The sequence below is a fragment of the Pseudovibrio sp. SCP20 genome (genome assembly GCF_057774105.1).
Genome location: NZ_JBYMDH010000004.1, coordinates 286,579 through 399,723, shown reverse-complemented (window position 1 = coordinate 399,723; position 113,145 = coordinate 286,579). Strand labels below are relative to the sequence as shown.

116 protein-coding genes and 1 pseudogene (2 of these 117 cut by a window edge) are annotated in these 113,145 nt (G+C 51.6%); 62 read left to right on the top strand and 55 right to left on the bottom strand.

Annotation, left to right across the window (positions count from 1 at the left end):
* Window positions 1-173 carry the 3' end of a very short patch repair endonuclease gene (locus AC3CB2_RS17760; protein WP_352934939.1) on the top strand. 271 nt of this gene lie to the left of the window's left edge, so 173 of the gene's 444 nt are visible here — the last part of the coding sequence; its start codon lies beyond the left edge, outside the window; it ends in the stop codon at window positions 171-173.
* Window positions 174-269: 96 nt separating this feature from the next.
* Here the strand turns inward: AC3CB2_RS17760 and AC3CB2_RS17755 are convergent, their stop codons facing one another.
* The 10 genes and pseudogenes from AC3CB2_RS17755 to AC3CB2_RS17710 form a co-directional block, all read right to left on the bottom strand.
* The gene (locus AC3CB2_RS17755) at window positions 270-857 is read right to left on the bottom strand and encodes a hypothetical protein (RefSeq protein ID WP_352934936.1); all 588 of its coding nucleotides are present in this window, start codon (window positions 855-857) and stop codon (window positions 270-272) included.
* 113 nt (window positions 858-970) lie between these two features.
* Window positions 971-1,312, bottom strand: coding sequence for a DUF3768 domain-containing protein (locus AC3CB2_RS17750; RefSeq protein WP_352934933.1), 342 nt, complete (start codon window positions 1,310-1,312; stop codon window positions 971-973).
* Between the two features lie 139 nt (window positions 1,313-1,451).
* On the bottom strand, window positions 1,452-1,937 hold the full coding sequence (locus AC3CB2_RS17745; RefSeq protein ID WP_352934930.1) for a hypothetical protein: 486 nt from the start codon (window positions 1,935-1,937) through the stop codon (window positions 1,452-1,454).
* A gap of 213 nt (window positions 1,938-2,150) precedes the next feature.
* A complete protein-coding gene (locus tag AC3CB2_RS17740; RefSeq protein WP_352934927.1) occupies window positions 2,151-3,182 on the bottom strand; it encodes a hypothetical protein in 1,032 nt (343 codons plus the stop codon).
* An 8-nt stretch (window positions 3,183-3,190) separates the two neighbouring features.
* A pseudogene (locus AC3CB2_RS17735) lies at window positions 3,191-3,765 on the bottom strand (DUF927 domain-containing protein).
* Between the two features lie 423 nt (window positions 3,766-4,188).
* Window positions 4,189-4,767 (bottom strand): hypothetical protein, encoded by a 579-nt coding sequence (locus AC3CB2_RS17730; protein WP_352934924.1) that lies wholly within the window; start codon window positions 4,765-4,767, stop codon window positions 4,189-4,191.
* A 214-nt stretch (window positions 4,768-4,981) separates the two neighbouring features.
* Window positions 4,982-5,212, bottom strand: coding sequence for a helix-turn-helix transcriptional regulator (locus AC3CB2_RS17725; protein ID WP_352934921.1), 231 nt, complete (start codon window positions 5,210-5,212; stop codon window positions 4,982-4,984).
* A 432-nt stretch (window positions 5,213-5,644) separates the two neighbouring features.
* Entirely contained in the window at window positions 5,645-6,193 is a 549-nt protein-coding gene (locus tag AC3CB2_RS17720) for a hypothetical protein (protein WP_352934918.1), read from the bottom strand.
* A gap of 10 nt (window positions 6,194-6,203) precedes the next feature.
* Entirely contained in the window at window positions 6,204-7,334 is a 1,131-nt protein-coding gene (locus AC3CB2_RS17715) for a tyrosine-type recombinase/integrase (RefSeq protein ID WP_352934915.1), read from the bottom strand.
* A 296-nt stretch (window positions 7,335-7,630) separates the two neighbouring features.
* Window positions 7,631-8,476 (bottom strand): LysR family transcriptional regulator, encoded by an 846-nt coding sequence (locus tag AC3CB2_RS17710; RefSeq protein ID WP_352934912.1) that lies wholly within the window; start codon window positions 8,474-8,476, stop codon window positions 7,631-7,633.
* Window positions 8,477-8,662: 186 nt separating this feature from the next.
* Here AC3CB2_RS17710 and AC3CB2_RS17705 point away from each other — a divergent pair, with 186 nt between their 5' ends.
* Window positions 8,663-8,833 (top strand): hypothetical protein, encoded by a 171-nt coding sequence (locus AC3CB2_RS17705; protein ID WP_164845339.1) that lies wholly within the window; start codon window positions 8,663-8,665, stop codon window positions 8,831-8,833.
* A gap of 153 nt (window positions 8,834-8,986) precedes the next feature.
* Window positions 8,987-10,945, top strand: a complete 1,959-nt coding sequence (locus tag AC3CB2_RS17700) for an acyltransferase family protein (protein WP_352934909.1) — start codon at window positions 8,987-8,989, stop codon at window positions 10,943-10,945.
* Window positions 10,946-11,243: 298 nt separating this feature from the next.
* Here the strand turns inward: AC3CB2_RS17700 and AC3CB2_RS17695 are convergent, their stop codons facing one another.
* The 3 genes from AC3CB2_RS17695 to AC3CB2_RS17685 all read right to left on the bottom strand — a co-directional run bounded on the left by AC3CB2_RS17695 (window position 11,244) and on the right by AC3CB2_RS17685 (window position 14,027).
* Complete coding sequence (locus AC3CB2_RS17695) at window positions 11,244-11,516, bottom strand: hypothetical protein (RefSeq protein ID WP_352934906.1); 273 nt, start codon at window positions 11,514-11,516, stop codon at window positions 11,244-11,246.
* Between the two features lie 617 nt (window positions 11,517-12,133).
* Window positions 12,134-12,424, bottom strand: a complete 291-nt coding sequence (locus AC3CB2_RS17690) for a GIY-YIG nuclease family protein (RefSeq protein ID WP_352934903.1) — start codon at window positions 12,422-12,424, stop codon at window positions 12,134-12,136.
* A 1,474-nt stretch (window positions 12,425-13,898) separates the two neighbouring features.
* Window positions 13,899-14,027 (bottom strand): hypothetical protein, encoded by a 129-nt coding sequence (locus tag AC3CB2_RS17685; RefSeq protein ID WP_352934900.1) that lies wholly within the window; start codon window positions 14,025-14,027, stop codon window positions 13,899-13,901.
* A 203-nt stretch (window positions 14,028-14,230) separates the two neighbouring features.
* On the opposite strand from AC3CB2_RS17685, the gene AC3CB2_RS17680 reads away from it, so the two are divergent.
* Together AC3CB2_RS17680 and AC3CB2_RS17675 are read left to right on the top strand one after the other, a co-directional pair.
* Window positions 14,231-14,668 carry a hypothetical protein gene (locus tag AC3CB2_RS17680; RefSeq protein ID WP_352934897.1) on the top strand — a complete coding sequence of 146 codons (438 nt, stop codon included), beginning with the start codon at window positions 14,231-14,233 and terminating at the stop codon, window positions 14,666-14,668.
* 15 nt (window positions 14,669-14,683) lie between these two features.
* Window positions 14,684-15,139: a hypothetical protein gene (locus AC3CB2_RS17675; RefSeq protein WP_352934894.1), complete on the top strand. Its 456-nt coding sequence runs from the start codon at window positions 14,684-14,686 to the stop codon at window positions 15,137-15,139.
* Between the two features lie 59 nt (window positions 15,140-15,198).
* On the opposite strand, the gene AC3CB2_RS17670 is transcribed toward AC3CB2_RS17675, so the two are convergent.
* Window positions 15,199-15,381, bottom strand: a complete 183-nt coding sequence (locus AC3CB2_RS17670; RefSeq protein ID WP_352934891.1) for a hypothetical protein — start codon at window positions 15,379-15,381, stop codon at window positions 15,199-15,201.
* A gap of 263 nt (window positions 15,382-15,644) precedes the next feature.
* Between AC3CB2_RS17670 and pheS the strand changes: the two genes are divergently transcribed.
* Both pheS and pheT read left to right on the top strand, forming a co-directional pair.
* On the top strand, window positions 15,645-16,727 hold the full coding sequence (gene pheS / locus AC3CB2_RS17665) for a phenylalanine--tRNA ligase subunit alpha (protein ID WP_014283801.1): 1,083 nt from the start codon (window positions 15,645-15,647) through the stop codon (window positions 16,725-16,727).
* Window positions 16,728-16,754: 27 nt separating this feature from the next.
* Complete coding sequence (gene pheT / locus AC3CB2_RS17660) at window positions 16,755-19,178, top strand: phenylalanine--tRNA ligase subunit beta (protein WP_425328958.1); 2,424 nt, start codon at window positions 16,755-16,757, stop codon at window positions 19,176-19,178.
* 182 nt (window positions 19,179-19,360) lie between these two features.
* Here the strand turns inward: pheT and AC3CB2_RS17655 are convergent, their stop codons facing one another.
* The 3 genes from AC3CB2_RS17655 to bamE (AC3CB2_RS17645) all read right to left on the bottom strand — a co-directional run bounded on the left by AC3CB2_RS17655 (window position 19,361) and on the right by bamE (AC3CB2_RS17645) (window position 21,292).
* Complete coding sequence (locus AC3CB2_RS17655; RefSeq protein WP_352934888.1) at window positions 19,361-19,804, bottom strand: DUF134 domain-containing protein; 444 nt, start codon at window positions 19,802-19,804, stop codon at window positions 19,361-19,363.
* A 203-nt stretch (window positions 19,805-20,007) separates the two neighbouring features.
* Window positions 20,008-20,397, bottom strand: coding sequence for an outer membrane protein assembly factor BamE domain-containing protein (gene bamE, locus AC3CB2_RS17650; RefSeq protein WP_037038278.1), 390 nt, complete (start codon window positions 20,395-20,397; stop codon window positions 20,008-20,010).
* A 496-nt stretch (window positions 20,398-20,893) separates the two neighbouring features.
* Window positions 20,894-21,292: an outer membrane protein assembly factor BamE domain-containing protein gene (bamE, locus tag AC3CB2_RS17645; RefSeq protein WP_208990103.1), complete on the bottom strand. Its 399-nt coding sequence runs from the start codon at window positions 21,290-21,292 to the stop codon at window positions 20,894-20,896.
* A gap of 325 nt (window positions 21,293-21,617) precedes the next feature.
* Between bamE (AC3CB2_RS17645) and AC3CB2_RS17640 the strand changes: the two genes are divergently transcribed.
* Window positions 21,618-21,905 (top strand): GIY-YIG nuclease family protein, encoded by a 288-nt coding sequence (locus tag AC3CB2_RS17640; protein ID WP_352934884.1) that lies wholly within the window; start codon window positions 21,618-21,620, stop codon window positions 21,903-21,905.
* A 411-nt stretch (window positions 21,906-22,316) separates the two neighbouring features.
* Here the strand turns inward: AC3CB2_RS17640 and AC3CB2_RS17635 are convergent, their stop codons facing one another.
* Window positions 22,317-22,694, bottom strand: coding sequence for a hypothetical protein (locus AC3CB2_RS17635; protein ID WP_352934881.1), 378 nt, complete (start codon window positions 22,692-22,694; stop codon window positions 22,317-22,319).
* Between the two features lie 843 nt (window positions 22,695-23,537).
* Between AC3CB2_RS17635 and AC3CB2_RS17630 the strand changes: the two genes are divergently transcribed.
* The 3 genes from AC3CB2_RS17630 to AC3CB2_RS17620 all read left to right on the top strand — a co-directional run bounded on the left by AC3CB2_RS17630 (window position 23,538) and on the right by AC3CB2_RS17620 (window position 27,962).
* Window positions 23,538-23,804 carry a hypothetical protein gene (locus AC3CB2_RS17630; RefSeq protein ID WP_037038275.1) on the top strand — a complete coding sequence of 89 codons (267 nt, stop codon included), beginning with the start codon at window positions 23,538-23,540 and terminating at the stop codon, window positions 23,802-23,804.
* Between the two features lie 1,285 nt (window positions 23,805-25,089).
* A complete protein-coding gene (locus AC3CB2_RS17625) occupies window positions 25,090-26,466 on the top strand; it encodes a tyrosine phenol-lyase (protein ID WP_054784365.1) in 1,377 nt (458 codons plus the stop codon).
* A 212-nt stretch (window positions 26,467-26,678) separates the two neighbouring features.
* Window positions 26,679-27,962: an amino acid permease gene (locus AC3CB2_RS17620; protein ID WP_008553051.1), complete on the top strand. Its 1,284-nt coding sequence runs from the start codon at window positions 26,679-26,681 to the stop codon at window positions 27,960-27,962.
* A gap of 713 nt (window positions 27,963-28,675) precedes the next feature.
* On the opposite strand, the gene AC3CB2_RS17615 is transcribed toward AC3CB2_RS17620, so the two are convergent.
* The 5 genes from AC3CB2_RS17615 to AC3CB2_RS17595 form a co-directional block, all read right to left on the bottom strand.
* Window positions 28,676-28,900, bottom strand: coding sequence for a hypothetical protein (locus tag AC3CB2_RS17615; RefSeq protein WP_352934877.1), 225 nt, complete (start codon window positions 28,898-28,900; stop codon window positions 28,676-28,678).
* Between the two features lie 20 nt (window positions 28,901-28,920).
* Window positions 28,921-29,145 (bottom strand): hypothetical protein, encoded by a 225-nt coding sequence (locus AC3CB2_RS17610; RefSeq protein WP_352934875.1) that lies wholly within the window; start codon window positions 29,143-29,145, stop codon window positions 28,921-28,923.
* Between the two features lie 40 nt (window positions 29,146-29,185).
* A complete protein-coding gene (locus tag AC3CB2_RS17605) occupies window positions 29,186-30,751 on the bottom strand; it encodes a TfuA-like protein (RefSeq protein ID WP_352934872.1) in 1,566 nt (521 codons plus the stop codon).
* On the bottom strand, window positions 30,748-31,983 hold the full coding sequence (locus AC3CB2_RS17600) for a YcaO-like family protein (RefSeq protein ID WP_352934869.1): 1,236 nt from the start codon (window positions 31,981-31,983) through the stop codon (window positions 30,748-30,750). The genes AC3CB2_RS17605 and AC3CB2_RS17600 overlap by 4 nt, the downstream gene beginning before the upstream one ends.
* Before the next feature lie 558 nt (window positions 31,984-32,541).
* Window positions 32,542-33,444: a LysR family transcriptional regulator gene (locus AC3CB2_RS17595; RefSeq protein ID WP_352934866.1), complete on the bottom strand. Its 903-nt coding sequence runs from the start codon at window positions 33,442-33,444 to the stop codon at window positions 32,542-32,544.
* 109 nt (window positions 33,445-33,553) lie between these two features.
* Here AC3CB2_RS17595 and AC3CB2_RS17590 point away from each other — a divergent pair, with 109 nt between their 5' ends.
* Both AC3CB2_RS17590 and AC3CB2_RS17585 read left to right on the top strand, forming a co-directional pair.
* Complete coding sequence (locus AC3CB2_RS17590) at window positions 33,554-34,507, top strand: haloalkane dehalogenase (protein ID WP_352934863.1); 954 nt, start codon at window positions 33,554-33,556, stop codon at window positions 34,505-34,507.
* 539 nt (window positions 34,508-35,046) lie between these two features.
* A complete protein-coding gene (locus AC3CB2_RS17585) occupies window positions 35,047-35,835 on the top strand; it encodes a hypothetical protein (RefSeq protein WP_352934860.1) in 789 nt (262 codons plus the stop codon).
* 27 nt (window positions 35,836-35,862) lie between these two features.
* Here AC3CB2_RS17585 and AC3CB2_RS17580 read toward each other — a convergent pair whose 3' ends face one another.
* The 5 genes from AC3CB2_RS17580 to AC3CB2_RS17560 form a co-directional block, all read right to left on the bottom strand.
* Window positions 35,863-36,297, bottom strand: coding sequence for a hypothetical protein (locus tag AC3CB2_RS17580; protein WP_352934857.1), 435 nt, complete (start codon window positions 36,295-36,297; stop codon window positions 35,863-35,865).
* A 185-nt stretch (window positions 36,298-36,482) separates the two neighbouring features.
* Window positions 36,483-38,315, bottom strand: coding sequence for a cation:proton antiporter domain-containing protein (locus tag AC3CB2_RS17575; RefSeq protein ID WP_352934855.1), 1,833 nt, complete (start codon window positions 38,313-38,315; stop codon window positions 36,483-36,485).
* A 296-nt stretch (window positions 38,316-38,611) separates the two neighbouring features.
* Window positions 38,612-39,058 carry a DUF2267 domain-containing protein gene (locus tag AC3CB2_RS17570; RefSeq protein WP_352934852.1) on the bottom strand — a complete coding sequence of 149 codons (447 nt, stop codon included), beginning with the start codon at window positions 39,056-39,058 and terminating at the stop codon, window positions 38,612-38,614.
* Between the two features lie 616 nt (window positions 39,059-39,674).
* Window positions 39,675-40,046, bottom strand: a complete 372-nt coding sequence (locus AC3CB2_RS17565) for a DUF4345 family protein (RefSeq protein ID WP_352934849.1) — start codon at window positions 40,044-40,046, stop codon at window positions 39,675-39,677.
* A gap of 101 nt (window positions 40,047-40,147) precedes the next feature.
* A complete protein-coding gene (locus tag AC3CB2_RS17560; protein WP_352934846.1) occupies window positions 40,148-41,074 on the bottom strand; it encodes an SDR family NAD(P)-dependent oxidoreductase in 927 nt (308 codons plus the stop codon).
* 122 nt (window positions 41,075-41,196) lie between these two features.
* Here AC3CB2_RS17560 and AC3CB2_RS17555 point away from each other — a divergent pair, with 122 nt between their 5' ends.
* The 4 genes from AC3CB2_RS17555 (at window position 41,197) to AC3CB2_RS17540 (ending at window position 44,658) form a co-directional block, all read left to right on the top strand.
* Window positions 41,197-42,111, top strand: coding sequence for a LysR family transcriptional regulator (locus tag AC3CB2_RS17555; RefSeq protein WP_352934844.1), 915 nt, complete (start codon window positions 41,197-41,199; stop codon window positions 42,109-42,111).
* 258 nt (window positions 42,112-42,369) lie between these two features.
* Window positions 42,370-43,254, top strand: a complete 885-nt coding sequence (locus AC3CB2_RS17550) for an alpha/beta hydrolase family protein (RefSeq protein ID WP_352934841.1) — start codon at window positions 42,370-42,372, stop codon at window positions 43,252-43,254.
* 110 nt (window positions 43,255-43,364) lie between these two features.
* Window positions 43,365-43,859 carry a DUF2165 family protein gene (locus tag AC3CB2_RS17545; RefSeq protein WP_352934838.1) on the top strand — a complete coding sequence of 165 codons (495 nt, stop codon included), beginning with the start codon at window positions 43,365-43,367 and terminating at the stop codon, window positions 43,857-43,859.
* A gap of 139 nt (window positions 43,860-43,998) precedes the next feature.
* A complete protein-coding gene (locus AC3CB2_RS17540; RefSeq protein ID WP_352934835.1) occupies window positions 43,999-44,658 on the top strand; it encodes a hypothetical protein in 660 nt (219 codons plus the stop codon).
* Window positions 44,659-45,045: 387 nt separating this feature from the next.
* On the opposite strand, the gene AC3CB2_RS17535 is transcribed toward AC3CB2_RS17540, so the two are convergent.
* The gene (locus tag AC3CB2_RS17535) at window positions 45,046-45,618 is read right to left on the bottom strand and encodes a hypothetical protein (RefSeq protein ID WP_352934832.1); all 573 of its coding nucleotides are present in this window, start codon (window positions 45,616-45,618) and stop codon (window positions 45,046-45,048) included.
* A 382-nt stretch (window positions 45,619-46,000) separates the two neighbouring features.
* On the opposite strand from AC3CB2_RS17535, the gene AC3CB2_RS17530 reads away from it, so the two are divergent.
* Complete coding sequence (locus AC3CB2_RS17530) at window positions 46,001-46,678, top strand: outer membrane protein (RefSeq protein WP_352934829.1); 678 nt, start codon at window positions 46,001-46,003, stop codon at window positions 46,676-46,678.
* A 75-nt stretch (window positions 46,679-46,753) separates the two neighbouring features.
* Here AC3CB2_RS17530 and AC3CB2_RS17525 read toward each other — a convergent pair whose 3' ends face one another.
* The 3 genes from AC3CB2_RS17525 to AC3CB2_RS17515 form a co-directional block, all read right to left on the bottom strand.
* Window positions 46,754-47,332 carry a PhnA domain-containing protein gene (locus tag AC3CB2_RS17525; RefSeq protein WP_352934826.1) on the bottom strand — a complete coding sequence of 193 codons (579 nt, stop codon included), beginning with the start codon at window positions 47,330-47,332 and terminating at the stop codon, window positions 46,754-46,756.
* A 182-nt stretch (window positions 47,333-47,514) separates the two neighbouring features.
* Window positions 47,515-49,320, bottom strand: a complete 1,806-nt coding sequence (gene lepA, locus AC3CB2_RS17520; RefSeq protein WP_352934823.1) for a translation elongation factor 4 — start codon at window positions 49,318-49,320, stop codon at window positions 47,515-47,517.
* A 129-nt stretch (window positions 49,321-49,449) separates the two neighbouring features.
* Entirely contained in the window at window positions 49,450-50,193 is a 744-nt protein-coding gene (locus AC3CB2_RS17515) for a hypothetical protein (protein WP_352934820.1), read from the bottom strand.
* Between the two features lie 398 nt (window positions 50,194-50,591).
* Here AC3CB2_RS17515 and AC3CB2_RS17510 point away from each other — a divergent pair, with 398 nt between their 5' ends.
* Window positions 50,592-51,107, top strand: coding sequence for a GNAT family N-acetyltransferase (locus AC3CB2_RS17510; protein WP_352934817.1), 516 nt, complete (start codon window positions 50,592-50,594; stop codon window positions 51,105-51,107).
* A 76-nt stretch (window positions 51,108-51,183) separates the two neighbouring features.
* On the opposite strand, the gene AC3CB2_RS17505 is transcribed toward AC3CB2_RS17510, so the two are convergent.
* From AC3CB2_RS17505 to AC3CB2_RS17490, 4 genes are all read right to left on the bottom strand, one after another.
* The gene (locus AC3CB2_RS17505; RefSeq protein ID WP_352934814.1) at window positions 51,184-51,888 is read right to left on the bottom strand and encodes a hypothetical protein; all 705 of its coding nucleotides are present in this window, start codon (window positions 51,886-51,888) and stop codon (window positions 51,184-51,186) included.
* A 260-nt stretch (window positions 51,889-52,148) separates the two neighbouring features.
* Entirely contained in the window at window positions 52,149-53,141 is a 993-nt protein-coding gene (gene mepA, locus AC3CB2_RS17500; protein ID WP_352934812.1) for a penicillin-insensitive murein endopeptidase, read from the bottom strand.
* A gap of 88 nt (window positions 53,142-53,229) precedes the next feature.
* Window positions 53,230-54,273: a patatin-like phospholipase family protein gene (locus AC3CB2_RS17495; protein ID WP_008553026.1), complete on the bottom strand. Its 1,044-nt coding sequence runs from the start codon at window positions 54,271-54,273 to the stop codon at window positions 53,230-53,232.
* A gap of 132 nt (window positions 54,274-54,405) precedes the next feature.
* A complete protein-coding gene (locus tag AC3CB2_RS17490) occupies window positions 54,406-54,987 on the bottom strand; it encodes a flavodoxin family protein (RefSeq protein ID WP_352934809.1) in 582 nt (193 codons plus the stop codon).
* Between the two features lie 88 nt (window positions 54,988-55,075).
* Here AC3CB2_RS17490 and AC3CB2_RS17485 point away from each other — a divergent pair, with 88 nt between their 5' ends.
* The 3 genes from AC3CB2_RS17485 to AC3CB2_RS17475 all read left to right on the top strand — a co-directional run bounded on the left by AC3CB2_RS17485 (window position 55,076) and on the right by AC3CB2_RS17475 (window position 57,768).
* A complete protein-coding gene (locus AC3CB2_RS17485; protein ID WP_352934807.1) occupies window positions 55,076-55,999 on the top strand; it encodes a LysR family transcriptional regulator in 924 nt (307 codons plus the stop codon).
* A gap of 162 nt (window positions 56,000-56,161) precedes the next feature.
* On the top strand, window positions 56,162-56,884 hold the full coding sequence (locus AC3CB2_RS17480; protein WP_352934805.1) for an SDR family NAD(P)-dependent oxidoreductase: 723 nt from the start codon (window positions 56,162-56,164) through the stop codon (window positions 56,882-56,884).
* Window positions 56,885-56,892: 8 nt separating this feature from the next.
* Window positions 56,893-57,768: a nucleoside-diphosphate kinase gene (locus AC3CB2_RS17475; RefSeq protein ID WP_352934802.1), complete on the top strand. Its 876-nt coding sequence runs from the start codon at window positions 56,893-56,895 to the stop codon at window positions 57,766-57,768.
* Window positions 57,769-57,771: 3 nt separating this feature from the next.
* On the opposite strand, the gene AC3CB2_RS17470 is transcribed toward AC3CB2_RS17475, so the two are convergent.
* The 3 genes from AC3CB2_RS17470 to AC3CB2_RS17460 all read right to left on the bottom strand — a co-directional run bounded on the left by AC3CB2_RS17470 (window position 57,772) and on the right by AC3CB2_RS17460 (window position 59,431).
* Entirely contained in the window at window positions 57,772-58,092 is a 321-nt protein-coding gene (locus AC3CB2_RS17470) for a DMT family transporter (protein WP_352934799.1), read from the bottom strand.
* Between the two features lie 75 nt (window positions 58,093-58,167).
* Window positions 58,168-58,791, bottom strand: a complete 624-nt coding sequence (locus AC3CB2_RS17465; RefSeq protein WP_352934797.1) for a flavodoxin family protein — start codon at window positions 58,789-58,791, stop codon at window positions 58,168-58,170.
* Between the two features lie 130 nt (window positions 58,792-58,921).
* Window positions 58,922-59,431: a lactoylglutathione lyase family protein gene (locus AC3CB2_RS17460; RefSeq protein WP_008553135.1), complete on the bottom strand. Its 510-nt coding sequence runs from the start codon at window positions 59,429-59,431 to the stop codon at window positions 58,922-58,924.
* A gap of 129 nt (window positions 59,432-59,560) precedes the next feature.
* Between AC3CB2_RS17460 and AC3CB2_RS17455 the strand changes: the two genes are divergently transcribed.
* Window positions 59,561-60,457, top strand: a complete 897-nt coding sequence (locus tag AC3CB2_RS17455) for a LysR family transcriptional regulator (protein ID WP_352934794.1) — start codon at window positions 59,561-59,563, stop codon at window positions 60,455-60,457.
* 34 nt (window positions 60,458-60,491) lie between these two features.
* On the opposite strand, the gene AC3CB2_RS17450 is transcribed toward AC3CB2_RS17455, so the two are convergent.
* Complete coding sequence (locus AC3CB2_RS17450) at window positions 60,492-61,280, bottom strand: alpha/beta hydrolase (protein WP_352934792.1); 789 nt, start codon at window positions 61,278-61,280, stop codon at window positions 60,492-60,494.
* Window positions 61,281-61,411: 131 nt separating this feature from the next.
* Between AC3CB2_RS17450 and AC3CB2_RS17445 the strand changes: the two genes are divergently transcribed.
* The 9 genes from AC3CB2_RS17445 (at window position 61,412) to AC3CB2_RS17405 (ending at window position 67,427) form a co-directional block, all read left to right on the top strand.
* Window positions 61,412-62,587 (top strand): glycosyltransferase family 4 protein, encoded by a 1,176-nt coding sequence (locus AC3CB2_RS17445; protein ID WP_352934789.1) that lies wholly within the window; start codon window positions 61,412-61,414, stop codon window positions 62,585-62,587.
* A gap of 190 nt (window positions 62,588-62,777) precedes the next feature.
* The gene (gene infC / locus AC3CB2_RS17440; RefSeq protein ID WP_083417159.1) at window positions 62,778-63,320 is read left to right on the top strand and encodes a translation initiation factor IF-3; all 543 of its coding nucleotides are present in this window, start codon (window positions 62,778-62,780) and stop codon (window positions 63,318-63,320) included.
* Window positions 63,321-63,406: 86 nt separating this feature from the next.
* The gene (locus AC3CB2_RS17435) at window positions 63,407-63,958 is read left to right on the top strand and encodes a nucleoside deaminase (RefSeq protein WP_352934786.1); all 552 of its coding nucleotides are present in this window, start codon (window positions 63,407-63,409) and stop codon (window positions 63,956-63,958) included.
* Window positions 63,959-63,998: 40 nt separating this feature from the next.
* Complete coding sequence (locus AC3CB2_RS17430; protein ID WP_352934783.1) at window positions 63,999-64,508, top strand: nucleoside deaminase; 510 nt, start codon at window positions 63,999-64,001, stop codon at window positions 64,506-64,508.
* A 282-nt stretch (window positions 64,509-64,790) separates the two neighbouring features.
* Window positions 64,791-64,988, top strand: coding sequence for a 50S ribosomal protein L35 (gene rpmI, locus AC3CB2_RS17425; RefSeq protein ID WP_008553139.1), 198 nt, complete (start codon window positions 64,791-64,793; stop codon window positions 64,986-64,988).
* Between the two features lie 28 nt (window positions 64,989-65,016).
* Window positions 65,017-65,373, top strand: coding sequence for a 50S ribosomal protein L20 (gene rplT / locus AC3CB2_RS17420; RefSeq protein ID WP_008553032.1), 357 nt, complete (start codon window positions 65,017-65,019; stop codon window positions 65,371-65,373).
* Window positions 65,374-65,495: 122 nt separating this feature from the next.
* Window positions 65,496-65,879: a GFA family protein gene (locus AC3CB2_RS17415; RefSeq protein ID WP_352934778.1), complete on the top strand. Its 384-nt coding sequence runs from the start codon at window positions 65,496-65,498 to the stop codon at window positions 65,877-65,879.
* Window positions 65,880-65,949: 70 nt separating this feature from the next.
* Complete coding sequence (locus AC3CB2_RS17410) at window positions 65,950-66,780, top strand: helix-turn-helix transcriptional regulator (RefSeq protein ID WP_352934775.1); 831 nt, start codon at window positions 65,950-65,952, stop codon at window positions 66,778-66,780.
* Window positions 66,781-66,878: 98 nt separating this feature from the next.
* On the top strand, window positions 66,879-67,427 hold the full coding sequence (locus AC3CB2_RS17405) for a YbhB/YbcL family Raf kinase inhibitor-like protein (protein ID WP_352934772.1): 549 nt from the start codon (window positions 66,879-66,881) through the stop codon (window positions 67,425-67,427).
* Window positions 67,428-67,519: 92 nt separating this feature from the next.
* Here the strand turns inward: AC3CB2_RS17405 and AC3CB2_RS17400 are convergent, their stop codons facing one another.
* Entirely contained in the window at window positions 67,520-69,421 is a 1,902-nt protein-coding gene (locus AC3CB2_RS17400; RefSeq protein ID WP_352934769.1) for a PhoX family protein, read from the bottom strand.
* Between the two features lie 390 nt (window positions 69,422-69,811).
* Window positions 69,812-70,225, bottom strand: coding sequence for a GNAT family acetyltransferase (locus AC3CB2_RS17395; RefSeq protein ID WP_352934766.1), 414 nt, complete (start codon window positions 70,223-70,225; stop codon window positions 69,812-69,814).
* Window positions 70,226-70,388: 163 nt separating this feature from the next.
* On the opposite strand from AC3CB2_RS17395, the gene AC3CB2_RS17390 reads away from it, so the two are divergent.
* Window positions 70,389-71,864, top strand: coding sequence for a methyl-accepting chemotaxis protein (locus tag AC3CB2_RS17390; protein WP_083417155.1), 1,476 nt, complete (start codon window positions 70,389-70,391; stop codon window positions 71,862-71,864).
* 70 nt (window positions 71,865-71,934) lie between these two features.
* Here the strand turns inward: AC3CB2_RS17390 and AC3CB2_RS17385 are convergent, their stop codons facing one another.
* The 4 genes from AC3CB2_RS17385 to AC3CB2_RS17370 form a co-directional block, all read right to left on the bottom strand.
* The gene (locus tag AC3CB2_RS17385; protein WP_352934763.1) at window positions 71,935-72,702 is read right to left on the bottom strand and encodes an FkbM family methyltransferase; all 768 of its coding nucleotides are present in this window, start codon (window positions 72,700-72,702) and stop codon (window positions 71,935-71,937) included.
* 33 nt (window positions 72,703-72,735) lie between these two features.
* Window positions 72,736-73,905, bottom strand: coding sequence for a glycosyltransferase family 2 protein (locus AC3CB2_RS17380; protein ID WP_352934760.1), 1,170 nt, complete (start codon window positions 73,903-73,905; stop codon window positions 72,736-72,738).
* Window positions 73,906-73,977: 72 nt separating this feature from the next.
* Complete coding sequence (locus tag AC3CB2_RS17375; RefSeq protein WP_352934757.1) at window positions 73,978-74,430, bottom strand: YtoQ family protein; 453 nt, start codon at window positions 74,428-74,430, stop codon at window positions 73,978-73,980.
* 41 nt (window positions 74,431-74,471) lie between these two features.
* The gene (locus AC3CB2_RS17370; RefSeq protein WP_352934755.1) at window positions 74,472-75,104 is read right to left on the bottom strand and encodes a DUF2799 domain-containing protein; all 633 of its coding nucleotides are present in this window, start codon (window positions 75,102-75,104) and stop codon (window positions 74,472-74,474) included.
* A 205-nt stretch (window positions 75,105-75,309) separates the two neighbouring features.
* Between AC3CB2_RS17370 and AC3CB2_RS17365 the strand changes: the two genes are divergently transcribed.
* Complete coding sequence (locus tag AC3CB2_RS17365; RefSeq protein WP_352934752.1) at window positions 75,310-75,726, top strand: GFA family protein; 417 nt, start codon at window positions 75,310-75,312, stop codon at window positions 75,724-75,726.
* Window positions 75,727-75,789: 63 nt separating this feature from the next.
* Window positions 75,790-76,203: a GFA family protein gene (locus tag AC3CB2_RS17360; protein ID WP_352934750.1), complete on the top strand. Its 414-nt coding sequence runs from the start codon at window positions 75,790-75,792 to the stop codon at window positions 76,201-76,203.
* 51 nt (window positions 76,204-76,254) lie between these two features.
* On the opposite strand, the gene AC3CB2_RS17355 is transcribed toward AC3CB2_RS17360, so the two are convergent.
* The 3 genes from AC3CB2_RS17355 to AC3CB2_RS17345 are packed head-to-tail and all read right to left on the bottom strand — an operon-like array spanning window position 76,255 to window position 79,176.
* Entirely contained in the window at window positions 76,255-77,118 is an 864-nt protein-coding gene (locus tag AC3CB2_RS17355; RefSeq protein ID WP_075699891.1) for an SDR family oxidoreductase, read from the bottom strand.
* 21 nt (window positions 77,119-77,139) lie between these two features.
* Window positions 77,140-77,976 (bottom strand): TrmH family RNA methyltransferase, encoded by an 837-nt coding sequence (locus AC3CB2_RS17350; protein ID WP_075699889.1) that lies wholly within the window; start codon window positions 77,974-77,976, stop codon window positions 77,140-77,142.
* A 3-nt stretch (window positions 77,977-77,979) separates the two neighbouring features.
* Entirely contained in the window at window positions 77,980-79,176 is a 1,197-nt protein-coding gene (locus AC3CB2_RS17345) for a class I SAM-dependent methyltransferase (protein WP_425328957.1), read from the bottom strand.
* A 356-nt stretch (window positions 79,177-79,532) separates the two neighbouring features.
* On the opposite strand from AC3CB2_RS17345, the gene AC3CB2_RS17340 reads away from it, so the two are divergent.
* From AC3CB2_RS17340 to AC3CB2_RS17320, 5 genes are all read left to right on the top strand, one after another.
* A complete protein-coding gene (locus AC3CB2_RS17340; protein ID WP_008552452.1) occupies window positions 79,533-80,240 on the top strand; it encodes an SRPBCC family protein in 708 nt (235 codons plus the stop codon).
* Window positions 80,241-80,426: 186 nt separating this feature from the next.
* The gene (locus tag AC3CB2_RS17335) at window positions 80,427-80,915 is read left to right on the top strand and encodes a (2Fe-2S)-binding protein (RefSeq protein ID WP_008552435.1); all 489 of its coding nucleotides are present in this window, start codon (window positions 80,427-80,429) and stop codon (window positions 80,913-80,915) included.
* Between the two features lie 105 nt (window positions 80,916-81,020).
* Window positions 81,021-83,384: a xanthine dehydrogenase family protein molybdopterin-binding subunit gene (locus AC3CB2_RS17330; RefSeq protein WP_041768001.1), complete on the top strand. Its 2,364-nt coding sequence runs from the start codon at window positions 81,021-81,023 to the stop codon at window positions 83,382-83,384.
* Window positions 83,385-83,388: 4 nt separating this feature from the next.
* Window positions 83,389-83,886 (top strand): hypothetical protein, encoded by a 498-nt coding sequence (locus AC3CB2_RS17325; RefSeq protein WP_352934746.1) that lies wholly within the window; start codon window positions 83,389-83,391, stop codon window positions 83,884-83,886.
* Between the two features lie 41 nt (window positions 83,887-83,927).
* Entirely contained in the window at window positions 83,928-84,728 is an 801-nt protein-coding gene (locus AC3CB2_RS17320; RefSeq protein ID WP_352934744.1) for an FAD binding domain-containing protein, read from the top strand.
* 33 nt (window positions 84,729-84,761) lie between these two features.
* On the opposite strand, the gene AC3CB2_RS17315 is transcribed toward AC3CB2_RS17320, so the two are convergent.
* A complete protein-coding gene (locus AC3CB2_RS17315; protein ID WP_352934742.1) occupies window positions 84,762-85,487 on the bottom strand; it encodes a hypothetical protein in 726 nt (241 codons plus the stop codon).
* Window positions 85,488-85,653: 166 nt separating this feature from the next.
* On the bottom strand, window positions 85,654-86,415 hold the full coding sequence (locus tag AC3CB2_RS17310; RefSeq protein WP_008552480.1) for an SDR family NAD(P)-dependent oxidoreductase: 762 nt from the start codon (window positions 86,413-86,415) through the stop codon (window positions 85,654-85,656).
* Between the two features lie 117 nt (window positions 86,416-86,532).
* Here AC3CB2_RS17310 and AC3CB2_RS17305 point away from each other — a divergent pair, with 117 nt between their 5' ends.
* Window positions 86,533-86,742 (top strand): (2Fe-2S)-binding protein, encoded by a 210-nt coding sequence (locus AC3CB2_RS17305; protein ID WP_063286750.1) that lies wholly within the window; start codon window positions 86,533-86,535, stop codon window positions 86,740-86,742.
* Between the two features lie 54 nt (window positions 86,743-86,796).
* Window positions 86,797-87,282, top strand: coding sequence for a bacterioferritin (gene bfr / locus AC3CB2_RS17300; RefSeq protein ID WP_008552486.1), 486 nt, complete (start codon window positions 86,797-86,799; stop codon window positions 87,280-87,282).
* A gap of 113 nt (window positions 87,283-87,395) precedes the next feature.
* On the opposite strand, the gene hrpB is transcribed toward bfr, so the two are convergent.
* From hrpB to AC3CB2_RS17280, 4 genes are all read right to left on the bottom strand, one after another.
* The gene (hrpB, locus tag AC3CB2_RS17295; RefSeq protein WP_352934739.1) at window positions 87,396-89,849 is read right to left on the bottom strand and encodes an ATP-dependent helicase HrpB; all 2,454 of its coding nucleotides are present in this window, start codon (window positions 89,847-89,849) and stop codon (window positions 87,396-87,398) included.
* 197 nt (window positions 89,850-90,046) lie between these two features.
* Window positions 90,047-91,090: a glucokinase gene (gene glk, locus AC3CB2_RS17290; RefSeq protein WP_352934738.1), complete on the bottom strand. Its 1,044-nt coding sequence runs from the start codon at window positions 91,088-91,090 to the stop codon at window positions 90,047-90,049.
* A gap of 14 nt (window positions 91,091-91,104) precedes the next feature.
* The gene (locus tag AC3CB2_RS17285; protein ID WP_352934736.1) at window positions 91,105-91,533 is read right to left on the bottom strand and encodes a methylglyoxal synthase; all 429 of its coding nucleotides are present in this window, start codon (window positions 91,531-91,533) and stop codon (window positions 91,105-91,107) included.
* 261 nt (window positions 91,534-91,794) lie between these two features.
* Window positions 91,795-92,619, bottom strand: coding sequence for a DUF1194 domain-containing protein (locus AC3CB2_RS17280; RefSeq protein ID WP_208609126.1), 825 nt, complete (start codon window positions 92,617-92,619; stop codon window positions 91,795-91,797).
* A 679-nt stretch (window positions 92,620-93,298) separates the two neighbouring features.
* Here AC3CB2_RS17280 and AC3CB2_RS17275 point away from each other — a divergent pair.
* From AC3CB2_RS17275 to dapE, 20 genes are all read left to right on the top strand, one after another.
* A complete protein-coding gene (locus AC3CB2_RS17275) occupies window positions 93,299-94,279 on the top strand; it encodes a sugar-binding transcriptional regulator (protein WP_008552381.1) in 981 nt (326 codons plus the stop codon).
* 69 nt (window positions 94,280-94,348) lie between these two features.
* The gene (locus tag AC3CB2_RS17270; protein WP_008552342.1) at window positions 94,349-95,347 is read left to right on the top strand and encodes a BMP family lipoprotein; all 999 of its coding nucleotides are present in this window, start codon (window positions 94,349-94,351) and stop codon (window positions 95,345-95,347) included.
* A gap of 306 nt (window positions 95,348-95,653) precedes the next feature.
* Window positions 95,654-97,192, top strand: a complete 1,539-nt coding sequence (locus AC3CB2_RS17265; RefSeq protein WP_008552295.1) for an ABC transporter ATP-binding protein — start codon at window positions 95,654-95,656, stop codon at window positions 97,190-97,192.
* Window positions 97,193-97,253: 61 nt separating this feature from the next.
* Window positions 97,254-98,357 carry an ABC transporter permease gene (locus AC3CB2_RS17260; protein ID WP_352934733.1) on the top strand — a complete coding sequence of 368 codons (1,104 nt, stop codon included), beginning with the start codon at window positions 97,254-97,256 and terminating at the stop codon, window positions 98,355-98,357.
* Window positions 98,358-98,367: 10 nt separating this feature from the next.
* Window positions 98,368-99,336, top strand: a complete 969-nt coding sequence (locus tag AC3CB2_RS17255; RefSeq protein ID WP_008552286.1) for an ABC transporter permease — start codon at window positions 98,368-98,370, stop codon at window positions 99,334-99,336.
* Between the two features lie 11 nt (window positions 99,337-99,347).
* Window positions 99,348-99,752: a cytidine deaminase gene (gene cdd, locus AC3CB2_RS17250; RefSeq protein ID WP_008552457.1), complete on the top strand. Its 405-nt coding sequence runs from the start codon at window positions 99,348-99,350 to the stop codon at window positions 99,750-99,752.
* Window positions 99,753-99,754: 2 nt separating this feature from the next.
* A complete protein-coding gene (locus AC3CB2_RS17245; protein ID WP_014283870.1) occupies window positions 99,755-100,561 on the top strand; it encodes a purine-nucleoside phosphorylase in 807 nt (268 codons plus the stop codon).
* Between the two features lie 14 nt (window positions 100,562-100,575).
* A complete protein-coding gene (gene deoC / locus AC3CB2_RS17240; RefSeq protein ID WP_008552310.1) occupies window positions 100,576-101,355 on the top strand; it encodes a deoxyribose-phosphate aldolase in 780 nt (259 codons plus the stop codon).
* A 1-nt stretch (window position 101,356) separates the two neighbouring features.
* Window positions 101,357-102,673: a thymidine phosphorylase gene (gene deoA, locus AC3CB2_RS17235; protein WP_008552418.1), complete on the top strand. Its 1,317-nt coding sequence runs from the start codon at window positions 101,357-101,359 to the stop codon at window positions 102,671-102,673.
* A 99-nt stretch (window positions 102,674-102,772) separates the two neighbouring features.
* Complete coding sequence (locus AC3CB2_RS17230; RefSeq protein ID WP_083417149.1) at window positions 102,773-103,993, top strand: phosphopentomutase; 1,221 nt, start codon at window positions 102,773-102,775, stop codon at window positions 103,991-103,993.
* A gap of 148 nt (window positions 103,994-104,141) precedes the next feature.
* A complete protein-coding gene (locus AC3CB2_RS17225) occupies window positions 104,142-105,017 on the top strand; it encodes a phytanoyl-CoA dioxygenase family protein (RefSeq protein ID WP_014283873.1) in 876 nt (291 codons plus the stop codon).
* A gap of 3 nt (window positions 105,018-105,020) precedes the next feature.
* Window positions 105,021-106,022 (top strand): adenosine deaminase, encoded by a 1,002-nt coding sequence (locus AC3CB2_RS17220; RefSeq protein ID WP_008552500.1) that lies wholly within the window; start codon window positions 105,021-105,023, stop codon window positions 106,020-106,022.
* Window positions 106,023-106,235: 213 nt separating this feature from the next.
* Window positions 106,236-107,498 carry a DUF1688 family protein gene (locus tag AC3CB2_RS17215; protein ID WP_352934728.1) on the top strand — a complete coding sequence of 421 codons (1,263 nt, stop codon included), beginning with the start codon at window positions 106,236-106,238 and terminating at the stop codon, window positions 107,496-107,498.
* A gap of 128 nt (window positions 107,499-107,626) precedes the next feature.
* Window positions 107,627-108,256, top strand: a complete 630-nt coding sequence (gene upp, locus AC3CB2_RS17210) for a uracil phosphoribosyltransferase (protein WP_008552496.1) — start codon at window positions 107,627-107,629, stop codon at window positions 108,254-108,256.
* A 169-nt stretch (window positions 108,257-108,425) separates the two neighbouring features.
* Window positions 108,426-109,088 (top strand): phosphoribosylanthranilate isomerase, encoded by a 663-nt coding sequence (locus AC3CB2_RS17205; protein WP_352934726.1) that lies wholly within the window; start codon window positions 108,426-108,428, stop codon window positions 109,086-109,088.
* A gap of 164 nt (window positions 109,089-109,252) precedes the next feature.
* Window positions 109,253-109,762 carry a retropepsin-like aspartic protease family protein gene (locus AC3CB2_RS17200; protein WP_208609125.1) on the top strand — a complete coding sequence of 170 codons (510 nt, stop codon included), beginning with the start codon at window positions 109,253-109,255 and terminating at the stop codon, window positions 109,760-109,762.
* 143 nt (window positions 109,763-109,905) lie between these two features.
* On the top strand, window positions 109,906-110,898 hold the full coding sequence (locus AC3CB2_RS17195; RefSeq protein WP_352934723.1) for an aldose epimerase family protein: 993 nt from the start codon (window positions 109,906-109,908) through the stop codon (window positions 110,896-110,898).
* Window positions 110,899-110,944: 46 nt separating this feature from the next.
* Window positions 110,945-111,994 (top strand): histone deacetylase family protein, encoded by a 1,050-nt coding sequence (locus AC3CB2_RS17190; protein ID WP_352934720.1) that lies wholly within the window; start codon window positions 110,945-110,947, stop codon window positions 111,992-111,994.
* Window positions 111,995-112,244: 250 nt separating this feature from the next.
* Window positions 112,245-112,682 carry a DUF805 domain-containing protein gene (locus tag AC3CB2_RS17185; RefSeq protein ID WP_075699847.1) on the top strand — a complete coding sequence of 146 codons (438 nt, stop codon included), beginning with the start codon at window positions 112,245-112,247 and terminating at the stop codon, window positions 112,680-112,682.
* Between the two features lie 102 nt (window positions 112,683-112,784).
* Window positions 112,785-113,145, top strand: the beginning of a protein-coding gene (dapE, locus tag AC3CB2_RS17180) for a succinyl-diaminopimelate desuccinylase (RefSeq protein WP_352934718.1). It continues 809 nt past the right edge of the window; 361 of the gene's 1,170 nt are visible here — the first part of the coding sequence; its start codon is at window positions 112,785-112,787; its stop codon lies off the right edge, out of view.

The window sequence follows — 113,145 nt, the reverse complement described above, 5'->3', positions numbered from 1 at the left end:
TCCGTGAGAATGTGGAAAGGGATGCGAGAAACATTCGTGATTTACTTGCGGCTAAGTGGCGGGTAGGTGTTATCTGGGAATGTGCCATTGGCCGGGAGCCAGCACACGACCTCATCAATAGCTTGGTGGAGTTTATCGTCAGCAAGCAGCCTCAACAGAAGGGGTTCGATTAGTTAAACACTCTTCCCCCAACACAACAACATTATGCATGGTGAATTCCGCAAAAAGCCCCCTAGGGGGGTGCCTTAGGGGTAAATCGCATTGAGTGCTTACAGTTTTACTATACCCGTGTAATCGACCATGCGGCCTTCATTGAGCTTTATGGCTGCTCTAAAGCCACGGCGACCGGACACGGAAAAGACGATCTTTTCGTCAGTTTGCTCGAACAGCTTCAATAGATTACCTTCTTCATCTTGCAAAAGATCAGCGTCGAAGTCACTATCCGAAAGTCCAATCTCTCGCATAAAGGCTTCATTGTGTTGGGCCGTCTCAACTGCCTGAACGTGGTTTTTACGATCTGCCATGCCCCAGATGTTGCCTGCAACTGATGACAAGGTGATCAGCGCTAAAGCAATTATGATGGGTGCGTTGTTGTCTTGGGCAGCGTTAATGCCAACGCCCATAAAGCCTGCTGTGCCGAAGGCAATGAGCACTAATGAGCCCAGATAGGTGACAAAGAACTTATAAGCGGCTCCTCGGCCAACGCCCATGTACAAATTGCGCCAGCCAAATGCGATCAAGAGAACGCCTATAATAGCCCAGATAACGGGGTTCTTCTTGGCTGCTTTATAAAGGTCCCGACCCAAGCTGGAACCGAAGCCAAAGGTGGCGGCGTTTGCGAGTTTATTGATCATCATATCTGTTATGCCTTTTCAAAAAAGTCTGCCACCCAAAGGCTACTTAGGTGGCAATCGGAATTAGTGTGTCGACGCGTTTCTTTATTGGGGGAATATTTTGATCTTGTTTTGTTCTAATGCTCTTCCGCCCTCATGATGGTCATAACCCTCTTGGTTATCTCTGGGTTGGTTGGATCTGGTGAGTGATAAAGAAGATCTTTGTCGTAGTAATCGATCTTCCAGAAATAGCGTTTGCCTTGAAGGGGGACGCAACCAAAATCATGCTCCCCATGAGGATCATTGTCTTCGTTAAAGTCGTCGAAGTGCTTGACCAGATCGAATAGCCTGAGCTTTTCAATGTCTGATAGAGCGTTGACACCATTCGTAATAACGATCTGACCACCCATGAAGTTCTGGCGAAAGGCATCATCGAGCTGCCTTATGTTGTTGCTCTTCCGCTCCATGATATCAGTCACACTCCAGATAGCTTGCATCCACTGAGGGGTGCAGTATGGCGAGCTGTTTCACGTCACGTGTTATGGATTCAATTTCTGGGTAATCACGCCACTTGAGGGTGAAAGACGTTGGATTGGACTTGCCTTGCACGATGGCCAATTACCACGCATCATCTTCTTCTTCGATATCGCGTGTCAGCACCATGCTGCCAACGCCAATCTTTGACCAATCATCAGGTAGGGAGGCCTCATCGACTTCGGAGCCATTGGGGGAAACTGTTTCGCTCTTCTCGGATTGGGTGGCAGCCTTTGCGTCTTTCACAAGTGAGAGATGGGGTGTTGGCGATTGGGTCTTATGAAGGGTAATCAAGCGATCAAAGATTTCGTCCTTTATTCGTGGAAGGAAGAGCTTACCGCTTGAGAACAAGCGGCCCTTAGGAACTTTCCCTGCCAGTTCCTGTAGTTCAGAGCCTTTGACCTCTAGTGCCTGCAACTCCATCTCTCTGGCACCAGCAAGTGCATCTTCAACCAGCTCAGCTGGGTACCAAGAGCCTCGAGCGGGTTCCGCACCATCCTTGAAAAATACAATCAGGGCTGGGGTATCATCGGAAACCACATGGGGTATCTGTCTGGCTGCATCTGCCATCTTCATATCTCCAGTTTTTGGGAAAGGAAGTAGGTGCAGGACTGTGCCTGCCATCGAGCCATTCAGGGCAAACGGACTGTGATAATACCCGCAAATAAAGCGCCGGAAGTGGCTGACGCTTATCTGAAGCTGTGTATTTGTCAAGTATATACCTTAATGATATCAATAGGTTAGCTTCTTGTTAGATACAGCAGCAGCAAAACATTGAACATTTTAAGCAGGCGCTTTTATTGCCTGTTTAGTTTTTTTGCGATGGCGCCTTTCCTTGGTGTTGCTTGATTTAGCGGCACTGCTTTGCTTCAGCTTTTTACGATGCTTCTTGACATGTTTGAGGTCGATAATCAAACGCCGTTGACCACCCCAAGCAATGTTGACACTCTTGATATGCTTGCCGTTCTTGTCGGTTAAGAGGGCGCCAACTTCAATCAAGTTGGTTCGTATCTGGTCTAGTGCCCGATTTCTGGCCGCATTGCTTTGAGGCAGGAGATTTTCGAATATCTTCTCAAAACCACTCTTGGTCACAATGAGCTTGGCATTTCCTTGATTAACAAAGCCGTCTAGGCGCTTAAGTTTGGCATTGCCACTGATTTCCGCTTGCTTAAAGGAGCCGAAAATACCTGCCTTAAGCTGCTTCTCGATATGTCTCAAAATTTTGAAAGGCTTCAACTCATGCCCAAAAGCGTTTTTCACGATTTCCCTGTATGCCCATTTGCAGGCAGCCGTGATGTCCCGTGTAGAGCATGGAATAAGCCCTGCCTCTACAGCCAACTTTCCTGCGGTTCTGATCAAAGCAACTTTCTTGGCTATGCGGTTCTTTCTGGCTTTGTTAGTGTTGCGAGCTTTCACGAATTTGGAAATATCTGCAGGAATCAGAGAGCTGAGGTTATCTTGATTTCGAGTTAGGTGCTTGATCCAGGCGCGTCCTGCAGTTCCATAAAAGAGTGACGCATTTTGAAGTAGATTCTCTGTATCTTCTCGGGTCTGTGGTGGCTCTTCATCAGATATTGCGAAAGAGGGGTCCCAGATTCCATATTGAGTTTCAGGGATGGCAATCTCAAGCAGACGCACCCGATCACTATCTTGAATAGACACATGCTCAGCAAGTTTCCAAAGGATAGGGGAAGGGCTGGATGAAAGCGCGATGCATCGAAAACTTTCCTGCGCCATTGAACTGGAGACCACATGAGAAACACCTTTGGGTTTGCCACTCGTAAAAATGTGAAGTGTCTCATAGACGACATTCATGCGCTGCTTCAAACTGCCTTTTTTGCTTCGGCATCATCAAGCAGCAAAATATTGTCATTGTGCGCCAATGCTGCCTCATAAAGATGCGTTTCTGTGAGGTTCCAACCAGGATGCTTTTTGGGGTTCCCGAACACAGAAGCAGCAGCTATGAGCATGGTGCTCTTGCCCTTGAAGTCACTGCTTCGAAGTTTAGGATCATCGTCTCCGGCAAGTTGGCGAACTTCAGCAGAGTTCCTGCAAAGGCGGCACAAAGAGCAAACAGCGTTGGTTTTGATTTTGTTACTGGTTTTGCAATGTTCTCAACCCATTCAGCCAATGTGCCGCTTTCTTGTCCAATACCTGTCTCAGCTTCACTTCCCAAGCTTTTGAGTACAAGTAAGCGCTTGTCCTCAAGGCGGACATTTTGCCCATAAAACAGATATGCATGCTGGTCTTTGCAAACAGTCCAACCAATGCGATTGCTGAGTATACCTGCATCGCCTGGGAGCTTAGCGATAAGCTTTTTGATGCTGAACTGCGCAGGGTCTGCCCCATCCGCGCGCAGTTTGCCTATGAGGCGAGTTGGGCTATAGAAATCATCCATCTCGCAGATTGTGTGCGTGAAACCTCGATCGCCTGTCTTGGGTGCGACGACGAGTGCTACATCTTTTCCTGTAGTGAGATCCAAAAGGCGATGAACTAAATTTTTGTCAGGTTCCTGTGTTTTCATAGTACTGAGTCCTATTAGTTTGGCTCAAGGATTGAGGGCACGCGAGGGCTGCGACTGGCGCGACCGATCAATGATCAGTCGCAGCAATCGCGCTAATTGCAGGGTTTGTTGAAAGGGTTGCAGCGGTGGTGCTTCAGTGGCAGCTAGGTGCTTATAGTGTTGGTAAAACCTAAAACACTGTTTGCTTCAAACTGCCCTGTAGAAGCGCCTAAAGGGGTATTCGTTGGCTTCTACCGAGAAACCAAAACAATGAGCTGCCGACAAAGCATGCAGCAATCGACAGCTCAATGTCGTGCATTATGGCTGTTGGAGCCGAAGGCGAGGTTGCAAATGTAGCGCTATCGGATCGCGTCGAAGGCCACGCAACAAGAGCCTATCTCCAACATTATGCTGAAGGAGGTAGCTGGATAGCTCAAACCTTTGAGAGGAGGTTAAGCGGTTCTTCCTAGAACCTTGATAGTCGCGACCTGACACAGCGCTTTGTGTTCGATAGCTTGACTTTGCATAAAATCCTGAACCACCATTCTTGTAAGCATAGCTGAGGACTTTAGCCCAATCACCATCAGAAACCAGCTTTGTTCTAACAGGTCTACGCGCTTGACTATGACAGGGGAAGACTTCCTTGAGTGCCTTTCTGACGAACTTTGCATCGTCAGTAATAACGATACCGTATAGATGAGGCTTCCAGCCTAATGGTGTGTTTTCATGGTAGTTGAAAGAAAAATCTACACCAGCTATGAGGCGCTCATTCCTAATAGATGACCTGGAAATGCGCTTGGAAGATGCCCCAATAAACTTCAGCATATCGAAGCTATCGAGCTCACCTTCCTTTGTAGGGTCATGCTCTGGAATTACGCAGAAGGAAACTAAATCCATTTTTATATACCTCCCAAACGATGTAACTCTTTCATGAGGTTTAAGCGAAAGTTTCGACTGCATATCGGACAGCCGTCCTTACCGCAGCGCTTCATGGAACTACACGGAGGGATCTTCACGCCATGCTTCTCGGATATCCTTTTCAAGGATTTCCGTTGCTTCTTGGCATACGAAAGTGTTTCAAAACCATCAGGGATGTAGGACGGAAGTTTGCTCATGATTTACCTCCGCCCACTTGGTTTATGTACGCGAGAATATCAGCTTCTCTCCATGCGGAGATACGAGCACCGAGCTTTATTGGCTGGGGGATTTCTCCTGCTTTGATCTTTCCGTAAAAAGAACTGCGTGAGATTGGTAGAAGCCCCGTGGGGCCGATGATCTCGAAAATGCGAATGAGCCTGCTAGCAGTTGCTTCACTGCTATGTTTGGGTTTTATGGAGTTCATTTTAGTCCTTTCATATGTTGTTGAACATAGGAGGACTTTTCGCAGAGAATTTACCCGTATTTTCGAATGTCGAAAAACTGAAATTCGATATAGATAAATCTTAGCTCAAAACTTTCAATGAAAAAGGCTACCCTTCAAGCTCTTCCCAGATATGTGTGATCAAATTTCTAACCGCTTCATGTTTGAGATCGTATCCCGCTCTTTGCACGCAATCAGCAATGTTTATGTGTGTTGAGGAGTTAGTTCCTAGACCATTGTAATGGAATTTGTCTTTGGCAATACCAAGTATAATTTTTTGGTAAGTACTCTTTCTTCGCGAGATTATGTAAGCAACGGTTTTTTCGTCGAGTTTATGAAGGTGGCTGAATGGAATATCCAACTCCCAGTCATTTTCCTTAGCCCATTTTAAAAAATTCTGTGGTAGTAAAGGGCTTAAGTTGCTTCCTCTAGCTGTTTCAGGCGAGTATAATGTTCCGTAGACATATTTTCTCCCAAACTGAACTCTACGGCCTCTTCTGGGGTCCAGATGGCATATCGCAACCAGTTTTCGTACCGTTTACTTTCTTGTTTTGATGTTGCGAGCACTTCAGCACAGAGTGGCTGTCTTTCGGAGATACCAAAGGTTTTCCGAAATATCTTATCGATTCCTTCTCGTTTTAGGCGTTCAAGTTCGCCTTCATATCGCTCAACTGTGTCTAACCATTCCAAAACTGCCTCGGAATGCTCTTTAGATCTGAGCAGAATATGATTTTTATTATGTTCTGAGTTTTTCTTATCTGTCAGATCGGGATCAAATTTCTCTGCAATTAGTTGAGCAATGCTTTTTCTATTGGGTTTTGGATTATATTCTTCCTCTACCTCGTAAAAGAACTCTCTAACCTCGCGCGTATAGCCAGGGAATCTTAGCTCCAAGAGATACAGAATTTGGAGTACATCTTCATCTCCTGAAAAATTTATAAAATACTGTCTTTTGTTACGCATATCTAAACACTTATTTCTTATATATGAATACTGCCCAATCCTCCATCATTTCCCGCCTACGCTCAAGAAGGTCGGAGCGTCTATAAGCAGCTTCTACCTTGTTCTTTATGGTATGTGCTAAGGCCATCTCGGCGATTTCGTGCGGATAGTTGGTGGTTTCAGCTGCCCAATCACGGAAGGATGATCTGAAGCCGTGGGCCGTGTAAGGGACTTCCATGCGTTTAAGCATGGTTAGAAACACCATGTTCGACATCGGTTTTTCTAGCTTCTGCCCTAGGAACACAAAGGTACTGCTTGAGCTGTAGGGTTTTGCCTGTTCCAGCACCTCTAGTGCGCGTTCAGGCAAAGGTACACGGTGTTCGCGCTTTGCTTTCATGCGTTCTGAGGGAACCGTCCATAGGCGTTGCTCTTCATCTAACTCAGCCCACTCGCATTTTAGAACTTCGCTTGTGCGGCAGGCTGTTAAGATTAAGAACTCAAAGGCCAGTCGAGCAATAATGCCTCTTGTTTCAGTCGTGCGCAGCTTGGCAACAAATTCTGGAACTTCCTGATACGGCATAGCGGCGTGGTGCTGGTCTTTGGTTGCCTGCTTCGGTAATCCTCTCTCGACTCCGTCAACTGGATTGTCGCCTGTTCTAAAGCCTGCTGTTTTGGCCCAGTCGAAGACAGTCGACATGCGCTGCCTCACACGCCTAGCTGTTTCTGCCTTGAGCAGCCAGATAGGAGAGAGAACTTTCAGGATATCTGCTGTTTGAATGTCATTCACCTGACGTTTGCCGATTGTAGGAAACGCATAGGTCTCAAGAGTGTTGATCCACTGCTGAGCGTGCTTCTCGTTTTTCCAAGTCGATTTCGTTTCCTCAAAGACGGTCTTGGCGGCTTCCTGGAAAGTTGGTACGACAAGGCGCTCTTTGCGCTGCTCTTCTATGGGGTCGCCGCCTTCTCTTGCTATTTTCCGGTATTTGATGGCCAGTTCACGCGCTTCGGGAAGGGATACAATCGATGTGCCACCCAACCCCATATCCCGGCGTCTGCCTTGTATCATCAATCTGAGAAGCCAACGTTTGGCTCCCGACTGCTCCACTACCAAATAGAGACCATTGCCATCTGGGTGGCGGCCTAGTTTAGTGAGTTGACGCACCTATAGCGCGGAGAGTGCTTTCTCCGGGTGCGTGCCCGTTTGCTTTGGCATGGTTGAAGTTACCCCACATTTCAACCCACAAAATAAACACGATTGAATAGGATTGCAATAGACAATACTGTACAGCCAAAATTGAAAAAGCTATTATATCATAAGGTTATATGGTGACCTCTGCATCTTCGTGCACACTAAAAGGCCTTCCTGTCTCTCCACCATTACTTCCCTCGAAAAGCAAAGTAATTCAACGCCAACCGGCGCCGCTTTTCTGCGTTTGTTTTCCTCTCAAAATACACCCATCACCGCCCGCGATGCTGCTCGATTACGTGTACGATCCGGTCCGTCATCACCCGTACCTCGGGCAGATGTCTCCGGTCATCATGCATGGTCACCCATTGGAACTTGGTCAGCTCCTCAATCACCGGCCCGCACCGCCGCAGTTGAGGCGCGGTATCCCCTAGGAAGCACGGCAGAATGGAAACGCCAGCTCCCGCGCACAGCATGTCCAGCAGGGTGTGTTGAGAGCTCACCTGCATCACCATCTCACTGCCATGGTGCTCCAGCAGCCAGCGGGAGGAGTTTGTGGTCGCGAACTCCGGTGCGATGCTGAGCCAACGTTCCATCACCGCCTCATCAGCCCCAACCGCCACATAGGGCGCGAACTCCACGGGCGGCAGACGCTTACTCGCCAGCCCGATCTCCGCCGGAGGAGAGCTACGTAGCCCGATATCAATCTCGCGCTTCTTGATGTTCAGCCGGTCCTCGCTGGTAATGAACACCACCTCGAACTCATCCTCCGGCTTGCACAGCGCACCAATATGCATGCTGAGAAACTTCATCGTCCAGCTGCCGGCAGAAACGCGAACCTGCGGCCTGCGGGATTTTGCGCTCAGCCACTGCTCAAACCCGGCATAGGCACACTGAAACGGCTCCAGCTGCTCCAGAACATCATGCCCGTCCTCGGTCAGCACATACCCGGCCTGCACCCGGTCAAACAGTTTCAGCCCCACATCCTCTTCCAGCTGCTGCATGCGGCGGCTGAGCGTCGCCGGACTGCACGACAGCCTCTGCGCCGCTTCACTCAGCGTACCGCAAGCCGCAAGCACGAGGAATGCATTGAGATTATCCAGCAATCGAACCTTCATTCTTGAAAACTGCTTTTGAAATTTGGCCGCTATCCGGCGGGAAGAACACGAGGAAAGATAGTGCGTACTCCCGAGAAGTGGAAGTCGGTTCTCGGACAAGAGTACGCAGAAAGAAACAATGGAGCGACACCAGGCCTCGAAGAGGCGGTTGCTTCGCGCAGTTCTCCTCAATGAAAAGAAGCCCGAATGTTGATTTTTCCACTCCCCGAACCAGATAAGCACCCCAAGAACCCAACGCGCCAGCAGCTGGAAGATTACTACACCAACTACGCCAGCGCCTGCGCACGGCCCTATTACATCGCATTGGCCTCCATCATGGCTGGCCTCTTCGTGCTCTTCTGCCTCTTCAGCGCATAACACTGGGATGTTTAGAAAATACACAAAAGCAGGGGACACTCAAAAATTGAGTATGTAATATTATTGCAACTTAATGGGGGATGTATTGTAAGAGCTCATACAATGTAGGTATTGGCAAAATGGCAGTAGTTAAGACTGCTTATTGGGTTGTTTATGTCTAATTTTTTATCTGTTCAAGAAGGGTTTCGGGATGATTTAGAGGGGCTGCGGGGTATTGCAGTTCTTCTAGTGGTCTTGTTTCATTTTAATCTTTTTGGATTAACTAACGGCTTTTTCGGAGTGGATCTATTTTTCGTGATCTCCGGTTTTTTGATGACTCAAATTCTCCTAAGTGATAGATTTTATTGGAGAATTGAGAGCGTTAAAAATTACTATTCTAAAAGATTTTGGCGGATAGCCCCCGCTTACTTGATAGCCTTGATAATCGCTCTGATTGTAGCTTTGAGTAATCAATGGGCTCTTATAATTGATAATTTTACACAGTCTCTCCTCAGTGCTCTTGTATTTTCCTACAATTTGTATGCACCAATAGAAACGGGATACTTTGCAGCCGCAGCAATAACTAAGCCCTTTCTGCATCTTTGGTCGCTAGGTGTAGAAGTCCAGTTTTATCTCATTTGGCCTATTGTACTCTTTTTTCTACATAAGCGGCCTTTCTTGCATCAAATTGTTTTAGTGTCCGCCATATCTGGTATTTCATTGGCATATTCTGGCATTGCTCAACTTGAGGGCGACGAAGATGCCTACTTCAGCTTAGTAGCTCGACTCTGGCAATTTGGTGCTGGTGCTTTGGTTGCGCTGGTCTTGAGAAATGGTATCAAGATAGCAAGTTTCGATACACTTCAGTATTTGGGTTTGGGATCTCTACTTTGCGTTATAACGCTTTCATTTGCTTCGCCTTTTGATAGCTGGAATGTAGCCACCGCTTTGCTGGTTACAATTGCTGGCGCAACTTTAATTTTTGTTGGGGGAGCGGGCGATTTACCCAGCAGTGCACTGATGTCGGTAAGACCCATTCGGATGCTTGGTCGGATATCTTACAGTGTATATCTCGTTCATTGGCCACTGGCTGTCGGGATGTACTTCTACTTCTCTGACTACGATGAAAATACCATTCTTCGCTTAGGAGGGGCGAGTCTTTCTATCCTTCTGGGAGCTCTTCTGTATTGGGCCATTGAACAGCGTTTTCGCGTTGGTAGGGATGGGCACCAGACACAGCTTAAAAAACGCCTGTCAGTAGGCGCTTTCGCCATTTTACTGCTTTTTGGTGTTGGCTTACAGTTTGAAAGACTATGGCCTTTGGTCTTCAACGCCCGTCTTATTGAGATTTCGGTTTTGGATCGTGACTTCAGCAAATATGGAGACGAAAGTTGCAACGAGGATCCCCAGTTGCCGTGTGCGTTGGGTGCCCAGAGCAAGCAGCCTGAGTTGATGTTATGGGGAGACTCTCATGCGAGACATTTCGCATTAGGCATAGATCGTGTGTTTACTGAACAGAAACGGGAAGCGATCTCTTTTGCAACAAGTGCTTGCCCTCCAGTAGGTCATTGGCTTGATTTGAGTTCCCATAATGCCGAAGATTGCCGAGTTTCTAATCAAACCGCCATGGCCTACTTGTCTACGAGCCAAAGCCCACGTCAGGTTATACTCGCCGCACGTTGGTTTGCTTATCATCCGGAAAAAGAACAGTTCTCAGATGAGCAAAATGCTAGCGCAAGTAAGTTAGATATTGTTGGAGCATTGGATCAAACGCTGAGTGAGTTGCAGGAACTGGATAAACAGGTGACGATTGCGCTTCAGGCGCCGGAGTATAGGGAAAAAGGCCACCTGCGCTTGTGTCAGGACGCGTTCATCAAGGACGACGGATCAATGAGCGTTGCATGTAAATCTCCAGCTTCAACTCATTTGCTGAAACAGATGAAAATTGACGCGCAGATTTTGGAAGTTGCTTCCAAGTATAACAATGTGCGTGTGGCGGATGTAAAGTCTGTATTCTGTGATGATGATGGTTGTGTACTAGCCAAATCTGATAAGTTTTATTATCGAGACACAAATCACTTGAATCGAATAGGTGCTGAACGTGTTGTCCGCGAAGCGTTTATCGGAATGTAGCGTTCCATAGGGTTGTTTTAGCTACGGTAACAAGTCGATATCCCCATAACACTGGCCTGCGGAGTGCGTTACTCACCGCAGACCAGCAGGGTGCACGCGCAGGCAGACCGCCGGTCGCTGGCAGACCACATGCACGGGGCGGCTGAACAAGGATTGCGAGGCACCGCCCACGGCGCAGCAAGCGCACCGCGAAAGCACCGGCACAGTGAAACGGCACACCTCAGGGGAGATAACCCGAAGCAAGGCGCACCAACGCAGCCGAACAGGGCAGGGGGCTCAGCGCCCCGCGCCCAACCCGTTAATCAAGAAGCGTCAATGTTGTGCTGATTGGTTGTGGGTCGACGACCCGCTGTAAAACCCCACAGGTCTTTCTCAGCGCTTCCAGGCGGTCTCGCAAGGCATAATGCAAAGTGAACAAAGCATCCCGCTCGCTGCTCTGGTTCATCCGCTCACTCAGCACAAGCTGCTGAAAATAAGCCAGATTCTCAAGGTCAGAGACAGCAATGAGTACTTCATCTAGTTCATTGTCGATAGTGTTTTGGGCGCTATGCGCGCATGCGGTATCGTCCATTCCAATCCCCTTACTGACTAGGGTGTTGAAGAACCGCGCAACAGCAAGCTTTCTAGGGCACGCTGGCGAGCGGGAGGCTAGAAACCTGAGTCAGACAGGCGAGCTTATTCCCTCCCGAAGGAGGTGTTGTATTCACCGCCCTCCCGCTCATAGCAAAGGGTTCGCGCACTATAAAATAGGCACAAAAAAACCGCTAGACTACGGGAGCGGGTACCGCTGACATGAGGTTTCTAGGCCTCACATATGAGTGTGAAACACAACTCCACAACCTGTCAACGCCCAATCCCAAAACCTCCCCCACTCATGCATTTCTGCAACGGTGTGTGAGGGACTTCCCTCAACGTTTTGAACGCGCCGCCCCCACGACGTCATCCCGGGCGAAGACCCGGGACCCATCCCACGTCTCCACCAACGCCATACTCGCCAGTCAATAAAGCCCTCACCACAAACACTCGAAAGCTCCCCAATCACAGCGCTCACGCCAAAACCCAAAACGGTCCCCCACGGTGTCATCCCGGGCGAAGACCCGGGACCCAATCCACGTCTCAACCAAAACGCAAAGCGATCCCCCGCGGTGTCATCCCGGCCCCCGAGCCGGGATCCATACCCACCGGCCTCTACCCAAAATGCAAAGAGAGTGACAAATCCTCCCAATGAGGGTTCATCTCCTCAATGGCCTGAATTTTCCAATCCCGCTTCCAACGCTTCACCTGCTTCTCTCTGCGAATAGCCTCATGAGGCTCCTCATAAACCTCATAATAGACAAGCTTGGAAACATCATACTTGGCCGTGAAACCGGGATTCATTTTCGTCTTGTGCTGATGCACGCGCTCAGGCAGATCATTCGTCATGCCCGTATAAAGCGTCCCATGCTTCCGGCTCGCAAGAATGTACATGTAATAAGACATGCAACAAGTATGCAGCCAGTAATCCCCTGCCGCCACTGCACAAACTCACCAGTAAATACAGGGAGTATAGATCCCGGCTCCTTGGCCGGGAAGACACCCGAGGCGACAGCTCTGCTCATCAATGCCACTGCAAAGCCAGCCCCACCTCAAGCCACAGTGCCCTCACACCCCATGCCTCCTCTCAGAGCCCGCAACCCTGCAAACCCCACATCCCCTCCCGGTGTCATCCCGGGCGCAGACCCGGGACCCATACCCCCGGTCTCAGCGGGCAATGTCAGGCAACAGCAACAGGGCACAACCTTCCTCAGCATCTGCCACTTCAGCAAACGCCTTCAGTCAGCAAATGAAGCTCGCATTAGGAAAAGGGGAGATGCACCGGGAGGCCACGTCTCCCTCCCTGCATTACTTAACGCCGCATTTGGTCATAGATCCCGGCTCTTTGGCCGGGAGGACACCCGAGGCGACCGCTCTGCTCATCAGTGCCGTTGCAAAGTCAGCCCCACCTCAAACCACAGTGCCTTCACATCCCATGCCTCCCCTCAAAGCCCGAAACCCTGAAAGCCTCACATCCCCTCCCGGTGTCATCCCGGGCGCAGACCCGGGACCCATACTCCCGGTCTCCGCAGGTAACGTCAGGCAGCAGCAACAGGACGCAACCTTCCTCGGCATCTGCCGTTTAGCAGACGCCTTCAATCATCAAATGAAGCTCGCAATAGGAAAAGGGGAGGTGATCAGGAGATCTCGTCTCCCTCCCTGCATTACTCAACACCGCATGTGGTTATAGATCCCGGCTCTTTGGCCGGGATGACACCCGAGGCGACCGCTCTGCTCATCAGTGCCACTGCAAAACCAGCCCCGCCTCAAGCCACAGTGCCTTCACACCCCATGCTTCCCCTCAGAGCCCGCAACTCTGAAAGGGTTACATCCCCTCCCGGTGTCATCCCGGGCGCAGACCCGGGACCCATACCCCCGGTATCAGCGGGCAACGTCAAGTATCAGCAACAGGGCACAACCTTTCTCAGCATCGGCCACTTCAGCAAACGCCTTCGGTCATCAAATGAAGCTCGCATTATCGGTAAAGGAGATGCTCCGGGAGGCTTCGTCTCCCTCCCTGCATTACTCCACACCGCATGTGGTTATAGATCCCGGCTCCTTGGCCGGGATGACACCAGAGGCGACCACTCTGCTCATCAGTTCCACAGCAAAGCCAGCCCCACCTCAAACCATAGCCCCCTCACACTCCATGCTTCCCCTCAGAGCCCGCAACCCTGAAAGCCCCACATCCCCTCCCGATGTCATCCCGGGCGCAGACCCGGGACCCATACCCCCGGTCTCAGCGGGCAATGTCAGGCAGCAGCAACAGGGCACAACCTTCCCCAGTATCTGCCACTTCAGCAAACGCCTTCAGTCCTCAAATGAAGCTCGCATTATCGGTAAAGGAGGTGCTCCGGGAGGCTTCGTCTCCCTCCCTGCATTACTCAATATCGCATATGGTTATAGATCCCGGCTCCTTGGCCGGGATGACACCAGAGGCGACCGCTCTGCTCATCAGGCCCACTGCGATGCCAGCCTCACCCCATGCCGCAACGCCTTCACACCTCATGCCTCCTCTCAGAGCTCGCAACCCTGAAAGCCCCACATCCCCTCCTGGTGTCATCCCGGGCGCAGACCCGGGACCCATAACCACTAACGTAGTTTCATTTATCGAAAAAATTGGGGAGCGGTACTTATCTAGAATGTGTCTTTCTGACTTCTGCATAATATGATGCAGTAAAATACAGGGAAACTAAGTGAGTTTATTCGGTAATGATAAGGCGACTGTATTTACTGGGTTTGTTTATAGTATTGCTTTCATTTTCAAGTATTTCCAATGCTGAAACATACCGTTGCGTAACAATGTCATCTGTTGGGTTTGAAGCTGATCAGAACTGGCAGCCTGCTAAGTTTGCAGATCGCCCTGTTTACCTAATCAGGAAAATGGATGAAGCGGAACGTGATAATATTCTCATTTTCCCTGATCCTAAGATAAATGGCAGGTTTTCGAAGGAGGGAGAACTCGTCGAGAAAGGATTTTGTGAGATCTCAAAATTGGAGATCAATTGTAACTCCTCTCTTGGTGAACTCTATATGGCACAGGAGAATGGCCGGTTTACTCTAACAAGAGACAGAGGATACATTTTAAACCTAGATGAGGATATTTTTCTAGATATTGGTACTTGTTCTTTGCTTGAGCAAGATCATTAGAGAGAATCTATATTTATGAAGCGGTTTTTGAAAATATCCATTCTCGGATTTATGATTTTGTACACTTCTACGTTTGCGCGTGCTGAGGACTATGTGCGGACCGCCAGAATTGGCTACGCATTATGGGAATGCGCTGCTCTTGGTTCAATCACGAAAGAAGATAGCAAGCAAAGAGAGGTGTTCTTCGAAAAAGGGCATCAAGAATTGACAAAGCTGTTTTCTGGCCTTCTTGAAGGAAAAGTAGCTGAGGAAGATTGGGACCAGATGCCAATTGGTTTGAGGTTAGGGTTAAGTGGAGGGCCATCGCTTGAGTTTAGACTTGGAGTTTTGTGGGCAGGTATCATAGAAAACATGTATGAAAGTACTCTACCAAAACAAGAAAGCTTGAGTTGGGATGATAAAAAAATGCTCCAGAAAAGTGCTGCGCGAAAGAAATTTAAAACGAAGAATTGTGAGTTGTTAGTGCCCTAGAAGGATGAGCTATAGTTGGTCAGGTGTTTTGGGCCCCTTCCCATCCTCCACCATTTCCGCTAGTCTCCACCACACCACCACCAATCCTCAAAGGATTCCCAATGCCGCTGCGCGTGCACATCGCTGAGAAGATCACCGCCCGTGTCCATGATGGTCCGGCGTGTGGGCGATTTATGCGCTTGGCTTGAACAGCTTCCCAATGCATGAGTGAACCGCACCGCAGAGCCCTTGTGCTCGCCCATTTGTGCGCCCTCACTTGAGCTATGAGCGTTTAGGCAGCGGGGCAGGGCGTGGCATCCCACGTGCCGCCTCAACGATGCAGATGGTCAAAATTCCTCAGTTTCCGATGAAAAACGGGAGTATTGAGGAAATCTAAGAGCCTGAAACTCATTCAGCCCCTTTATTGCGCTGCCCGCATTCGTTAAAAGACCTCCACGAATTTTATCTGCCCGGCTGTGACTCGAACTGTGCGCAGCTGCTGGCACATGCAAACCCTTGAGGGATTATGTCCGACCTCGAAACACTCGAAGCCGAGATTAACACCGCGATTGCCGGTGCTGACTCCGAAGCCGCACTGGAAGACGTGCGCGTTGCCGCCCTTGGCAAAAAGGGCAGCGTTTCTGAAAAAATGAAAACGCTTGGCAAGATGAGCCCGGAAGAGCGCAAGGAAATGGGTCCAGCGCTCAACGGCCTGAAGAACCGCGTGGGTGAAGCGATCGCTGCCCGCAAAGAAGTGCTGAAAGAAGAAGCACTGAACGCGCGCCTCGCATCTGAAACCGTTGATGTGAGCCAGCCACTGCGCACCACACCGGCAGAAGAAGGCCGCATCCACCCGATCTCTCAGGTGACTGACGAGCTGATCGCCATCTTCGCCGACATGGGCTTCTCCGTTGCTGAAGGCCCGGACATCGAGACCGATGAGCTGAACTTCACCGCGCTGAACTTCCCGGAAGGCCACCCAGCCCGCGAAATGCACGACACCTTCTTCTTCAACGAGAAGGAAGACGGCGAACGCATGCTGCTGCGCACGCACACATCCCCAGTGCAGATCCGCACCATGCGAAACCAGCAGCCACCAATTCGCGTGATTATGCCGGGTCGCACATACCGTTGTGACAGCGACCAGACTCACACACCAATGTTCCACCAGATGGAAGGCCTCGTGATCGACAAGACCACGCATATCGGCCACCTGAAAGGCACATTGGAAGAGTTCCTGAAGTCCTTCTTCGAAGTGGACGATGTAGAGCTGCGCTTCCGCCCAAGCTTCTTCCCGTTCACCGAACCTTCCATGGAAGTGGACGTGAAGTGCGACCGCTCTGGCGCTGAAGTGAAAATCGGCACCGGCAACGACTGGATGGAAATCCTCGGTTGCGGCATGGTGCATCCAAACGTTCTGCGCAACTGTGGTCTGGACCCAGATGTCTACCAGGGCTTCGCATGGGGCATCGGTATCGACCGTTTGGCCATGCTGAAATACGGCATGAACGATCTGCGCGCCTTCTTCGATGCTGACGTCCGCTGGATTAAGCACTACGGCTTCCGCCCACTGGACATTCCATCCCTGATGGCCGGTCTTTCCAAGTAATTTGGTCCAAACGTAAAGAGCAGAAAAATGAAATTCACCCTTTCCTGGCTCAAGGACCATCTTGAGACCGATGCAAGCCTTGATGAAATTGTTGAGCGCCTGACGCTGATCGGGCTGGAAGTGGAAGAAATCACCAATCCAGCAGATCGCCTCGGCACATTCAAGATCGCCCGCGTTCTGGAAGCTGAGCAGCACCCAAATGCAGACCGTCTGCGCGTGCTGAAAGTGGACACCGGCGAAGGTGACCCGCTGCAGGTCGTCTGCGGCGCACCAAACGCCCGCAAAGGTCTGGTTGGCGTCTTCGCGAAACCGGGCGACTACGTCCCAGGTCTCGATGTAACTCTGTCCGTCGGTAAAATCCGTGACGTGGAAAGCTACGGCATGATGGCCTCCGAGCGCGAGCTGGAGTTATCCGACGAACACGACGGCATCATCGACCTGCCAGAAGACGCACCAGTTGGCGTTCCATATGTTGAATATGCTGGTCTGGATGACCCGGTCATCGAAATCGGCCTGACTCCAAACCGCTCCGACTGTGCAAGCGTGTTCGGTATTGCGCGTGATTTGGCTGCTTCCGGCTTAGGAACGCTAAAAACCCCGCAAAAAACGCAAATCAACGCACATAGCAACGCAAACGACCTAAAAGTTGTTTTGGATCTAGGGGATAGCCCGGAACACTGCCCTGCATTCGGCTACCGTGTGGTCCGTGGCATCAAAAACGGCCCGTCTCCAAAGTGGATGCAGAAGCGTCTGGTTGCTATCGGTCTGCGCCCGATTAATGCCCTCGTGGACATCACCAACTACATGACCTTCGATCAGGGCCGCCCGCTGCATGTCTTTGATGCAGATAAGGTTTCCGGCAACCTGACCATCCGTCATGGTAAAGCTGGCGAGGAACTTGTTGGCCTCGACGGAAAAACTTATGCCGTCGATGAAACCGTTGTGGTCATCTCCGACGACAACGGTCTGGAGTCCCTCGGCGGAATTATGGGTGGAGAATCAACAGGTTGTGACGAAAACACCACCAATGTGGTGATCGAAAGCGCTCTGTGGGACCCGCTCAACATCGCCCGCTCCGGTCGTAAACTGGGAGTATCTACCGACGCACGCTACCGCTTCGAGCGCGGTGTAGACCCGGCGTACATGGTGGAAGGCCTTGAAGTTGCTACGAAAATGGTCATGGACCTGTGTGGCGGCGGCGAAGCATCCGACACCCACGTTGTAGGAGAAGTGCCTCAGGAAGAGCGCATCATCGACTTCCCACTCAGCGAAGTAAAGCGCCTCTCCGGTCTGGAAGTATCCCACAGCGAGATCAAGGCTATCCTCTCCCTGCTGGGCTTCTGGGTCGCTGGCAATGGTGATGTAGTCAAGGTTTCTCCTCCAAGCTGGCGTCCGGACGTACACGGAAAAGCTGATTTGGTAGAAGAGGTTATGCGCATTGTCGGCATCGACAAAGTGCCAACTGCTACCCTGCCGCGCATGGAGCCTGTCTCTCAGAAGGTTCTGACTGTTAGCCAGATCCGCCGCTCCAATGCCCGCCGTGCCCTCGCTGCGCGCGGTATGGACGAAGCCGTTCTGTGGTCCTTCATTCCAAAAGCCCACGCAGAACACTTTGGCGGTGGTAACCCTGTGTTATCATTGGCAAATCCGATTTCCTCCGACATGTCCGACATGCGCCCGTCCCTGCTGCCTGGCCTGCTCACCGCTGCTCAGCGCAACGCCGACCGCGGCTACGCAGACGTCGCCCTGTTCGAAGTCGGCCAAGTCTTTGAAAACGATAGCGAAAAAGGCCAGAAGATGGTCATCGCCGGCATCCGCCGCGGTACCGCCAAACCAACCGGTTCTGGTCGCCACTGGTCTGGAAACGCTGAAAACATTGATGTTTTCGACGCGAAGGCGGATGCGGGTGCGGTACTGCAGTCCATCGGTGCGCAGGTAGGCAACCTGATGGTCTTCACCGACGCCCCATCCTACTACCACCCAGGCCGCTCCGGCGCCCTCAAAATGGGCCCGAAAAACACCCTGGCGTACTTCGGTGAGATCCACCCTAAGACCTTGGAAGCATTGGACATTGAAGGCCCGCTCGTGGCGTTCGAAGTCTTCATCGACGCTGTGCCTCAGCCGAAGAAGAAAGCGACCAAATCCAAGGGTGCGTTGAATGCAGCGGATCTTATGCCGGTAAAACGGGACTTTGCGTTCCTGGTAGACAGCTCTACCCCGGTTGAGAAGCTGCTGAAAGCCGCTAAAGGTGCGGATAAGGCATTGATCACAAACGTGAATCTCTTCGATATCTACGAAGGGCAGGGCGTGCCGGAAGGCCAGCGTTCTCTCGCGATCGATGTAACCCTGCAGCCGACCAAGAAGACCCTCACCGATGAGGATATCGAGGCGGTCTCAAACAAAATTGTTGCGTCCGTTCAAAAGGCTACCGGCGGTACCCTGCGCGGATAACTCCCGCTGAACAACGCTGATAAAACATGAAAAACGCGGATTCCGGAAAAAACAGGAATCCGCGTTTTTTATTGAGAAATCGGGAAAATAGGGCCAGCAGGTAAGGGCATAACTGCGCTGGCCAACGGGAATAACGCTTCACCGCCAAAGCCCAGCCAAACACGCCCTCAGCAACAACCGCCCTAAGCCTCCGCAGCGCCCTCAGAACCCTCCACCTCATCCGGCACAATCGCCTCAGAGATCACGCTCGCACGCCCGCAGAAGCCGCGGCGACGGCGGCGTTGCATGCGTTGACAGTCCTCGTCACTCAGCTCGCTCTCCGGCTTGCAGGACCCCTTGGCCGAGCCAGCAGCGCCCTCAATCTTCAGCGCCAGCCCCTCGTTCAGCGCCGTGGCAACCACCGTGCGCGCGTGAGAAACCAGCCGCGAAAACGTAGGCCGTGAAATCCCCATAAGATCCGCCGCCGCAGCATGTTCCAGCCCTTCGGCATCCGCCAGACGCAACGCCTCCATCCCGTCTTCACTCAGCACAGCAGCGCGAAGCTGGCGCAAAGGCACACCCTGCGGCTTGAAGAACTGAGCACCCGAAGCTCCATGAATGCGGCGTGGTTTTCTTGGTCGTGGCATAACAAACACTCCTTATTATGAGCATATGTTCATTATAGTGCGCCTTTAAACCCAGACTGACAAGTTAGGAAATGAACATATGCTCATTATCTACCCCGCACTGCACCCGGCGAGAAGGGCATAACTCCACACACCCACGGGCATAAACGCCAAAAACGCCCGACACTTCCGCGCCAGACGCTCAAACCCGATAAAAATCTATGCTACATGTTCGCGGTGATAAGTCCGGTGCGAACCTCGTCCTCCACCTCAATCATGGTGTAGTTCTTCAGCAATCCATCACGGTCAAAAAACAGGGCCACTTCCTTGGTGGTCACATCCTGTCCGCTGGCAAGCAGATCAACCACAGGAATGAAGTTCTCAACCTTCGCCTGCGTCCGCACATGCCTGTATTTCCAGATCTCATTGCCGCTGTCGGTGAAGTCCGTTGTGTTCGGATCGCCCAAGGCAACGCGCACATCTTCCTTGGTGGTCTTGCCAGTCTCCAGCTGCCCATCCAATCCCTCACGGGTCAAATGGCGAAGACTTTCATTGCCCACAGAAGCGCAGCCGGAAACGCCAAGGCCAAGCCCCAGAGCGAGGATAACATGCACAATCCGCAAACTTATGCCCCTTTGCGTTGGTTTGCGTTGGTTTGTGAAGGCCAACGCACCGCGAGGTCTTATCCGATGGGAATAGACCTTCGTTCTCTTAATTGAGCGTGGCCTCATATAAGAGCGCTGTAAACCTGAGATAAGACTCGTGTCATATCTATCAAGGGTAATCTGGAGAGGTGATTAATCGAATAATATCAGTGCATTAGAGAGAAGTGCGCTTTGCTGCCACAACAATGCCGGCAAAACAACCTGCACCCAGCATGTGGAAGATCCCATCACAAACGCGCGAGTATAAAACGAGCATAACGCGCCACCCGTCATTTTGCGTTGCTATGTGCAATTTTGCGTTTTTCTGCGTTCCTATGGAAATTGGTAGAGCGGTACCACCCAAACCGACGCCTCCCCCGCAAAAAGGGGAATAAGTGCTCTGAGAAAAAGCCTTGGGCAGCCCATCATTCCCGCCGCCCAAAACCAAACTTATCCCCGCAAGGGCTTACTGGTTCGCGTTAATCAAACCAGTGCGCACTTCGCTGTCAGTCTCCAGCATGGTGTAGTTTTTCAAAACACCACGGCTGTTAAAGAACAGAGCCAGCTCTTTCTTCTGCAGATCCTGACCACCAGCCAGAATGTCGACCACAGGAATAAAGTTCTCAACCTTCGGCTGGGAGCGCACGTGCTGGTACTTCCAGATCTCGTTGCCGCTATCGCTGAAGTCTACAGTGTCCGGGCTGCCAAACAGCTTGGCCACATCATCCTTGGTGGTTTTGCCCTTGGTCAACTTGGTCGCAACAGTCGCTGCTGTCTCTTTACGAATGTTCTCGTTGCCAACAGATGCACAAGCAGCAAGAGACGCTGCCAGCGCAACAGAAATCATGATTTTCGTGAAACGCAAAGTAATCCCCATCAGGCCTGGCGTCAGCTGGCCTGTATTCCAAAACGGCCCCAACACTAACCGGGAATCCGCAACTTATAATGGAAACTCCCCTACCAGATATGCGGGGCACATGCCATTGGTTTTAATCAATGAGCTGATTAAACTTAAGATTGAGCGCGCTGCCGATTATCGACGTTTTCCTGCAGCCACACAACGACCCCTTCGAGCCACCCCTCCGCCGTCATCCCGCACTTGATGCGGGACCCAGCTGAAACCCATCAAGAACAATGCATTGGCTATTTCATGATGTTGTCGCTTCATCTTCATCGTCGCAAACTAGGTCATGACCTATTACGTGTACATGACCGCAAGCCGCAGAAATGGGACGCTTTACACCGGTGTGACCAATGATCTAGTAAGGCGCGTTCATGAGCACCGCGAAAAAGTAGCAACATCCTTCACAGCGCAGTACGGCGTTTCCCAACTGGTGTACTTTGAAGAGTTTGAGCGGATCGGAGACGCAATCGCCCGGGAGAAGAAACTAAAACGCTGGCGACGGGCATGGAAGATCGATCTGATTGAAAACCTCAACCCCACTTGGCAGGACTTATATCTCGAACTAACCCGATAGCCCTCCACCGTCATCCCGCACCAGCGCAGCGCGATGCGGGACCCAGAGTGATGAGGCAATGAGTTTGCGTTTAAGAGTGCAGTATCGCTTTCCACTGAATGCAGTAAGCGCCCAGCTAGGTCCCGCATCAGGTGCGGGATGACGACAGGGTGAGGCCGCCTAAGCCTTCACGCCAAATACTTGCTTTCTCCAATGCTGCTGCTCCAGCGCTGTCGCTCGACAGGCGCTCCCAACCAACCTCGCCAGGAAAAGAACTGCCGCAGTATCCCCCTCCGCCGTCATCCCGCACAAGCGCAGCGCGATGCGGGACCCAAGGCAGTGCTATTCAGATTTCAGGTTAGTTTATGTTTGAGCTCCACGAAGTGCGTTACCCCTTTGCCTTTGTCTCTTTTAAGTAAGCTGCAAAACAACTCAATCTGAGGAAGCACGATGTAAGATCCGAGCCACAAGTTCATAGGCTGCCCAGAACACGCCGCCGCAAATCGTGTAAATCAGAGCAAACCCTAAACCGATGCCTTGGCCCGTTGCTGCATTAAGATGATCGCTTGCGTTTATACCTAGTATGTAGCAGCCTTCCGGGTAGGAGGCAGGAGCGTCTCCTCTTGGGCAGTACTTGGATGCAATGCCTATAAAGATTATGTAGGCCACCCACAAAAGCACAGGCCAGTAGACCGCCAAAAGTAGCCCAATCCTCACTTTTTGCTGCTTCTTAATGAAAGAAACAAGCAGTCCCACAAATGGGCCTATAAGTACGATGAAAAATGAAAACAGGATTATAGCTGCTGCCATTTGCCTTCCTGTAACCTGTCATGCAGTTCAGATGCCCTTAAAGCTATCCGTCATCTTACAAAAAGAGAGTGCTGGCGATAGCAACAAGATTACATGGCAAAGAAATCATAGCGCTTAAACCGCCCTGGGTCCCGCATCGTGTGCGGGATGACGTCTGGGAGATCCCGCCTAAGCCTTCATACCAGATATTCGTTTGCTCCTTCATCAATCAACCATCTGCATAGACAGTATGACGACTGGGGGGCTCTCATCTTGCGCCTTCCCAAGTTGCTGCTCTCGTGCTCTAGCGCATCTGTTCGACAGGTGCTCCCAACCAATCTCTCCAAGAGCTGAACTGCCGCAGTATCCCCCTTCACCGTCATCCCGCACAAGCAAAGCGCGATGCGGGACCCAGGGGTGGAGAGGCAATGAGGTTGCGTTTTGGAGTGCTGTATCACTTTCCACTGAATGCAGTGAGCGCTCAGCTGGGTCCCGCATCGAGTGCAGGATGACGGTTTATGGGGGCGTCTCTCCCCACCAAAACCGTCTCCCCACAGCCACACAACCCTTGCTCGCAGTCCTTGCCCATTGACACCGCATGCATCTGGTTGCATGCTCTTGGGTGAGGCCCAAAACCTCTCCAAACAGCGGTTACCGCTCCCGTTAACTAGCGGATTTTTTGTGCCTTTTTTCCAAAAGTGCGCAAACCCTTTGCTATGAGCGGGAGGGCGGCGAATACAATACTCTCTTCGGAGGGGAATAAGCCCGCCTGTCTGTTTGCAGGTTTTTGGCCTCCCGCTCGCCAGCGAGTCCCAAAAGCTTTCTGTCGTGCGGCCTTCAACACCCTAAACAGAGGGATTGAAAATGGACGACTCCGCATGCGCATGCAGCGCCACAAACACTCTTCAGAATGAAATTGACGAAGTAACCATTGCTGTCTCCGATTTGGAGAACCTCGCTTATATGCAGCAGTTAGTGCTGAGTGAGCGATTAAAACACAGCACGGAACGGGATGCTTTGTTCACTTTGCACTACGCTTTGTGTGACCGCCTTGAAGCACTGAAAAAGACCTGCGGAACATTGGAGCGGGTCGCCTTTCCGCAGCCGATAAGCACAGCAACAGCTTCATGACCCAATCGCTGTAACGGTGCTCGCGGCGCTTTGCGCCCACCCCGCATCACAGCACGCCCTGCTGAGGGCCTCCAACAGCTCGCATGGGGCTGATGAAGCTTATGGGCACCCTGCTGGTCTGCGCTCACCCCGCAGGCCAGTCTCTTGTAAGCTTAAAACTGAGGCGAATCCCGGTGCAAATCACGCATGTGCTCTGCCTGAACGTGAAAGTGATTCATGCCAATCAATCTGAAAATATTAGCAGCTATCGCTAATATATAAGTTTATTGTGGAATAAATAGGATGTTTTAAGCTGCGGCAACTTGCGCATTGCCCACCGGTAAAATCCAGAAAACCCTTGGTATTTCAGGGAGGTTGTAAAGGCAAGCACATCGCGTCGCGGTAGCCCTGTCCCCACCAAGCCCCTGTACCTAAGTAGTTTTTCTTTTTGACTTTCAGGCCAATTCGCCCAAACTCCTGAGTGTGTAATAAGTTCAATGATGAATTTACATTGGGGCTGGGAAAATGCGCTGGTATCAGCTGTATTTGAATATCTTGAAAAGAGATAAGCTGCCTTGGCACATCGAAGATGTATCCATGGCCAACAACCTGCACCTCGTCTAACGACCTTTCGCCTGCAGTGGAGTCGCTCCTGCTGCACGGCCGCATGTCAGCTCGCCATCTGCCTCCTATAGTCCGCCAAAGATGCAGAGAGCAGAAGCCAGCCAAACATGCAGCACTCTCCAAAACAAGTAAATATCAGTCACTCACTCTGAAACCACACCCCCTAAGTGGCCGAAGAACTGTGTCTTGATATAAGCAATACAGTCGGCACCTCCGGTTTGCGCTGCAGGTGTGCCCTGTTTGCTTCAGAATAATGGCGTTTGTCTTAATCCTGTCTTCCAAGTGTTGAGCGCATTGGAGCAGAAGAACGGCACCGGCATGCCTGAGACTTGCTGCGGAGACAATATACAGATCACAGCACAACCAAGATTATGCAGATTAATACTCTGCATTGTCAAGTAATACGCATGTAACTATCAGCGCCTTGTGTATTGCATAAAGGTATATGTTGCTGTGATCTGTATATAAAAACGATTATTTATTCACATATGGATATTGTTACTTATTGTGATGATCGAATATTTGGATATCTAATAGTTGATGAAGATTGGTGAAGAGAAAAAGATTTCCATTAGTAAGTAAATAAACTTCAGGAAATCACTATTTTCTTCACTCCCTGAGAATTCGGAAAGATCCGTTCTTTCCGCCCAATTGGTAAAGAAGTAAGTAAGAGGACGTTCTTATGACTAAGTTTATGCCAGAGCCGTTCAAGATTAAATCTGTTGAACCAATGTACTTCATCGACGATGAGCGTCGTGAAAATGCAATTCAGGAAGCTGGCTTCAACACCTTCCTCATCAAGTCTAAAGACTGCTACATCGATTTGCTGACCGACTCCGGTACCTCCGCAATGTCCGACAAGCAGTGGGCAGGCCTGATGGTCGGCGACGAAGCGTACGCTGGCTCCGAAAACTTCTACAACCTCGAAAAAGTTGTAAAAGAATACTTCGGCTTCAAACACCTGATCCCAACTCACCAGGGCCGCGGTGCAGAAAACATCCTGTCTTCTCTGACCATTAAAGAAGGCGACTACGTACCAGGCAACATGTACTTCACCACCACACGTTTCCACCAGGAGCGTAACGGTGCGAAGTTCGTAGACGTTATCTGCGATGAAGCTCACGATCCGGATCTGGCAGACGTACCGTTCAAAGGTAACGTTTCCATCGAAAAACTGCAGAAACTGATCGACGAAGTCGGTGGCGACAAGATCCCTTACATCTGTCTTGCAGTAACCGTGAACCTCGCTGGTGGTCAGCCAGTGTCCATGGCGAACATCAAAGAAGTATCCGAACTCTGCCACAAGCACGGCATCAAAGTGATGTACGATGCAACCCGTTGTGTAGAAAACGCATACTTCATCAAAGAGCGTGAAGCTGGCTTCGAAGACAAATCCATCAAGGAAATCCTCTTCGAAATGTTCTCCTACGGCGACGGCTGCACCATGTCCGGCAAAAAAGACTGCCTGACAAACAACGGTGGCTTCCTGTGTGTGAACGACGACGAACTGTTTGCTGAAGCAAAAGGCATGGTTGTTCAGTTCGAAGGTATGCCTTCCTACGGTGGTCTCGCAGGCCGCGACATGGAAGCAATGGCAATCGGCATCAAAGAGTCCTGTGAGTTCGACTACATCTCACACCGCGTAAACCAGATCCGCTACCTGGGTGAGCGTCTGGACGCAGCTGGCGTGCCAATGGTTAAGCCTTACGGCGGTCACGCAATCTTCCTCGATGCACGCGCATTCCTGCCGCATCTGGAACAGGACAAGTTCCCAGCACAGGCACTGGCAGCTGCGATCTACCGCACCTCCGGCGTACGCACCATGGAACGCGGTATCGTTTCCGCAGGCCGTAACATCGAGACCGGTGATCACCACCGTCCAAAACTCGAAACCGTTCGTCTGACAATCCCACGCCGCGTATACACCTACGCTCACATGGACTACGTCGCAGACGCAATCATCGAGCTCTACAAAAACCGCGAAAGCATCAAAGGTCTGGAATTCACATTCGAGCCTAAGGTACTGCGCTTCTTCACTGGCCGTTTCGCAGAAGTTTAAGCGATAAGCTATTGAAGTGACTAGAAATAGTCATAGAGTAAACTGCATTGGAGGAGAGCCTGAGTGCTCTCCTCTGTTGTTATCAAAGCACAAGATTTACCCATCGTAAGCCTATGTGCGCTTTTCGGGAAAGCTCTGCCGCGGGGCATATTCAATTCGGCAGATGGTTTCTCTCTTGGTCACGGCAAAACGCCGGAGTTGGGAGGCTCACTATGACCATCGCTTCTGAGCAGGTTCCAGCTGCAGAGACAGTTGAACCGCAAACTACCAAAAAAAGTCAGGGCACTATCCTGGGCGCCAGTGTGATCGCTGCTGGCACCGCCGTCGGCGCGGGCATGTTCTCGCTGCCAGTAGCCAACAGTGGTGTATGGTTCACCGTCTGTCTGGTTCTGATGATCGTCGTTGGTTACATCATGCACACCGCATCGTTGTACATCATGGAAGTCACGCTGCACTTCCCTGAAGGCTCCAACTACGACAGCCTTGCAAAGGGCACCATCGGCAACTTTGGCCGCATCGTAAACGGCCTCTCCGTTGCCTTCCTGTGCTATGTTTTGACCTACGCCTACATCTCAGGCGGTAGCTCAATCATCACATACTCGCTGTCCATCTTCGGTGACGTGAACATGTCATCCGGGGTCGCGAGTTTGATCTTCGCAGTCGTGCTTCTGTCGATTGTGATGATGGGAACTAAAGCGGTTGACCGTGTGAACACCGTTCTCATCGGCGGTATGATCATCACCTTCATGATCAGCCTGAGCTCACTGATCGGCAACTCCTCAACAGCCAACCTGTTCCCGGAGATCTCTCTTGGTGATCGCATGCCATATGCGTTCTATACCATCTCCTTCCTGGTGGCGAGTTTCGGTCTTCAGATCACCGTACCAACTGTTACCAACTACCTGGGGCTGGATGCGAAGCGCACCAGCAAGGCGCTGCTGATCGCAATCTTCCTTGCAGGCTTCTTCTACTTCCTCTGGATGTTCGCAGTATTCGGAAACATCTCCCGTGATGACTTCCCTGCAATCATCGCAGAAGGTGGCAACATCGGTAACATCATCGGTGCTCTGAGCGAGTCTGGCATCAGTGCCAACATCTCTGTCATCCTGCAGATCTTCGGCAACATGGCTGTTGCAACATCCTTCCTGGGTGTGTCCCTCAGCCTGTATGACTACATCTCTGACTTGTTCAAGTTCGACACAGCGACCGTTGCCGGTAAAGCAAAGACAGTCGGCATCGCCTTCGTCCCAACCATCATCCTTGCAATCCTGTTCCCTCACGGGTTCATCGCTGCAATCGGTTATGCGGGCGTGGTTCTGGTGATCTTCTCTCTGCTGGCTCCAATCGTCATGGTGCGCATCTGCCGCGAGCGGAACCCGAACATGTACCAGGTCCCAGGCGGTAACGCCCGTCAGGCAATGGTCTTCGGCTTCGGTATCCTGGTGTTCATCATCACTGCGTTTGAACTGACCGGTAACCTGCCGATCTTCGGCTAAGCGTCTGACTGAAAGGCCGAAATGCTTTTCAGACAAAGACACGCAGAAGCAAAAAACTAGAGCAGTTCAATCGATCTAATGGGAACCGAACTGCTTTAGGCGCTCTGAAAAGATCGCAAGAAACACGACTTTTAGTCGGGGCAAATTTTGATTGCGGGTTTCTGCCAAAGCTCCCGCAATCATTCAGCTGGCCCTTTGCTGCCAGCTGCAGACTTGCCGCAGCTCTTCCCGGCTGCGGCAAGTTTTCTGCTGTTCCGACCCAAACAAAACACCCCAAACCCGCTGGGAGGCAGGTTTGGGGTGTTTTCAAGAAAGATGCGGTTAAGGTCGATTAAGGGCCACGCTAGCAATCAAACCTGTCCAGGTAAGGGAGATATTGCCAACTGTTGTAGTTGTAAAACTCGTCACAAATCGCAGGCTATTGCAGACATCGGGGTGGGGCGGCAGGTACTTAAGCCTTCACAGTTACTTAGTCGTCCAGAGCGTCCATGTTTACCAAAAAACAGGTCATCATCATTGTGCTGCACGCACTATCACCCGGTAGGTTAGGGATACTAGCAAGGGGTACACCTGCCGAAATGAGATCTGCGACTCGGCTGTTCTGATTAACGCTGTGTTTATGGAGAGACTTAATTTTACCCGCAGAAAGTTCGTAGCAATGACCTTGGTGTGCAATGATGATATCTCGACTCATACAAGATTCTCCAAAATTTTTAGTCGCCTAAAGCATCCATGTTCAATAAAAAGCAGGTGCCCATCAAAGAACTGGAGGTGCCGTCACCCGGCAGGTTGGGGATGCTGGCAAGTGGAACCCCTGCTGATATGAGATCTGCTACTCGGCTGTTCTGATTAACGCTGCGTTTATGAAGAGACTTAATTTTACCCGCAGAAAGTTCGTAGCAATGACCTTGGTGTGCAATAATAATATTTTGGCTCACATGAAATCTCCTTATCTTCCTTAATCGTCTAAAGCATCCATATTCAACAAAAAGCAGGTGGCCATTCTTGCGCTGCACACATCATCGCCTGGTAGGTTGGGAATGCTGGCAAGCGGTACACCTGCTGAAACAAGATCAGCAACACGATTGTTGTGGTTGATCTTGCGTTTATGTAAGGAAGTAATCTTACTCCCAGAAAGCTCGTAGTAACGGCCTTGATGCGCGATAATAATATCTCGGCTCATGTGAAATTTTCTCCCTTTCCTTAAAATTGGCAATTCTTGCTCACTCAATTCCTTTAACTAAGTCAATGTTCAGTAATATAGCTTGCTCATTTGCTTTAGTTGGATGGTCAATTTTTGCTATTGTTGCACCATTTGTGACGAGGCTCGCAATATTCTCATTTTCTGCGATTGGGCTTGATGGGAGTGATTTCCAATCTTCCTCAGAAATATGATAATACTCGCCATCTAAAGCGATCAGCATATCTTGGTCGTAATCATCGAATACAAAACCTTTTTCTATGATCTTGCTTTCTTCTTTTTGATGATATTGAAACTCTCTAAATATGGCTTCTATAAATGCTTGTTGATAGTCAATGCCAAGTGAACGAATATAGGCGTCTAGATGTAACGGTACGCTAGCGCCAAGATGTTTTGTGAAATACCATTCTAGCAGATCGTCAGAGCTTAGCTCAGATGTTGCAGCTTCGATGCCTGATAAACCTTTTCTCGCCAGATATTCGCGCTTATCCTCGGCACGTTTTTTGAGTTTCCCAAAGATACCTAAGTCACGCAGTGTATCGGGTAGTGCCCGAACTATGTCAGCGTGCAATAATCCTTTAACTACATCAATTCGTTGATGTTTTTCTATAAATATTTGAAAGGTATCTTCGTTGAGGCCTTGTTCTGACATCCAACTCTTAATGTCCTGAGGTAGAACAATATTGCGGCTCACAAGATACTCGGCAAACTTTCGCTCAAACTCATCCGGTTTCGCTATAACACACGCCCGAGAAGCTTCACGTTCCGCCAAAACCTGTGCTAGTGCTATTTCGATAGCTGTTTTGTACGTATCGGGATCTAATCTTAGCTCTTCTAACAGTTCCTCGTAGGCTAATCCATCTACCGCCGGTTCTATCTGACGTATCATACGCTCCCAAGTGTCAGTATGCGCAAATGCAAACTGTGCTTGATACTCAAATAGTTCTTGTTCAGCGCATTTTGCGATATCTCGAAGCATCTGAAGTGCATCTGTACGTTTTGCTTCGACGCGCCCTGTTTCTAACCAACGACGAAAAGAAACGCATTCTTCTGCGGGTAACTTAGCATCCTGAAAAACACGATCATAAGACCTCTGCGAGAAATGCAGGGACTTTGCGACTTTTAGAAATGTATGTGTAAAGTCATCCTTAATTACCCTTTCAGTCTTGGCTTTACTCAAAGTGGCGCGAATATCGACCATGGCATTTGAAAGGGAGGGGTAACCGAGTTCTGGTGGCCCATGTACGATGGCAACTTCATCGTCGTCTTCGACTTGCCCATCTCTATAGGCTTCAAACACAGAGCCGACACCTACCATTCCGAACTGGTGCAACTCTGCAGCACGCAATGCCCCCATGCTTGATGCACCAAATACTCGCACACCTTGATCAAGTGCATATAGTATTTCTTTGTGCCAGACTGCTGGGATGCGTTCGAAGTATCCGTCAATAATGCCAATCAGGCGTGCACCATCTTTGACCGCTTTATATACATCACCCTGAGAAGCGGGAGCCCTGTAATCCGCATCAAGCATTTTTTTTGCTTCGGAAAGAGGCAGAGTTGGGCCGAGAAAGACAACTGGTTTCATGCCGCTTCTCCAGTGAGAGTTTGTTGCTGTGCTTGTGCTCTGCGACCAGCAACATAACCTGGTGCATCATGAATACCTTCCAAGCCAGGTATGATGACCTTTGCCACCTCAATTCCGGGAGTTCTCCCCTCTAGATCAACAGTAACGACTTCTCTCAGGCCTACCTCACGCAATAGATTGATTTGAATTTCAACATCCGCTTCAAAAGAAGCTGTCTCAAAGGTAGGCGTAGCTCCAAAATGAACAGATGGGGCTGCTGTTGGTTCATTAATCCACGTGAGGTACTTATTCACTCTTGAAGGCTCACGCATGGAAAGATAGACGTCACGATGAGCATCATCGCGGGCTCCGGAAATAAAGGTTAGACGAGTTTGGGCAGCTTCAGTAAGGGCACGAAGCAACGCAATTTCGCGTTTAACGTGACAACCGCTACCTTCACTGTAATAGTGTCTTCCTAGGTGATTGGGGATACGATCCGCTATTATACAGGCAAATGCAGGTAAACCTATATCGCTTGTGACAGACCAGACTCCAACAGCTTGTCCTCCGGCTTCCAACATATCAATTACGCTACGGCAGTCTGGATCTTGAACTGTTGTAAGATCAACCCGATCATTGGGGTTTGATGGACCTCCTCGCAATGCCCAAAGTGCCATGCAATCTCGCTCAACAACTTCGGAAATTGCGTGGTTTACCGCTTCAAACCAAGTATTACCGCTCGCTAAGCCATTTGTACTTATTTGAAAACTGCCGCTTCCACTGGGCAATGGTAATGTGAAGTTCGAGTGTACGGATTCATAAGGTACCCATTTTTCATCATCGCTTGTAAAATCGGTACCAGCTATCCAAAGAGTTGGCATGTGGTCATGAAAGCGACTAGTGCTCTTGGCGGGTAGCTGTTTAACATTGACTACGGCTACATCCTCGGACATTTCGCTAAAGCTCGCGAGGCGTAGTGGCTTTTTGATATGCTCAGCATGCCAAATCTCAATGCCTTCCATTATTCCGGAGATCTTGGCCGCTGATTTGCTCAATCCCTTACCTTGGGATACTGAGACAGAGCGTGCATTAGGCCGATAAGCAGCGAAAACAGGGATGCCTATTCGGTCAAGGCCAGTGATATCTGCAACCCGCGTAATCCCATATCTATCCAAATGAGGTAAAACACGTTCCAGTGTAATTGATGGCGGAACTGCTCTGTGGGTACCCCTTAAGTAAGATTTATCTGCCATATGTCTCAAAGTTACTCTGTCGTTGATTCTACTTAATTGTATACCATTTAAGAAGAATACGTGACGACCAAATTGTATTCGCGACTTTAGTTGATGAGTTTAGGGTGGGTATTGCTGTTATGGCTTGAGTAAAATACTTAATTTTATTAAGCTATTTATTTGGGTGAGGTGATTTTGATTAAATTATTAATAAAATTTAAAAGCAGTGAATGTTGTAGTAAATAGCCTATTGAGGGATGTTCTTGTGGTGATTTGTATAATGTTAATTATCTTCACATAAATGCTCCTCTATTTTTCAAGCAGAAATCGTAATTCGTCTTTATGTCGAGATCCATGTTTCCATCATACAACTGCCTCTCACGCTTCTCAGTTTAACTGCGATTCCAAAGCGCACTTCGGAATGACAACAACAGGTGCAAAAAGCAACACAACCTGACTCGCTGCGAGGCAGGTTCGGAGTGTTTTGTAAATTAATCTCATTCGGATGGTGCAATGCGCTTTGCCTTGAAAACTTTTCTCACCCCCAAGGAACCTCAGATACCACACCAACCACAAAGCTCAGGGCCTGTACAGACTGCCCTGCATCAGTGGTTGAAGGGCTTTCAGTTCTTCTGCCAGAAAGTCGACGAACCGCCGGACTCTGACGGTTCGTCTCAAGTCAGAATGGAGCAAAATCCATAGGTAATAGGCAAGTTGAGGTTCTGTTCCCGGCACTTGCTCGAGCTCGGGATACACATTGGCAAAATACACTGGCATGTTCGACATGCCACAGCCTTGGCGAACCATGCTCAGCAGCATGAGACCATCTCCAGAGGAGTGACGGAGTGAGGCATAGGGGAAAGGAGATTGGCTTACCCAACCAGGTGAGCTGCCCGGACCAGTCCATCCAATCCAGTTCAGCCCAGACCCACCCGTGCCAGCATCTGGCATATTGGCCTTGAGGTACTCTTTGCTTGCAAAAGTACCAATCGCCATCGGGTAGAGCTTGCGGGCAATGGTATCCTCATCAATCTCGTAGGCGACCCGCAGCGAGATGTCTGTTTCAGATCGGCTTATGCTTTCCTGCGCATCTGTCAGGCGCAGTTCCACGTTGATTTCAGGATATGTGCTCGAGAACTTGGCAATGATCGGTGCAATGATATCGTGCGCTAGAACGGGTGGAAGCGAAAACCTGATGGTTCCAGCCTCTGTTTTGTCTAGTCCCTCCACCCGGTGGCGGGCGGTCGTGATGAGTTTTTCTATTTCTTCTGCGACCGGCAGCAACTCCTCGCCTGCATCCGTCACTTCAAAGCCACGACTGGTGCGCGTAAAGAGTTGGACCCCGTAACTCGCCTCCAGAGATTTAATGCCCCGATCGACCGTAACATGATTTGCATTGAGTAAGTCTGCCCCGGCCCGCAAACTGCCTGCACGCGCAACCGCCAGAAAGTATGGCAACATTTCCCAATCTACCAACGCCACAGCACTCAGCTCCCTGTATCACAGATGAAACACTTAGTTTCAAAATAGGCGATTTTTCGTTTCAGAAAAAGAACATAGTTTTTCTTCAGAAGACAAAAGGAGCTTAGACATGGAACGTCGCACATTTATCAAGTCCGCAGCCGCTGCTTTTACAATGGCTTTGCTGACCCCAACCACGCTATTCGCAAGTGATGCTGCCGCACCCAGCAAAAAACACATGAGTATATTGGGAGAGTCGCTCGCTTACGTAGAGCAGGGAGAGGGACGGCCCGTCGTGTTCTTGCATGGCAACCCATCCTCTTCATTCGTGTGGCGCAATATTATCCCTCACGTTGCCAAAACCAATCGTGCCATTGCGCCAGATTTGATGGGGATGGGAGACAGCGGCAAACCAAGCATGGAAGAAACCTACAAAGAATCTTCGCAATACCTGTTCCATTTTCTGGATAATCTTGAGTTGGAGAACGCTGTCCTAGTCGTGCATGACTGGGGGTCTGGCCTCGGTTTTGAGTATGCCCGCACACGTCCGGAGAAGATATCTGGCGTCGTCTTTATGGAAGCCATGACACCGCCGTTTATTCCTTATCCCAGTTATGAGGCTATGGGCGGCTTTGCAGACTTCATGCGCGCTGTAAGAACGCCGGGTGTTGGCGAGGACATGATCATGGAGCAGAACATGCTGCTGGATCAGTTTATGCGACATGGAAGTCCGAACGGAGCCATTTCTGAAGCGGTTATGGCTGAATACAATAGATATTACCCGAACGCACAGTCTCGTAAAATTCTTCTGGATTGGATCCGGGAGATCCCGATTGCCGGCAGCCCGGCCTATGTTTCGCAAGTAGCAGAAGCAAACAATGCCTGGCTTTTAGAAAGTGACCTGCCAAAACTGATGCTGCATGTATCTCCGGGAGCAATTATCTCTATGGAGCAAGCCAAGACACTGCAAAAGTCACTCAAGAATTTGGAAAGCGTGTATCTGGGGCCTGGTGGGCACTTCGTGCAGGAAGATTACCCTGAGGAGATTGGCCGGGCCATTTCTGACTGGATACAGAAGTTGTAGCCGCCGCGTGCTAGCCCTCTTTAAGCAATCTCACTTCATTTCTGTGCACGACTTAACTTGATCGCGGGAAGCTTGACTTCCGGGCCCCACCAACAAAACCAACCTGAAGAGTTCTGCTTTAAACAGAGCTCTTCAGGTGAGCGGGAACAGCGGGTAAGCCCACCAACCCTTCCTCACCAAATATAACCCCCTATATTTCAAGCAGAAATCGCGGGTCGTCTTTATGTTGGGATTCATGTTTCCATCATACAACTATCTCACGCGCTTCTCAGTGTACCTTCAGCGTCACGTCTGTGTCTGATCCCCCCGACTATCCTGAATGCAGATGTGCCAGCTAGTGATGCCCGGAATGATCCAAGAGCAATAAGCGGCATCGTGAAGGTGGGTGAGGGGCGTCGGATTGATTGATGTTCACACCTGACGAAGCACGCATTCTGCCACTCAGCGACATGACAGCACTGCACCTTCGCCTGCATCTGGGAACCTCTGAGTATGAGCCCGTGAGGCGGCAGTGGTTCTATCCATAAAGGAGAGTACACATGCCGCTGAAATCCCTTTCCAAATTAGCTACGCTGGGGCTCGTAATCACGTTCTCTATGCTCACCAGCAGCTTAGCTCAGGCTGAGACCAGTGCGGACACCAGCACAGATCCAAGCCTGTTCAAGGAATGCCCGGTATCGCAGGATGAGCCCAACGCTTTCGCTCTGTGTGCCACCGCCAAATGTTGGACAGTCGACACAGTGGCTTACTGCAAATGTGATGCGCTGAATGAACAGAGCATTTCGCTGCCGTTTCACTATGAAGAGAATGGTGAGAAGAAGGACGTCTGCGATTTGCTGAAGGCCGGTATCGACAACGGCTTCACCGTGAGCACCTATGCCACCCCGCGCCAGATGGAAAGCGACTACGATCCTGAAAGCGAGAAGCTCGGCGAACCCATGGCAATGTACACCTGCCCCAACAGTGAGGATGCCCCTGCTGGCTACTCAGCGCAATGTGATGGCGGCTTCTGCTTCAACAGCACGCAAGGCAAGGATTTTCCGGGGATCGGACCGGTGAAGGAAGACGAGATCATCTGCTCCTGCCCGGCAGTGCCTAGCCCCAAGGCAGGTTTTCAGATTGCTGGCCCATGGCTATGCGCCCCCGGTGACAGCAACAGCGACGGCACCTGCTGTGATAGCTCGTTCCACGATAAGCTTTGCTCGGTCAAATCCGTCAATTCCACTGGAACGGAGCTGATGGTTGGTGCGCCACTGGGTGTAGCCAAGATCCTTTCGAAAAAGCTGGATGGTAAAGAGCCAGCCATCAATCGCTGCGTCTTCAAATAAGCAGCAGGCGTATCAGAGTGAGCTCGATCAGCACTCAGCCAACACCACGATGATGTTGTCGAGCTCCTCCCACATGAAGCCCTCAACTGCATTGGTGGTAGGGTCATAGCCGTGATAATAACACCCCGGTGCTTGCCTGATCGCCGCTTCTGCCAGCGACAACCTTTCTTTCACGGAAAGGCGCGGGGAGGCGATGGGCGCATGGCTCTGCGGATCAACTTCAGTGAACGTGACAGACATCAGGCTCCACTCAGACCCAAGCTGCTCTTCCAATGCCAATGCCTTTTGCCAGGCAACCTGCATACTCTCGATAACAACAGAGCGCGGTTGAGAGGCACTGACAACATTTTCTGCCACACTGGTCGCACTCACATCTGAAACCGCGGTCGTCTGGTCTTCACCGTTGCAGGCTGCCAACAACAAGCAAACGACCAGCCCGCAGTGCTTAAAAAACAAACTCAAAACGTCTAGCTCACATCACTCAATCAAAGAACACCCAGCCACAATAAGCCCCAAACCTTTGGGAAAGCTGGCAAAGCCCTGTCTCCCTGCCTCAGCCACCAAACCCAGTCAACGAACCTGCGATAGAAGGCACAGGTTTTCCGATGTTGCTTTGTGTCGTCACAAGGCCGTCCTGAGGTCTCCACCTATTGATCCCGCTTCGAAATCAGCTCACGGGCGCGGTTGATGTACTCGGTGTTTTCGTGGGCTGGCACGGTCGGGTCATAATGCTCTGCCAACTCTCTGAGAACCTGCTTGTCTTCTTTGACGAAGTCCTGTGCCATCTCCTCGGCCTTGTCTTTGGGAATGCCCAGCTCCTCCCAGGCAGATCGGCCCGCGCGGACGGCGCTATCAAAGGTATCGCGGATGATATGATGGGCGCCGGCTGCGTAAAGCTCGTAGACGTGATGCCGGTTGACTGCCCGCGCCACTATGCGCACCTGCGGATGATGCTTGCGCACGTGGCGGACCAACTCCGTGGCAGCCTCCCGTTGATCAATCGCAACAATAAACAAGCGAGCCTCAGCAATCCCTGCAGCATGCAGTAGATCAGGCCGTGTCGCATCCCCAAAGAACACGCGCAGACCAAAAGCCCGCAGCATCTCCAGCTGAGCAGAGGAGTAATCCAAAACCGTCGTCTTGTAGCCAGCTGTCCGCATCATGTTATTGATGACACCACCAAACCGACCATGCCCGGCGATGATGATCGGCCTCTTTTCAGCAATCTCATCGACAGGCAACTCATCCTTGGAGGCCAGCCGTGGCTGGATCACCCGCGAATACACGATGAACAGCGCCGGTGTCAGAACCATCGATATAGCAACAACCAGCAACAGCTGATCAGCAATCGCCTGCGGCAGAACATGATTGGCCACCGTGAAGGAAATCAGCACAAAGCCAAACTCACCTGCTTGCGCCATGCTGAGACCAAACAACCACTTGGCACTGCCCTTAAGCCGAAACAGATGCGCCAGCACCAAAAGCACGAAGAGCTTGATCGCGATGAGGCCGATTGTGAGCAGCAACGTGACACCCAGATTAGCCAGCAGCAGCTCAAAGTTGATGGCAGCGCCAACCGTGATGAAGAACAGCCCAAGCAACAAACCGCGGAACGGATCGATATCGCTCTCAAGCTCATGCCGATACTCACTGTTTGCAAGCACAACACCGGCCAGAAATGTTCCCAGCGCTGGAGACAGCCCAACCAGAGTCATCAGCAACGCAATGCCGATGACAAACAGCAGCGCAGTCGCCACAAAAACTTCTCGCAGGTTCGCCATGGCAACGTAGCGAAAGATAGGCCGGGTGAGATAAAACCCGCCTGCAATAACAACAGCAATCGCAGCAATCGTAACCAAGGCTGCCTGCCAGCCTTGCAAGTCCTCCACCAGACTTAAGCTGCCACCTTCTTCAGCGCCTGAATGCGCACCATGACTAGCAACATCTCCGGCAACACCAGCAAACTCCGGCATCGCGAGCAGTGGTAGAAGCGCAAGGATTGGAATGACGGCAATGTCCTGAAACAGCAGCACGGAAAAGCTGGCCTGTCCTCCGTCTGACCGCAACAAGCCTTTCTCGCTCAATGTTTGCAACACGATGGCAGTTGAAGACAGCGAAAGCAGTACGCCACTCGCCAACGCTACATTCCAGGAGAGGCCCAGCAACATGGCCGCACCCATAACCAGCACAGTGGTCAGCCCAACCTGCAATCCGCCAAGCCCAAGCAAGCGCTGGCGCATGGACCAAAGCATCTTGGGTTCCAGTTCCAACCCAACCAGAAACAGCATCATCACCACGCCGAACTCGGCAAAATGCTGAACCCCAACCACATCCACATTCAGCCCCGACAGGATCGGGCTTATGGCAACGCCGGCAATCAGATAACCCAGCACTGACCCAAGGCCGAAGCGCGAGGCAATAGGCACAGAGATGACGCCCGCAACCAGAAAGACAAAGGCGAGAATAAGAAAGTCGGTCACGGTCAATACCCTCTGTAGCCGTGGCAGGTGTGTGGTCGAAAGCGCAAACCCAGTGGAACCGTCCTTCCACCCGGATCTACAAAGAGCCGATAGCTCAAACTCTGCGCTGAAGTTCAGCACACATCGACCACTGGATCATGCTTAAGTTTTTATAGGCATGAGCCAAATAAACAAGGTCTCCACTGAAACGCCCGTTGTGATGAAGCACATGTGCTACCGGGCCTCTCGCAGTTCAGCCGGGACTTCAAAGTGCATTTTGGAACGACAGCGGCAAAAGCTCGGGAAAGCATTGCCCGTTAGGAGGCCTCTGCTTCAGCAGTGCTCTCAAATCCCCAAAACCGCATGGCATCAGGGCCGATCTGCTGCAGCACCTGCTCAAAATGAGGCAGATCGACATGGCGGTGCAGGACTTTGGCGACGCCTGCCGGGGTTTTGTCATCTGAGAAGTTGTGAAGCCTGCGCAACGCCTTGGCATCCGCCACCCAATCCTCCATGGTGCCGAACTCCGGGTTAAAGTCGTCACGGCTCCAGCCAGACGTGAAGATCGCGCGCAACACGACAGGCAAGGTATCGGCAAAGGCCAGCACTTGCTCTGCGGTCAAACGGTTCCGAAACGCCAGCAACGTGGCCTGCACGCAGGTGTAGGTGCGGTTGCGCGTCACCAGATCCATCGATTCCATGGCATCCAGAAGGAAGGCTTCGTATTGTTGTGATGCGAGTTGATATTCCTGAGGCATGGGCATGAAAGTACCTCCGAAAAATATGGGTGGTCAGCTGATGCATGAGCTTAACCCACGTTTTCGCGCTGCAAAAGCTTTCGATTTTCGAGTGCAATCTAAATCGATTTAACTTAGGTATTCTACGTATATGTACTATGGTGCTGAGTAAAGGCAGGTGAAACGCTAGAAGAAATAGACATAAGAATAATAAAAGAAATAATTATACTAAATTGTGCAACGCAGAATGAAATGCAAAAAGAATATCCGTTGTGACCATGAGTAAATTTCACATTAGTCAAATTATAAATTCGTATTGACATAGGTCAATTTGCTATCTACGCTTTGATTGTCATTGAGGTGGAGGGACTATGACTTTCGGCTTGGCATTATTCATTTGTGTATTCTTGGCAATCCTTGGGATGGTTGTGGTTTCTGAGTTTGCTTCACGTAACAAACCAGCTGATAGCGTAATCGCTGGAATGGATGCGGACATCAGCAAGGAATAACAGTGACATCTAGCCGGATGTGTGGGTTGTAGGTTTCTAAGGACGGAAGGGGGCCTGCAACAACCCGCAATGACAGGCGGCTAGAGCTAGGGTATAGGGGGACTCTAGCTCTGCCGCCTTTTTCATGTCCGCACTCAGAACGGGCGGAAGAACGCACCAAGCAGGGCAGCGATCAGGACCAGTTCCACGATCAATGGTGGGATGACCTCTTTCACAAAACCATCAGCCATCAAGCCAACCACACGGCCCACCGCCACAACTCCCAGCAAAATCGCAACAGCAACGTAAGCCTGAGGCTGTGCCGTCACAAAACCGGTGATCAGCAGCGCCACGCTTGCCAGAAACAGCCCGCCAATGACGGAGCGAATGGTGCTCAGCCCTGCCACGCCAATCGGCTCAAGCGCAAAATTTTTGGTCATGCGGGAAGGGGCAAACATTGAAACGGTGCCCAGGCCAAGAAGCATAAGTGTCGGGGCGCCAACCATAATTTGATATGCGATTTCCATTGTATCTCTCCATTTAAAAGGATTGGGCGTATCTCCGGGGAATGGAAACGGGGTCTCGCAGATACGCGTAGTAAGAAGGAATGCAGGCAAGCTGCTTCAGGTCATGAGACCAGTTGGTGGACAGCCTGATTGGCGTTGTCCTGAAAACTGTGATTGCCAAGATCAGCAAAAAGAGTGCTTTGATCGACCAGCTTGCCAACAGCACCTTCGCCAGCACTGGCGTAGAAAACACCGCTCTTGAACTTCGGATCCAGAATGCCGTCCACGTAACGCTTGGCGCCATCTTCAACGCCATGCATCATGCCCAGCAGAGGCATCAGAAAACCGCCCACATGCTTGAAGAACAGCCTTTTCAGGAAAGGCATATCGTCAAACCCGTTGGTGCCCGTGGTGCCGCCCGGGCTCATGGTCACAAAGCGAACATGCGGGTGCTGCCGTGCCATGGACGACATCCAGAGTGCGCCAATAAGCTTAACGCTCGCATAGGCATCCATCGGGTCGCTCTTTTCAGTAAACGTGCGCCCATCCGCCATGGCGCGGAACTCATCAACGGACGCGTCTTTCAGCGCTGGGCGGGTAACACCCATCTTTGGAATGCCGCGTGCAGCTTCAGAGCCTGCGTAAAGCACTGTGGACGTGATCAGCTGACGCTCCAGCATCTCATCCACCAGCACCACGTGCCCCAGCATGTTCACGGCATAAATGTTGGTCACACCATGTGTGGTCATGCCATTGGGAGACCGGCCTCCCACACCGCCAGCATTCAGAACCAGCGCATCGACTGGTGCAGTCATCTGGCTGATAGCGTGACGCACAGAGGCGGGGTCCATCACATCCATGAGGATGATCTCGAAGATCTCGCGCTTTGCCTCTGCTTCAAGAGCTGCTTTGGCAGCCTTTGCTTTGGCCTCATTGCGGCAGGCGAGATAGATTTTTTCGATAGTGCTGACCTTTGCAAGCTGCCGAGCCGCCTCACGGCCCAACCCTGCATTCGCACCGGTAATTAAAACGGATTTGATCGGAGACATCTCTAGGTTTCCTGCTGTTCATTTGCTCATGCAGAAAATCTAGTCTGGTTGAATTTTGAAGTGTAGATGGGTAAAACTGGACGCTATGTTCCAAATTTGAACCGCAGGAAACGCTCAGAACCATGCAGGAAAACTATTCATTGAACTGGGATGATCTGAAGTATTTTCTTGCTGTGGCCCGCAGTGGCACCATCCGTGGGGGCGCAACGCTTATCCGCGTCAACCACACAACTCTGGCCCGCAGGCTGGAGGTGCTGGAAGAGCGTGTCGGCAGCCGCCTGTTCGATCGCTCCAAAGCCGGACTGGTGTTGACGGAACTGGGCGAGGCCCTGCTGCCCTACGCCGAGCGTGTGGAAGACGAGATGGCCACCGCCTCCCGCATCATCGTCGGCCGGGATGCCAAACCTCAGGGCACCATCCACGTGACCATGCCCCACGGTCTGGCTATGACGTCTATCATGGATGATCTGGTGCTGTTTGCTGAAAAGTACCCGGACATCGACCTGAATCTGAACTTTACCAACAACGTGGCTGACCTGACACGGCGCGAAGCTGACGTCGGCTTTCGGATTGCTGATGAAGTCACACAGGATGTGGTGGGCCGCAAGCTGGTGCAGATGTCTCAGGCCGCCTACTGCACACGCGAGTACGCCGAGCGGATCAAGGACAACAGCGGTGAAGGCCTGAACTTCATCGGCTGGCATGAGGCAGAGGGGGAAACCACCGCACCGTGGATCCTGAACGGCTGTTACCCCAAAGCAAAACTCAAGCACAGAGTCTCAGAACTGGTGCCGCTCATCTCACTGGCTGCTGCAGGTCTTGGCATGGCCTATCTGGCCTGCAATCTGGGCGACAGACATCCGACACTGATCCGCGCCCCGTTCCAGAAACCAATGCCATACCGCAGCATCTGGCTTCTCCTCCACCGCGACCTGCGCAACACCGCCCGCGTCCGCCTCTTCGTAGACTTCGTCGCCGAACGTATCACCGCCCGCCGCAACGAATTCTGGGTCGCCGGTACGAAAACCGGCAGCTGATCGCAGAGCACGGGCCTATGCAAAGCCCTAAGAAGCCTGCTGTTTCCCGCGAATGAGTTCATGAAACCTTCTCTTAAAAGCGCGGGATATATTTTACCTTTCAGCTTTACCTATACGTTAATATATGATCCTATGCGGCTATCTGCAGAGTATCTCCGATAGTGACTGATGGTATTCGGATAAAGATACGCAAAAACAAGAGCTAAAGCAGATCAAGTGTTTGAACGTACAGATGAACTGTTTTAGCGATGAGTGTTTATGGCAATGAAGCAACTGGAAGACATGATGGCCGAAAGTGAGCAGCGCGTGGAAACAGTAAAAATTCCAAGTGAAGGCGCCACACTGACTGGCAAAGCCTATTGGCCCAAAGGGGATCCCAAGTCCTCTGTCATCATCCACGGCGCCACCGGCGTGCCGCAGCTGTTTTATGCCCGGTTCGCCCGCTGGGTTGCCGAACAAGGCCACCTGTGCCTCACCTACGATTACCGGGATTTCGGCGCATCCAAGCAAACTCACCCGCGCAACTCCTCCGCCACCATGGCAGACTGGGGCCTGCGCGATCAGCAGGCCGCTTTTGATGCTCTTTTGAAGCTGGCGGACACGCCGCAAAAACACGTTATCGGCCACTCCCTCGGCGGCTTCATGCTGCCCTTCCATTCCAATCTGGATAAGGTCGATAAGGTCACCACCGTGGCCTGCGGGCAGGTCTATTGGCGCGATCACCACCTGCCATACTTCTTCATGGTCATCCTGTTCTGGTACCTGCTGGGCCCAATCGCAACACGCCTGAAAGGCTATTTACCGGGCAAGGCCCTCGGCCTTGGAGCTGATGTGCCAGCCGGTGTTTACTGGCAGTGGCGCAAGTGGTGTACGTCTCCCACATTCTATTCCAGTGATATTGGCGGCGTTCTCCCTCAAATGAACCCGAACCCTTACAAGGGTCCGATCAAGATCATCGGCTTCACGGATGATGAAACGGCACCCAAAGCCTCCATCGACCGTATGGAACCGCTGTACAAAGACGCGCAGATCATTCGGCAGACCCTTAATCCGGCAGATTTTGAGCTGAAGGAAGTTGGCCATCTGAAAGCCTTCACCAAGCAGAACGAAGCGCTATGGCCGGAAATTCTGAAGGTTTCCTAAGGCCTTTCCGCCCGTTAACAGAGAGCAAATGAAAAGCACCAGAGCTGAAGGCCGCACCTAACCGGCCTTTAGCCCCAATCTGCTCTACTGGCGAAAAAGCGGGTAACGCCATGCTTCTTCGTCTGATCAAAGTTTTGATTGCCCTTTCTTTCGGTGCGTTTGCCGCCATGGTCTGTTTCAATAACTATCAGGATGCTCCTGCAAATCTGGCATATATTGAAACCGTCATTTCCATGGTGGACACCTTCCCAACCAGTCCCAAATTCCGTGCCGTCTTCCCATTGGAAACAGCCCCCACATTCCTGATCATCATTCTGGCAATCGAAGGCTTCATAGCCTTCCTTTTGATCCTCGGCAGCTTGCGCATGCTTGCCAACATCCGTAAGCCAGCCGCCGCATTCAATCACTCCAAGTCCGTTGTTTCCTTCGGCTTTTGCGTTGCGATCCTGCTGTGGTTCGTGGTCTTCGTTGTTGGCGCTGGAGAGTGGTTCCTGGCCTGGCAATCGCCAATAGGCCGCGGGGCCATTGAGACTTCCTACAACATCAGCATCATCGCATTCCTTGGCCTCATCTTCGTAAATCAGAGAGACGAGGAGACCGGTTAGGACCCGCTAAAATACCCCTCAGATTCACCCTATGAGATGTAGCCTGAGACTATCCAGCTGAGGCAATTGAAGGACTGCTTTTGCCTAGGAATTGTTCCACGTTTGAAACACAGAGCACTTGTGTTGACGGGGAGCAGACATGGATACCAGCTTCGGGAGGAATGTATTTTCAGGTCAACCAGCCGCTTCCAACCGGAAGCCGCACGGGTCCATTCCCGCACGCTTTTTGGACAATGACTACTTGATTGGTCTCGGCCTTGCCCTTCAGAAAAAGAGGGGAGACGAGTACCTGACAGGCAGTGGCAACACCGTTCAACGTAAAATCTGCAATCAGCCGCAACGCGTCACTCTCCAGTACACCAACCGCTCGTTCTATTTCTCTTCTATCTGCGATGGCGTCATCCATGTATTCGATTACCTGCCTCAGGATGAGCGCATGGCGCACTTCAACGAGTACGCCCATGTCGGCAAACGTTTCGCCACCATCAAGAAACCGCAGATCTGTGAAGTGCATCGCATCATAGAGGAAACCAACGCCACAAACGCCATCGACCTGCTGCTGGCGGACTACCCCGGCAACCTGACGATGTTGCACCCGCTGAAAACCAATAAGTGGTTCAACAAAGACCGCATAGAATGGTACGCCCGTCAGGGAGGCCGCCACTACCGCATCGAAACCTCAAACACCGGCGCAGCCCTGCATCAATGGACCGACAATCAAATCCTCTTGCGCCTCACACCAGAGCAAATCACCCTGCATTCCCAAATCCGCCTGTACCGCAAAGATGAAGAGAACTAACTTTTCGCAGTCTCTGCTCGGCAGTAATCTGGTGATATTGATTAGAGAAAACTCCCGAGCACCTTCGGATGTTCCAAATGTGAGTGCGAAATTTTGCTGAACGATCTTTTTTATTTCGCCATTGTTGCGGTCATTGTCGTCATAGCTTTCAAAGCCTTTAAACACTCAGGAAGACGCGATCGCTCCAGTGCAGATGGCGGATCTGGCTTCTTTGATGGAGATAGTGGCGACAGTGGTGGAGGTGATGGTGGCGGCGAGTAGAGTCATTGCTGCTCCAAGAAGACACCATCAATTAAACTGACAGCAAGCAGAGATAAGCTTAGTTCTGCTGCTTTTAAAGCAAAAAAGCGGCTCATGAGGCCGCTTCTCAAAATCGTGCTTCATAACTTATGGCCGACACGCATTTCGGTTCCACCTGCAAACCTTATTGCGTGCAAGCTTTGCTTTGTAGCCAACTTCATACATTGCCGCTTGAATTGGCAAGTTGATGTTGGGAGGAAGTACCTTAGGTAGCTTGCTGGTGCGAGCTAAGCGTAAGGGGTCACCATCTCTGATTTCATCAAGGTGCTTTGTGTAGGTGAATGTGTTTTTACATTCCCAATGCCCACTGGGCATACCAGCTACACTTGAACGTTGGTTAACTGGGTATTGTGTGCAGATTTCGGCATCAGAACCTGTGTGTACAACTTCCCATCGCCCTTTCAGCACATGTGTACTTCCTGGGTATACAAGGTATGAACGCCCACTTTTGCTGAAATACTCGTATTGCGTACCTTGCTTCTTGCTCCAGGACTTCGTCGTTGTATCGCTGAAGATGTCTTTATACGCATAGGTTTCCATAGTTTTCTTGGAAGAACTGATCCGTTTAGTAAAGCACTCATCTGACTTGTTGCATGCACTTTGGCTTTGGCAGCCTGTCAGAGCAACTGTAAGTAATGAAAGAAGCAAAAGTATACGCATGGCAAGCAGCCCTAATACAATCTAAAATTGAATCACCCATTTTCTATAACATAAAGAAAAGACAATGATAAATCTCTCAAGAATTAATTTGAGGTGTGATTGTTGTTAAAACTATCAAATGGTCCTGTGCAAGAAGCGTCAGGAAATGGAAGACAAGGAATCAGGTCTCCCACCAAAAGAAAACTGGCGATAATCATGTAATCAGCATATCTGGCTCCCAAACTATGCTTGATTAAAGCGCAATTTACCCCAAATGGGGAGTGTTTAACGATAAACTGACTAGTAATTCTCAATTTTATGCCGCAGTTCTATCGTTAAAAACTGTAGCTGCCTGAGCTGCATGCTACGCAAAACCACTATTCAATTTTTGAGAGTGGTTATTATGCGTGCTCAATCTATTCTGTTCTTTGCTTCTCTAGCTTTGTCTGCACTACCTGCGTCTGCAAGTGATTTTCTACAAAGCACTTACATTGGTATCGCAGGAGGTTCACTGCTAGGCACGAACGACAAAGCGGACTTCCCGGCACAATCTGGAATGCCTGCTTTAACGTTTGAGCTAGAAAGAGGAATTGGCTTCAATGTTAGCCTGTATGCAGGCAAGCGTTTGAATGAGTATCTCAGAGTGCAGGCTGACATCGGCTATCTCCATTCTGAATATGAAAAATTTCAGCAGATAAAGATCAAAGCTGGAGGCGTTTCTGCGTTTTATGCTTCTACATCGCTTTACTTCGATTACAGCCTGACAGAGAACTTTACCCCGTTCCTAGGGATTGGAGCCGGATTGGCATCATTTGATATTGGGGAACTGAAAAATGGTGACAGTGCTTTTAGCATCGGGCAAATTAACATGGAGGTACAGGACACCTTCACCCCATTCCTGAAGCTGAATGGAGGGGCAGCATACAAGCTGACTGATAACCTGTCCGCTATCGGAGAGTATAGCTTCATGAATTCAGCTGACTTCGATTACCGTGGTAAAGATGGGCCTGCCAATTTGCCTAATGCAACAACAAGTTTCCAAAGCCACATCGCTCAGGTTGGCTTGCGTTACAACTTCTGAGCTTAGCTTGGGAGAATAAAAAAGGGAGCTCCAAAGCTCCCTTTAAAACCTGCAATGAGTAACGGGCAAAGCCCCTCAGGACTTCTTCACGAACTCGGTCAGAATAACAATGCGCTGGTCGTTGACGCGGCCCTCGATGTGGGCGGCGTTATCTGGGACAAGGGTGATGTTGCGAACAGCTGTGCCGCGCTTGGCCGTAAAGCCTGCCCCTTTGACCTTCAGGTCTTTGATGAGGGTCACCGTATCGCCAGCTGAAAGCACTGCACCGTGTGTGTCCTTGTGCACGACAGCGTCTTCATCATCTGCAGCTTCCTGCCCGGATTGTGCCCATTCCAGTGTCTCTTCATCCAGATACAAAGTATCCAGCAGATCACGTGCCCAGGCTTCACCGGAAAGCTTGTTCAACAGACGCCATGCAGTCACCTGAACAGCAGGCTCTGTGCTCCAGGCGCTTTCGTTCAGGCAGCGCCAATGGTTGACATCTAGCTCCGCAGTACCGCCCATTTGTGCGGAGCAAGTGCTGCAGACCAAAATGGATTTCTCAGCGCTGTCATCGCTTTCTGGGCCAACTGCAACAGCAGCAAGATCCTCTGTCGCACCGCAAAGCTCGCATTTGTTATCCGCGCGGCTGCGCAGGTCATTCTCAAGTGACATGGCTATCTGCCTTTAGATCTCTTTATTGACGAAAAAGGCGACCAGAGGCCGCCTTTGAATTCTTTGATTGGTAAGAAAGGCTTGCCCGCTCGCCGCAGCTAAAGCTGCTTACACTAGCGTGCCTTCGAAACTCGCAATGATTCACTGGATCATTGCGCCAGGCCTACTGGCCCGACCGTTTCTCAGTCATCCATCTTCAGCGCTTGGATGAACGCTTCCTGAGGGATTTCTACCTTACCGAACTGGCGCATCTTCTTCTTACCCGCCTTCTGCTTATCCAGCAGCTTACGTTTACGAGAAGCATCACCGCCATAACATTTCGCGGTCACGTCTTTACGCAGCGCAGAGAGAGTCTCACGCGCAATCACACGTCCACCAATGGCAGCCTGAATCGGAATTTTGAACATGTGTCGTGGGATCAGCTCTTTCAGAACCTCACACATAGCACGACCACGACGTTCCGCCTGCGAACGGTGCACCAACACGGACAGTGCGTCCACGGGCTCTTCGTTCACAAGGATGGACATCTTCACAAGATCACCAGCACGATATTCGCTGATGGTGTAGTCGAATGAAGCGTACCCCTTGGAGATGGACTTCAGACGGTCATAAAAGTCAAAAACCACCTCGTTGAGCGGCAGGTCATAGGTGACCATAGCGCGGCTACCAACGTAAGACAGGTCAACCTGTATACCACGACGGTCCTGACACAGTTTCAGGATTGGCCCCAGATACTCATCAGGGGTCATGATGTTTGCGCGGATCCAAGGCTCGCGGATCTCTTTGATCTTCACAACATCCGGCATGTCAGCAGGATTGTGCATCTCAAATTGAGAGCCGTCCGTCATCTCCATCTCATAAACAACAGATGGTGCTGTCGCGATGAGTTCTAGATTGAACTCACGGGAGAGACGCTCCTGAATGATCTCAAGGTGCAGCAGACCGAGGAAGCCACAGCGGAAACCAAAACCAAGCGCAGCCGATGTTTCCATCTCATAGGAGAAAGACGCATCATTGAGGCGCAGCTTGCCCATGGCAGAGCGCAGATCTTCAAAGTCGTTTGCATCAACCGGGAACAGGCCACAGAACACAACTGGCTGTGCTGGCTTAAAACCTGGCAGCGCTTCGGTGCAGCCTTTCTTGTCATGGGTGATGGTGTCACCCACGCGGGTATCAGCAACTTCCTTAATGGAAGCCGTCAGAACGCCAATTTCGCCCGGTCCAAGACGGTCTGTTGCCACAAAGGCAGGGGTCATCACACCAACACGGTCAACCGGATAAACAGCGCCAGTACCCATCATCTTGATGGTGTCGCCCTTTTTCAGTTCACCGTCGATCACGCGGATAAGAACCATCACACCCAGATAGGTGTCATACCAGCTGTCCACCAGCATGGCTTTTAGCGGGCCATCCGGGTTGCCGACAGGGGCAGGAAGTTGTTTGACGATCGCTTCCAAAACATCAGGAATACCAAGCCCGGTCTTCGCTGAAATCATCACTGAGTCAGAGGTATCAAGGCCGATCACATCTTCGATCTGCTCTTTGATGCGGTCTGGCTCTGCAGCAGGCAGGTCAACCTTGTTGAGCACGGTCACAATGTCGTGGTCGTTGTCGATAGCCTGATAGACGTTCGCAAGCGTCTGCGCTTCCACACCTTGGGAGGCATCAACCACCAACAGGGAGCCTTCTACCGCAGCGAGGGAGCGAGAAACTTCATAGGCAAAGTCCACGTGACCTGGGGTATCGATCAGGTTCAGCGTGTACTCTTCACCGTCCTCCGCCTTGTAGATCAGGCGAACGGTTTGAGCCTTGATGGTAATGCCGCGTTCCTTCTCGATATCCATGGAATCGAGAACCTGTTCCGTCATCTCACGCTCAGTGAGAGTGCCGGTAGACTGGATGAGGCGATCGGCCAGGGTGGACTTACCGTGGTCGATGTGCGCGACAATCGAGAAATTGCGAATATTGGACAAAGTTTTGGTCGTCATGGGCGCTCAATTACCACTGCTTTGCTCTATGGCAAAGCACATAATAAGCGCCCACGCGCTTTTTTGCTGTTTTCCAGCCAATAAAGTGAATAGCAAACCGCCAAATCTCAGATTTTTGCGGCAATCTGGCTAGAAATGATACTCAAACCCAACCCCAAATAAATGCGCCGTCATGTCTGTCGAAGCATTACCTGAGCTGGAAAGGCTGTCTGTGGTGCTGAGAGAAAAATCAGCAGTTTGGAAGAACCCATATTCCAGCGTTGCACCAAGCTTGGAGTTGATAGCAATCGTCACCCCACCACGCGCCAGCAAAGCGCCGACAGTCGACTGGTTACCCTTGATCGTAAAGTCTTGTCCATCGATGGTTCCATTTATGGTGCCGATCACAGGAAATGCCGCCCCGATGCTGATTCCGGCAAACGGAATAACCTTCTTGGTGAGTGGTGAAAGCGGTGCAGAAAGAATAACGCCGCCCATCACATAGGCGGCGGCGATCGATCCACTGCCTCCGTCCACCCCGGAAAGGTTAGAGATGCTGTTGCTGATATAGCCGGTATCCATCTGCAGCTTTACAAAGTCACCGGCGGTCACTCCACCAAATGCAGCAGCATTCCAACCTATGTTGTATTCGAAAAACTTGGTCCGCCCGGTACCCGGCGTGTAAAGATCACCATCCGGAGCATACGAGGCAAAGCCCTTCGCCCCCGCATATGGCTTGAGTGGAAACATGCCCATCGCAGCTTTTTCGGCAGCTTCTTTCGCGGCTGCTTGCGCAGCCTCAGCTAAATCCGCAGCATAGGAACGGGCAGAGAGTGCTCCTGTCGCCAATAACGCAGAAACTAACATGATTACAGTAGAGGAAAGCTTTCCCATTGCGCACTATCTCCTGAAGTCCTGACGGCAGATTCGCGCAAATAGACAAGTCTTACCAAATAATTAATGATGTAATTCACAGAACATGTAAAATATAGGTACGAATTACAATGATATAACTTGTTTTGGGTTTGTGTTGTTTGGAGTAATTGTCAGTAGTCTTGCAATATAAAAGAAGGCGGCAACCTGCCGCCTCTGTCAACCATGAAAACTATTGAGCCTCTTACTCAAACAGCCCGCTAAAAATCATAGCGAAGGCCTAAGCCGATCATGTGAGAGCCACATCCTCAATCAGTGGGATACTGTAATAAACTCAAGTATTTGTCTGTTATGCTTTCTTGAGGTCTTTTTTGAAGTGTGACAAAGCTAACTCAGCACTTTTCTCTCGAGGAACTTACATGAAACTGCGTCATGCAACCAAATCTGATCTTCCTATGCTTCTGGAAATTCACAATGATGCCGTCAAAACACTGGCAGCCATTTGGACGGATACCCTGGAGACGCTGGAAGATCGAGAGAGTTGGTTTGACAAGCGGATCGCAGGCGGGTTTCCGATCATTGTAGCCGAAGATGAGAATGGAGATGTACTCGGCTATGGCAGTTACGGGCCTTTCCGAGAAAAATCTGGTTACAATAAGACAGTGGAGCATTCTGTCTACGTAACACCGCAATCACGCGGCAAAGGTGCTGGCTCCGTTTTGTTGGAAAAGCTGATCGATCTGGCAAAACAGGATGATTGCCATGTCCTTGTTGGCGCAATTGACAGTGAGAACAAGGGATCAATCCGCCTCCACGAACGCTACGGTTTCAAAACCGCCGGAGAACTCCCCCAAATCGGCTTCAAATTTGGCCGCTGGCTAGACCTCACTCTGATGACCCTCATCTTAAACAAAAATGACGCACCAGCAGCTTAAATGTATGACTAAGAAAAGGGAGCAACATCGCTCCCTTTAACTTACATCAACCTAACGAGTTTGGGGCAAAAAGAGCTCAAGGCCAAGTAAAGTAGAAAGCAAGATTCTTAGCAACTTTAACGTAGTATGCGTTATGACCCGTTTCTTTATCAATGGTTCGCCCTTCTGCATTCCGATAGGTTAGATCTGCAAAAAGCTCGTCGGCACTTGAGTACTTGCCAACATGATTGATCGAAGATAGCCCTACAACATACTCACCATCGGGATTGAGATACACGATGTAGTTAGACTCGGTTTCAAACCCCCGATCTGCCATGTCTTCCATCGTCAGCGTGCCATCACGCATCGCTTGTTGAATCTCAATTGCCATCTTGTCACCGCTTTTCGCGCTGGCATAAATGGCACTCATCACATTTTGGAGTACAGCTGTGCTGTTCGGATCAGTCCACTCTTTTGAAACGTCAAAGAATTTTTGAATGGCTTTAGCCTGGCGGTCTTGTTGAGAAAGATAAGACTGAATAACATTATCCATCGCATCAAGATCAAGCCCGACAAGAACTTCAAATATTTTGCTAATGGCTTTCTTTGCCGGATCATTACTGCTTTCTGCAGCAGATTTTGCATCATGACTTGCTCTGCGCAGTTCATTATCAGGTGTGAAACGAACAATATCTTCAAGTAATCCGATAGCCACTTCATTTTGGGTCATGATAGGGGCAGGATCATTGTTACCAGCAAAATTGGTGAATGAAAAAGAAAGGCGAACGCCACTAGCTTCCATAATAACAACCTCTACAGAATAAAGAAATTTGCTATTGAGGCCAGCACATATGCTGAACCAGCAGACATCATATCTGTAGGTAGCAAAATATAACGCTTACATGCGCTGGTTGATTATTATTTATCTTGCGTTATGGAGTCAAATACTTGTTTTTATTGCGTTTTAATACAATTTTATATATATTTATTTGTTGTTATTAGTAACGCGCATTTCATCTCTTGCACAGTCAGAAGAGCATCATCGCTCCCATATTCCCAACCTCACTCCGTCCGCAGCACAGTCGCGCAGTCATTTGGCAGGTCTGCTACGGAAAGTGGTGGTTTTGGTTTGCGTGGCTTTGGTTTTTCGCCTGGTTTTGGCTTTTTGGGCACCCACGGCTCGTCAGAAAGCCAGTAGGTGAGCTCTTTGCCGCAGCCATCGCCGGCAGGTGGGACTGCCTGGTTCTTGCATTGCTTACTATCGGCAGGGCAGGCCATGCGGACGTGGAAATGGTAGTGGTGCCCCCACCAAGGGCGAACCTTACGTAGCCAGTCGCGGTCACCTGTCTCGAAGTCACACAGTGCTTTTTTGATTGTTGGGTTCACGAAGATACGGGCAACACCGTCATCCTGCGCAGCGCGGCGGATCAGCTTGGCGTGTGCATCGGTCCAGCGATTTGGGTTCACCTTGCGGTCTGCGCCAGGCTTGCTCAGATTACCATTCAACATGGAAATCGCGCTCTCAGTCTCACGTTGTTTGGTGCTGAAACGATAGTCTGGCATCTGGCGCAGCCAGATGTCCGCATCCAGCCCGATCTGGTGAGAAGCATGACCCGTCAGCATCGGCCCGCCACGTGGCTGAGAAAGATCACCCACCAACAAACCGTTCCATCCCAGTGAAGGTGCATCTGCAGCCAGTCGCTTCAGGAAATCGATGAGAACCGGATGCCCCCAGTTGCGGTTGCGGGAAAGGCGCATGACTTGCCAGTTCTCACCATTATAGGGAATGGCAATCGCGCCTGCCACACAGCCTCTTGCATAGCTGCCAAAAGAGAGCGGATGCGTTTTGGCAGGCGTCTTCTTGTGCCCGAAGTGATACTTGGCAGCCCCCGGAAACTCTGGCAGCTTGCCTAAGGCCTCTTTGTAATCTTCAACGGAAATCTGAGGCTTCGTGTCAGGAAGAGGCACAGCCTGCACACTAGCCGCAAATAGGCTTGCGACGATGCTGCCCGTGATTACGGCTGCAGTGCGCTGATAACCTTTCAACCCCAACATGATCCCTCCGCTGTGATCACGCCTTTAACGTGAATCACTTTAACTTATCATTCCGGAAGTTGTAGCAGGGGCAGAAGGATTGTGAAGCCTAAAAGCCGGGGCCGTCCTGCCTTTCTTCCATAATGTCTGCCAGTTTGTCCAACTCGGTATCGTGGGATGAAAGCAGATCATCCGCAATGCGGTTCAGCTGGAGCACCTCACCCGGGCGCACGCTGTAAATGTCGCTGCCAAAGTGCGGCAGGTCCGCATTCAAGCGAATATATTCCACGCCTGGCATATCCTTGAACAACACGTCTGCATACTGTCCGGTGGATGCCGTCTGTCCATGCATATAGCTGGAAAGCAGTGGCGTACCTTCTTCAGGAGAAAGCCAACCGCTGGTGCCCCAGTTCACTGCTTGGGTGAAGCTGTGTTTCTCTTCCACCGGATTGCCGGTGCCGAGGGAGAGGATGATGATGTCTTTCGGATTCCAGCCATGGCGCCGTGCTTCAGCATAGGCCGCAAGCACCGGATCATTCAGGAAGCCAGCCGCATCAATCATGATTTCCTCATCGCCCGTTGTCAGGTTTTCAACCCGGGCAGGTTCAAACCAGGAAGGGGAGGAGGTCGTCGCGCGCACGGCCTGCCAGAAGTAATAGTCATCCCGTCCCGTGGTGTTGTTGCTCATGGAAACAACACGGCGGTTTTTCAGATCATAAGCAGTGAGCAAGATAGCCGTCAGACTGCAGGAAAGGGCACTCCAACCGATATGCTGTTTGATTGCCTGTTCAATCGGGCGCTCCTGAATGCCTTTGTTGAACTGCCCAAACGCGCTGTAAAGGCGACGGGGCAGCCAATGGCGACGGTTGTTGACGTAAAGCTCTCGCGCCTCGACCTCAAAAAACTCCTGCAAGTCACCTAGGCTCATAGCAGGTTGACCAGGTTTGTCGCGGTCAGGATTCGGAGCTGTCAGACCAGCTGCAATCAGGCCACCGCTGGAAGTGCCACAGATCAGGTCGAAGTATTTGCAAAGAGGCGCAGACTTGCCGCGCTCATACAATTTGGTTTCAAGGCCGCGAAGCAAGCGGATTGGAATAAGGCCGCGTGCTCCACCACCATCAATGGATAGAATAATGCGTTTTCTTCTTTTCATAGACAAACCCGATACAGTGATCTTGTGTTTTAATTTGCTCTTATACGTATCGAGTTTGTCCAAAAATGAGGTGAAGAGATGGCACCTCTCAGGGCAGAAACCCAAGCACTTGCGATTGCAGTGAATTAAGGGTTAAGCCGCCTCGCTTACTCGGGTGAGTGCAGCAGCCACCTTCGCAATTCTGCCACCAAGCGCCTTGGCGGTATCTTTGTCCGCCTGTGGAGGAACCACCTCGGGCCCTTCATCAGCATTGGCTTGTGCCATCACACCCAATGTGCTGCCAAGGCGATTGAGATCTTCTTCAGACCCTTTGCTGCTGTTATTGCCGGGCATCAGATCCAGCCCGACCCAGATCATGCCATGCTGTGCTGCAAACACGCTCAGCTGCGTCAGCGTGCCCAGTTTATCGCCACTACGAGAGGCTGAAACAGTGAAAGCACCAGCAATTTTGTCCACCCAGCCACGTTCCATCCAAACCTTAGAGGATGCATCCATAAAGGCTTTAAACGGCGCACTTGCGCTGCCCATATAGGTTGGAGAGCCAAAGATAAGGGCATCCGCTGCGGCCAGCTTTTCCCAGTTCACGTTCTCTAGTTCAGCAACGGACATCAGTTCCGCATCTGCACCTGCATCCAACGCACCTCGCTGCACGGCTTCCGCCAAAACCTGCGTGTGGCCATACCCGCTATGATAGACAACAATCACCTTGCTCATCGCATTTCCTTTTCTGCACTGTTAGATCGACAGAACCGGTTTATTCAGCTACGAAGTATTCGTCTAATGCATGTGGGATATAGTAAGTATGCGTCAGGTGAATTTGCGAGGAGTGGATCTGAACCTTCTCGTCATTCTGGAGAAGCTTCTGGAAACGAAGCACGTCTCGTTGGCAGCAACGCAACTGCATATGAGCCAACCCGCAGTCAGCCGCGCCCTGCAGCGCCTGCGTGAGTTGCTAAATGATCCCCTGCTAGTACGCATTGCCGGAGATTATGAGCTGACAGAAAGAGCCGCCGAAATCCAAAGGCTGCTTCCATCCGCTTTGGCAACTATTCAGGACGTGATCGCAAAACCGGAGTTTGACCCGTCAACGGCGCAAGAGACCATTCGCTTTTCAGGTCCTGAGCTGGAAGTAAACCTCTACGGCCCCCCCCTTCTGAAACGGATGAAGAAGGAAGCTCCGGGTATAAAGTTGGAGCTGAAGAGCGACATCCGCAACCAGTTTGAGCCGCTGGAAAATGGAGAAGCCCACTTTGTCCTCTCGGGTCAGGAGCCAAATGCAGCCACAAGTCAGCTCCACCGCATCTCGCTGGGCCGTTTCAGCTACGTCTGTCTGATGAGCAAGGATCACCCGCTTGCAGGCAAACCAATCTCGCTGGATGACTATCTCGCTCAAGACCATATCTCGGTCATGATCACCGGCTCAGGCCAAAGCATCATTGATGAGAAGCTGGCCGCAATGGGCTGTAAACGAAACGTCGCCGTAAAAATCGGCAGTTTCTTCGCTGCTATGCACTTCTGCGGACAAACCGACCTGCTCTTCCTCGTGCCTTCAATCTTCGACAAGAAAATCTACGAAGGCCACAACACCATAGCCTCCCCAGTGCCTGATTTCCTGAAAGACCACCACCAGGAATTCTTCCTCTACTGGCACGAACGCTACCATCACGATCCCATGATCCAATGGACCCGCACCCTCATGAAAGAAACCACGCGGCAGTATCGGTAGTTGAAGATTGTGTATTGAGAATGTGTCGCCTAGCGCACTCAGAAGCTTTGTCTCCGGCACAAATTGACATGCAAAAACAGACCGTTCTATCGTGAAGCTTCATTTGAGCTGTTGGTCCTCTTATCAAGGGCGGCTAAAATTTTTTTTTAGAAAGACCTATTCATGAAAAAGAACATTTTGATCATTGGTGGAACATCTGGTGTCGGACTTGAGCTGGCAAAGCACTATGCAACTGAAGGGCATACTGTCTGTGTTACCGGGCGCAAGCTGCCTGATCTTGAAGGTGTAACTTTCCAAAACCTCGCAATGACCCATGATCCAGTTCAGCTTGGACAGGATATTGATCGGGTTTTAGATAACTTTGAAACTGTCCATACGCTCGTTTATGCAGCCGGTTTTCTGCAAAGGGGCCATATAGATGAGCTAGAAGATGATGATCTGAGTGCAATGGTGAATGTTGGTTTGCTGGCCCCTATGATGCTGATACAGCGGCTCAAAAAAAGATCTGATTTTCCCCTCAAGATAATGCTGATCACGTCCAGCTCTCAATACACCCCTCGCGAGTTGGAGCCTGCCTATTGCGCAACTAAGTCAGGCTTGGGCATGTTGGGAGCATCGTTAGTGAGGGATCAAAGTCTGGGAAAGGTTCTTGTGGCGGCTCCATCAGGCATTCGAACGTCTTTCTGGGACAACACGAATGAAGACACCACTACGATGTTGGATCCCAAATGGGTTGCTGATCAGATCGTTGAGTGTTCAAGCGGTAGCTTCAAATACAAGTATGCAAAGCTTCTTCGAAATCCTGCTCGAGTTGAGATTGTTGAATGCTTGGGCAATGACATGGCACCAATCATGGATGACAACAAAGAAGCTCACCTCGTCTGATAGCCACCATGGAACACAACATCATCCTCATCAAACCGGATCAGGAAAAGCACGAGTGGTTTACTGAGAGCATTCAGGATGATCTGGTGCAGAATAGCTTTGAGATTGTTGCAGTGGCCTCAAAGCAATTGTCGGAAACTGAGTTCGAGAAGTGCTTTATTTGCAAGAACTCAGAGCATCTGGTGTATATGACCAGTGGCCCTATTACCGCTCTGCTTTTTAAGGGCTGCTCTGCTGTAAGCTTTGGACGCAATTACAAATACAAGATCCGGAAACAGCACTCTACCGGCAAACTCCGCAACATCTTGCACTCAACTGAGCCGGGTAATGAGTTTACCGTTCAGTTTGGGCTCTTTTTTCCAACGTTGAACATTGATGATCACCATCAGTTTGCTGATCAGGGAGTTGTCTTTGACTGTCTGGATCAGGGGCAATCGGAAGAGCTCTCAAAACTAAGCAGCTTCAATCTGATTGCCTCAGATGAAGAACAAGCAGGCTCGGCTCAATTTCGGGCAATATCCAGCTTAAGCAACTGCAGATATGTTGCCGTTCGTGACGCTCTGCTGCCAAACGTCGAGATATTGCGGTTTCGACGCAAGAATGCTTGCTTTTCAGACAATGCATCAGAAGTGAAAGTCCTATTACTGAAGGACTTAAGCAATCATCCAACCTTGATCAAGTTTCTGAAAGAGAAGCATAAAATACAGGGTGTGGTCTGTTGCAAACCAAGCTTTACTCTGCTGGAAACAGAGATGCTTCGCACGGCGACCTTTGAGAATGGTTTGTTCTGTGTCGGAGGCAGCTTTGGGGAGAAAGCCTCTGGTTTCATAAGAGCATCTCAGGAGATTGCCGCACAGCTTGATGCTGCGTTTGATGGCAGCTGATCACTACCCATTTGATACAAACTTCAGCCCCACGATTGCGGCGATGAGGAGGGCGATGAAGAAGAGGCGGAGGAAGGTGACGGGTTCGCCGAAGAGAAAGATGCCGAGGATTGCGATGCCTGAGGCACCGATGCCAGTCCAGACGGCGTAGGCCGTGCCGATGGGGATTGAGGCCATCGCTCTGGTCAGGAAGTAGAGTGACAGGAAAGCCGTGATGACAAAGGCGATTGTGTAGAACGGTCTGGTGAAGCCCTCAGAGAGTTTGAGGCAGATGGCAAAGGCCATTTCAAACATGCCTGCAATGATAAGCCAGATCCACGCCATTCAGTTGCCTCCAACACAACCATGTTTGCTTCCAAACTAGAAAAATACCCTAAAACACAAGCTTATAGCACGCCATCAATGCAAGGGAGATTTACCCTTGCTTTGCTGAGGTTGGTTGTGTCCACCTTCCACCCAGCGACGCGTTGCTTTGGCAATACGGGCGCCATACGCGAAAGCTGTGTCACGGTCGGATTGAGGCGGAGCGACCTCCGGCCCTTCATCCATGTTGGCCTGTGCAGCTGCGCCATAGTACACGCCGAGACGGTTGAGGTCGTCATTGCTGCCGAAGCTGTAATTGTTGCCGGGAGGCATGCCAAGGCTCACCCAGATCATACCATGCTGGGCGGCAAAGGTCGCCATTTGAAGGAAAACGTTGAGCCGGTCACCGCTCATGGAACCGGAAACGCTGAAGCCTCCGGCGATCTTATTGATCCAGCCCTGTTTGTACCAAACGGTGGCAGAGGCATCCATGAAGAATTTGAAGGGAGCGGCAACACCACCCATGTAGGTTGGGGTGCCGAACACGATGGCATCGGCGGCTTCCAGAGTGCTCCAGTCGGTATCTTCATACTCGCTGACAGGCACAAAGGTAACGGTCACACCATTTTCGCGGGCACCACGTGCGATCGCATGTGCCAGCGCTTCGGTGTGTCCGTTGGCGGAAAAGAAGGCGATTGCCACCAGAATGTCTTTTGACATGGGCTGCTACTCTTCAAGACCTGTCAGAATTCTGGTCTATTTGCAGCCAAACGCCTTTCAGCCACTCTAAGAAAGCAGGGGCAGATTTAGATGTGCTCGATTAAAATTCTTCGAGCACACCTTGGAGAACCTAGGATTTCTGGTAGGCACCGCTGGAATAGTGCAGCTCGTAGGAATGGCTGTAGATCTCCAGAATGTTGCCGAACGGATCTTCCATGTAGATCATGCGATAAGGCTTCTCTCCCGGATAGTAATAGCGTGGCTCTTTCATGCGGCGCTTACCACCTGCGGCCTCAATCTTGGCTGCCAGCCCTTCCACATCCGGGTCCTGAACACAGTAATGAAAGATGCCAGTCTTCCAGTATTCGAAGTTGTTCTCCGGGCTTTCATTCTGAGCAAACTCAAAGAGCTCAACGCCGATGCCATCGCTGGTGGATAGGTGAGCAATTTTGAAGCTCTTCCAGCCTTTACCAAACACGTCGGTGCACATCTCGCCAATTGCACTGTCGTCTTCAACGATCTCGCTTGGCTCCATGATGATGTACCAGCCCATCACATCACGATAGAACTTCACCGCAGCTTCCACATCAGGAACAGAAAGACCAATGTGGGAGAAACGTCTTGGATAAGGGGCGGACATAACAGACCTCGCTACGCTAATCTCAACAGGCGGAATGCCTTGAACACGTTGGATGTAGCAAGTCTGTGAGAAAATCAGAAATTATCATTTATTAGTTTTATGATAATTTAATGTTATGTATGTTGGGCTATGCTAAACTCCCAATGGCTCAGAACCTTCGTCAAGTTAACTGAAACCGGCCACTTCACGCAGACAGCCAATCAACTCGGTATGACGCAGCCGGGGGTCAGCCAGCATCTGAAAAAGCTGGAGCTGCAGATCGGAGCGCCTCTGATTACGAAGATCGGCAAGGGCTTTGAGCTAACACGGGAAGGGGAACTTCTGTTGAGCTTCGCGCTCACTGCCGAAAAGCAAGAGGCAGAACTTCGGGAAGCTATCCAGCAGGATGACCCAAACGCCGGTGAAATCCGCATTGCGTGCTCTGGTTCTATGGCGCTCTATCTCTACCCCAAGCTACTGGCACACCAGAACCGCCATCCCGGTTTAACGCTGAAGGTCGAAGTCGCTCCAAACCATCGTAGCCTTCAGCTGTTACAAAGCAACGAGATGGATCTCTGCATAGTCACCCAACAAGCACAGCACTCAGCGTTGGAACAGCAGCACATCGGCAACGAGCCCCTCTGCCTTGTTGTGCCAGCCAATTTTAAAGAAAAAGCAGTCGCATTCGAAGACTTGCAAAAACTGGGTTTCATTGATCACCCGGACGGTCAGCATTATGCAGAGCGCTTGCTAACGCCGAATTTTGAGGAGATGGCATCCGCTACAGATGATCTGCGGGTGACTGGCTACATCAACCAACTCAGTCAGATCCTCGTGCCTGTTGCGAAAGGGCTGGGGTACACAGTCCTGCCCAAAACCGCAGTGCGCAGCTTTGAAGCACAGCAGAAGATCAAAATTTTGGAGCTGAAAGAACCCGTCAGCGATCCGCTATACCTGACGGTGAAGAAGCATCGCCCTCTACCTGCTCGGTATGATTGGTTCCTCCAGGAAATCGCAGAGTTATGCGGGCAAATGAGTGGCAGCTAGGCTTCTGCATCAGAAGCCTAACCACTAAACTAAATCAACGCTGGGCGAGTTCGGCCACTGCTGCGATCATGCGGTCCAGATCTTCAGGACGCGATAGGCGATGATCGCCGTCTTTCACCAAGGTCAGCACCACATCGTCATGGGCCATGCCTTCAACAATGCGCAAAGCATGCTGCCACGGCACAGCGTCATCTTTCTGGCCCTGTAGAATGATGGTCTTGCAGTTGGTGATGATTGGTTCGCCGAGCAACAGGTTCTTTCTGCCGTCTTCGATCAGGTCACGCGTGATGATGTAAGGGCTGTCTTCATACTCGGAAGGGCGCTCGAAGCGGCCTTTCTCCATAATCTCCTGCTTGATCTCATCAGTGAACTCATGCTTCCACATCAGTTCCTCGGTGAAATCAGGAGCAGGCGCAATCAGCACCATGCCAGAGAGGGAGCCTTCCATCTCTTCTGAAGCTTCATGGAGTGCTTTGGCCAGTAGCAAAGCCATCCAGCCGCCCATTGATGAACCGATGACAACGGTTTGGCCTTTACAGAACTGTTTAAACACAGCCACAGCTTCTTCCAACCAAAGGGAGATGGTGCCATCAACAAACTCACCGCCAGATTCGCCGTGACCGGAGTAATCCATGCGGGTGCAGGTCAGGCCCTTCTTTTCAGCCCATTCTGCAAGCACTTCTGCCTTTGTGCCAAGCATGTCGGATTTGAAGCCGGACAGCCACAGAACACCCGGCGCACCGCGTTCATCATGGCGCACTGCAATTTGCCGCGCACTGTCTCCTTTGCCAACGCTGATGAATTGCGGTAAGTCAGCACTCATTCATAACCTCCAAACGCTTATCGGCTTATAGTGGCCGGCAACTGTTTGGAAACCTGATTATCGTGCTTCCGCGCCTGCCTGCCTGTCATTTGGGCGAGCATAGTTGGATGCCGCTCAAAAAACATAGAGAAATGTCCAAAGTGCCAACCATTTTGCAAATTGTCCCCGACCTTCAAACCGGCGGAGCCGAGCGCACCACAGTGGATGTGGCGGAGGCGATCGTCAACGAAGGCTGGAATAGCCTTGTGATCTCGCAGGGTGGACGCATGGTTCCTGAGTTGGAAGCAACCGGCGCCGTGCACTTTGAACTGCCAGTGAAGTCCAAAAACCCATGGACCATGTGGCGCAACTCTTATCTGATTGAGCGCATCTGTCAGCAGAACCGGGTTGATCTGGTGCACGCCAGATCCCGTGCTCCTGCATGGTCCGCTTTGTGGGCAGCACACCGCCTGAACATTCCTTATGTCACCACCTATCACGGCATCTACAAGGAAACGAACAAGTTCAAGGCCTTCTACAATTCCTCGATGACCCGCGCAGACAAAGTGATTGCCAACTCGCGCTTTACTGCAGATCTGGTCGAAAAGCGTGACCCACGCACCAAGGGTAAGACCTCGGTCATCTACCGCGGACCAGATGTGGAATCTTTCAATCCGGACAACATCAGCGATGAGCGCGTGACAGATCTACGCGCCCGCTGGGGTGTTTCCGATAACCGCCGCGTTGTTATGAACCTTGCGCGCCTGACGGAATGGAAAGGCCAGCGGGTTCTGATCGAAGCCACACGCCAGCTGATCGAGCGCGGTGGCTATGACGATGTTCTGGTGGTTCTGGCTGGCGATGATCAGGGTCGCGAAGCTTACCGCCAGTCTCTTGAGTTGCAGATCGCAGAGTCTGAGTTGATCGAACACGTACGCATCGTTGGCCATTGTTCTGATGTACCGGCAGCCCTTGCGATCGCAGATGCCTCTGTCGTGGCCTCAATTGAGGCGGAAGCCTTTGGTCGTGCAGCTGTTGAAGCACAGGCCGCAGGCGTGCCGATTATCGTTTCTAACATCGGCGCTGTCCCGGAAACCGTGCTCGTGCCGCCAATCGTGAAAGCTGAAGAACGCACCGGCTGGCATTTTGAGAATGGTAATGCAGAAGAGCTCTGCGATCTCATGGCGCAGGCACTGGATATGAGTGAAGAAGAGCGGGCAAAACTGACCAAGCGCGCCCATGATCATGTCGAACGATCTTTCACCAAACAGGCTATGTGCTCAGCCACACTAAACGTTTACCGGGAGCTGTTACCAACAGACAGCTAACTGGTTGTAAATGTCGCGTCAGAACCTACAAAACTGGTGTTGACTTACGTGGCATTTTTCCTGATTCTAGCGACGCAGCGAAAATGATGTTCTTGGGAAGTGTTTCTCGACTTGACGAAACAGTTGGAACGAGTCATTGAACTGCAATCAAATATTCGCAAGTTCGGCAGTCTAAAGAGGAGATACTCACATTCGCCGTCCGTTTCGCGCACCGCCACCCACTAAGGAAGGGCCGCGCACCAATAAAGAGATTCGCGTTCGCGAAGTGCAGCTGATCAACGCCGAAGGTGAGAACCTCGGCCCAACTCCAACCGAAGAAGCCCTCGCAATGGCGGTGGAACAAGGTTTGGATCTGGTCGAAATTGCTCCGAACAGTCAACCACCTGTTTGTAAGATTCTGGACTATGGTCGTTACAAGTACCAAGCTCAGAAGAAAGCTGCTGAAGCACGCAAAAAACAGAAGATCGTTGAGATCAAAGAAATCAAGATGCGTCCAAACATCGACACTCATGATTATGAAGTGAAGATGAGAAACATGATGCGTTTCTTTGAGAGCGGAGACAAGGTGAAGGTAACCTTGCGCTTCCGTGGCCGTGAAATGGCTCACCAAGATCTCGGCATGAAGCTTCTGCTTAAGGTGAAGGAAGAGACCCAAGATATCGCTAAGGTCGAATCCCATCCTAAGCTGGAAGGTCGCCAGATGATGATGGTGCTAGCACCTATTTCTCGTTAATAGGCTCAGGTTGAAGCGCTCCAGCTTGGTTTCTGTGTAGCTACTCAACCGAAGCCCCAGAGAATTTTGAGATTACCCGGCACAGCGTGTCGGGTATTTTCATTTGGGGCAACGAAACACGGTTGGAACACATGGACAACGAGCTGGCTACACACCAAAAGCGCATGCAGGCGCTGGTGGAATACACCGCAACCTCCTTTGAAACACCATATCCCACGCCCTTCGGCGGCGCTCTGTATGGCTCAGACGGAACCTTGCTTGCGCAGGCCTACAACAGAATGGTCCGCGAATGTGATCCCAGCAGCCACGGCGAACTCAACGCCATTCGCGAAGCCTGCCAAAAGTACAAAACCCGTAGCTTTCCCGGCAGCATCCTTTATGCGACATCTGAACCTTGCCCAATGTGCATGACAGCAACCATCAGTATCGGCGTGGAAACGCTGGTCTTTGGTGCTTTCACAAATGAGGATGCGATCAACTTCTGGCCGCAGGAGATGGACCTGCGCGCGCGCGATATCGCAGAACACGTCATCATGCGTCCCAAGATCGAGATCATCGAAGGGGTTGAGCGTGACGCCTGTCGGCAGCTCTTCACTGACTGTGCCAGCACCATGATCAAGCTCGGTATTCGCATCTAACGAGCAAACTTCGCGAAACTAAAGATCGGGGAGGGACGTGATGGCAGAAAGCGAACTGGAGCTGCACCATCAGCGCATGAGAGAGCTGATCGCTTTCACGGCGACTTCGCTGGAGACACCCTACCCATCGCCATTTGGCTGCGCTGTCTACTCCGCTGAAGGTGAGCTGCTGGCACAGGCCTATGATTCTGTGATCAAGGATTGTGATCCCACCTGCCACGGTGAGATCAACGCAATCCGGCTTGCCAGTGAGGCCAGTAAAACCCGCAGCTTTCCGGGCGGTATCCTCTACAGCACGTGTGAGCCATGCGCCATGTGTATGGCCGCCACTATCTGGGCCGGTTTTGATAAGCTGGTGTTTGGCGCCTACACCAATGAGGACGCCACAAACTTCTGGCCGCAGGAAATGAGCCTGCGGGCCAAAGACCTAGTAGCAAGCATGGTTCAGCGACCTGAGATAGTAATTTTTGAAGGTGTTGAGCGCCAGGCCTGCCAACAGCTCTTTACGGATTATGGCCGTGCCCTTAAAAGGCTTGGCATCAGGATCTGAAGAGCCGAAAACACCCCGCAACACCATAGTCATGCACACTCTGGCAAGTGCAGGGGTGTAAACTGGTTGAACTCTGGCTATTCAAGCCGAGTTTGACGGGAATCTTCTTGCATTCCCACGCTGGCAGTTTTATAAGGCCGCGTTCAAAGTCGCCCGGCGGTATTCTGCCTCCTATAATTTATAGGAATTAAGACGGAAATACAGGGCATGCCGTGGCGGCTTCTGATGCATCCATTGCAAATTTTTGATCGGTTCGCTGATCATCACAAGAAAGGACGCAAAATGCCCAAGTTGAAGACGAAGTCTGGAGCCAAAAAGCGCTTCAAACTGACCGCGACTGGCAAAGTTAAATGTGCTCAGGCTGGCAAGCGCCACGGCATGATCAAACGCACGAACAAGTTCATCCGTAACGCACGTGGTACCACCACTCTGTGTGATGCAGATGCTCGTATCGTGAAAAAATATCTGCCTTACGGCTAAGCCTTAAAGCTGAGACCAGGAGACAACCATGTCACGTGTAAAAAGAGGCGTTACCGCCCACGCTCGTCATAAAAAAGTTATTAAGGCAGCCAAAGGTTACTACGGCCGTCGTAAGAACACCATCCGCGTTGCTAAGCAGGCAGTCGAGAAAGCGGCACAGTACGCTTACCGCGACCGCAAGGCTCGCAAGCGCAACTTCCGTGCACTCTGGATCCAGCGTATCAACGCTGCGACCCGTGAACACGGCATGACCTACGGCCGCTTCATCGATGGCTTGAACAAAGCTGGCATCGAAGTTGACCGTAAGGTTCTTTCTGACCTGGCAATCAACCAGCCTGACGCATTCAAGGCTCTGGTTGAAAAAGCACAGGCTGCTGTAGCTTAATTGCTAAAGCAGGAAGCAGAAGCTTTTTAAAAGGCAGGTTCCGAGAGGAGCCTGCTTTTTTTGTTGTCCGGCCACATCCCGCTCCCTATCTTGGTTCCTTGATAAATAAGGGGAGAGGGAACATGGTCTCTGGCAAATGCGAATGCGGCAAAGTTCAGTTTCAGGTGGAAGCGGTAAGAGACAGCGTCACAGTCTGTCACTGTAGCCAATGTCGGCGCACAAGCGGCCACGTCTGGGCCTCCACAGTAGCTCCTGAAAGCGCCATCACCTTCACGGTTGATGATGGGCTTGAATGGTACGCTTCCTCAGAGTTTGCAAAGCGAGGTTTCTGCAAGGGATGCGGATCGAGCCTATTTTATAAAATCCATGCGGAAGACTACATCGCTATCGCAGCCGGTTGTCTGGATGAGCCAAACGACTTGCACATCGGCAAGCATATCTTCGTCAAAGACAAAGGTGACTACTACGAGATCACTGATAACGCGCCTCAGATCCAACGGTTCTGATTAGGGGGAATGCTTGCCATTCTGCTCCAGCTCGATAAAACCATGATACCTGCGGTGTTTGAAAGTACCAGTGAAAGTGCCACAACTCTCCAATGAAACAGCTGACAGGATGTTGCCTGACGACTCGGGCCTGTCCATTCACTTGATCACGCAGGCCACTCGAGCCACGTTCACGGACATGTACTTCCATCAAACCTTCCTGTCGTTCATTCACAAGGGAACGAAGAAGGTAATCTGCCCTCACAATGGAGAGTTGGTCGGTTCAGAGGGCGATCTCTTCATCTTTCCTCCCGGTTCTATCATCAGCCTTGAAAACAGGCCGCTTGTAGATGCCGATTATCAGGCAGATGGTGTCAGCATTGCCAACACGCTGATAGATGCAGTGTATGCAGACCAACCGGCAACTCCAACAGCTACAGGTATCCAGCTGGTGCGTGGAAAAGAGCATAAGCCGGAAGACGTGCTTGCCCTCATGAAAGAGACATTGGCAAATACTGCTCTACCAGAAGCCTTAAGGCAGCACCGACTGTTGGAGCCACTCATCTGGCTACGCCATATCGGCGTACACTTGTCAAAGCCCGACACAGACAACCCTCTGAGCCAGGTTCGCAGCCTTATCGAAACCGACTTGAGCTACGCATGGCGCGCGACAGATGTCGCCAGTCATTTTGCGATGAGTGAGGCAACCTTCCGCCGCTGGCTTGCCAAGTCCGGGCACGGCTTTGCAAAAGTTCTGCGCCATACCCGGTTGGAAAAAGGTCTGGCTCTGTTGCAATCCACGCATGAACCTATCTCGAGCATCGCGCTGGATTGCGGATTTACTACTCCCTCTCATTTCTCCGAGGCTTTCAAAAAACGCTTTGGGATTCGCCCAAAAGAGATCAGATCGAGAGAAGGTTGATCGGAATTTGATAGTTTATGAGTGGCTCGTGAAAGCGTAGCTTTTCAAAGCAACCTATAGCTGGAACATGTTCAACGCCCTAAGCCACTGGAGAAAACATGTTCCGGAAACCACTCATAACCGCTCTGGCCATCGCAGCTTCTTTTGCATCTGCCGCTCAAGCGCAAGATTTTAAACTCACCAGCACGTCTATTGCTGAAGGTCAGCAGCTCACGAACCAGTTCGTTTATAACGGGTTCGGATGCACCGGAGGCAACCTCTCACCGCAGCTCAGCTGGTCCAACGCGCCAGAAGGGACCAAAAGCTTCGCTCTTACTGCTTATGATCCGGATGCACCAACAGGTTCAGGATGGTGGCACTGGAATGTGGTGAACATCCCAGCCTCGGCAAACTCTTTTGAAGAAGGCGCGAGCAACAACAAAACTTTGCCTGTTGGCTCAATGGAAATCACTAACGACTACGGTGCTAAGGGCTTTGGCGGTGCCTGTCCACCGGCAGGTGAGGTACACCGCTATATCTTCACCATCCATGCACTTGGCGTGCCGGCGCTGGATCTTCCTGAGAACCCAAGCAACGCGCTGGTTGGCTATATGATTGGTGCGAACACACTGCAGACTTCCAAGATCACTGCCGTCTTCAGCCACTAAATGCTCAACTGTCGATAGTTTGACATTCACAAAATGAAACCTTCGGGAGGCCAACTCCCGAAGGGTAATATCGTTTGGGCTGGAAGGTCAGCTTAGCCAATCACACCATTATCGTCGCGCTTGATCACGATAACGGAAGAGCGAGGAAGCTTACCGCCATCTGGCCAGTTACCGCCTGGGTGCTGAATGCCCACAAACATACTGCGGCGATCAGCAGACCATGTCAGACCAGTCACTTCTGCTCCTTTAGGTCCAGTCATGAAGCGAGCGATCTCACCTGTCACAGGATCTCCAACCAGCATCTGGTTGTTGCCCATGCCAGCAAAGTCACCTTCATTGCTGTCGCTGCCATCTGTCTGGATCCACACAAGCCCGCTCTCGTCAAAGCCCATGCCGTCTGGGGAGTTGAACATGTTGCCTGCATTCACGTTTTCAGAACCAGCCTTAGGTCCTTCATGAACGGTTGGGTTGCCAGCCATCACATAGAGGTCCCAATCAAACGTGTCTGAGGCATGATCCTCATTGTGAGGACGCCAACGCACGATCTGGCCGTACTTGTTGGTTTCACGTGGGTTCGGGCCGTTGACAGAGGTATCGTCACCACCCGCATTTGGCTTCACACCGCGGTTCTTGTTGTTGGTCAGGCAGCAATACGCCTCAACTGCATTGGGATTGGCTGAAATCCATTCAGGACGGTCCATGGTGGTCGCACCAACAGCAGAACCAGCAATACGACTGAAGATCGCGATACTGGCTGCATCCATGCCTGTTGTGTCTGGTGTCAGAGCCAACCATTCGCCCGTCTGATCATCATTGAACTTGGCAACATACAGCGTACCATCATCCAGCAAACCATCAGTTGGCTGACCCGGTGCATAAACACCGTTGGAGACAAAGCGATACATGAACTCACCGCGCTCATCATCCCCCATGTAAACAACAACGCGGCCATCTGGTGCCAAAACAGCCTCTGCATTCTCATGCTTAAAGCGACCTAGTGCAGTGCGTTTGACAGGCGTGGAGTTTGGATTGGTCGGATCAATCTCAACCACCCAGCCAGCACGATGAGGCTCATTTGGGTTTTTCGCGATGTCAAAGCGCTCATCGAACTTATGGTAGTCGTAGTTGTAGCCGGTATCCGTGATGCCATAGCGCTTGTACCCAGCATCAACACCGTCCATGCGCTCCGCAGGAGGTGCATCGGTTGCACCGAAGTAACCGTTGAAGTTCTCTTCGCAAGTCAGATAAGTGCCCCATGGTGTCTTGCCAGAACCACAGTTGTTGAATGTGCCAAGAGACTGTGTACCAGAAGGATCAGCCGCAGTTTGCAGCAGAGGGTGACCTGCAGCCGGTCCGGCAAGCATCATCGGCGTGTTATGCGTGATGCGGCGATTGAACGGGCTGTTCTTCACGATCGCCCAACCACCATCGCCTTCTTCCACTTCAATAACCACAACACCCTGAAGGTGCTGCAGCTTCAGAACATCATCAGCGCTCTTTGGAGCTCCATCTTCATTCTGAGGCAGGTTGATCCGGCGGTTGGCATACTCATGGTTGATCGCCAGCAGCTGCTTGCCCTGATACTGGAAGCTCTCCATGCCGTCGGTGTTTTCACCAAACACTTTGTCAGCACCTGCCGTAGAGCCACCGGTCTCATGATCGAACTCTTCAGCACCATCTACCAGAGCATCGCCCCAGCGAGCCAGGATCTTCCAGTTGTATCCTTCCGGGACATGAACAGTCGCGTCCGTAAATGTCGGAATTGGCTGAAAAGCGAAGCGCGAAACAGACGCCTTCGCCTCAGAAGCGGAAAGACCAAGCACACCTGTGCCCATCACCGCTGCGCCGGAGCCAAATGCGAGCACACCACCCAGAAAACCGCGGCGCGAAATTGCGCGCTCAACAACGCGGTCAAATTCATTCTCTTCAGCACGAGGGAAGTTCAACTCATCCCACTCATCTGCCGTGAGTTCATTCGTCAATTCTTTAGTCATTGGAAATATCCCGTAGAAGAAGGTGAGCGCACACTAAGGCGCCTGCATGACAACTTTACGAAACAATCAATCCTATAAAATACTGCAGATGTAATATGAGTATTGTATTCATGTTATGGGAATTGTAGAGGTGAAATATAGACCTGATGAGTGTCAGTTAGCTAACTTGCTGTGATTTCTATATATTGTTCCATTATTCTAACTTTAGACGAGAAAATACTTCAGAATGTGGCGGAGATGCTTGATTTGATTAAGGTGCTCTATGAAAATTCAGTGAGTTGACGCCCAACGCTATGCGGCCCAACAGGAAATTTCAAAACCCTATAAACCGCAGTGTCGATTACCGCAGTTTTCACAGCCATTAAATTTTCTGAGTAAAAACTTGGTGGTCTAAGGCTCAATCACCTTTTGAAGGCAGATGCTCTGGGTGTCCTTGTAACCTTGTGCCTCATAAAAGCTAGCGGCCTGGCTGTTATCTCCACGTACAAGCAGGTTAACTTTCCAGATACCACGGGCTCGCAACCAGTCTTCTGCGGCTTGCGTAATGGCCTTGCCCAGTCCTTTGCCCTGATGGTCAGGATGTGTGCTCACATAATAGAACCAGCCGCGATGCCCATCCTCTCCGCACATGATGCTGGTGGCAATCATGCCGTCCAGTTCTCCGACAAGAATAGTTGAGTGTTCGCCCTCAAGTGCTTTTGCAATATCCCGAACTGGATCATTCCATTCACGAAAGACGCCAGCGGCCTTCCAAAGAGCAATAACCGCGTCCCGATCGGACAGACGCATTTCACGACAAATCATATGCACCGCGCATAGTAATTAGAAAATAGAAGTTTAGTCACAGGATGTTTTGTTATTATCCTTTGTAATCCAGTCACTTGCAATAGGAGGAAGGATTAATAACAAGGTTAATAATCTATAAGTAAAACTATGAAAACCTTTGCGCGATTGAGGGGTTTTTGACATGGCTTTTTTTAAGCGTAACACACAATTGCTTGCTGAAACTGCTGCAAACGACCAAGGAGAAGTAATCGGTCAGTCTGCTGAAGTGGAAATTACAGAACCTAAGAGTTCAATAGATAGTGCACGCTTGTTTGGTGAGCTGGACGCCCTTGCGTTGGATATGGCCTCAGCTGCGGGAGAGCTGGATGCCGTTAACAACACTGCAGGCGCTCTGAAAACAGCCATGGAAAGCCTTCAGGAAGCTTCTGGACGTGTTGTTGAGAGTAACCGGGAAGTGAGCTCTGCCGTTGAGCAGACAGCAGAGCAGACGACCAACGCCCGCGATACCATGTCGAAGTCTCAGGAAGTGGTGACGGACGCGCTCGCCAACATCAACAGCCTGTCGACAACCATCAGCAACATCAATCGCCAACTGGAAGGCCTCCAGGCCTCGTTTGCCAACGTACGTCAGTTCTCCAGTTCCATTGACGCCATCGCCCGACAGACCAATCTTCTGGCTCTCAATGCGACAATTGAGGCAGCTCGCGCAGGCGAGGCCGGCAAAGGCTTTGCCGTGGTTGCCAGCGAAGTTAAGGCGCTTGCGACGCAAACCACAGTCGCGACTGAACAAATTGACCAAACAATCCTTCAGCTCGGCAAAGAAGCAGATACTCTGGTGGATCTCGGTAAGGGCGCACTTGATACAGTAGCGACTGCTGAAAACGGCACACAGTCCATCAACGATCTCTTCCATGAGCTGGAAGCAATGGTTGATAACATCTCCGCCAACACAGAATCCATCCGCATCGCCTGCGCAAACAATGACGCTGATACGGACGAACTGCTGCGCAATCGTGATGAAATGGTCGGCGTGGTCTCCGCCAATGCAGAGAGCATTGAGCAGGTTTCCGGCCAGATGCTCGGAACATCACAAACAGCCGATGCCCTGCTTGCCGAAGTTGCCGTCGAACATGGCGACAATCTCAATCAGCAGATGATCGAGTACGCCAAGGATGCTGCTGCAAAGACCATGGATGCTTTTGAAGGCGAAGTGGATGCAGGCCGTATCTCAATCAACGATCTTTTCGACTTCAACTACACCCCGATTGATGGCTCAAACCCCGTCCAGTTCATGGCATCCTTCACGCAAATGACTGACCGGGTGTTGCCTGACATTCAGGAGCCAGTCAAAGATCTTGATCCACATATCATTTTCTGCGCTGCACTGGATAAAAACGCTTATCTGCCAACGCACAGCAAAGAGTATTCCAAGCCTCAGGGCAATGACCCGGTCTGGAACGCCGCCAACTGCCGTAATCGCAGAATGTTCGATGACCGTGCTGGCCTGAATGCAAGCAAGAACACCAAAGAATACAGCCTACAAACCTATCGTCGGGACATGGGCGGCGGAAAGATCATGATGATCAAACTCGTCTCAGCCCCCATCTGGATCAAAGGCCGCCACTGGGGCAACACCCTCATCGCTTTCAATGCGTGATGTTGTTCTATAAAAGCACATGGCTGTCGAAAACGGCAGCCATGAAAGCACTGCGCATAAGCCAGAAAGATTATTGCGAAAGAACACCTTGCGCTTCAAGAGCATGGCTGAGTTGTGAACTCATTGCATGATCAGGATCTGTGGTCCGTTGAAGCACCATGCATTTGTTCTGACATTGATCTACCCGCAATGCGAAGCCTTTTGTGGTGAGCACATTGATGCACTCTGTTATTGCATCGAAACCATTGAGTTTGGGATGAAACTCGACAACTAACATTCGGATATTGGTCAGGTTTAAAGCTGGTAGCAGTTCAATTTCTGCTCCTTCGATATCCATCATCAAAAAGCTTGGTTTAAACTCTGCGATTAGCCTGTTGACATCGACTGTTTTTTGAAGAATTTTTTGGCTTTCTTTGCGTTCTAGAACAGATGATCCGATGATACGTTTTCCAACATAAAACTCTGATTGCTTATTATCAGTGAGAGCTGCGATACCACTTACAGTTATGGGAGAAACGTCGTTTAAAGAATGATTAGTCTCTATGACATTTATAAGGTTTGGGTTTGCCTCAACGCACATGACATTGCTGGAACCGCAAATCTTAGAAGCTGTTGCCGATAGAAAACCTATACAGGCTCCTAACTCCAGAATACGGTCTTCTGGTTTTAGCAATTGTGTCAGGAGGTTATGTTCTTCATTTTCATAGATACCTCGAACAATCTGGTCTTTTACATATAAGTCAATTTCAGGTTGAGAAACATCCAGTTTGATATTGCGTAATGTTTTATAGCGCCTGCGCATTTTATACGTATGTTCAAGGCCTTTCAAAAAATGCATTTCAGGGCTCCATTGACCAGTTGCAGAAATAAGCTAAGCAACTATGTTTTCTTGACTGAGTGAGTTCTTAAGGTGTGGTATGTTTTTCAAGTATTCCAGAAGAGCTGATGAACAATAAGCCTGTTGACTTCTATATACATCACTCACATTTGTGAATTTCATTGATCCTTCATACATAGGTGAATGGTGGAGAATATCTTCCAATCCACTATAGTAAGCTTTGTATTCTAGACCATCTGCGTAATAGGCCTGTCGTGTAAGCTCTTCTTCAACACGAAACTTAAAGTCCTGAAAGAACTTGAAGTGCAGCATTGCTCCCCAATCATCGGCAAGGCTGGTTCTGATATCTAGTTCATGTGTGCCCCATAATTTGGAATATACAGGGTTCCATCTGATAAGCGGTACTTTCATAAGTTGAGGACATTGCTTTTTCAGGAAGCGCTTAAGCCGCCTTTCAAAGTAATTTCGGAAAGGGAGCTTTTGGTGAACTCGTGCAGGTGCAAGATATAGACTTCGCAATAAACCTAGTGGAAAGATCTCTCGCCTTTTAGGAGGAATCCCAAATAGGCGTCCTCTAATGCCTCCTCGAATTTCAAAACGTGGTCCTTTCAGTTCTGGTGAAACCTGTGTCGCCCATGTTGAAGTCGTGTCGAAGTAAGGACATGTAGAAAGAAATGGATCTCCTTGTCTGTAGTCAACATCAACCAGAGGCTTGTCAGAGTACATGTCGATCAGCGGAGCTATTACGCCCTCTGCACCAACACTGTCCCAATAAGCTGTCAGGCCAGTCAGTTTGGTTTCTGGCCATCCTGGATAAACGAACTGCTCGTCTGTATCCGCCAGAATAGTCCAGCGATCGGTGCAATACTCATTTAAAATGGCGAGGAGCCAGTTTCGTTTGAACTGCTTATAGAGCTTGCTGGTGTGAAACCGAGTAACGTCTGGCTGTGTTTCCAGAAAAGCTGCTGTATCGTCTGTGGAGTCATTATCGACAACGAAGATATGACTTGCCCCAATACTCCGGTAATGCTCCAGAAAAAAGGGTAATCGCAACATCTCATTTCGGGCTCTTGTGATAACGATGATGCCGTCTTCAGGCAAACTGATTTTGGGAAACTCATCAAAATCAAAAAGATCGCAAACACTCGTCACTACACCTGCCCACCAATTGAGTGATTGGGCCATTAAAAACAAAAGCCCCACACTTGTTCCTCTTGTTGAGAGGGGAGTGTAGGGCTGTGTTATGAGAGCGTCTTCCCTTGAATTGGGAGGGGCTTACAGTTCGCCGCGGATCACGTAGCGGAGCAGGTCGACCACTTGATCGGGATCTTCGGCCACGGCCAAGGCTGCGGCGTCTACTTCCTTCAGTGGGTGCGTCAGTGCCGGATCGTGCAGCACGATGATGCTTTTGCCCAAAGCTGAAGCAAAGCCTGCGTCAAACGCAGCATTCCATTGGCGGTACTTGTCACCAAAGCGCACCACAACGATATCTGCCTCAGAGAGCAGCGTCCGGGTGCGGATGGCATTGATCTTCGCACCCTTGTGGTCCCGCCAGAAATTGCTGTCTTCAGCCCCCAAAATCTCGACCCCGCAATCATCGCTGGCTTCGTGATCAGTCACGGCACTGTCGAAATGAACAGGCAGGCCTGCATCTGCCGCACCATGTTCAATTCGCTCTCTCCAATCGGTGTGGATTTCACCTGAAAGATAAACACGCCACGTTTTCATCGGCTCGCCTTCCCCTAAGAATCTGCATTTGCCTGCAAATTTTAGGAGGGGTTGTAGCTTGGTTCAAGGTCAAGCAGCTTGTTGGTGACTTCTTTTCGGACACGATCACGTTGACGCTCCAAGGAGAACAGCCGGTTTTGTGCAAGCAGCAAATCAGCTCGTGCCAGATAGGAGTCTGTTCGTGCAGCGTCTGCGGCTTTGCGACATGCCTTTCCTTCTTTGCCTGACTTGCAGTCTTCACCGCGTGCTTCTTCTTCCAGCCGATCAATGCGACGCTGGATTTCCCAAACGGATTCCTGAGCGTCGCTGGCAGCTTCATTGGCTGCATAAAGCTGATTACCCAGAGAATAGCCAACTTTGAAGCTCTCTTCAGTCGCAATCGGGCAGACACCACGGTAGTTCTTGCCCTCACGGCCCTGTTCAAAGCCGGAAATCGGCGTGCAATAGCTTTGAAGCCCGATGGTACGACCCGCCATGTAAGCGCTTACGTCTGGTGTGACGCCATACTTGCTGCAAGCCTTGGTGTGCTCGTTCAGTGTATCGGAGGTGTAGCCAGCGCGGCCATCAACGACTCCGATGCCCTGCCAATCCCCGATCTTGCAATCTTCTTCAGAAAGAGAGGCACACCCGCTCAGTGCCAATCCAAGTCCCACAACAGCTAAAACTACCCGCATCCCCAACATGCCTTCTAAACGGTCCATCCGATCTGGTAGTGCCCTGCACATCTGAATGGACAAAATTGGAATCTATGAAAACCCACATAGGAGACTTAACCTGAACGCTTGCTGAATACAAATGTTCGCGATATGTTCTATTTATGGAATCATATAGCTCTCGATTCGAGAGACAACCCTTTTTCAGTAGGTATTGGATAGTCAGATGACAAAGACCATTGAGTTTAAAGGACGTTGTTTATGCGGTGCAGTTGCCTTTGAAGGTGAGGCACCGGACGAACCAATCAGCACCTGTCATTGCAAGCAATGCCGGCAGTGGGGGAGTGGCCCGTTTGATGCCTACAGCCTGCCTCTGAAGAACCTGCAGTTCACTGCGGGGGAAGATGCCGTCAAGTACTACGAATCCTCTGATTTTGCCCGCCGCGGCTTCTGCTCAAAATGCGGCTCAAACCTGTTCTGGCATGCAGATCGCCACCCACAATGGAAAGATCGCATCTCGATTGCAGTGGGCGCCTTGGAACAGCCAACTGGCTTGAGTGCAGGCAACCACATTTTCTGTGCTGCCAAGGCAGATTACTATGAAATTGAGGATGGTCGCCCGCAGTATGCCCATGAGGATTAAGGGGCTAATTAATCCATATCGGATTGTCTTGGCGGATACGTGAAATGTATGGGGGAAATAGGTATGTCTGATCTGAAGGTCTATAAAGGGAAGTGCCTCTGTGGTGAGGTTTCATTCAAAGCAGAAGCGCCCAAAAAAGAGGTTGGCCTATGCCATTGCACCATGTGTCGCCGCTGGAACAGTGGCCCGTTCCATGCTCTGGCGATTCCATTTGATGCTTTGACAGTTGAGAGCGGCGAAGAGAACATCTCCTATTACCGCTCATCTGATTATGCAAGGCGCGCCTTTTGCAGCAACTGTGGCAGCAGCCTGTTTTATCACGGAGACAAAATCCCCGAGATTGCTCATGAAGTTTACTTCAGCGCTGGGCTGCTGGAAGAGCCGACAGGTCTGAAAATGGCAGGTCATATCTTCTGTGCCAGCAAAGGCGATTACTACGAGATAGAAGGAGACCTGCCTCAACACGAAACAGTCTAGTAAAACCGGTGCAAGGTGAGCGGCTGGATCAGAGCTTGTCCCTAATAGGCTCTAGCTCCATCCGTTCTCCCACATATAGTCCAGTGCTTCACGATAAGTCGGGAACTTGAATTTGTATCCCAGTGCCCCTTTGAGCTTCGCATTGCTTGCGCGCTTCACCTCGCCATAAAACGAGATTGCCATTGGCGAAAGGTCTGCGTCTTCAAAAGCAATTGCTGGCGGTGGTTCAACACCCATCAGACGGGCGGCATACTCCACCACATCTTCAGGTGGGCAAGGCGCATCATCAGAAACGTTGAAGATACCGGATGCATTGTCCTCAAACGCATGCTGAACTGCACCCGCGATATCACTCACGTGAATGCGGTTAAAGACCTGACCTTCCTTGATAATACGGCGCGCTTTGCCCTTGTCCAGATTGCACAGAGCGTTCTGTCCACGGCCATAGATACCCGCAAGGCGTAGAATGCTGACCGGGATGCCGCTTTCTTCAGAAAATGCAAGCCATTCCTTCTCTGCTTCAAGGCGCAGCTTGGAGCGTTTGGAGGTTGGATTACACTCAGCTGTTTCTGTAACCCATCGGCCCTCATGGTCACCATAAACGCCGATAGTGGAAAGATAGCAGATTGCCGTTGGCTTCGATTCTGCTACAGCATCGCGTGCTGCGTTCAGTAAAGGATCGCCATCATCGGTTGGGGCAGCTGAAACCAGAATGTGCGTTGCAGACGAAATCGCCTCTAGCAACTCATCACTTGCTGTTTCGCCATCAAAAAGGATCGGATGAATTCCTTTGGATTGCAGGTCCGCCATTTTTTCCTCGGAGCGGGTTGTCCCGCCAATCCAGGAAAACTCGGTTCCGTACATTTTCACAAAATGGCGAGCTGAGTATCCAGCTCCCAAAATCAACAAGCGCATTCCAAGCCCCCCGGCATACGTCTACAGCTTCAGATAGTTCCTGCGCACTTCATAAAGCATCACAGCCGTTGCTACAGCCAAATTCATTGAATCGGCTTGCCCCGCCTGCGGAATTTTCACCAGATCAGAGCAAGTGTCGGCCAGCTTATCACTTAGGCCCGCTTGCTCATTGCCCATCATCAAAATGACTGGTTCTTTATATTCTACAGCACGATAGTCCTTTTCGCCCCGCAAATGCGTGCCAACCACAGGGCCCGGCCAGCTCTTGCGAAACTCAACGAACTCATCCGCAGTACAACGCACAATTGGCATGTGGAACAGAGAGCCCATCGTCGCACGTACGGTCTCAACAGCAAACGGGTCGGTCGTATCGTCAATCAAGATAACACCTGTTGCGCCAACTGCATCACCAGTGCGGATAATGGTACCCAGGTTACCCGGATCGCGCACGCGGTCCAGCGCGATCCATGTGGTTGCGCTTTTCGGGTCGATATCGCTTAGCTTCAGTGTCTGCTGCTCATAAACGCCAACAACCATCTGCGGGTTATCGCGGCGGGTGATAGCGCCAAGAACTGCCGTGTTAACCTCAAGGATCAAAGCACCCCGGGCTTTTGCTTTTGCAGCTGCCTCAAGCGCAATTTTGTTTTCGCGAGCTTCTGGCCCAAGCGCCAGATAACGCACGCCCCAGCCAGCTTCCAGAGCGTCTGTTGCCAGTTTCAGACCTTCGGCAACAAACAGCCCGCTCTGCCGGCGATGCTTCCGCTGTGCGACGAGACCTTTGATTTCCTTCACAATCGGATTGGAGTGTGAAGTGATCTGCTTAACAGCACCGGGACGTTGGTTTTGCTTGAATTCCATCAGTTATGCTCCCTCAGCCTTGGTATTGTCAGGTGCGCTCCACCGGCTGAAGAGGGAGGTTGAGAGCAATCGTGGTCCATTAAGTTCGCGAATAGCCAGCTCACCTGATTCAATCGTTCCCGGCAGGCCATCAAGGCATTCGCGCATCAATTCATGAGAAGACAGGAAGCTGGCGCGAATGGCGTAGCTCGACATCAGCAGGAACTGTGCATCTGGTGACAGCAGCTTGCGCACACAAGCCAGCATATGCGGCACGTTCTCAAAGAAGTCCCAGATTTCACCGTTCGGTCCGCGGCCATACTTTGGTGGGTCGAGGATAATGCCGTCATAGGTGTTCCCGCGGCGCACTTCCCGCTCCACAAACTTCATAGCGTCATCGCAGATCCAGCGGATCGGCTTGTCTTCAAGGCCGGAAAGCTCTTGGTTTTCGCGAGCCCAGCCAATCGCCTTTTTGGAAGCGTCCACGTGAGTGACATGCGCGCCAAGGGCAGCAGGCAGCAGCGATGCCAGTCCGGTGTATCCAAACAGGTTGAGGATCTTCAGCTGGCGGTCAGCTTTCTTGATCTGCTGACCAACCCAATCCCAGTGGGCTGCCTGTTCAGGGAACACGCCAACATGGCGGAAAGACATGAACTGGCCGTTGAAGGTGGCCGGTCCGTACTTCATCTGCCAGATTTCATCGACTTGCTTGGCAAATTTCCAGCGACCAGGGCCTTCTTCTTCAACATCGCCGGTAAAGATCGCATCAGCGCGCTTCCATTCGCTCTCTGGCAGGCGTGGTGCGCCCATCGCCTGAGCTTCTGGGCGAATGACCGTGTAGCGACCATAACGCTCCAGCTTCTGACCATGCCCCATGTCCAGCAGAGCGTAGTCTTCCCAGCCATTCATCTCCACCATCACCGGCAAAACGCTGGCAGGCGTCTCGAAGCGGGCGGAGGTTGGCTTGTGTTCACGCACAATCGGCTCAACGGCAACAGGTGCCGGAGCTGAACGTGGTTGCTCACGTCGATTTGAACGGTTTGCAGCCGTGTTCTCTTTCTGGCCACCACGAGCGTCGCGGGCAGGGCGTGTGTCGCGTCCGTCTCGATGATCGCGTTTCGCGGCAAAGCTGCGCTTCGGACCATTGTCCTTCCGCGAACCGCCTTTTTTGGATTGCGCATTGCGGGCCCGTGGAGCGCCGCCTTTTGGTGATTTACTCAAGGATGTTGCCTTTGATTTTCTGCGCACAAACGCAAGGCAAGGCCTCACGCTGAATTCGTTTATTTAATGAAAAGGCATTAAGGCGATGACGCCCTCTGGTCAACGCTTTAGCGCAAAACAAGCTCTTTACCGTTAAGTGAGTATCCACAGCGGGGAAACTCCAGCATATCTCAGGACTGATAAAACGTCATTGTCTTCTGAAAAGAAGTTTTGAGCATCCATGACAATTTTAACACGAGAGGTACTTGTCTTTTCACTCGATTTAAGTCCAATCTACATGACGTGGAATGCAAAAGTGACCTTAAGGCGCGGAGCCTACCTAAAGGAAGCACTGAAAAGAACGAGGGGGCCAATCCATGGAAATGTCTGGAGAGCAGCAAATACCTGCGAGTCAGGAAAAGGTTTGGGAAGCTCTCAACGATCCTGAGTTGCTGAAAAAGTGTATCCCCGGTTGCGATAGTCTGGAAAAAACCTCTGACACCGAAATGACTGCAACGGTCACAGCCAAGGTTGGCCCGGTGAAAGCGAAGTTTAAAGGAGAAGTGACGCTCTCTGATCTGAACCCGCCAAACTCCTACAAGATCTCTGGTGAAGGCAAAGGCGGCGTTGCAGGTTTTGCGAAGGGCTCAGCAGATGTAACCCTCTCAGAGAGTGGGGATGGCACTCTTCTGAGTTATGAGGTTAATGCAAAGGTTGGTGGCAAACTTGCTCAGCTAGGAAACCGACTGATCGACTCAACAGCCAAAAAAATGGCGGAAGAGTTCTTCTCTAACCTGAATAGAGAACTCGGCGGGACACCTGCGGCGGACAAGGACGAGGCGCTTGAGTCCGTTGAACTGGATCAGGGCTTGATTGAAAAAGCAAAATCAATTGCCAACGAGCACGCCATTGAAGGATCAGTCGAAGCAATCGCCGATGCAGAGCACGCATTGGAAGATGCAGTTAAGGATGTTGAGGAGAAGGTTGAAGTTGCGGCGGGCAAAGGATTTTTAGGTGGTCCGCTGGGTTGGGGCTTGATCGCCCTTATTGTTTTACTTGGACTTTATTGGTTGCTTGGAACGTAAGAATTTGGCGGTCGTGATCAGTCGAGTGCGGAGAGGGCACTTGGTAGACGAACGGCCCCGCCGAATATCAAGGCCTCTGGCCTAAATTACAACCAACTGCGTTGATAGGACGGGAGATCCTGATCAGGGCTGTTGGCTTCATAGTCTGCGGACGCGAAATGCAGGCTTTATTGAGGGAGGAAAACCATGACGACTGTCTCTATGACGGTGAATGGAAAGCAGATTTCTGGTGAGGTCGAAGACCGCACCCTTTTGTCTACATTTCTGCGCGAAAATCAGGGACTAACCGGAACACACGTTGGCTGTGACACCTCACAGTGCGGCGCTTGCCTTGTTCATATGGACGGCAAGGCAGTCAAATCCTGCAGCATGCTTGCTGTGCAGGCATCCGGTTCTGCTGTCACCACCATTGAAGGCATTTCCCAAAACGGCCAGCTGCACATCATGCAGAAAGCCTTCAAGGAAAACCACGGCCTTCAGTGCGGTTTCTGCACTCCTGGCATGATCATGTCCGCAATTGATATGGTCAATCGCCTTGGTACCGATCTGGACGAAAAAACAATCCGCCATGAGCTGGAAGGCAACATCTGTCGCTGCACCGGCTACCACAATATCGTCAAGGCAATCAAAGCCGCTGCTGACGAAATGGCGGAAGTCCTCGAAGCCGCAGAATAATCCAGAATTGACTGCTCTGTAGTCCGGCTTCGCCCTGTTTCAGGTGCGTTGGACGTCCGGGCTCTATGACAGTTGCTGAAGTTAACCTTCCGGGAGGGGATGGAAATGACAGCAGAAGGAATTGGCGCACGAGTGCTGCGCAAGGAAGACAAAAGATTTTTGACAGGAAATGGCCGCTACACGGATGACATGACCATGCCACGCATGGGCTACGCGGCTTTCGTTCGCTCAACACACGCCCACGCACGCATCACGTCCATCAACACAGATGAAGCGATGAAAATGCCCGGTGTTGATGCTGTCTTGAACGGCCATCAGCTGGTGGCAGATGGCATTGGCAACATCATCTGCGGATGGATGATCCATTCCAAAGACGGTTCCCCAATGAACATGGGCGCTTATCGTGCTCTGGAATCCGAAATTGTCCGCTATGTTGGTCAGGCCATCGCAGTTGTGGTTGCTGATACCCAGCAGCAGGCGCGTGATGCAGCTGATGCTGTTGTCGTGGAATATGAAGAGCTGCCAGTTGTCGTCGATAGCCTCGATGCACTGAAAGAGGGAGCACCTCAGCTTCATCCCGAAGCAGCAGGCAACCTTATCTACGATTGGGAAATCGGTGAGGAAGCAGCAACCAACGAAGCATTCGCAAACGCTGCCCACATCACCAAGATGGACATCGACAACAACCGCCTCGTTCCAAACCCAATGGAACCGCGCGCGGCGCTTGCTCATTTCGATCCATCAGAAGAACATTACACGCTCTACACCACATCTCAGAACCCGCATGTAGCGCGCTTGGTGCTCTCCGCGTTCTACAACGTGGCTCCTGAGAACAAACTGCGTGTGATTGCACCTGATGTCGGTGGTGGCTTTGGGTCCAAGATCTTCATCTATCCTGAAGAGATCGCCTGTCTCTGGGCAACAAAGCGTGTTGGCCGTCCGGTGAAATGGACCTCGGATCGCACAGAAGCATTCCTCACAGATGCTCACGGTCGTGATCACCACACCACTGCAGAACTGGCGCTGGATGCAAACAACAAGATCACGGGTTTCCGTGTGAAGACAGTCGCCAATCTCGGCGCATACATGTCGTTGTTCTCGTCTTCCGTTCCAACCTACTTGTACGCAACGCTGCTGTCGGGCCAGTACAACATTCCAAACATCTACGCGAATGTGAAAGCGGTTTACACCAACACCACTCCGGTGGATGCGTACCGCGGTGCAGGTCGTCCAGAAGCTACGTATGTGGTGGAACGCATGATGGAAACCGCTGCGAAAGAAGTTGGCATGGCGCCAGCAGAATTCCGCCGCATCAACTTCGTCCGCGAGTTCCCGCACCAGACACCTGTGATCATGGCCTATGATGCCGGTGACTACGAAGCCTCCCTCGATGCTGCCATGAAGGCCATTGATTATGACGGCTTCGCTCAACGCCGTGCTCAGTCCGAAGCTGCTGGCAAGCTCCGTGGTATGGGCATGTCCTGCTACATTGAGGCATGCGGTATCGCACCGTCTCAGGCCGTTGGCTCTCTCGGTGCTGGCGTTGGTCTTTGGGAATCCGCTGAGGTGCGCGTGAACGCTGTTGGAACCATTGAGGTTCTCACCGGCTCGCACAGTCATGGTCAGGGCCACGAAACCACCTTCGCACAGCTGGTTTCAGACCGCCTTGGTCTGCCAACGGAAAGTATCTCCATCGTGCATGGTGACACCGACAAAGTGCAGATGGGTATGGGCACATACGGCTCCCGCTCCGGCGCAGTCGGCATGTCTGCAATTGCCAAGGCCCTCGACAAAGTTGAAGCCAAAGCGAAGAAGATCGCAGCTCACTTGATGGAAGCCTCTGAAGGCGATATCGAGATTGAGGGCGGTGAACTCAAAGTCGCCGGAACGGACAAGAAGCTCACCTTCACCGAAGTGGCTCTGGCTGCTTACACAGCTCACAACCTGCCAGAAGGCATGGAGCCGGGCCTGAAGGAAGGCGCGTTCTACGATCCAACCAACTTCACATTCCCGGCGGGGTGTTACATCTGTGAGGTAGAAGTAGATCCAGATACCGGCGTTGTTTCCATCGAGAACTTTGTGGCAGCAGATGACTTTGGCACCATCATCAACCCGATGATTGTGGAAGGTCAGGTCCATGGTGGTCTGGTGCAGGGCATTGGTCAGGCCATGCTGGAAAACACCCAGTATGACGACCACGGTCAGCTGCTCACGGCATCTTATATGGACTACACCATGCCACGTGCAGATGATGTTCCATCCTTCAAGCTTGAAACCACAGTCACTGAATGCCCGGGCAACCCGCTCGGCATGAAAGGCTGTGGTGAAGCTGGCGCGATCGGATCACCTCCTGCTGTCATCAACGCCGTAACGGACGCTCTTGGCATCCGCGACATGAATATGCCTGCCTCGCCGAACCGCGTGTGGCAGCTCATTCAGGACAACGGCATGAAGCAGGCAGCGGAGTAAAACGGTGACACAGGCTGGCGCAAAACCGACATTGGATCACAAGTTCATCGCCATTGAACTCAACCAGCGAGCATGGGCTCTTCTTGAAAAAGAAGGCCGCTCGCCTGAGGAAAATGACGAGATGCTCCATGTCGCTCACGCCAGCCTCTGGCACTGGCTTCAGATTGGGACGAAGGTCAATCACCAACGCGGGCTATGGCTCGTGGGTCGTGTCCATGTTCTGCTCGGAAATGGTGAAGCAGCAATGCGTTACGCCCGGCAGACAATGGACATGACCGAAGCTCATCAGGACGACATGGCGGACTTCGACCATGCCTATGCTTCTGAGCTTCTGGCACGTGCCACTCTGCTTTCAGGTGAAGAAGGCGAAGCAGCAGCACTTTTCCGAAAAGCTGCTCGTCTTGGTCAACTGATCCATGGTGAGCAGAACCGCAAGATTTTCTTCTCAGATCTGGAAGCCATTCCGTATCCGAAAGCTGAATTATCCGATTTAAACTCATAGCAACTCTGCCAAAGACCCCATTAGGGGATGGGAGGCTAAAAATGTACGAGACCAAATATCATCGCGCTTCGACCGTGTCGGATGCAGCGGCAATGCTGAAAAACGCAGATGACGGCAAACTGCTTTCTGGCGGTCAGACCCTGATCCCAACCATGAAGCAACGCCTTGCTGCACCAAGTGATTTGATCGATCTACGCCATATCGATGAAATCGCAGGCATCATGAAACAGGCTGACGGTTCTATCCGCATCGGTGCTGCAACTTGCCATGCAGATGTCGCTGCCAACGAAGATGTCAAAGCCGCTCTTCCGGGACTGGCTGATCTGGCATGCACCATCGGCGATCCTCATGTTCGTCACATGGGCACCATTGGCGGCTCCATCGCCAACAACGATCCGGCTGCGGATTATCCCGCGGCTCTGCTGGCACTCGGTGCAACCATCGAGACCAATAAGCGCGAGTTTTCTGCGGAAGACTTCTTCACCGGCATGTTCGAAACAGCGCTGGATGAAGATGAGATCGTGACAGCGGTTGTCTTCCCAACTGCATCCAACACCGCTTACGCCAAGTTCCCGAACCCAGCGTCCCGTTATGCGATGGCAGGTGTGTTCGTGGCAAAGACAAGTGCTGGTGCACGTGTTGCGGTGACTGGCGCTGGGCAGGACGGCGTGTTCCGCATGCAGGATATGGAAAAAGCGTTGGACAGCAACTGGTCGGCTGATGCCGTTGCGGGCATGGGACCATCTGCTGATGACATGCTTTCAGACATTCACGGCACCGCTGCTTACCGCGCCAATCTGGTGACGGTTATGGCAAAACGTGCTGTTGCTGCATCCAGTTAAGCGTTTTGGGAGGAGGGGCCTTGTCCCTTCTCCTCACTTCTCCGTTGTTACATAGCCAGCGTTTTGAGCGCGCTGGAAGGTGATGGCCGCGTATCCGTGTGCCTCGCCCAGATAGGCTAGCAATGCGGAGAGGAAGGTCGTTAGGCCGATCAGCTCAAAGCTTTCTTCCAGAATATAGAAGATCTTATAGCCAAGCGCGTCATAGCCTTCGCTGCCTGCAAACACGGCTCCCAGCATCTCAAAACCAATTGCACCAGACAGATAGATACTGCCTGAAACCACAAACAGAAGAGCAAACCGCCGTGGCAGTCGGGCGAGAAAACGTAGATAAATCAAACCGAGTGCGCCCACCAGAACCACAGCAGGCAACACCCACGCAAAGTAGAGGGCACCACTCAAATCAAACGCAGTTCGCAGCGGATCAATGGTGACTTCATGGATCGCGATGTTCTCATCGATGGACATGTAGAGAAAACCAAGCGCCAATCCCATCCAGTAAAGCCAGTTCTGAGGCTTGGCAGAATGCCGCTCAATCACGCCAATGAGGGCTGTTAGACCGGCAATGCACAGCATCACCATGGAAGAGAACCAGGCGCCGAGGTTGAGTTCCTCGTCCAGCGAGATGTGACGCAGGTCTTTCAGCGGTGTTTCGATGCCAACCGTGTCGACAAACACTTGCTGCACAATGCCAAGCAGAATGACGAGGAACACCATGCCGTAAAGAACGACAGGCACTCTTTTCAAATTGACCGCAGGCATGTGCTTGATCCCCCAATGCTTCCCGATGCAACCAGCTAACTAAATCAGAGGATCTATAAAAAAGAGCTAAGAAAAATTGCCAGCATCAGAGGCGAGTAAATCCCCTCCACCGGCCACAAAAAAGGGCGCTCAAAGCGCCCCTTTCACGTTTCACATAAGAACGCGTTTATACGTGCTGACCGCCGTTGATATGTATTTCAGCGCCAGTCACGTAGGAAGATGGAGCCGAACACAGGAAGTAGATGGTATCAGCCACCTCAGAAGTGCTGCCCAGACGGCGCATCGGAATGGTCTCGACGATCTTCTCAGTGCCAGGTGACAGGATGGAGGTGTCAATCTCACCTGGAGCAATCGCATTGACGCGTACACCATGCGGACCAAAGTCAGCAGCCATTTCGCGTGTCAGAGAAGCGAGAGCTGCCTTGGAGGTCGCATAAGCGGTACCAGCGAACGGGTGAACCCGGCTACCGGCAATGGAGGTGACGTTCACAACAGAACCTCTGGCCGCCTTCAGTTCATCAAACAAACCACGAGCCAGCATAATTGGTGCAAAGAAGTTTACCTGAAACACATTTCGCCATGTTTGCATTGGCGTGGTCAGAGAATCGAGGCGTTGGCCTTCATCATCCTTCGGGCTGATGCCGGCGTTGTTGACCAAGGCGTGCAACATGGAACCGTTGTCCTGAAGGCGCTCTTTAATCTGGGCAACTGCTTTTTCCAGATTTTCCGCGTCACCCAGGTCGACCTCAATATGGTCTTCCGGTCCGGATGGCCAGGGACACTTGTCAGAAAAGGGTTGTCTGGAACAGCTAATGACCCGATAACCCGCCGAAGAAAACTTTTTTACCGTTGCGTGGCCGATTCCGCGGCTCGCACCTGTCAAAACGATTGTCTTGCGGAGATCCTTCGTCGTTTGGTTGGTGTTCATAGGGGCTTTGCTCGTGATAGGACTGCAGGAAACTGGAGTATTATTCTCTAGTTTTAAGAGATCTACAGATTATATAATGCTTTGCAAGCGAAATTGGGAGCCCGAAAGCAACCAACAATGATCATTTGTCACTGCAACGTCATTAATGACAAACAAATAAAACAAGCTGCACGGGAGCTTTGTGAGAATCCGGAGGGTGGTGTCCCCACTCCGGGAGCGGTATTTCGTCACCTCGGGTACAGGCCAAAATGTGGTGGTTGCTTTAAAAGCATCATCGAAGTTGTATATGCTGAGGCTGAACAAGTTAAAGATGACTCTGGACAGTAACTTGGAATTATTCTAAAAAAGGTCAATACCTCAATTTGTCAAGGAGAGAGTGACATGAAGGGTGAACCTAAAGTACTGGAATATCTCAATAAGGCGCTCCGCCACGAGCTGACTGCAGTTAATCAATACTGGCTGCACTACCGTCTCCTTGAAGACTGGGGCTTCACAAAGCTTGCAAAGAAAGAACGCGAAGAGTCCATCGAAGAGATGGAACATGCTGACAAGCTGATCGAGCGCATCATCTTCCTCGAAGGTCATCCGAATCTGCAGACACTTGATCCGCTGCGCATCGGTCAGGACCTCAAGGAATGCCTTGAATGCGATCTGGCTGGCGAATACTCCGCACGTGCTCTGTACAAGGAAGCACGCGAAGTTTGTCGCGAAGAAGGCGACTACGTCACTATGAAACTCTTTGAAGACCTGATGGCAGACGAAGAAGGTCACATCGACTTCCTCGAAACCCAGCTGGAACTTCTGGAAAAGATCGGCGTCGAGCGCTACGGCCTGCTGCAGGCAACCCCTGCAAACGAAGGCGAATAAGCTTTACACGCATGATTTTGAAAGGCCGGAGAGAGACGCGCTCTCCGGCCTTTTTTTATGGCGTATTCCCGAAAAGTGGGAACCGGTTTTTGGAGAAGAATACGCGACTTACTCTACTTGCGCGGCTTTGCCCGACGCGTCGCTTCTGCATCCAGTGGATTATCCGGCCATGGATGCTTCGGATACTGCCCCTTCATATCAGCCTTTACATCTGCCCATGATCCTTGCCAGAACCCCGGTAGATCCTTGGTGATCTGAATTGGCCGCTGGGCAGGGGAGAGCAGTTGCAACACCAGCTGGATCTTTCCGCCGCAAATGCTTGGATGCTGAGCAAGCCCGAACAACTCCTGCACCCGAACGGAAAGCATCGGCCCCTGTTCGCCATCATAATCAATTGGAATACGCGATCCTGTCGGTACCACAAAGTGTGAGGGTGCCAGATTATCCAGCTCAGTGCTCAACTCCCACGGCACAATAGTGGACAACGCATCACCCAGTGTGCCTGCATCCACTTGCGAGAGAGCAGTTTTACCCGCCAAAAACGGACGCAACCAGCTAAAGTCAGCATCCAGAGCCTTATCGCTCAGATCCGGCCACTCTTTTCCGACGGTTTCACGCAGATAGTTCACTCGCCCGCGATAGCGCTGCTGATCCTTGCTCCATGGCAGACGAGCCGAGCCCTTCCGTGCAATCTGCTCCAGTAGCGCATCGGTGATGGCTTCCGGGTCCGGATCAGAAATCTTCTTCTCGTCCAGCACCAACTTGCCGAGCACACGCTGTCGAACGGCCTTGATGACGCTATCAGGCATAAACTGAACATGCTCTTTTTCGCGAATGTGCGAGGCAAAGCGGGCTTCCAGTTCTTTAAAGGAAAGCGGAGCAGCCAGCAGAATGCGCGCACGAGCAGCTGTGCCGGTAACTTCCGCAATGCTAAGAAACTTCTCTGCATAGAGCGCTTCGCTCTCTTCCAGTTGCGCACCCCGGCCATTGGCAAGACGGAAGCTGCCCCGTGCTCCACGCTGCTGTGCAATGCGGTCCGGATAAGCAAGGCTGAGAATATCGCCTGCATCCTCAAAGTTGGCGCGCTGAGAAGACTGCCCACCAACCAGTTTCACCCAGCGCTTCGCCTGCGCACGAGCTTCCTTACCTCGTTGGCTCTGGTCCTGCATCAACCGGCGCAATCGGTCACGAAGGTCCGTTGATCGACCACCCAATCCATGCTCACCGATGATCACAGCAATCAGAGACGCCAGTTCAGCCTGATCTTCCTGTGCGGCTTGAACCAGCATATGCCCGAGGCGGGGATGCAATGGCAAACCAGCAAGATCACGCCCTGCTTTCGTCAGGCTACCGTCCGCGTCCAGTGCATCCAGTTCTTCCAGCAGTTCCTTGGCTTCAGACCATGCAGCTGCAGGAGGCGGAGTCATGAACCTCAACTGTGCAGGATCAGCAACACCCCAGTTAGCCACATCCAGCACCAAGCCAGAAAGATCACTCTCCAAAATCTCAGGCTTTTCAGCAGCAGGCAGCGCTTTGGTCTGCGCTTCTTCCCAAAGCCGATAGCAGATGCCCGGTTCCACGCGGCCTGCACGGCCTTTGCGTTGCTCAGCAGTCGCGCGGGAGACCTTCACGGTTTCAAGACGGGTCAGCCCCGTTTGTGGGTCATAGCGTGGGACGCGGGAAAGGCCAGAGTCGATAACAATGCGCACGCCTTCAATGGTCAAAGAGGTCTGGGCAATCGCCGTGGTCAGTACCACTTTCCGGCGTCCAGTCTTGGCTGGGCGAACAGCCAGATCCTGCGCTTTACTATCCAGTGCACCGTAAAGCGGAGCTATGTCCACATCCGCGCCAACACGTCCTTCCAGCAAGGACTGCGTGCGCTTGATCTCGCCTTGTCCCGGCAAGAACACAAGGACAGAACCGGTCTCTTCGGCAAGAGCTGACCGAACGGCCCGCGCAATCTGATCTTCCAGCCGGCCACGTGGATCGCGGCCAATATAGTGAGTCTCAACCGGATACTGACGGCCTTCACTCTTCAGGATCGGCGCATCATCCAGCAGCTTGGAAACCTCTGCGGCATCCAGTGTTGCAGACATAGGGACGATCCTCAGATCATCCCGCAAAGCTTCCTGAACATCCAGCGCAAGCGCAAGGCCCAGATCACCATCCATGGAGCGCTCGTGGTACTCATCGAATAGCACAGCAGCCACGCCGGAAAGCTCCGGATCATCAAGGATCATGCGGGTGAAGACACCTTCGGTCACCACCTCAATACGGGTCTTCGCGGAAACCTTGCTGTCCATGCGCACGCGATACCCAACAGTCTCGCCAACGCTCTCACCGAGCGTATGGGCCATGCGTCGTGCAGCAGCACGGGCGGCAAGGCGGCGTGGTTCCAGCACAATGATCTTGCCATCTTCCCGCCAGGGTGCATCCAGCAGAGCTAGAGGTACGCGCGTTGTTTTACCCGCACCTGGCTCAGCAACCAGCACTGCATTGGTGTTTTGCTCAAGAGCTGTGAGCAGATCCGGCAGGATTGCTTCGATTGGCAAAGAGGAAGACGTCATGGGCTCCGCAAAATGTAGGCGTCAAAAAAGCTGAAGCAGCTCCACGGCGTATCGCCGAAAAGTGGATGCCGGTTTTCGGATAAAGATACGCAAAATAAAGACTAAAGCAGTTCACATGTGTCAACTAAATTGCGAACTGCTTTAGTCTTTAATCTATGCAAAGCTGCTTCCAGTCAAATTGGAAATTGGGCCCGGGTCTACTCCACGGTCTTGGTGTCCTTGCGGTGCCAGCTGCGGCCTGTCAGGTCCACCAGATACTCATCAGGCGCACGCGTGTAAGCCGCAAGCCCTTCAAGGGCAGGACTCTTATGCGTGATGATGTAAGTCGGAATGGACTTCATGATGCCTTCATGCGGTGCCTTGGCTTCAAAAGCAGCCCGGAATTCACCACGGTGCAGCCAATGCGAGATCTTCGGCGGAATACCTCCGGCCAGATACACACCACCACGCGCCAGATTGGTGATGGCAAAGTCACCTGCCACGCGGCCAAGGGCAGCACAGAACAGCCGCAGCACCTTCTGTGCAACCTCATCCCCGTCATCTGCTGCCAGAGGCACATCAGATGGCTTCTCATAGGTGCGGTGTACACCGTCAGCCTGCAGAACGGCTTTGGCAAGGCGAACCAATCCAGCGCCACAAACAACCTGCTCAGCGCCAACACGGCCACCAATGCGTTCGATAAATGGCCAGATGCGATACTCTTCCTCGCTCAGCGGGCCCAGTTCCACATGGCCGCCTTCGCCCGGAACCGGAATCCACTTGCCGCAAGACCGGATCATCGCACCAGCGCCGAGACCGGTGCCCGGCCCAACGACAAACTTGGTCGCATTCTGGACAGCTTCACCGCTGCCCACCTGATCAACATCCATTGGTGAGAGGGAAGGCAAGGCAAGCGCCTGTGCTTCAAAGTCGTTGAGAATAACAACCTGCTCCAGCCCAAGCTCCTTTATGAGGGCAGGGGGTTCAATTATCCAGCTGGCGTTGGTCAACGCAATCCGGTCGCTGGATACAGGAGCCGCAACAGCCAGAACGGCAGAGCGTGGAGCAGCATAGCCTTGGTCCAGAACACCAGCACGAATGGCATCCTGAATGGTCGCATGCGCTTTCGTCCCTTCCTGACCGCAAAGTTTGGTCGGCTCATTAGGGCCTTCGATCAGCGCAAAGCGGGCATTCGTGCCGCCGATGTCAGCGACAAGGACCGGATAGGGCAGGTTTCTTGTAAGCGGAGCAGAGTGCAGCATTTATAAGTGTGACTTTATTCTTGGCTGGAAATTTCTGGTGTCTGGGAAGAGGTAGAGAGCCCCGCAAGACGTGCAGAGCGTAAAATGATGTCTGCAGTGCTGCGGTTCAGAGCCATCGGAATATCATAGACAAGCGCCAGACGCATCAGTGCCTTCACGTCCACATCATGCGGCATAGGGGAGAGCGGGTCGACGAAGAAGAACAGACCATCCAGCGCACGCTCGGCAATCATCGCACCAATCTGCTGGTCTCCACCAAGCGGACCACTTTTCATGCGTTCTACATCCAGAGAAGGGCATGCATCCTGAATACGGCCACCCGTTGTACCCGTCGCAAAAAGCTTATAGTCCGCCAGTTTGCTTTCATGCTGTTTGGCAAACGCGACCATTTCATCTTTTTTGGCATCGTGGGCGATAAGGGCGAGAGTTCTACGCTCAGTCATTTTGGCTCCGTCAACACGTCGCTGGAGCGCATCCCGTAGGTGGATCCGTTAATTCGGACTGGGACACGCACAAACAAAAGCTCAGAGCTTGCCTGAAAATGTACGCGGCATGCTCTAAGCCTCTTGGGATTACTTATCCTTTAGCGCGTCTTGACAGGGTTTGAAAGAGACAACTTGCGCCGTTTGTGCCTGTTATTTGAGCGGCGACAAACGGCAGCAGGTCATGCACAGGTTTCCGAAACCTTTCGGAGCCTGAGTGCATTAGTCAAACAGCGAGCACATCACCGTATCTCTGCGGGACTTGGCGCGGATGAACTTGGGTTGGTCATCGACAAGACCAGCAATCTCCAACACAAGCTTCATGCGGATTGCATCACTGAAGCCTTCCTTGGAGCGCACGGGAATCGAAAATGCGCCCGGACCGCCAATGACACAGTCCTCATAATAATGGTCCAGATGCAGCATGGATTGCCAGGAGATGCTCTCTTCCTTCAGCATCAGTGGCAAGCCATTGACCGTAACACCTTGCGCGATCGCAGCATCGCGCGCTTCAGTCACTGCACTACCCTGATTGTTCGGACCATCGCCGGAAATGTCGATGACACGACGCATGCCGTTATACTCATTGGCCGTAACCAGGTTGACCGCTTGCGTCAGAGCCGAGGAAATGGAGGTACGCTGTACACGGCGCAAAGGAGCCTCCGCGATTTTGCCAGCAAACTTGCCAGCCGATGCCTTGTCTGAAATGACGGTCCAGTCCGCAACAACAAAGTGCTCGTCCTTCCCGCCCCACTCCATATAGGCAACAGCAATGCGACCGATGGGGCCGTATTTGATCGCATCAAGCACCTCGTCAGATGTCAGTGCCGCAACATACCCTTCTCTCTGAACGCGCTGTTCCTCCGGGTCCATACTCTGCGAAATGTCCACGGCCAGAACCAGTTCAAGGTCCACTTCCTTGGACATGTCGAAATTCAAAGATGCATGAGTGTTAGAATTAGCCAGGATGGGGGTTGAGAACAAGAAACCACCAAGTGCGAATGCGCCCGCAATCGCTTTGAGGGTCTTTGTGCACATGGGCCGCATTTTCAGCCTCCTTTTTTACAAGGTTCAGGGTGTCCCGGTCACGACCTCCCCACCTCAATTTTTTTATTTTGCTGTAATCGGCACTGAGCTAACGAAAACAGGTTACATCCATAGTATTCCTTAGGTCATCCATGAATGTGGAAGACCATTCACTAGCATTGATATATATAGGGTTGTATTAAGCTGGCTCTGTCGAAAATAACTGTTTGATTTGCCAGTAAACGCAATCTGAAGATTTTGCGGCGACAAATGATCGCCGAGTTAGTGCGTTGAAAATATTTTGTTTATTTCACTAATATTCAGAGTTGATCAAATGTTACATAAAGTTGATTAATTTCTTCATGATCGCTTTGCGATTTGGTCTCTCAGAGTGAGTCGACACCTAAGTAATTTCCGCAAGTACTTGAATCGAAACTATTTGATTTTATTAGTATGGCAAAAACAGTGGTTTAGTTAGCTAGCAGTAAGATTCTGCAAATCGCGACCTTTATTTCCTTGACCTTCCGTTTCACCTAATGCAAATGTGTGTTTGAAATATTTCTCACCTCGTGAAGAAATATTCTTTTCTGATTTGGGGGAGTGCTCAGAAGCTCTGAAACTGGGCATTTCAGACGGAAATTTGGGAATGGATTCTGGAGGAAACTCCAGAAAACCATATAGGAATATAAGAGGCTAGACCATGAAGGCAGACGAATGGACCACATCTTTGGCCATTAGAGCCGCTTGGATGTCTTTCATTGGCCGAAGCACTCAGGGGGAGATTGCTGGCCGCCTTGGGGTTTCTCCTGCAAAGGTTCATCGCCTAATAGCACATGCTCAAAAAGAAGGCTTGATAAAATTTCATATCGAAGCCCGGCCTTCTGAATGCGTTGAATTAGAACAATTTCTCTGTAAGCGAATGAATCTGGAAAATTGCTTTATTGCTCCAGATCTTGGCAGCGGCGACGAAGCCGACTCTTTCACGGCAGTTTCATCTTTTGCTGGCCAATATCTTCATTCACTTTTTACAACAAACCCGCCTAAGCGCATCGGCGTAGGTATGGGCCGGACGCTCCAGTCCACCATCGAGGCTATGCCTCGTGTCCACCTTCCTGAGCTTGAGCTGCTGTCTGTATCCGGCTCGCTCACCCGCCGCCTCTCTGCCAACCCGTATGATGTTGTGCAGCAGCTTTGCGCAAAAACCGGTGGTGAAGGTTTCTACCTTCCTGTTCCGTATATCGCTGAAACTAAAGCAGAAAGAGACACTTTCGTTTCTCAGGGCGCAGTGCAGGAACTGCTCTCCAAAGCGAAGGCTGCTGAGCTGTTCATCATCGGCATCGGGTCTGTAGAGAAGGAAGGTCACCTGGTACAGCGCAAGCTGATTACCTCAGAAGAACGCGAAGAACTGCTGGACAGCGGCGCGTGTTCTGACGTGATGGGCCGCTTTGTCGATATTAACGGCAATGAAGTGTCCTGTTCTCTAAACGAAAAAGCAGTCGGATTGCACTTTGATGAAGTCCGTAAGGCGCATGTCGTCGCAATCGTTGGCGGTTACCGCAAAGCGAAAGCAACACTGGCGGCACTTGCGACCGGTATCATCAAAGATCTGATCATCGACGAGGTATTGGCCAGAGAACTCGCTGGCCTGCTGAAAGAGAACGAGCTCGAAACAACAGCATAAGTTGGAAGCCCGTTCTTTTAAGGAAGAGCCCTTTCCGCTCTAAGGAAAGACTATAATAAGGAAGAAACCGTGAAAACCACAACAATCCTCGGTGCAGTTGCCCTGGCAGCCGTCATGACGACAGGAGCAATGGCAGAAACTTTCAAGCCCGCAGTCGTTTACGACTTCGGCGGTCGTAATGACCGGTCTTTCAATGAAGCTGCTTACAAAGGCGCGTTGCAGTTTGAAGAACGCACAGGCGTAAAGTTCCGCGATTTTGAGATCCAGAATCCATCTCAGCGCGAACAGGCTCTGCGTAACTTCGCTCGTCGCGGCCTAGACCCAATCATCACGATTGGTTTTGCTCAGGCAGCAGCGCTGGAGAAAGTTGCGAAAGAGTTTCCTGACACGCACTTCGCTATCGTTGACGCAGTTGTAGACCTGCCAAACGTACGTTCCATCGTCTTCAAGGAAGGCGAAGGCTCGTTCCTCGTTGGTCTGCTGGCAGCAATGGCAACTGAATCCAACACCATTGGTTTTGTTGGTGGTATGGACATTCCGCTGATCCGCAAGTTTGCATGTGGCTACAAGCAGGGCGCGAAGTACGCAAAGCCTGACATTGAAGTCATTGAAAACATGACTGGAACCACCGGCGCAGCATGGACAGACCCACTCAAGGGTGGTGAGCTTGCACGCTCTCAGTTCGCACGCGGTGCAGACGTTGTGTTCCACGCAGCTGGCCTCACCGGCACTGGTGTTCTTCAGGCAGCAGCTGACGAAGGCAAACTTGGTATCGGCGTAGACTCCAACCAGAACCACCTGCACCCAGGTTCCGTTCTGACATCCATGATCAAGGGCGTAGATGTAGCTGTCGATAAGACACTCACCGACGCACAGGAAGGTAAGTGGACTTCTGGTGTTGAAGTACTCGGCCTCGCTGAGAATGGTGTTTCCTGGTCTTACGATGAGTACAACAAGCCGCTTATCAGTGAAGATATGAAGTCTGCAGTTGAGCAGGCAAAGATGGATATTATTTCTGGCAAAGTAGAAGTTCACGATTACATGGTGGATTCTACCTGCCCGTTCTAATTTAATAGAAGTGCCCGCACTACCTGGTGTGGGCATTTTCGCTTACGGTTGTTCTTCGGGACGACCACTTCTTCGGGGCTTTTACGTTCTGAAGGAAATTATGAGGGACTTGCGCCCCTGTAGCCCACGTAGAGATTTCAGCCTTTGGGAGCGAAGGTTGAGGGGGAAACGAGGAAACTGCATTGGGATCTGTTCGCTGCTTCTCCTGGGGGTGGGGCAAAGCTTTTGAAACGGTGTACTTCGAAAGCAGGGAATAAGATCGATGCGCAAGTTATTGATTTGATAGACCAGAAAGGCCGGGCAACAGTGGCTGAAAGCAATGTACCTGCCATCGAGTTAATTGGCGTAAGTAAGAGTTTTGGGCCTGTTCAAGCGAACAAGGACATTGACCTTGTCGTTGGAAAAGGTTCCATTCACGGGATCATTGGTGAGAACGGAGCGGGTAAGTCCACCTTGATGTCGATCCTCTACGGCTTTTATCACGCCGATAGCGGAACAATTAAAGTCGATGGTAAGGCAACCACTATTCCTGATTCGAAGAGCGCGATTGCGCAGGGCATCGGTATGGTGCACCAGCATTTCATGCTCGTCGATCCATTCACAGTTCTAGAAAACGTTATTCTTGGCGCTGAGGGCGGCGCACTGTTGAAAGACGGTGTCGCAAACGCACGTCGCGAACTTAAGCGTTTGGCAGACGAATATGACATGACAATTGACCCAGACGCAGTCGTGGGTGAATTGCCAGTTGGTTTGCAGCAACGTGTAGAGATCCTGAAGGCTCTTTACCGTGGTGCAGACATTCTCATCCTTGATGAGCCAACAGGTGTGCTCACACCTGCTGAAGCTGATCACCTCTTCCGCATCCTTCGCGTGCTGCGCGATCAGGGCAAAACAGTTCTGCTGATCACCCACAAACTGCGCGAAATCATGGATGTGACCGATACGGTTTCCGTGATGCGTCGTGGTGAAATGGTTGCATCACGCAAAACTGCTGAAACTTCCATGGAAGAACTGGCCGAACTCATGGTTGGCCGCAGTGTTCTCCTCGAAGTTGATAAGCCTGAAGTGGAAGTTGGCAAACCTCTCCTAAAAGTGGAAGGCCTCAACGTACGCGATGAGCGCGGTGTTCTGCGTGTGAAGGACGTATCCTTCGAAGTTCGCGCAGGTGAAGTTCTTGGTATCGCAGGCGTTTCCGGTAACGGTCAGTCAGAGCTTCTTGCAGCTCTCTCCGGCATTACCCGCGCTGAAAGCGGTAAGATGGAACTGGTTGGCGAAAAACTGGACCTCTCCGAAGCACACGATGCAGCAGAGATGCGCCAGCGCGGCATGAGCCACGTGCCGGAAGATCGCCACCGCATGGGCCTGATCAACGCGTTCGCTGAGTACGAAAACTCCATTCTCGGCTACCACCGCGAACCAAAGTACTCAAAAGGTCTGTTCCTCGATAAGGGCGCGATCCGCAAGGAAGCAAACGAACGCATCGAGAAGTACGACATCCGTCCTCCGACCACTGAAATGGCAGCCGCGAAATTCTCAGGCGGTAACCAGCAGAAAATTGTTCTGGCACGCGAAATCGAATGCGACCCGGACGTTCTGCTGATTGGTCAGCCAACCCGTGGTGTTGATATCGGTGCGATTGAGTACATCCATAACCGGATCATGGACATGCGTGCCCAAGGCAAAGCAGTCCTTCTCGTATCCGTAGAACTAGACGAAATTCGCTCTCTCTCAGACCGCATCATTGTCATGTTTGATGGCAACGTGGTCGGTGAGCGTGGGGCCGAAGCAACAGAGCAGGATCTTGGTCTCCTCATGGCTGGTGTCAATCAAGAGGCAGCAGAATGATCATGAACAACCTGTTTCACAATAATATTTGCTTTGACCTGACATTTGGGGGAACACAGAAATGAGTAAGGGGCAACTTCCTCGTTGGGTTGATTATGGTCTGCTACCGGCCCTCAACCTGATCGCGGCATTCATCGTTTCTGGCTTGGTGGTTGTAGTAATTGGCGAAGACCCGTTCGAAGCTGTTAAATGGCTTGTATGGGGCGCTCTGGGTTACGGTGAAGGCATCGGCTACACCCTGTACTACGCAACAAACTTTATCTTTACCGGTCTGGCTGTGGCAGTCGCTTTCCATGCTGGTCTGTTTAACATTGGTGGTGAAGGTCAGGCCTACGTAGGTGGTCTGGGTATCGCTCTGGTCTGTCTTGCTATGGACCGCTTCGTTCCATGGTGGATCACATTCCCGTTTGCGATTGCAGGCGGCGCGCTCTTCGGTGCAGCCTGGGCATTCATCCCAGCGTATCTGCAGGCAAAGCGCGGATCCCACATTGTTATTACGACAATCATGTTCAACTTCATCGCATCCGCGCTGATGGTGTACCTGCTGTCTAACGTCCTGATCCCTCAGGGCACCATGTCTCCTTCCTCCCGTAACTTCGAGGCAGGCGGTCAGCTTCCGCTGCTCAGAAACGTCTTCACAAGCTTCGACTTCGGTCAGTCTCCTGTGAATCTGGCGTTCTTCCTGGCTCTCGCAGTTTGTGTGGTTGTCTGGCTTCTCATCTGGCACACCAAGCTCGGCTACGAAATCCGCAGCTTTGGTAAGAACCCTGATGCAGCGTCTTACGCTGGTATCTCTCCGGTTCGCATCACCGTTGTAACCATGCTGATTTCCGGCGCACTAGCTGGTCTGATGGGCATTAACGTTGTGATGGGTGAGCAGACACGCCTGCTTCTCGACTTCGCTGGTGGTGCTGGCTTCGTTGGTATCGCGGTTGCGCTGATGGGACGAGGACATCCGATCGGGATTATCCTTGCGTCCATGCTCTTCGGTCTGCTCTATCAGGGCGGCGCAGAACTGGCGTTCGAAATCCCAACAATCTCACGCGACATGATCGTGGTCATTCAGGCCCTGGTTATTCTCTTCGCTGGTGCACTTGAGCATATGTTCCGCCCAGCAGTCGTAGCGTTCTTCGATCGCTTCTCTTCACACTCAGCAGAAGCTTAAGGAGACGGACATGTTAGACACAATCATTCTTGTTCTCGACAGTACATTCCGCCTGTCAACTCCTCTTCTGTTTGCGTGCCTTGCTGGCCTGTTCTCAGAGCGTTCCGGTATCGTCGACATTGGTCTGGAAGGTAAGATCCTCGGCGCTGCATTCGCAGCAGCTGCAGCGGCCTACGTTTTCCAGAGCCCATGGATCGGCCTTCTTGCGGGCATCATCGTTTCCGTTCTTCTGGCTCTGGTGCATGGTTATGCATCCATCAGCCAGCGCGGTAACCAGGTGGTGTCTGGCGTGGCGATCAACTTCCTTGCAGCTGGTCTGACCGTATTGCTTGGTCAGGCATGGTTCTCTCAAGGTGGTCGGACTCCGGCGCTGTCTCCAGCAACACGCTTTGAAAGCATTACATTGCCATTCGCCGATACTCTGGCGAACGTCCCTGTGCTCGGCCCGATCTATGCAGATCTGATCTCCGGTCACAACATCCTGGTTTATGCATCCTTCGCTGCCGTACCGTTGACCTGGTGGATCGTGTTCAGAACACGCTTCGGCCTGCGTCTTCGCGCAGTAGGCGAGAACCCTTCCGCTGCTGATACTGCGGGTCTATCAGTAACACTGCTACGTTACCGTGCGACAATCATCTGTGGTATTCTCTGCGGGTTCTCCGGTGCTTACCTGTCTGTTGCGCAGGGCGCTGGTTTTATTAAGGACATGAGTGCGGGTAAGGGCTTTATTGCTCTGGCAGCTCTTATCTTCGCTAAGTGGAAGCCAGTGAACGCCATGTTCACCTGTCTCCTCTTCGGCTTCCTTGATGCATTGGCAATCCGTCTTCAGGGCCAGGAAATTCCTGGAATTGGTGAAGTGCCTGTTCAGGTCTTCCAGGCTCTGCCGTACGTGCTGACTGTGGTTCTTCTTGCCGGCTTCATCGGTCGCGCAATCCCACCGAAGGCATCTGGTATCCCTTACGTTAAAGAGCGTACATAAGGACAATAATAATGAGCGCATTTGACAAGCTTTTCGAAGAAGCAAAGGCGGCGCGAGAAACCGCCTATGCGCCATACTCCAACTTCAAGGTGGGCGCTGCGTTGCTCACCTCTGATGGCAAAGTGGTCTCCGGGTGTAACGTCGAAAACGGCGCCTACCCGGAAGGCACCTGTGCTGAAGGTGGAGCAATCGCGGCAATGATCCGCGGTGGCTCTTCCAAGATTGATGAAGTTGTAGTTCTGGCAGACGCCGCGCTGTGCACACCATGTGGTGGTTGTCGTCAAAAACTTTCGGAATTTGCGAGCAACAAGCAGATCAAGATCCATGTAGCCAACCTCGAAGGTCTGCGTAAAACCTTCACCATGGAAGAACTGCTGCCTGCTGGCTTTGAATTGAATGAACAGATTGAGGATTGATTATGAGCGGATTTGGTAAGGAATCAGCGGAAATTGTACGCGCTGCTCGCCCAGGTGATTACAAAGTTGGGATGATCCTCGGTTCTGGTCTGGGTTCCCTGGCTGAGGAAGTGGAAGACGCAGTACGCGTTCCATACAACCGCCTCACCGGTTTCCCTGTCTCTTCTGTTACTGCGCACGCAAGTGAGCTGGTTGCAGGCACTCTGGAAGGTGTTCCGGTTGTTATTCTGTCCGGTCGTGCACACTACTATGAGAGCGGCAACCCATCCGTCATGCGCACTCCGCTTGAGACCCTCAAAGCACTTGGCTGTGAAACAATTGTTGCAACCAACGCTGCAGGTTCCCTGCGTGAAAACATCAAACCGGGTTCTCCAATGCTGATCAATGACCACATCAACTGGTCTGGTCTGAACCCGCTCATCGGCGAAGAAGACGAGAGTCGTTTCCTCGATCTTTCCGCCGCATACGACCCAGAGCTTCGTGAGCAGCTCAAAAAAGCAGCTGCTGAAGTTGGTGAAGATCTCGAAGAGGGCGTCTACATGTGGTTCTCCGGTCCGTCTTTCGAGACCCCGGCAGAAATTCGCATGTCTCAGGTGCTCGGTGCTGATGCCGTTGGCATGTCCACCGTACCGGAAGTGATTATGTCTCGCTTCCTCGGCATGCGCGTCGCAGCAATCTCCACCATCACCAATATGGGAGCTGGCCTACAAGCCCACGGCCTCTCTCATGATGAAACCAAGGAAATGGCCCCGCTTGGAGCGGCCAAGATCAAAAAGATTTTGCGTGCCTTCCTCAAAAACATGGCTTGAAGGAAACTGGCAAAATGACCGAAGCATCAACAAAAGAAATAGCAAAGCGTGCTCTAGGACTTATCGATCTAACCAACCTGAACGATGACTGCACCGCAGAAGATGTAGCAGCACTTATTGAGCGCTCCTCTACACCTTACGGACACACTGCAGCCATCTGCATCTGGCCTCGCTTTATTAAGCAGGCAGCTGAACTGCTGAAGAACTCTCCGGTTCGCATCGCAACCGTTGTAAACTTCCCGGCTGGCGGTGAAGACACAGCAGCAGTGATCGAAGAAACCAAACAAGCTCTCGCTGACGGCGCGGACGAAATTGACCTCGTCATGCCATATCGCGCATTCGCAGAAGGCCGTCGCGGTTTCGCTGAAGATCAGATTAAACAGGTTCGTGACGCAATTCCTGCTCCAGCACAGCTCAAGGTTATCCTTGAAACCGGTGAGCTGAAGGATCCTCGTCTGATCCACCTGGCTTCTGAAATCTCTATTGCGCAGGGTGCAGACTTCATCAAAACCTCCACAGGCAAGGTGAAAGTCAACGCAACTCTCGAAGCTGCAGAAATCATGCTCAATGTTCTGCGTGAAACTTCCAAGGAAGATCACCGTGTAGTTGGCTTCAAGCCAGCTGGTGGTGTGCGCACTGTAGAAGAAGCAGCTGAATACCTGAAACTGGCTGACGAATTGATGGGCAGCAACTGGGTATCTTCAGCAACGTTCCGTTTCGGCGCAAGTGGCCTGCTCGACGCAGTGCTCGCTGGCATCGAAGGCCGTGATAACGACACTAAAGAGACCTACTGATATGCTTCCTCAAGAAATCGTTCGTAAGAAACGTGAAGGCGAAGTCCTGACTGCAGAAGAAATTCAATTCTTCGTAAAGGGCATCACCGATAACAGCGTAACTGAAGGACAGGTTGCTGCTTTGGCAATGGCTGTGTTCTTCAAAGGTCTCAGCGTTGACGAGCGCGTCGCTCTGACCCTCGGCATGCGCGACAGCGGTGACGTTCTCGACTGGTCCGACATCGAAGCACCAATCGTTGACAAGCACTCCACTGGTGGTGTTGGCGACAACGTGTCTCTGATGCTGGCACCTGCACTGGCTGCAAACGGTGCTGCAGTTCCAATGATCTCCGGTCGTGGCCTCGGCCACACCGGTGGTACTCTGGACAAGCTGGAAACCATTCCTGGCTACTCTGCAAAACCATCCAACGAACTGTTCCGCAAGGTTGTTCGTGAAGTTGGTTGTGCAATCATCGGCCAGACTGGCGACCTCGCACCTGCTGACAAGCGCTTCTACGGTATCCGTGATGTGACTGCGACTGTTGAGAGCATTGATCTCATCACCGCGTCCATCCTCTCCAAGAAACTGGCAGCTGGCCTTGAAACTCTGGTTCTCGACGTTAAGTGGGGCACCGGCGCATTCATGGCGAACTACGAAGACGCAAAAGCTCTGGCTGAAAGCCTCGTTCTTGTTGCAAACGGCGCTGGTCTTAAAACCACCGCATTGCTGACAGATATGAACGAGTCTCTGGCATCTGCAGCTGGTAACGCGATCGAAGTTCAGAACGCTGTAGACTTCCTGAAAGGCACCCACGTCGACAACCGTCTGTGGGATGTGACCGTTGCAATTGGTGCAGAAGGTCTTGCTAACTCAGGTCTTGCTGACTCCGTTGATGACGGTAAAAAGAAGATGGAAGAAGCCTTCACCTCCGGTAAGGCAGCTGAACTCTTCGGCAAGATGGTCGGTGAACTCGGCGGTCCTAACGACTTCATGGAGAAGCCAGAAGCATACCTTGCGAAGGCTCCGATCCAGCGTCCAGTTTACATGCCGGAAGCGTCTCTGGTTACTGGTGTTGATGCACGTGCAGTTGGTCTTGCAGTTGTTGAACTCGGCGGTGGTCGTCGTGCAGCAGCGGACGAAATCGATCCAGCTGTTGGCCTCACAGACATCGCTGGTGTTGGCACATCCGTAGATAGCGAAACTCCAATCGCTATCATCCATGCACACACCGAAGATCAGGTAGAGCGTGCAGAGAAAGTTCTGCGTGATGCTTACACCTTCGGTTCTGCAGCGGACGTCAAAGAGTTCGACACCATCCGTGACCGTATTGCGCCTTAATCAGCGCAGCTATAATTAACTGGCAGGACAGCCTCTCACCTCATTAGAGCAGACATTATCTGACTGAGAGCTGTCCTCCAAAGACTTAAGGAAACGCGAATGCCACGCGCAATTATGTGTGTACTCGACAGCTTCGGTATCGGCGCAGCCGACGACGCTGACAAGTTTGGCGATGTCGGCTCCGACACCCTCGGTCACATTGCCGATGCATGTGCAGAAGGTAAAGGCGATAAAGAAGGTCTGCGCAGCGGTCCTCTGTCTCTGCCTAACATGGATCGTCTTGGACTGGGCGCTGCCGCTCGTGCATCCACTGGCAAAGACGTTAAAGGCCTGGATTTCTCCGGCACTCCAGAATCTCATTGGGGTTTTGCTGCTGAAGTTTCCAACGGCAAAGACACACCATCCGGTCACTGGGAAATCGCTGGCGTACCAGTCACTTTCGACTGGGGCTACTTCCCGGATGAAAACCCATCTTTCCCTGCTGAGCTGGTCGAAAAGATCATCGAAGTGGGTGAACTGCCAGGTGTTCTGTGCCTGACACATGGTTCCGGTACTGTCGTTATTGAAGAGTTCGGTGAAGAGCACGTCAAAACCGGCAAGCCAATCATCTACACCTCTGCGGACAGCGTTCTGCAGATTGCAGCACACGAAGAGAGCTTTGGCCTTGAGCGCCTGCTGGACCTCTGCGTGAAGTGCCGCACGTTGGTGGACGATTACAACATCGGTCGTGTGATTGCCCGTCCATTTGTTGGATCTAAAGAAGCTGGCTTCGAGCGTACTGCAAACCGTCGCGACTATTCTGTTCTTCCTCCGGCGCCAACTGTTCTGGACCGTCTGGAAGACGCTGGTCGTCAGGTGATTGCAGTCGGCAAGATCTCTGACATCTATGCAGCTCAGGGCATCACCAAACTGCTGAAGGGCGCTGGCAACGACCAGCTCTTTGACCGCACTTTGGAAGCAATGGACTTGGCGAAAGACGGAGACCTTGTGTTCTCTAACTTCGTTGACTTCGACATGCTCTACGGCCACCGCCGTGACGTGCCGGGTTATGCCGCAGCTCTGGAACACTTCGATAAGCGTCTGCCAGAGATGATCGAAAAGATGAACGACGGCGACCTGCTGGTCTTGACTGCTGACCATGGTTGTGACCCAACCTGGAAAGGCACAGACCACACCCGCGAGCACGTGCCTGTGCTGGCTCTGGTGAAAGGCGAGCAGGGTTCCGACATCGGAAAACGCCCGACTTTTGCTGATATCGGAGAGTCTGTTGCCAAGCATCTTGGCATTTCAGCTGGCGAAAACGGAAAGAGTTTTCTGTAGATCCAGCCGGAATATTTGAAAATAAGCCGGGCAAGCTCTGTTTGCCCGGTTTAGTGTACCGCGATATATTTCCGAATTGCCTATGATTTGCAAATGGTAAGGATGCAGGGAGAGGCATCCGTCGTGTTACATTAGAGGGGAATGCAGCATGCAGGCTCGCAAGTTTACTGCACAGCAAGATGGAAGCTTAACGCCGGAGATGAAGAAGGCGTTTGAAGAAGATGGCTTCCTAGTTCTTGAAGGATTTGCATCTCCGGAAGAATGCGATCAGCTCAAAGCACGCATGAACCAACTGATTGATGAATTCGACCCGTCATCGGTTGCGTCCGTTTTCGAAACCAATGCCCAATCCCATGCGAAGGACGCTTACTTCCGCGAAAGCGGCGATAAAATCCGTTTCTTCTTTGAGGCTGAGGCATTTGATGAGAATGGTGCTCTGACAAAGGACAAGCATCAGGCGTTGAACAAGGTGGGCCATGCCCTCCATGACTACGATCCTGTGTTTGAACAGTTCTCACGTTCCCCCAAGATGGAACGTGTTGCAAAAGATGTTGGACTGGTAGAGCCATTGCTCGCGCAGTCCATGTACATCTTCAAGCCACCGCACATTGGTGGCGAAGTAAACAACCATCAGGACTCCACCTTCCTCCATACAGCGCCGTTGACCTGCACAGGCTTCTGGTTCGCTTTGGAAGATGCGGATGAAACCAATGGTGGTTTGTATGGCGTTCCAGGCGGCCACAAAGGGCCACTGCGCAAACGCTTCCATTACAACGGCGAAGCCCTCGTGATGGAAACCCTAGACGAAACCCCACTCGAAAAATCTGAGGAAGACGCTGCACCGTTGGTCGCCCCGAAAGGAACCCTCGTCATCCTTCACGGACTGGTGCCGCACAAGTCAGCTCCGAACCGCTCTGACAAATCCCGTCACGCCTATGCAGTTCATATGGTAGACGGTACAGCAAAGTGGTCGGACGATAACTGGATTGTTCGGGCTAAAGACAAGCCAATGCACGGATTTTAAGAAATGAGACCAAAGCAGAATGTGGTGCCACGCGCTGAACTGCACTGTCATATTGAAGGTGCTGCACCTCCAACGCTCGTAAGAAAGCTGGCTCAACGCTATGATGTAGATCTGGGTGATCTGTTCGACACCAACGGAGCCTACAGCTGGCATGATTTTACTACCTTCATTCAGCAGTACGATGTAGCCGCATCCCTGTTCCGTCGCCCTGGCGACTACGCAGAACTCGCTGAAACCTACTACAAAATGCTGGCCGCTGAAGGCGTGATCTACGCGGAAGTGTTCATCTCCCCGGACCACGCTGTCAAAGCTGGCCTGAGCTACCAGTCCTATCTGGAAGGCCTTGTCGCTGGCCTTGAGCGCGCAAAAGCAGACACCGGCATCGAAGGCCGCCTCGTCCCACTTGGCGTACGCCATGAAGGTGCTGAGTCCGTTGAAGGCGCAATCAAAGCCGTCATCGACAACCCACACCCAATGGTCACCGGTTTCGGTCTGGCAGGCGATGAGCGTATCGGCCCTGCGAAGGACTTCGAAAAAGCCTTCGCAATGGCGCGCGAAGCAGGTCTGGGCCTAACCGCACATGCGGGTGAGTTCGGCGGAGCTGAAAGCGTCCGTGATGCACTGGATTACCTGAAGATCACTCGTGTTGGTCACGGTGTCCGCGCTGTAGAAGACGAAGCACTGGTTCAGCGTCTGGTGGATGAGGAAATCACCCTTGAGGTGTGCCCGCACTCTAACATTGCGCTTGGTGTTTACTCCAACCTGCGCTTCCACCCAGTGAACATGCTGCGTCAGGCTGGTGTCCGCATCACCCTGAACTCCGATGATCCGCCATTCTTCCACACCACTCTTGGCCACGAATACGTGGAAACCTCTCGTGTGTTTGGTTGGACCCGCGACATCCAGAAATCTATCACGAAGAACGCGCTGGAAGCAGCCTTCGTGGATGAGGAAACCCGTGCTGTTCTTCTAAAGCGTTTGGACACTTTAACTGAAGAAGCATGAGTTTTTGCTTGAGTTGAGTGTGCATAAGCGGGAAAACTGGCATAGCCGGGTTTCTTATGCTCAAAACCTCAGAGCGTAGCTTGAAAAAAGCCCGTACCTCCATAAAAAGGTGCGGGCTTTATAGTGTAGGCCACGGGGGCAATTTAGGCTTCGGGCTGATATTGCATAAGACCACTCCGGCAAACCAGAAACACGAGTGCTTTCGGGCCTCACATGGCAAAACGACAGGAAACGACGAAGATGGAGATGCAAGCATCGCAGGCTTTGTCCTTGCTCAACGCAAAAGCTGTACGTGAACGTTCACACATGCTTTTAGAGCTGGGATTGCAGGGCGAACTTGAGCACTTTGCCGTCGATCTCTCGCACCTCGCGGAAGCCGCCCGCAGAACGCTGGCAGCAACCGACAACAGCTATCCTGACAGGCAGATCCCGTTTCATGCGCGTTGGCGCCATTTTGAAACCGGCGGTATCGACCGTTGGGCCATGCTGGCCGGTGCGCGCCGCTTTTCAGACGTGCAGGGCATGGGCCGCGCCGCATTTGACCTAGCGATTGTCTCAGCCCTTCTGGATGCCGCTGCAGGCGAAAACTGGAAGTACCGCGAAGCCATCACCGGCGAGACATTCAGGCACTCTGAGGGTCTGGCAATCGGCTCACTGGCCATGTTCTCTGCTGGTTTCTTCTCCGATGAACCGCTGGACCCACTCCGGGCAGATGCCGTCACATTGTTTCGCCTGGACAAAGACGAACTCGCAGAGGGTCTTCAGGTCACAGACAAGAACCAGCTCATCGGGCTGGATGGCAGATTGTCTTTGCTGAACCGTCTGGGAGAGGCCGTTTCTCTCCGTGACGATCTGTTTGGCAAGGAAGATGAGCCACGTCCGGGTGGGCTGTTCGATGTCCTCTATGAAGAAGGGCAAAGCGGACCTCTGGACGCTGAGCGTATTCTGGAAGTGGTTCTGGATGGTTTGGGACCGATCTGGCCCAACCGTGAGCAGATTGATGGTGTGATCCTGGGCGACACTTGGCGCCACTCAAAGGTCACAGCTCAGGATAAAACTGACAATCTGGTGCCTCTTCACAAACTTTCTCAATGGATTGCCTATTCTTTAGTTGAACCTCTCTCGTGGGCTGGTATTGAGATGGCAAACATTGATGGTTTGACTGGCCTTGCTGAGTATCGCAACGGCGGACTGTTTCTGGACACAGGCGTGCTGCGCCTGAAAGACCCACAACAGTCCTTGAACAAGCACGAAGTAAGTAGCGAGCTGGTTGTTGAATGGAGAGCCCTGACGATCGCGCTCCTCGATAAGCTCGCCGATTGGATTCGGGCAGATTTGTCTGTCTCTCGGGACCAGCTTCCACTGGCATGTGTGCTGGAAGGTGGCTCCTGGGCAGCAGGACGACAGATTGCCCTTGAAAAACGAGGTGATGGATCTCCACCCCTGATGATTATCAGTGATGGAACGGTTTTTTGATCTATAACCTGAAGTCAATTGCACCCGGCCATATCGGGTGCCGAACATAAGACACGCACTGCCATGTACATGCTGACAAACGGCAGGTGCACATAAAAGACCCGACAGGGTTGAAAAAGAGGAACACGATGTCCGGCGCAACCGTAATCGCACACCCGCTTGTCCAGCATAAGCTGACCCACATGCGGAGAAAAACAACTCCGACGCAGGACTTCCGCCGCTTGCTGCGCGAAATCTCTCTGTTGCTGTGCTACGAAGTAACACGCGACCTGAAGATGACCACCCAGACCATCGACACACCTGTCGCTGAAATGGAAGCACCTGTTCTGGCTGGTAAAAAGCTCTGCTTCGCATCCATCCTGCGCGCTGGTAACGGCCTGCTGGAAGGTATGCTGGAACTGATCCCGTCCGCTCGTGTTGCACACATCGGTCTCTACCGTGATCCGAAGACTCTGGAAGCAGTTGAATACTACTTCAAGGCACCACAGGAACTGGACGAGCGTCTGGTGATCGTTGTTGACCCAATGCTCGCAACTGCAAACTCCGCGATCTCCGCTGTTGAGCGCCTGAAAAAGCGCGGCGCGAAGAACATGGTGTTCGTATGTCTGCTGGCAGCTCCTGAAGGTGTTGCACGCTTCAACGAAGCGCACCCGGACGTGCCAATCTACACCGCATCCATCGATGAAAAGCTCAACGAGAAGGGCTACATCGTACCGGGTCTGGGCGATGCCGGTGACCGGATGTACGGTACAAAATAAACTTTCTTGGTTTATAAGCGTCAGACCTCAGGTCTGGCGCTTTTTTCTTGTAGGGACACTCAAGAAATACAGACAGAAATACCGGAGACGATACGCACCGCAAAACTGTGTATTCGTCCCTTATGAGGTGCATGCCGTTTAAAGGCGATACGCGGAAGGGGATGATGGAATGCCAAACAATGCTCGTACCCGTCTGAAAGTGTGCTGTATTTCAACATCTGGTGAAGCAGCCACAGCTGTTGCTTGTGGTGCAGATGCCGTTGGCCTTGTCGCGCACATGCCTTCAGGTCCCGGTGTGATCGAGGATGATCTCATTCTCAATATCGCCCGGCAAATCCCCCCTGCCGTCGCCACCTGGCTCCTCACATCCCGCACCACGGCACGGGAAATCGTCGAACATGTGCTGACCTGCGGAACCAACACAGTCCAGATCGTCAGCCCAATCGACCCCGGCGAATATCAGGAGCTACGTCTTGATCTCCCTGCAAGCACGCGCATCGTTCAGGTTGTTCATGTGGAAGACGAATACTCCTTTGAAATTGCACAGGAATATGGCCGCGTTGCTGATGCGGTCCTGCTCGATTCTGGTCGCCCCTCGGAAAATGAACTGGGCGGAACAAGCCGAACCCACAACTGGGACCTGAGCCGTCATATCGTTGAAAAGCTGGACGTGCCTGTCTTCCTTGCTGGAGGTCTCACGCCGCAAAACATCATCGAAGCGATTGAAACTGTGAAGCCATACGGTGTCGATGTCTGCAGCGGTGTCCGCGTCAATGGTCGCCTCAACAGAACCCGCCTAACAGAATTTGCTGCTGCAATCGCCTGTACCTGATGACCAGGTAGATCTCCGGAATTCTTCGGTTTTTAATTAGAATTCTTGCCTTTCTCTTTGGCTCGGCTGTATACCTATGAAAAGTAATGGGCAAAACGCTGAGCGATCTCTGAACACGGCGAAAGACCGGGATGCTATGCTGTCCAAAGGGAGCGGGGGAGCACGTGCAACGATATATCTGGGTCATGGTTGTTGTTGTTTGCGCCGCACTGATCGTACCAAAGGTGCTGGAAGAGCGTTTGCTAGGTGTTGTTGAGGTCCACGAACCTAAGCCTGACGCCCAGCCGACCAAGACAACCAAACGCACGACCCGGATCAGAAAAGCCGCCAATGGCCACTTCATGGCCTCCATCAAGATCAACGGTCATAAGACCGAGGCTTTGATCGATACTGGCGCGAGTCTGCTCGCAATTCCTTACAGCATCGCCCGTAAAGCTGGCATCCGTGTACGCAATGAAGACTTCACTGTTGAGGTGCGCACGGCCAACGGCATCACCTCTGGTGCAACAGCCTCAATTTCAAATCTCTATTTGGGCTCAATTCATATACGCAACGTTAAAAGTCTGATCCTTAAAGATGAAGCGCTCTCGCAGGTGCTTCTAGGGATGTCTGCGTTGAACAGGCTTGGCAAAATCACGCTCGGCAACAAAGAGCTAGTGATTACACCAAGATAAGCAAAAAAATAAATCCTGCTGCGTACGGCCCTTCAAAGGGCGGTATCCTTTTGTCTTGCTTGTACTAATTCTCGTTTCATAGGAGGTTGGTAGTGTAACGGTGACCTGAGGGGAAGGCAGGTCTGCAATTGAAAGGGAAAGCAGTGGCTATTCGTGATTTCGGTGAGCTGGAAAACCGAGAAACTGTGAAGGAAGTGACACTGCACGGCGGAGATCTGACCGCAAGCATCCTCACTTACGGAGCCACAGTACGCAGATTGCAACTGGGAGACCGCGACCTAACGCTCGGCTTCGACAATCTGCGCGACTACGAACTTCACTCCCCACACATGGGCGCCACCGCAGGCCGCTGCGCCAACCGCATTGCAAACGGCTGCTTCTCAATTGGTGATGACGAGTTCCAACTCTCCGTCAACGAAGGCGGACGTCACCATCTCCACGGCGGTCATACAGGGTTTGCCCACCGCATCTGGACCATCGAAGAAGCTAGCGAAGACAGCGTTTTGCTCTCTTTGGAATCCCCGGACGGGGAAGAAGGCTACCCGGGCACTGTCCAGATCACATGCCGCTATACCCTCACCAAAGACAACACGTTGCGCATCGAGTTTTCCGGCTCCACAGACAAGCCGACCCTGCTGAACCCAGCACACCACAGCTACTTCAATCTGGGTGATCATGAAGACGTGACTAAACACCAGATCATGATCCCAGCCCGCTCTTATCTGCCAGTTTCCGATGAGCTGATTCCAACTGGCGAAATCGTTGATGTGGCTGGCACCGCCTACGATTTCCGCGAAATGCGTCAGGTGCAGGATGAGCAGGACAGTCGTTTTGACAACAACTTCTGCCTTCGCCAGTCCCGTCTGGAAAAGCCAGAGCTGTCCGCTGTCGTGTTTGAGCCTGAAACCCAGATTAAGATGGAAGTCTGGTCAACCGAGCCGGGCATTCAGTTTTACGATGGCAGCTCGCTGAACACACCTGTTCCGGGCTTTAACGGCAAAACGTATGGCCCACGTGCTGGCCTGTGCCTTGAGCCGCAATGCTGGCCTGATAGCCCAAACCACGAGGAGTTTGCGTGTTCCACGCTTCAACCTACTGAGCACTACCTGCAAATAACAGAATACCGTTTCATCTGATGTGCTGAGGAGAGTCGCACATCAGGCGTTGTAAAGGACGATAACAGTGAAGACTATCTTTTCGCCTGATCAGCTGTTGCATGCCCCGACCAAAGAAATCTCGGATGGGAAACTGGTACCTGCCAACGAGATCCCCTCTCGCGCCGAAATCGTTCTTGAGCACATCAAGAAAGCGCAGTTCGGAGAGGTTCTTGCTCCCAACGATTTTTCTCTGGACCCAATCCTCAAAGTCCATGACGCGGACTATGTCACGTTCCTGCTGGATTTCTGGCAGCTCTGGCTGGCAGAAGGGCGCACTGAAGAGGAAGTCTTCCCGTTTGTCTGGCCCGTCCATGGCTTGAGGCACGATATCGTCCCCGATCAGATTGATGGCAAGCTCGGTTTCTATTCGTTTGATGCTGGCACCCCCATGGGGGCTCACACATGGACTGCAGCGCGCAAGAGCGCAGAAACGGCTTTGACCGGGGCGGATCTGCTTCTCTCCGGTGATAACTCCGCATTCGCGCTCTGCCGTCCTCCGGGACACCACGCCCACCGCCGCCTCTATGGCGGCTACTGCTTCCTAAACAACGCCGCTATTGCAGCCCAGCATCTGCGCGATCAGGGCGTAGGCAAAGTCACGATTTTCGACGTGGACTACCACCACGGCAATGGAACACAGGCGATTTTCTATGATCGTGCCGACGTCCAGTTCCTATCCATTCACGCAGATCCAAAAGTGGAGTTTCCTTACTATCTGGGCCATGCCAACGAGCGTGGCCTGAAAGAGGGGGCAGGGTACAATCACAACTACCCACTTCCCCATGGAACCTCTTGGGTCGAGTGGGCTGAAGCCATGGAAGATGCTTGCCGAAGCATCGAGAAGTTCGCGCCGGACGTGATCATTGTCTCCCTTGGCATGGATCCCTATGAGAAAGACCCGATCTCCAAGTTCAAACTGAAAACAGATGACTTCTCCAGAATAGGCGCCCGCATTGCCAGACTGGGCAAACCAACACTGTTCGTGATGGAAGGCGGTTATGCTGTCGGTGATTTGGGCACCAATTGCACCAAGGCACTCAGCGGATATCTCGATACTGTGACTGTCGGTTCCTGACAGGCTAACACACTCTGAAACATGCATTTTGTACCGTGGCGGGAGATTATCTTCCCCGCCACTTGTGTCTTGCGGCCGCCTCCCTCTTGAAAGCAGCTCTCATTATGCGTACATCCTTGCGAACTGAAATTTCTTAAAGCGTATTCCCGTAAGGTGGGGAACGGTTTTCGGATAACAACACGCAAGAACATGAGGGATTAAAGCAGCCCAGCCGCTTAACCATCAGGCAGCTGCTTTAAGTGATCAGATAATGCCAGAGCAAAATAGCCCGAAAACAAACCTGTTTTGGTTGTTTTTCAACCCGTTTGGACGAATCTCCAAAGGCGTATACTGGCTCGCAATCGCGCTGATCTTCTGTGTGATGTACATTGCTGTGAGTGTGACAGCAGGCTCGCTGACTTACAACGAAAGTGATGCAGCAGACCTCACACTGGCGCAGGTTTACAACGATATGTTGGCAACAAACCCGCTGTTGTTTCCGCTGATACTCCTTACGAACTTTATGGTGTTTATGCTTGTGATCAAGCGTCTGCAGGATCGTGGAATCACGGGTTTCGTGGCGCTGACCTTGTTCCTGCCTTTCCTCAATCTGCTTGTGCCAATCGTCGTTGGCTTCCTGAAAAGCGAGCAAGGCCCGAACAGATACGGCCCAACTTCCAACAGTCGCCCGATCAAACCCAAAAAGTAAGCGTCTCTGTTGAGATTTTGCGGTGTTATAGGCCAGTGAAATTCACGAAGTGCTGGCAACTCGTGATTGACCATCTGGCACAGCACAGCTAAATCTCGGAGCATGACTGATACGCTTTCTCCTGCGGTACAGATCTGCCGCGACCTTATCCGCTGTCCAAGTGTCACCCCGGCTGAAGGCGGTGCTCTTTCCACGCTCGAAAACCTGCTTGCAGGCGCTGGTTTCGATGTTTCCCGTGTCACCTTCGCCGATGAAGATACACCGGACGTCGAGAACCTGTTTGCCACCATCGGCACAGGCAAACCGCATTTCGTGTTTGCAGGGCATACCGATGTTGTGCCAGTAGGCGACGAAGCCGCATGGACCCATGGCCCGTTCGACGGCACCATCGCAGATGGCATGCTGCACGGTCGTGGAACGGCAGATATGAAAGGCGGCGTTGCAGCGTTTGCAGCCGCCGCTC

Excerpts from the sequence above, each read along its gene's own strand:
- AC3CB2_RS17755 (WP_352934936.1), bottom strand. The coding sequence starts at position 857 with ATGATGATCAATAAACTCGCAAACGCCGCCACCTTTGGCTTCGGTTCC.
- AC3CB2_RS17745 (WP_352934930.1), bottom strand. The coding sequence starts at position 1,937 with ATGGCAGATGCAGCCAGACAGATACCCCATGTGGTTTCCGATGATACC.
- AC3CB2_RS17740 (WP_352934927.1), bottom strand. The coding sequence starts at position 3,182 with ATGAATGTCGTCTATGAGACACTTCACATTTTTACGAGTGGCAAACCC.
- AC3CB2_RS17730 (WP_352934924.1), bottom strand. The coding sequence starts at position 4,767 with ATGGATTTAGTTTCCTTCTGCGTAATTCCAGAGCATGACCCTACAAAG.
- AC3CB2_RS17725 (WP_352934921.1), bottom strand. The coding sequence starts at position 5,212 with ATGAACTCCATAAAACCCAAACATAGCAGTGAAGCAACTGCTAGCAGG.
- AC3CB2_RS17720 (WP_352934918.1), bottom strand. The coding sequence starts at position 6,193 with ATGCGTAACAAAAGACAGTATTTTATAAATTTTTCAGGAGATGAAGAT.
- AC3CB2_RS17710 (WP_352934912.1), bottom strand. The coding sequence starts at position 8,476 with ATGAAGGTTCGATTGCTGGATAATCTCAATGCATTCCTCGTGCTTGCG.
- AC3CB2_RS17705 (WP_164845339.1), top strand. The coding sequence starts at position 8,663 with ATGTTGATTTTTCCACTCCCCGAACCAGATAAGCACCCCAAGAACCCA.
- AC3CB2_RS17700 (WP_352934909.1), top strand. The coding sequence starts at position 8,987 with ATGTCTAATTTTTTATCTGTTCAAGAAGGGTTTCGGGATGATTTAGAG.
- AC3CB2_RS17695 (WP_352934906.1), bottom strand. The coding sequence starts at position 11,516 with ATGGACGATACCGCATGCGCGCATAGCGCCCAAAACACTATCGACAAT.
- AC3CB2_RS17690 (WP_352934903.1), bottom strand. The coding sequence starts at position 12,424 with ATGTCTTATTACATGTACATTCTTGCGAGCCGGAAGCATGGGACGCTT.
- AC3CB2_RS17685 (WP_352934900.1), bottom strand. The coding sequence starts at position 14,027 with ATGAGGTGTGAAGGCGTTGCGGCATGGGGTGAGGCTGGCATCGCAGTG.
- AC3CB2_RS17680 (WP_352934897.1), top strand. The coding sequence starts at position 14,231 with ATGATAAGGCGACTGTATTTACTGGGTTTGTTTATAGTATTGCTTTCA.
- AC3CB2_RS17675 (WP_352934894.1), top strand. The coding sequence starts at position 14,684 with ATGAAGCGGTTTTTGAAAATATCCATTCTCGGATTTATGATTTTGTAC.
- AC3CB2_RS17670 (WP_352934891.1), bottom strand. The coding sequence starts at position 15,381 with ATGGGCGAGCACAAGGGCTCTGCGGTGCGGTTCACTCATGCATTGGGA.
- pheS (WP_014283801.1), top strand. The coding sequence starts at position 15,645 with ATGTCCGACCTCGAAACACTCGAAGCCGAGATTAACACCGCGATTGCC.
- pheT (WP_425328958.1), top strand. The coding sequence starts at position 16,755 with ATGAAATTCACCCTTTCCTGGCTCAAGGACCATCTTGAGACCGATGCA.
- AC3CB2_RS17655 (WP_352934888.1), bottom strand. The coding sequence starts at position 19,804 with ATGCCACGACCAAGAAAACCACGCCGCATTCATGGAGCTTCGGGTGCT.
- AC3CB2_RS17640 (WP_352934884.1), top strand. The coding sequence starts at position 21,618 with ATGACCTATTACGTGTACATGACCGCAAGCCGCAGAAATGGGACGCTT.
- AC3CB2_RS17635 (WP_352934881.1), bottom strand. The coding sequence starts at position 22,694 with ATGGCAGCAGCTATAATCCTGTTTTCATTTTTCATCGTACTTATAGGC.
- AC3CB2_RS17630 (WP_037038275.1), top strand. The coding sequence starts at position 23,538 with ATGGACGACTCCGCATGCGCATGCAGCGCCACAAACACTCTTCAGAAT.
- AC3CB2_RS17625 (WP_054784365.1), top strand. The coding sequence starts at position 25,090 with ATGACTAAGTTTATGCCAGAGCCGTTCAAGATTAAATCTGTTGAACCA.
- AC3CB2_RS17620 (WP_008553051.1), top strand. The coding sequence starts at position 26,679 with ATGACCATCGCTTCTGAGCAGGTTCCAGCTGCAGAGACAGTTGAACCG.
- AC3CB2_RS17610 (WP_352934875.1), bottom strand. The coding sequence starts at position 29,145 with ATGAGCCGAGATATTATTATCGCGCATCAAGGCCGTTACTACGAGCTT.
- AC3CB2_RS17605 (WP_352934872.1), bottom strand. The coding sequence starts at position 30,751 with ATGAAACCAGTTGTCTTTCTCGGCCCAACTCTGCCTCTTTCCGAAGCA.
- AC3CB2_RS17600 (WP_352934869.1), bottom strand. The coding sequence starts at position 31,983 with ATGGCAGATAAATCTTACTTAAGGGGTACCCACAGAGCAGTTCCGCCA.
- AC3CB2_RS17590 (WP_352934863.1), top strand. The coding sequence starts at position 33,554 with ATGGAACGTCGCACATTTATCAAGTCCGCAGCCGCTGCTTTTACAATG.
- AC3CB2_RS17585 (WP_352934860.1), top strand. The coding sequence starts at position 35,047 with ATGCCGCTGAAATCCCTTTCCAAATTAGCTACGCTGGGGCTCGTAATC.
- AC3CB2_RS17570 (WP_352934852.1), bottom strand. The coding sequence starts at position 39,058 with ATGCCCATGCCTCAGGAATATCAACTCGCATCACAACAATACGAAGCC.
- AC3CB2_RS17565 (WP_352934849.1), bottom strand. The coding sequence starts at position 40,046 with ATGGAAATCGCATATCAAATTATGGTTGGCGCCCCGACACTTATGCTT.
- AC3CB2_RS17560 (WP_352934846.1), bottom strand. The coding sequence starts at position 41,074 with ATGTCTCCGATCAAATCCGTTTTAATTACCGGTGCGAATGCAGGGTTG.
- AC3CB2_RS17555 (WP_352934844.1), top strand. The coding sequence starts at position 41,197 with ATGCAGGAAAACTATTCATTGAACTGGGATGATCTGAAGTATTTTCTT.
- AC3CB2_RS17550 (WP_352934841.1), top strand. The coding sequence starts at position 42,370 with ATGGCAATGAAGCAACTGGAAGACATGATGGCCGAAAGTGAGCAGCGC.
- AC3CB2_RS17545 (WP_352934838.1), top strand. The coding sequence starts at position 43,365 with ATGCTTCTTCGTCTGATCAAAGTTTTGATTGCCCTTTCTTTCGGTGCG.
- AC3CB2_RS17540 (WP_352934835.1), top strand. The coding sequence starts at position 43,999 with ATGGATACCAGCTTCGGGAGGAATGTATTTTCAGGTCAACCAGCCGCT.
- AC3CB2_RS17535 (WP_352934832.1), bottom strand. The coding sequence starts at position 45,618 with ATGCGTATACTTTTGCTTCTTTCATTACTTACAGTTGCTCTGACAGGC.
- AC3CB2_RS17530 (WP_352934829.1), top strand. The coding sequence starts at position 46,001 with ATGCGTGCTCAATCTATTCTGTTCTTTGCTTCTCTAGCTTTGTCTGCA.
- AC3CB2_RS17525 (WP_352934826.1), bottom strand. The coding sequence starts at position 47,332 with ATGTCACTTGAGAATGACCTGCGCAGCCGCGCGGATAACAAATGCGAG.
- lepA (WP_352934823.1), bottom strand. The coding sequence starts at position 49,320 with ATGACGACCAAAACTTTGTCCAATATTCGCAATTTCTCGATTGTCGCG.
- AC3CB2_RS17515 (WP_352934820.1), bottom strand. The coding sequence starts at position 50,193 with ATGGGAAAGCTTTCCTCTACTGTAATCATGTTAGTTTCTGCGTTATTG.
- AC3CB2_RS17510 (WP_352934817.1), top strand. The coding sequence starts at position 50,592 with ATGAAACTGCGTCATGCAACCAAATCTGATCTTCCTATGCTTCTGGAA.
- AC3CB2_RS17505 (WP_352934814.1), bottom strand. The coding sequence starts at position 51,888 with ATGGAAGCTAGTGGCGTTCGCCTTTCTTTTTCATTCACCAATTTTGCT.
- mepA (WP_352934812.1), bottom strand. The coding sequence starts at position 53,141 with ATGTTGGGGTTGAAAGGTTATCAGCGCACTGCAGCCGTAATCACGGGC.
- AC3CB2_RS17495 (WP_008553026.1), bottom strand. The coding sequence starts at position 54,273 with ATGAAAAGAAGAAAACGCATTATTCTATCCATTGATGGTGGTGGAGCA.
- AC3CB2_RS17490 (WP_352934809.1), bottom strand. The coding sequence starts at position 54,987 with ATGAGCAAGGTGATTGTTGTCTATCATAGCGGGTATGGCCACACGCAG.
- AC3CB2_RS17485 (WP_352934807.1), top strand. The coding sequence starts at position 55,076 with ATGCGTCAGGTGAATTTGCGAGGAGTGGATCTGAACCTTCTCGTCATT.
- AC3CB2_RS17480 (WP_352934805.1), top strand. The coding sequence starts at position 56,162 with ATGAAAAAGAACATTTTGATCATTGGTGGAACATCTGGTGTCGGACTT.
- AC3CB2_RS17475 (WP_352934802.1), top strand. The coding sequence starts at position 56,893 with ATGGAACACAACATCATCCTCATCAAACCGGATCAGGAAAAGCACGAG.
- AC3CB2_RS17470 (WP_352934799.1), bottom strand. The coding sequence starts at position 58,092 with ATGGCGTGGATCTGGCTTATCATTGCAGGCATGTTTGAAATGGCCTTT.
- AC3CB2_RS17465 (WP_352934797.1), bottom strand. The coding sequence starts at position 58,791 with ATGTCAAAAGACATTCTGGTGGCAATCGCCTTCTTTTCCGCCAACGGA.
- AC3CB2_RS17460 (WP_008553135.1), bottom strand. The coding sequence starts at position 59,431 with ATGTCCGCCCCTTATCCAAGACGTTTCTCCCACATTGGTCTTTCTGTT.
- AC3CB2_RS17455 (WP_352934794.1), top strand. The coding sequence starts at position 59,561 with ATGCTAAACTCCCAATGGCTCAGAACCTTCGTCAAGTTAACTGAAACC.
- AC3CB2_RS17450 (WP_352934792.1), bottom strand. The coding sequence starts at position 61,280 with ATGAGTGCTGACTTACCGCAATTCATCAGCGTTGGCAAAGGAGACAGT.
- AC3CB2_RS17445 (WP_352934789.1), top strand. The coding sequence starts at position 61,412 with ATGTCCAAAGTGCCAACCATTTTGCAAATTGTCCCCGACCTTCAAACC.
- AC3CB2_RS17430 (WP_352934783.1), top strand. The coding sequence starts at position 63,999 with ATGGCAGAAAGCGAACTGGAGCTGCACCATCAGCGCATGAGAGAGCTG.
- rpmI (WP_008553139.1), top strand. The coding sequence starts at position 64,791 with ATGCCCAAGTTGAAGACGAAGTCTGGAGCCAAAAAGCGCTTCAAACTG.
- rplT (WP_008553032.1), top strand. The coding sequence starts at position 65,017 with ATGTCACGTGTAAAAAGAGGCGTTACCGCCCACGCTCGTCATAAAAAA.
- AC3CB2_RS17415 (WP_352934778.1), top strand. The coding sequence starts at position 65,496 with ATGGTCTCTGGCAAATGCGAATGCGGCAAAGTTCAGTTTCAGGTGGAA.
- AC3CB2_RS17405 (WP_352934772.1), top strand. The coding sequence starts at position 66,879 with ATGTTCCGGAAACCACTCATAACCGCTCTGGCCATCGCAGCTTCTTTT.
- AC3CB2_RS17400 (WP_352934769.1), bottom strand. The coding sequence starts at position 69,421 with ATGACTAAAGAATTGACGAATGAACTCACGGCAGATGAGTGGGATGAG.
- AC3CB2_RS17395 (WP_352934766.1), bottom strand. The coding sequence starts at position 70,225 with ATGATTTGTCGTGAAATGCGTCTGTCCGATCGGGACGCGGTTATTGCT.
- AC3CB2_RS17390 (WP_083417155.1), top strand. The coding sequence starts at position 70,389 with ATGGCTTTTTTTAAGCGTAACACACAATTGCTTGCTGAAACTGCTGCA.
- AC3CB2_RS17385 (WP_352934763.1), bottom strand. The coding sequence starts at position 72,702 with ATGCATTTTTTGAAAGGCCTTGAACATACGTATAAAATGCGCAGGCGC.
- AC3CB2_RS17375 (WP_352934757.1), bottom strand. The coding sequence starts at position 74,430 with ATGAAAACGTGGCGTGTTTATCTTTCAGGTGAAATCCACACCGATTGG.
- AC3CB2_RS17370 (WP_352934755.1), bottom strand. The coding sequence starts at position 75,104 with ATGCGGGTAGTTTTAGCTGTTGTGGGACTTGGATTGGCACTGAGCGGG.
- AC3CB2_RS17365 (WP_352934752.1), top strand. The coding sequence starts at position 75,310 with ATGACAAAGACCATTGAGTTTAAAGGACGTTGTTTATGCGGTGCAGTT.
- AC3CB2_RS17360 (WP_352934750.1), top strand. The coding sequence starts at position 75,790 with ATGTCTGATCTGAAGGTCTATAAAGGGAAGTGCCTCTGTGGTGAGGTT.
- AC3CB2_RS17355 (WP_075699891.1), bottom strand. The coding sequence starts at position 77,118 with ATGCGCTTGTTGATTTTGGGAGCTGGATACTCAGCTCGCCATTTTGTG.
- AC3CB2_RS17350 (WP_075699889.1), bottom strand. The coding sequence starts at position 77,976 with ATGGAATTCAAGCAAAACCAACGTCCCGGTGCTGTTAAGCAGATCACT.
- AC3CB2_RS17340 (WP_008552452.1), top strand. The coding sequence starts at position 79,533 with ATGGAAATGTCTGGAGAGCAGCAAATACCTGCGAGTCAGGAAAAGGTT.
- AC3CB2_RS17335 (WP_008552435.1), top strand. The coding sequence starts at position 80,427 with ATGACGACTGTCTCTATGACGGTGAATGGAAAGCAGATTTCTGGTGAG.
- AC3CB2_RS17330 (WP_041768001.1), top strand. The coding sequence starts at position 81,021 with ATGACAGCAGAAGGAATTGGCGCACGAGTGCTGCGCAAGGAAGACAAA.
- AC3CB2_RS17320 (WP_352934744.1), top strand. The coding sequence starts at position 83,928 with ATGTACGAGACCAAATATCATCGCGCTTCGACCGTGTCGGATGCAGCG.
- AC3CB2_RS17315 (WP_352934742.1), bottom strand. The coding sequence starts at position 85,487 with ATGCCTGCGGTCAATTTGAAAAGAGTGCCTGTCGTTCTTTACGGCATG.
- AC3CB2_RS17310 (WP_008552480.1), bottom strand. The coding sequence starts at position 86,415 with ATGAACACCAACCAAACGACGAAGGATCTCCGCAAGACAATCGTTTTG.
- AC3CB2_RS17305 (WP_063286750.1), top strand. The coding sequence starts at position 86,533 with ATGATCATTTGTCACTGCAACGTCATTAATGACAAACAAATAAAACAA.
- bfr (WP_008552486.1), top strand. The coding sequence starts at position 86,797 with ATGAAGGGTGAACCTAAAGTACTGGAATATCTCAATAAGGCGCTCCGC.
- hrpB (WP_352934739.1), bottom strand. The coding sequence starts at position 89,849 with ATGACGTCTTCCTCTTTGCCAATCGAAGCAATCCTGCCGGATCTGCTC.
- glk (WP_352934738.1), bottom strand. The coding sequence starts at position 91,090 with ATGCTGCACTCTGCTCCGCTTACAAGAAACCTGCCCTATCCGGTCCTT.
- AC3CB2_RS17285 (WP_352934736.1), bottom strand. The coding sequence starts at position 91,533 with ATGACTGAGCGTAGAACTCTCGCCCTTATCGCCCACGATGCCAAAAAA.
- AC3CB2_RS17280 (WP_208609126.1), bottom strand. The coding sequence starts at position 92,619 with ATGCGGCCCATGTGCACAAAGACCCTCAAAGCGATTGCGGGCGCATTC.
- AC3CB2_RS17275 (WP_008552381.1), top strand. The coding sequence starts at position 93,299 with ATGAAGGCAGACGAATGGACCACATCTTTGGCCATTAGAGCCGCTTGG.
- AC3CB2_RS17260 (WP_352934733.1), top strand. The coding sequence starts at position 97,254 with ATGAGTAAGGGGCAACTTCCTCGTTGGGTTGATTATGGTCTGCTACCG.
- AC3CB2_RS17255 (WP_008552286.1), top strand. The coding sequence starts at position 98,368 with ATGTTAGACACAATCATTCTTGTTCTCGACAGTACATTCCGCCTGTCA.
- cdd (WP_008552457.1), top strand. The coding sequence starts at position 99,348 with ATGAGCGCATTTGACAAGCTTTTCGAAGAAGCAAAGGCGGCGCGAGAA.
- AC3CB2_RS17245 (WP_014283870.1), top strand. The coding sequence starts at position 99,755 with ATGAGCGGATTTGGTAAGGAATCAGCGGAAATTGTACGCGCTGCTCGC.
- deoC (WP_008552310.1), top strand. The coding sequence starts at position 100,576 with ATGACCGAAGCATCAACAAAAGAAATAGCAAAGCGTGCTCTAGGACTT.
- deoA (WP_008552418.1), top strand. The coding sequence starts at position 101,357 with ATGCTTCCTCAAGAAATCGTTCGTAAGAAACGTGAAGGCGAAGTCCTG.
- AC3CB2_RS17230 (WP_083417149.1), top strand. The coding sequence starts at position 102,773 with ATGCCACGCGCAATTATGTGTGTACTCGACAGCTTCGGTATCGGCGCA.
- AC3CB2_RS17225 (WP_014283873.1), top strand. The coding sequence starts at position 104,142 with ATGCAGGCTCGCAAGTTTACTGCACAGCAAGATGGAAGCTTAACGCCG.
- AC3CB2_RS17220 (WP_008552500.1), top strand. The coding sequence starts at position 105,021 with ATGAGACCAAAGCAGAATGTGGTGCCACGCGCTGAACTGCACTGTCAT.
- AC3CB2_RS17215 (WP_352934728.1), top strand. The coding sequence starts at position 106,236 with ATGGCAAAACGACAGGAAACGACGAAGATGGAGATGCAAGCATCGCAG.
- upp (WP_008552496.1), top strand. The coding sequence starts at position 107,627 with ATGTCCGGCGCAACCGTAATCGCACACCCGCTTGTCCAGCATAAGCTG.
- AC3CB2_RS17205 (WP_352934726.1), top strand. The coding sequence starts at position 108,426 with ATGCCAAACAATGCTCGTACCCGTCTGAAAGTGTGCTGTATTTCAACA.
- AC3CB2_RS17185 (WP_075699847.1), top strand. The coding sequence starts at position 112,245 with ATGCCAGAGCAAAATAGCCCGAAAACAAACCTGTTTTGGTTGTTTTTC.